This is a genomic window from Antribacter gilvus (genome assembly GCF_003946865.1).
GTDB classification, from domain to species: domain Bacteria; phylum Actinomycetota; class Actinomycetes; order Actinomycetales; family Cellulomonadaceae; genus Antribacter; species Antribacter gilvus.
On sequence record NZ_QXTH01000001.1, the window covers coordinates 172553 to 285661 of the forward strand.

A 113109-nucleotide genomic window follows, 5' to 3' on the forward strand; every position below is an offset into this window, starting at 1 on the left:
ATCGCCACGTCGACGGTCCCCGGCAGCAGCACCGGCTTGAAGAACTCCACCGTCCACTCGTACGTCTCGCCGCGGCGGGCGGGGCCCACCTCGGCCAGGGCGCGCGCCGACGTGTACATGCCGTGCGCGATGGCCCGCGGGAAGCCGAACGCCTTGGCGCTCAACGCGGACAGGTGGATGGGGTTCCGGTCGCCCGACACCGCCCCGTAGGCGCGGCCCGTGCCACCCCCGAGCGACCAGCGGCCTGTGGGGAGCGGCGGAGACCAGTCGTCCCGGGACTCGGAGGCGGCGGGTTCAGCGGCGGTGCCCGCCGCGGCCGGGGCGCGGAAGCCCTTCGCGAGGTACGTCGACACGCCGCGCCACGCGAGCCCGGGCCCGTCCGGTCCCTCGACCGACACCTCGGCCACCAGGTCCACCTGCACGCCCCGGCGGTGCGGGCGCACGTCCTCGGCCCAGGCCCGTACCTCGAGCGTGTCCCCGACCCGCACCGGCCGGGTGACCCGCACGTGGTTGCGCAGGTGCACCATGCCGAGCAGCGGCAGCGGGAAGTCGCCCCGCACCATGACGGCCGTCGCGAGCGGGAAGGCCAGCACGTGCAGGAACCCGGCAGGCAGCACGTCCGACGACGGCTCCCCCACCACGCGGCAGTAGGCGTCCAGGTGCGCCGACGTGGCCGTGTCCCCGGTGGCGATGCCGGTCACCCGGTAGGCCACCGTGGGCAGCGTGATCGCCCCTGTGCCGGGGCGCTTCGTGAGCGATCCGGCCGCACCCTTGGCGTAGAGCGACCCCAGGCCGGGCAGCCCCGGCAGGTCCACCACGGCGTACGACGCCGGAGTGCCCGGCCCGGTCCTCTGCGTCACGTCTCCCGTCCTCACTTGCCCATGATGGCCTGGCCGCAGACGCGCAGCACCTGCCCGTTCACGCCCTGGGCCGGCGGGGAGACGAGGAACGCGATGGCCTCGGCGACGTCGACCGGAAGACCGCCCTGCTGGAGGGACGGCGTGCGGCGCCCCATCTCGCGGGTCAGGGCCGGGATGGACCGGGTCATGTCCGTCTCGATGAAGCCCGGGGCGATCGCGTTGGCGGTGCCGCCCAGCTCGGCGACGAGCGGCGCGGTGGCTGCCGTGTGGCCGATCACGCCGGACTTCGAGTACGAGTAGTTGGTCTGGCCCTTGTTGCCCGCGATGCCGCTGGTCGAGGCGAGCGACACGATGCGCAGGCCCGTGGTGCCGGCGGCGAGCAGCTGCTCGTTGATCGTGAGCTGCGACGTCAGGTTGACGGCGACGACGGCGTCCCACTGCGCCGGCTTCATGTTGGCGAGCAGCTTGTCGCGCAGGATGCCCGCGTTGTGGACCACGATGTCGAGCCCGCCGTGCTTGGCCGCGGCCTCGAGCATCCTGGCGCCGGCGTCGGCGGTGGTCACGTCGAGCTGGAGGGCGGTGCCCTTGATCTCGTTCGCCACCGCGGCCAGGGACTCCCCGGCCGCCGGGACGTCGACGACGATGACCTTGGCCCCGTCGCGGGCGAGGGTGCGGGCGATCGCCGCACCGATGCCCCGGGCGGCGCCCGTGACGACGGCCGTCCTCCCGGCCAGCGGGTGCTCCCAGTCGACGTCGCCGAGCGGGCCGGAGGGGCCGACGGGCAGCACCTGGCCGTCCACGTAGGCGGACTTGGCGGACAGGAAGAAGCGGAGCGTGGCGAGCACGGACGCCGACTCGACTGTGGTGTCGCCCGTCAGCTGCACCGCGTTGGCGGTGGCGCCCCCGCGCAGCTCCTTGCCGACCGAGCGCGTGAAGCCCTCGAACCCGGCGCGGGCGGCTGCGACCGCCGGGGAGCCGCCGGACTCCGGGGCACGGGACAGGACGACCACGCGACCGTTGCCCGCGAGGGACCGCAGGGTGCCGCCGAGGGCGAGGACCGCCTCGGAGACGGCGGCGGGAGCCTCGGCGGCAGTGCCGACCAGCACGACCGCGCCCCACCGCACGTCGCCCGCGTTCTCGGACGTGCGGCGCACGTCGAGGTCCCAGGCGAGCAGCGCCTTGGCGACGCTGTCGGCGTCGGCGGCCGAGGCGCCGTCGGACAGCACCAGGACGGGACCCACGGTGAGGGGGGCGCCCGCCTGGTAGCGGCGCAGGAGCGCGGGCCGCGGCAGCCCCAGCTTCTTGGCGAGGGCCTTGGTCAGGCCGCTGTTGACGGCCTCGGTGTACTTGTCAGCCACGATGTCGTCGGGCTCCTTCCGGATTCGGGGTGCGCGGGGGCTCAGGCTCAGGCGGACTCGATCAGCGCGGTGGCGCCGAGGCCACCAGCGGCGCAGACCGAGATCAGGGCCCGGGCGGGACGACCGGTCTCCGCGGCCTTGGCCGCGACGAGCTTCGCGGCCGTCGCGATGATGCGGCCGCCGGTGGCGGCGAACGGGTGGCCCGCCGCGAGCGACGACCCGTTGACGTTGAGGCGCGACCGGTCGACGGTGCCGAAGGCCTCGTCCAGGCCGAGCTCCGTGCGGCAGTACTCCTTGTCCTCCCATGCGGCGAGCGTGGTGAGGACCGTCGAGGCGAACGCCTCGTGGATCTCGAAGAAGTCGATGTCCTCGAGCGTGAGGCCGTTGCGGCCCAGCAGGCGCGGGACCGCGTGGACGGGGGCCATCAGGAGGCCCTCGTGACCGTGGACGAAGTCGACGGCTGCCGTCTCGGCGTCGACGAACCGCGCGAGGACCGGCAGGTCCCGCTCGGCGGCCCACTCGCGCGAGGCGAAGAGCACGGCCGACGCGCCGTCGGTCAGCGGGGTCGAGTTGCCGGCTGTCATGGTCGCGGGCTCCGGCAGGCGGGTGCCGAACACCGGCTTGAGCGTCGCGAGCTTCTCGAGCGAGGTGTCGGCGCGGAGGTTGTCGTCGCGGGTGAGGCCCTTGAAGGGCGTCACGAGGTCGTCGAAGAAGCCCGAGTCCCAGGCGGCGGCGAGGTTGCGGTGGCTGTTGAAGGCCACCTCGTCCTGCGCCTCGCGGCTCACGCCCCACTTCGCGGTGGTGATGGCCTGGTGCTCGCCCATCGACAGCCCGGTGCGGGGCTCGCTCGTGCTCGGGCTCGCGGGCGCGAGGTCCTTCGGACGCAGCGTGAGGAACGACTGGACGCGGGCGCCGGTGGTCTTGGCGTGGTTGGCGGCCAGCAGCGCGAGGCGCAGCTTCTCGCCGACGGCGATCGGCGCGTCCGACACGGTGTCCGTGCCGCCCGCGACCGCCGACTCGATCTGGCCGAGGCGGATCTTGTTGGTCACCGCGATCGCGGCCTCGAGCCCGGTGGCGCAGGCCTGCTGCAGGTCGTAGGCCGGCGTCTGCGCTGACAGGGACGAGCCGAGCACGCACTCGCGGATCAGGTTGAAGTCGCGGCTGTGCTTGAGGACGGCACCACCGACGACCTCGCCGAGGCGCTCGCCCTGGAGGCCGAAGCGGGCCACGAGGCCCTCGAGGGCCGCGGTGAACATGTCCTGGTTGCTCGCGCGGACGTACTTCTTGCCTGCGCGGGAGAACGGGATCCGGTTGCCGCCGACGATCACGGCGTCGCGCGGGATGTCACGGGGGGCAGGTGTGGTGGCCACGTCGCTGTTTCCTTCTCACTCCGTCGGACAGGTTCCGGCAACGCCGGAGCGGGCCGCTTGTGCCCAGGACTCACAGTACCTGATACTCTCGGTCTCGTGAGACGGATCACAAGGCATGACGAGGAGGTCGTCCGATGAGCGTCAGCGTGGACGGCCGCTCGACCCGATGGGACGACCATCGCACGGCTCGGCGCGCCGAGCTGGTCCGAGCGGCGCGCAAGGCGGTGCACAAGCTCGGCCCCGCCGTGTCCATGGACGAGATCGCGGCGGCCGCGGGCACGTCCAAGTCCATCGTGTACCGGTACTTCGACGACAAGGCGGGCCTCCGGCTCGCGGTCGCCGAGGCGGTGGTGCGCCAGATGCACGACGCGCTGCGGGACGCGGCCCGCGCGGCGAGGACGCCCGAGGGTGCGCTGCGCGAGATGGTGCGGGTCTACCTCGAGATGATCGAGAGCTCGCCCAACGTCTACTGGTTCGTCACGCGGACCGCCATCGGCGGCAACGAGCCGTCGTCCCCGGTCGAGGTCGGCGCCGGTCGCCGCCGGGCCGCCGAGCAGGCGCTCGAGGCCACCGGCGTGTCGGTCGGCCCTGCGGACACCCCGCTGGGTGCCTACCTGGACTCCGTGATCGAGCTCGTCGCCGAGCCGTTCGCCCGCGCCACCGACGTCTCCTCCGCCGATGCGGCGGCGTGGGCCGCGGGCGCCGTCGGCTTCGTCCGCGGCGCCGGCGAGTGGTGGCTCGGCCACGACCTCGGCCTCGGCGGGCTCAGCCGCGAGGAGCTCACCGAGCGCGTCGCCCTCTGGCTCTGGACCGGGCCGGTGGGCGTGCTGCACAACCCCAACTCGAGAACCGAGGAGCACCGATGACCACCACCTCCGACCCTGTGGAGACCGCGGGGGCCACCGCCGCGCCGACGGCGAGCGACCGCGAGAAGGCGACCACGACGTCGTCGGGCAGCGGGCCGCGCGTGGACGTGCCCACCCTGGAGCACCACCTGCTCGGCCGCTGGAAGGAGGAGCGCGCCCAGGCGCGCCGTCTGGTGGCCGAGCACCCCGAGCTGTGGAAGCGCGAGGGGATCGCCAAGGAGGAGCACCGCGAGCTCACCCTCGCGCACATGAAGCAGCTCGCACCCCTCGGCCACGTGCACCTCGCCTTCCCGAAGCGCCTGGGTGGTGGCGACAACGCGGGCGCCAACCTCGTGGGCTTCGAGGAGATGGTGGCCGCCGACCCGTCGCTGCAGATCAAGGCGGGCGTGCAGTGGGGTCTCTTCGCCTCGGCGATCTTCCACCTGGGCACGCCGGAGCAGCAGGACCGCCTGCTGCCGGGGGCCATGGACCTGTCCGTGCCCGGCGCGTTCGCGATGACGGAGACGGGTCACGGCTCGGACGTGGCGTCGATCGGCACCACCGCGACGTACGACCCGGAGACCGAGGAGTTCGTCATCCACACCCCGTTCCGCGGGGCGTGGAAGGACTACCTGGGCAACGCCGCCGTGCACGCCACCGCGGCCACGGTGTTCGCGCAGCTCGTCACCAACGGCGTCAACCACGGCGTGCACTGCTTCTACGTGCCCGTCCGTGAGACCAACCCGGACGGCACGGCAGGCGCATTCCTGCCGGGCGTGGGCGGCGAGGACGACGGCCAGAAGGGCGGCCTCAACGGCATCGACAACGGCCGGCTGCACTTCGACCACGTCCGCGTGCCCCGCACGGACCTGCTCGCCCGCTACGGCCAGGTCGCTGCCGACGGTTCGTACACGTCGTCGATCGACAGCCCCGGCCGGCGCTTCTTCACGATGCTCGGTGCCCTCGTCCAGGGCCGCGTGTCGCTCGACGGCGCTGCGGTGGCCGCCTCCAAGATCGGCCTCGCCATCGCCGTGAAGTACGCGGCGGAGCGGCGCCAGTTCGCGCCGTCCGCGGGCGTGGAGGAGCTCACGCTCCTCGACTACGCGACGCACCGCCGTCGCCTCTTCCCGCGCATCGCCGAGACGTATGCGTCACACTTCGCGCACGACGGCCTGCTGGACCTCTTCCACACGGTCTTCTCCGGCGAGGAGGACACGCCCGCCACGCGCGAGGACCTGGAGACCACGGCCGCCGCCCTCAAGTCGGCCAGCACCTGGTTCGCGCTCGACACCCTGCAGGAGTGCCGTGAGGCGTGCGGCGGCGCCGGCTTCCTCACCGAGAACCGGTTCACGAGCCTGCGGTCGGACCTCGACGTCTACGTGACGTTCGAGGGCGACAACCACGTGCTGCTGCAGCTCGTGGCGAAGCGCCTCGTGGGCGAGTTCGGCAAGGAGATGGCGAGGGCCACGCGCAGCCCCGGCGGGATGGCGCGGTTCGTCGTGGACCAGGCCGTGGACGCGGCGCTGCACCGTACGCCGCTGGCGCGGGCCGCCCAGGTGCTCGCCGACGCCGGGGACGTGCGCCGCGCCGCGAACAACCTGCGCGACGAGGAGACGCAGCGCAAGCTGCTCGCCGACCGGGTCGCCACCATGGTGGAAGAGGTCGCGATGGGCCTCCGCCCGGCGTTGAAGGCCGACCCGGCCGTGGCGCAGGAGATCTTCGACAACCACCAGGTGCAGCTCATCGAGGCCGCCAAGGCGTACGCCGACCTGCTCCGCTGGGAGGCGTTCACCGACGCGCTGCCGAAGGTCCCCGACGCGGGCACGCGCGAGGTGCTGACGTGGCTGCGCGACATCTTCGGGCTCACGCTCGTGGAGCGGAACCTCGCCTGGTACCTGCTGCACGGACGCCTGTCGGCCACGCGCGCCCAGACCGTCACGAGCAGCATCGACCGGCTGCTGAAGAAGATCCGGCCGCACGTGGTCGACCTGGTGGACGCCTGGGGCTACGGCCCGGAGCACCTGCGCGCGCCCATCGCGTCCGGCGCCGAGAAGGCCCGGCAGGACGAGGCGCGCGACTACTACCGCGCGCTGCGTGCGAGCGGCAAGGAGCCGGTGCGCGAGAAGGCGATCCGGAAGGCCTGACGCGCCCGGCGGTCGGGAGGCCGGCTACCCCGTCCGGGTAGCCGGCCTCCCGCGTGCGGTCAGGCGGCGGAGGGCACCGCAGCCTGGGGGGCCGGCAGGCTCGTCGGCGCCCGTAGGGGCTCCGGTGCGGCCTCGGGCTCCGGCTCCTTCGCGGCGACCTCCCGCACGAGCGGACCGCTGAGCGTCACGGTCTCCGCTGTCTCTGTCGGTTCCGGGACGATGAACGCCACGGCCGTGGCGCCGCCCAGCGCCAGAAGGATCGCGAGGACGGCAAGGAGCGCCGGACCCAACGCGAGAGTGACGCCGACGAGCGCACCGCCGCTGACCGCGACAATCGCTCCGAGCACAAGAACACGGGTCATCGGGAGCCTCCCTGCCGAGGTGATCGCCGTGCCGTCTGTGAAGCATTCTGCTGCGGTGGCTCGGGGCAGCCCGCAGCGGTGCTCGAGCGTCCCGAAGGACGATCGAAGACGTCTGGGGTCCAGCGAGGATGGCCCCTGCCGGCCATCCACAACCAGGAAACCGCACCCCGGGCTGATCCGCACGCCGAGACGGTCCACAGGGCGGGTGAGTCCCGGATCAGGGGTTGCAGCGGGCCGCGAGGACGCTCATCAGCCCCACGTCGGGTCGCCAGGGCTCAAGGTTCCAGGTGGCCTTGTCGGGGGCGCCGATCGCGTGGCAGGTGAGCTGGTCCAGCATGGTCGTGCTCTGCGCCTCGGGCTCGGCCGCGCCCAGCTCGGCGGCGAGGAGCTCCACGCCGGCCTCGCCCGCGGTGCGGGCCCACGTCGTCGGCTCGACGGCCAGCGACCGCCCGCCCTCCCGGTCGCCCCAGGTAGCCGCAGCGAGGGCGGTGCCCGCCCCCGTGAGCACCACGCTGCCCGACGTCGCCCCGCCCTCCTCGGCGGACGCCGTCACCTCCGCGCGGCCCGGCTCGGGCACCGCCGTCCGGGTGGTCGCGAGGGAGTCGGGTGGCGCGATGCCCGCGACCGGCGTGCCTGCGTCGTCGAGCACGGTGAGGCTCCCGTCGGTGTGGGCGACCAGGCTGCCGGGCCCGCCGAGGCGGACGGACACCGGGAGGTCCGCGACGAGAGTCACGACGTCGGCGTCCGTGCCGGGCGGCGCCTCGAGCGTCGGCGCGCTGATCGTCAGGGTGGTCCCGCCGAGGAGCACCTGGTGCTCGACGACGGACGCTGCGGCGTCTGCCGACGCGGAAGGCGTGGCGCTCGGAGAAGGGTGGGCGGGCCGGGCCGTAGCGGCCGTAGCGGCCGGCGGGGCCGTAGCGGTCGGCGGGGCCGGCGGGGCCGGCGACTCGGTCCCGGTGCACGCGGCAAGGAGCAGGCAGCACGCGGCGGACGAGAGCAGCAGGGGCAGCGATCGGGCTGCCGTCCGGACGGATCTCACCGGACCATTGTCTGGGGTGGCACGCGTCGGTGGCGGTCGCTACAGTTCGAACATGCGTTCGAACAAGGCAATGGTGACTCGGGCCCGCACGGGCCATCCTGTTCCCGCGCTCGCCCATGCGGGTGCGGTGTCGGGGGTCGCGGCCGGTTTCGCGTCCCTCACCGAGGCGGTCGAGGCCGTGACGGCGATCGACTCCCTCCTCGCCTCCCTGGCGGCGTCGCGGGCGGTGCTCGTCGAGTCCGTCCGGGTGTGGGCGGACGAGCGTCCGGAGCTGTCCGGCCACGAAGAACCCGGGACCGGCAACCCTGCTCCGGGGGCGGGCGACGCCGCTGAGAGCGCCGCCGACGGCGTCGAGCCGGAGGACGCCATCCTGCCGCCCGTCCTCGTGGAGGCGCTCGCCGCGGCCCTGCGGATCCCGGAGGGCTCGGTGCTGGCGCTGGCCGAGGAGTCGCGCGCGCTCGTCCACGAGCACCCGCGCACGCTGGCGGCACTGCGGGGCGGTCGCATCACCTACGGCCACGCCCAGACGATCCTGGGCTATACCGACGGCCTCCACCGCACCGCGCGGACGGCGCTGGAGACGCGGCTGCTCAAGCGGTCGCAGTCGTGCACGGTGGCCGAGCTGAGCGTCGTCGCGCGGACGGAGCGTGAGCGTCGGCTGCCGCCGGCGCTGCCGCCGGCGCAGGAGGGGGAGCGACCGGTCCGGCGAGCGGCACGGCCGCCGCACCGGGTCGTTGCCCGCTCACGTGACGTGGGCCAGTGGCCCGCTCAGCGGCGCCGCCAGAGGTCGTCCCAGGCCGGGAGCGCACCCGTCTCCGCGACCGCGGGCTCGGAGGGCGCAGCCGGCGCGTCGTAGTAGCCGACCGGTGCCGGGACCGTCGCGTACGCGCCCGTGGCGGTGACGGCCGGAGCCTGGCCCGCCCAGCCGTCGTGCTGCGCGTACGGGTCCGCCGGGTACGTGGCGTACGGATCGGTCTCGTGCGCGGGAGCCCGGTGGCTCGCGTCGTCCTGCGCGGGCGGGATGGTGGCGTGCCGGCCGGTCGGCATCGCGGGATAGGCGCCGGCGGCGTAGGCGCCGTCCATCACGACGGGCTGGGACGACGTGCCGTAGGTGTCCGCCGGGGGCGCGTACCGCTCGTACTGCCGGGCGGGGTCGAGCGGGTGGGCGCCGCCGTAGCCGGTGCCGTCGGCGTAGCCGGTGCCCTCCTGCCAGGCCGAGGCCCAGGCGTCGGTGAGGTGGTCCACCGTGCCGGCACCGACGGCGTCGGGCACCGTGTGCCGGTTGCCCGCGCGGAGCTGCTCATGGAGCTGCCCGGCCCAGTTCATCGCGAGTGCGAAGCGCGCGGACACCACCGTGTCGATGGACATGTCACCGCCGGAGGCGGGGTGCGGATTGAAGGTGAACACCTCGTCGGCGGCGAGCCGGTGACCGCGGTGCGTGGCCTCCTGGACGAGATCGGCGAGCAGGAAGGTCGCCTGCCCTTCCGGGGTCTCGAGCTCGGCGTACATGTCGACGGCGGTGGACCATCTCAGCTCGAGCGTGCCCTCGACAGCGTCCAGGAACCACCAGCCCTCGAGCGACTCCAGGAACACGTCGCCGAAGCACGTGGTGAAACGTGGAGTCTTGCCGTTGATCCCCAGCCACCGCCATGAAGCAAGCCCGAACTCGAAGGACTCTCGCGAGAAAGTTCGGAGCATTTGCATGTGCGAATCAAACCACCTTGTGGTATGGATGTGAAACCCCCTGGTCAGAGGCGGTTTCGTGCGCTGAGGCGACCATTCCGAGGGCTATGGAAAACGTATCGATTCGCCGATTTACCCCGGTGTGTCCCACGCAACACCGTGGCGTGGGACACGGCACAGGCTACGGCGCGCGCCAAGGGACGCCCATGGCACCGTCAACCGCTGCGTCGCCTCCGAGGGCCTCGCCGTGCGGTCACGGGGCCAGCGCCAGGTGGACCCGCACCTCGATCTCGCCTGAAGCGTCCTGGGCCGTCACGTCCACGCCGTCGGGGGAGCGCAGGCTGTCGAGCGGTACCAGGGCGTCCACCACGGCCGGGCGCGAGTCCCCGGCGGGCGCCGACCAGGCAGGACACCGCTGGTAGCTCCGCGTCGGGTCGTACGTCGCGCCGCCGTCGCGCACGGTCACCTCCGCCTGGACGTGGACCAGGTCGGCGAGGTCGACCTCGCGGTGGTCGAGGAGCGCGACGCCGGTGGCTCCGGTGCAGTAGCCCTCGCGGTAGTCGTGGGGCATGAGCTGCACGCCGTCCACCTTCAGGGAGAACGGCTCGAGCAGCATCGTGGGCGTCTCCGGCCCGTCGACCCCGTCGCCCTGCCGGACGGTGACCGAGCCGCGGACCGTCGCCGGGAACCCGGGCGTGCGGAGCACCGCGTTCCAGTACCGGGGCGGACGCTGGTCGGTGCCGTACGCGGCGACGCGCCCCTCGTTGTCGGTCAAGGTCACCGCGACCTCGTAGGTCGTGCCGCTGCACACGTTCGCGAAGGTCAGGCGGGACGTGCCCTCGATCCGGCCCTCCAGGAGCGTCACCCGTCCCTCGCGGTCGCACTCGCCGAGGATCTCGGCGCGGTAGGCAGCGGGCCGGTCGGTCCGGAGGTCGACGGTGATCGCACCGGCCGCCGAGTCGAAGGCCGGGACCATCCGGGTGTCGAGCTGTGGCAGCTCCGCGAGGACGGGCGTGCCCACGTGCTGCACGAGCGGGCCCACCGCCCAGTCCTGCTGCCCGTTGGTGCTCCCGTGGACCCACTCGACCCGGATGAGCACCGAGCCGGCGGCGCGCGGGGTCGGCTCGTCGCAGCCTCCGAACGAGCTGCCGCAGATGGTGCCCCCGTCCCTCGGCCGCTCGAGGCTGAGCGTGTACCACTCGACCTCCGGCAGGCGGCAGCCGGCGTCGCAGCCGAACCCGGCGACGGGGAGCGCCGCCCGCGCGGTGTACGACCCGCCGTTGCCGTCCACCCGGGCCCACAGCACCGGCGTCTGGTTCAGGACGACGCCGGACGTGCCGTCAAGGTCGCTCTGGTCGCACAGGGACCCGCCGGTGGGCGCCTCGATCTCGAAGGTGCGCTGCTCGTACAGGCGGGGGTCCCGGGTGAGCTGCGCGCACCTGCCGGCGTTGCGGGTGCTCACGCCCACCCGCACCTGCTCGATGCCGTGCCCGGGATGCACCGTGGCCCGGTGCCAGGTGATGACGGGCAGCAGCCGGTCGGGGGTGGACAGCACCACGCTCTCCAGGGACGACGCGCGACCCTCGAAGGAGGCGCGCGACCGGTCCACCGCGGTGAGGCAGACCACCACCTGGGTCCCTTCCGAGGCGAGGAACGCCACCGACGTGCGCCGGTTGAACTCCAGGCCGAACCCGCCGCGCTGGAGGGTCTCGGCCGGAACCTCGACCGTGCTGGGCTCAGCCAGGCGGGCCAGCCGCGCCCGGGTGCCGCGGTCCTCGGGGTCGCAGTCGAGGGGGTCCTCGGGAGCGACCCGGTAGGCGACGAGCTCGGCCTGCTCGGCCGTCGTGTGCGCGAGCGACGCGAACACGACGTTCTGGCCGACCGTCAGCACCCGCGACGGCGGTCGTCCGAGCTCCGCGCCGGGCAGCACCAGGTCGTCGATCCGCAGCTGCTCGCCGGACTCCGTCGTGGCGACGGACTCCACCTCGTACACCACCCCGGGCTCCAGCCGGTCGAGGACCGTGCAGTGCTTGAGCACCGTGTACGGTCCGCCGCTCGGGTGCGGCGGGTCGGCCACGAAGCGGTCGCGCTCTTCCCCGCCCGTCCAGGTCAGGATCCGCCGGGCCTCGGTGGGCCGGCCCTCGGGCCAGTAGCTCACCCTCAGCTCGACGGGGAGGTTGGTGCCGACCGCGAACTGCACCCGGTCCGGCCCCGTCTCTCGCTCGGGGCACATCAGCCCCGCCGAGTCCGGCCCGCCCACCGGCGGACGCACCAGCGAGTAACCGGTCAGCGGGGGCAGGTCGGTGGAGGCGAGGACTGTCGATTGCACGCCGCCAGGACAGCCGGTCGCCTCGGCGCCGGTGGCGCAGGGGTCGCCGACCGGGTCGAGCGCGGAGACGCCTGCGACCGTCCCGGGGTCGGCCGCCTCGGCCAGGCCCGCCAAGGTCGCCAGCACCTCGGGTGCCAGGAACAGCCCTGGGCCCGACGGCGACCCGCTCGCCGCCGCGGTCGGGTCACCGCCGGCGGCGGGCGGCGCGGTGGGGTCGCCCGGCATTGACGGGTCTGCCGACGTGACGGCTGTCCCGGCGGGGTCCGCCGGGCCGGTCGTCGCGGCCGGGTCCGGCTCGGCGAAGTCGCCGCCCGGTGGCAGCGGCACATCGACGAAGCCGGTCACCTCGCTGGTGACGGGCTCCGGCACGTCGTCGCCCTCGGCGGGCGGGGGCGGTGCCTCCGGGCCCGTGGCGGCGGGTGCGAGCACCGGCACGGCCACGGTCTCGGTGCCCGACGACGCCGCGCCCGCCCAGGGCTCCGACGTCGCCTCGGGCGCGGGGTCGCCCCCGGCGAGGGCACCAGCCACGAACGCGCTGGTCACCGCCAGAGCGGCCACGCCGGCGACCCCGGCGACGCGCTGCAGGACAGGGCGGGAGAGGAGCTTCTTCATGGCGATCACACCAGACAGTTGACGAAGACGGTGACTTCTCGCGGTGCGCTCTGGTTGCCCGCCTGGTCGCGGGCCACCGCCGAGAACGTGACGTTGCCGTACGTTCCGGCGGGCATGGCGAGGTCGAAGCGCCACCCGCCCGCGGTCGCCCACATCTCGGTGGTTCCCGTCGTCGCTCCGGACCAGCTGAGCGACACGCCCCGGACGCCGACGGCGTCGCTCGCGGAGACGATCACCGTGCTCGTGCTGTCCGGCGAGTAGACGGGGCAGGTCGCCGGGTCGGCCGTCATCGCCGAGATCATCGGCGCCGTCGAGTCCCCCGGAGGAGGCGGAGGAGGCGGGGGCTGCGGGGCAGGCGGCGGCGGAGGCGCGGGCGTCGGCGGTCCGGGTGCGGGCGGGGGTGTCGGCGTCGGGCGGCCCGGCCGGGGTGTCGCCGTCGTCGACGGGGAAGGCGTCGGCGAGGGCGTGGCGTCCGGTGCTTCCGAAGGAGCCTCCGAGGGCACCGCCGAGGGCGAGGCGAGCGCCATGGCGGCCTCGGCGCAGCCCGCCACGGGCAGGTCCTCGATCGGGGACTCGTCCGCGTCGGCGGTCACGACGGACGCGGGCAACCACACGACCGACGCGCGGTCGTGCGGGCTGCGCACCGCCACGTGGGCGGAGTCCGCGCTCCGGGCCACGACGAGCACCCGCTCGCCCGCCTGGAGGTCCGCGGCGCCGGTCCGGCCGGGGCACAGCCCTGCGGAGACGCCGTGGTCCGGTACGAGGAGAGGCAGTCCGGTGGTGGTGCCGCCGTCGGACCCCACGGCCCCGAGCAGACCGCTCGCGCCCACGACCGACCCGGCCACGACCGCGACCAGCCCGGCGCCCAGCCAGGGCAGCAGGCTGCGGGGGCCGCCCCAGCCGGGGGCGGTCGACGACGCGGCGGCGGCGCCCGTGTCGCCCGCGGCGACGCGCTGCCGCACGGCGTCCGCGACCCCAGCGGGGTCGCCGTGCTGCGCGGTGCGCGCGAAGGACTCCCGCAGCAGGTCGTCCAGCGAGGTGTCAGCCACGGTGGTCCTCCTTCCGCAGCCGCGCCGCCAAGGCCTTCCTGGCCCGGAACAGCTGTGTCTTGACCGTCCCGGTGCTCACGCCCAGGCCCGCCGCGATCTGCTCCACCGGCTGGTCGAGCAGGTAGTGGAGCACGCAGACCTGGCGCTGCCGGTCGGGGAGCGCGGCGAGCGCGCGGGCCACGTCCACGTCGACGGCGTCGGACGCCCCCGTCACCGGGCCCACGGCCGTGGCGGCCTCGACCCGGGCGCCGATGCGGTGCAGGGCCCGCGACTCCGCGTCACGCGACCGCCGCAGGTCTCTGGCGCGGTTGCTGGCCACCACGGTGATCCACGCGGCGAGGTTCTCGACAGGCCTGGACGGCGGCTTCGCCAGGAAACCCACGAGGGCGTCCTGGACGGCGTCGGCCGCGTCCTGCGGGCTGCCGGTGATCAGACCGACCGCAGCGACGACCTTCGGGTACTCGCGCGCGACGAAGGCATCCAGGTCGACCTGGGCCTCTCCCGCCACGACTGTGCTCACATGGCCTCGACGTGTGAGGAGGCCCGTCAGGTTGACACGGCCTGGAGAGCCACATGATGGCGTGGGCGCTGGGGACTCGTCCCAGGGTGACGGGTGATTACGCGGGTGGACCTGAGGTCGCCGCCATCAGGAGGCGACGAGCTCCTCGAGCGCGACGTCGGTCCCGGTCACCGTGATGCGGACGGAGCCGTCGGCGACCTCGACCGCGTCCAGCGCGACGCCCTCGGGCAGCGTGAGCGAGACCTCGATGCCCGTGAGGAGGTCGGCGACCGCGCCGGGCAGGTCCTCGACCGGGCGGGGGCCGGAGCCTGTGTCGACGGAGACGACGTCGAGAGCGAGCGTGCCGGCGTCGGACACCCGGGGGCTGCCCGCGACCGCCAGCGGCAGCCCGAGGACGGTGCCCGACAGGACCAGGGTGTCGCCCTCCGTGCCGAGGTCGCCCGCGAGGCCGGACTGCTCCTGCAGCGCCTGCTCCAGATCGTCCACAGCGAGGAGGCCCGAGGCGGTCCCGGTCGCGACGGGGTAGGGCGGCGAGATGCCCACGCCGCGCGCGTCGATCGTGAGGTCGGTGATCGTGTAGCCGCCGAACGACGCAGTGCCGGCCGCGCCGGTCACGTGCGTCAGCTCGCCCTGTGCGACCTGGGTGAGGAACGGGAACCCGGTGATGTCGAGGCTCGCCCCCGTGACCTCGGCCTCCTGCTCGAAGGCCTGGACCGCGGCGCTCTCCGCGGTTCGCACAGCGACGCGGTCGCCCACCACCAGCACGGCGGCGAGTGCGACCAGCGTCACGAGCCATCCCAGAGCACGTCTCACGGGCGCCACCCTACGGGGTGTGGGTAGGCGTTCCCAGGGTGCGGCAGGGTCATAGAGGCCGCTGCCGCGGCCGACGTGTCGGCTCGACGGGGTGTGCGGGTTGGAGGCCGACGGCGGGGTTGTGGACGACGTGGTTGTCCACATCTTTGCAGGTCAGCGAGCGAAAAGAACGCTTGTTCGATAGGCTGTGAGGGTCGGGCAGGGGGCCCGGCGGGGCCGCTTCGCGGCCCGTTCCGGTCGCTGGGGGGTGGTCATGGTGGTGCTTTCGGCAACGAGGGTGTCCGACGGCGCACGCTCGGGCGCGGGTGGTCCCGGCACGCCGCTGGACGGCCTGGACGGCCTGGACGGGCCGGACGGGCTCGACGCGCTGGACGGGCTTGGTGGGGGTCCGGGGCTCGCGGCGGCCCTGGCCGCCCTGTGCGGCGCGGACACCGGCGGCACCGACACCGGCGACGCGGACGGTGGCGGCGCGGATCTGAGGCGCCTGGACGACGCGGGCCTGCTGGACGTCGCGGCGGGGTGGGCGCGGCTGATCGGTTGGGCCACGACTCGTCAGGCTGCGGTCGCGGGCGAGCTCGGTCGGCGGCGGGGCTGGTCGGTCCCCAAGGCCCAGGCTGCGGTGGAGCTCGGTGCCCGGCTCGGGGTGCCGACGTTCGAGGCGGACAAGGTCATGGCCCGCGGGGCGGGCCTGGCCCACCACCCGCAGGTCGCCGCGGCGTTGGCGGGTGGGCGGATCGACGTGGTCAAGGTGGACCTGCTCCTGACCGCGGGCAGCACGATGACCGTTGAGCAGCGGGTCGAGGCGATCGCCGAGGTCCTGCCGCAGGCCGGGGAACGGTCCCGGTCCTGGGTGCGGGACCAGATGCGGGCCCATGCCCGCCGTCACCTGACCCCGGCGCAGGTGGCCCGGGCCGAGCGGGACCGGCGGGCGGTGTACCTGGACCCGGTCGAGGGCGGCACGATGGCGTGGCTGTCCGCGCTGCTCCCGGCTGCCGACGCGGCTGCGGTGTGGGACACCCTGGACACCGCCGGACGGACCGTGAAGCGGGCGGGCAAGGATCGCACCCTGGCCCAGGCTCGCGCGGACGTCCTGACCGGCATCCTGACCGGGCGCCTCATCCTGCCCACCGACACCACCGACACCACCGACCCCGAGGCCACCGACCCCGAGGCCACCGAGGCTGTCGAGACGACCAAGCCCGCCGGCTCGGCGCCGACGTCCCAGCCGGGCCTGCCCATACCGGGTGTCCCGGCCCCTGAGCCCACTGAACCTGAGCCGGAGCCGGTGCCCGGGGAAGGTGTGCGGGTGACGGTCCTGCCGGTGCGTCCGGTCATCCGGGTCACGGTCGCGGCCTCGACCCTGCTCGGGCAGGACGACGAGCCCGGGTTCCTGGACGGGTACGGACCCATCGACGCGGACACCGCCGCCCTGCTCGCCGCCCCGGGCGACTCCGGCACGACCTGCGGAACGGGTGGGACGTGGCAGCGGCTGGTGACCGACCCGGTCACCGGCATCCTGACCGACCACTCCACCCACACTTACGTCCCGGGCCCGGTACTGCGCGCCGCGGTCCTGGCCCGGGACGGCAGCTGCCAGTTCCTGCAGTGCGACCGGCCCGGCACCACCGCCGACCTCGACCACCTCCAGACGTTCGACCACACCCTGGATCCCGCCACCCTCCCGCCCGGGACCCCGGGGCAGACCCGGGCAGCGAACCTGCAGCTCCTGTGCCGCCGGCATCACAACGCCAAGACCCACCACGGCTGGACCGCCCAGCGCGAACCCACGACCGGGACCACGACCTGGACCGCGCCGACCGGCCACACCTACACCCGCCCAGCCACCCAGCACGGCCCACGGACCCCCGGCACGGCGACCCCCGGCACAATCCCGGCAACCACAGGCCGCAAGCCCGCGACCCTGCGCGCCCACGACCGAGCACGCCTCACCGGACCACCCGTCAACAACCGCACCGGCCCCCAGGCTCCAGCCACATCGACAGCCGACCCAGGACAACCACCCTTCTAAGGCCGCTACCCGGCTTCCGCGTCGACACCCCCCGCGTCGACACCGCCCGCGTCGACACCGCCCGCGGGTCCACTCAGAGGCGAGCGTCCGCCTTCGGGACATCCGCCTGGGGGACCTCCGTGGGCGAGCGGTGTGTGGCCGGGGCGACCGGGGGCCGCCGTCGGGCGCCGAAGCGCAGCAGGCCCGACGTGACTGCCACGCCCAGCAGGAGCAGGAGGCCGCCTCCGGCCTCGGCGGCGTTGGGCACCTCGCCCTGCACCGCCCAGGCCGCGGCGATGCCCACCACCGGGACCAGCATGGTGAACGGGGCGACCGCCCCGGCGCGGTGCCGGGTGAGCAGCGTGTTCCAGATGCCGTAACCCACCAGGCTCGCGAGCCATGCCGTGTACAGCGTGGAGACGATGGCGGTGCCGCTCAGGTGCGTCAGGGAGTACCCGACGGCGCCCGGCCCGTCGAGCGCCAGCGCGAGCCCGAACATCGGGACGGGCACGACCAGAGCCGACCAGACGGTCATCGAGAGCCCCGACATGGGGTTCGGCGCCGCGCCTCCCGCGGGGGCCGCGGCCCCCAGCCGGCGCACGATCACGTTGCCCGTCGCCCACGAGGCCGCGGCGGCGATCGCCAGGAGGAGGGCCAGCGCCGGGGTGCTCGCGCTGCGACCGAGCCCCACGACGAGCAGGCCGATCGCGCCGATCACCACGCCGACGAGCTGCGGCGGCGTGGGTCGCTCGCGGAGCGCCACCGACGCGAACACGACGGTGAACGCCACCTGCGCCTGCAGCACCAGCGATGCGATGCCCGGCGGCAGCCCGAGGGCGATCGCCGTGTACAGGAGCGCGAACTGGCCCAGGCTGAGGAACGCCCCGACGAGCAGGACGTCGCGCAGCCGGGCCGTGGGCCGCGGCACGAGGAAGATCGCCGGCACCAGCACCACGACGAACCGGATCGCCACGAAGAGCGCCGGTGGCACGTCGGCCACGCCGTAGTCGATCGCGAGGAAGTTCAGGCCCCAGATGACGGTGACGAGCACGGCAAGGAGCGAGTGACGCAGGGGCATGTCGTCATCCTCCGTCGCGGGACCGTGAAGCGTCTATCGCGTATCACTGTCGGACCGTTCAGCGGCGCTGAACGGTCCTGCCGACAGCCGAGTGGCCCGTCAGGCCACGGGCCGGAGCCGGATCAGCGGGATGACGCGGTCGGTCCGCTTCTCGTAGTCGCCGAAGCCGGGCATCTCGCTGACGACCCGCTGCCAGACGACGGCCCGCTCGTCCGGGCCGAGCTCCTCGGCCTTGACCCGGAGGGTCCGGGTGCCGACCTCGACGTCGAGCTCCGGGTTCGCCACGAGGTTGTGGTACCAGGAGGGGTTGTCCGGGGCCCCGCCCTTGGAGGCGACGACGATCATCGCGCCGTCCGGCTCCGGGAAGTACACGACGGGGTGGACCCGCTCAAGCCCGCTCTTTGCCCCCACGGTGTGGAGCAGGATCATGTTCGCGCCCTCGAACGGTCCGCCGACGCGGCCCTCGTTCGCGCGGAACTCCTCGATGACCTTCGTGTTCCAGTCGCTCATGAACAGCGCAACCGTGTGGCGTGCGTGACGCATTCCCAGCCCGGGGGATCTGCCTGTGGACGGCCGCGCCGGGCCCAGGGAGGCGAAAGGTAGACTGGCGGCGCGCCGCAGTGCGCCGCCAATCCCACTCCGCACGCGAGGAACTACATGACCGCGCCCGCGTCCCAGGCCCCTTCTCGTCCGCAGCTCGACACGGTCGAGAACGCGGCCGCCCACCCCGACGAGGCCCAGCCGTTCGGCGAGCTGGGGCTCAAGCCGGACGAGTACCAGCGCATCAAGGACATCCTGGGGCGGCGCCCCACCGCCGCGGAGCTGGCGATGTACTCGGTGATGTGGTCCGAGCACTGCTCGTACAAGTCCTCGAAGGTGCACCTGCGCACGTTCGGCGAGCGCGTCACCGACGAGATGAAGGAGCACCTCCTCGTCGGGATCGGCGAGAACGCCGGCGTCGTCGACATCGGCGACGGCTGGGCCGTCACGTTCAAGGTCGAGTCGCACAACCACCCGTCGTTCGTGGAGCCGTACCAGGGTGCGGCGACCGGCGTGGGCGGCATCGTCCGCGACATCATCTCGATGGGCGCGCGTCCGGTCGCGATCATGGACCAGCTGCGCTTCGGCGACGTGAACCACCCCGACACGGCGCGCGTCGTGCACGGAGTGGTGTCCGGCGTCGGCGGCTACGGCAACTCGCTCGGCCTGCCGAACATCGGCGGTGAGCTCGTGTTCGACGCCTCCTACCAGGGCAACCCGCTCGTCAACGCGCTCTGCGTCGGGGTGCTCCGCCACGAGGACATCCACCTGGCCAACGCCTCCGGCATCGGCAACAAGGTGGTGCTCTTCGGCGCGCGCACGGGCGGCGACGGCATCGGCGGCGCCTCGATCCTCGCGTCCGAGACGTTCGAGGACGGCGTCCCCGCCAAGCGCCCGTCGGTACAGGTGGGCGACCCCTTCATGGAGAAGGTCCTCATCGAGTGCTGCCTCGAGCTGTACGCGGCCAAGGTCGTGGAGGGCATCCAGGACCTCGGGGCCGCCGGCATCTCGTGCGCCACCTCGGAGCTCGCCTCCAACGGTGACGGCGGCATGCACGTGGACCTCGACGACGTGCTCCTGCGCGACCCCACGCTCAACGCCGGCGAGATCCTCATGTCGGAGTCGCAGGAGCGCATGATGGCCGTCGTCCGGCCGGACAAGCTCGAGGAGTTCCTCGCGATCACGTCGCGGTGGGACGTCGAGACCGCCGTGATCGGCGAGGTCAACGACTCCGGCCGCCTGACGATCGACCACCACGGCCAGCGGATCGTGGACGTCGACCCCCGCACCGTGGCCCACGAGGGCCCCGTGTACCACCGGCCCTACGCGCGGCCCGCCTGGCAGGACGCGCTGAACGCCTCCGGGACGGTCGCCGCAGGGCTCGCCCGGCCGACGTCGGGCGGGGAGCTCCGGGAGACCGCGCTGACGCTGCTCGCCTCGCCGAACCTGGCGAGCAAGGCGTGGGTGACCAACCAGTACGACCGCTTCGTCCAGGGCAACACGGCCCTCGCCCAGCCCGACGACGGCGGCGTGATCCGCGTCGACGAGACCACAGGCCTCGGCGTGGCGCTCGCGACCGACGCCAACGGCCGCTACGGCAAGCTCGACCCGCGCACCGGCGCGGCGCTGGCGCTCGCTGAGGCGTACCGCAACGTCGCGACCGCCGGCGCGACGCCGCTCGCGGTGACGGACTGCCTCAACTTCGGCTCGCCCGAGGACCCCGACTCGATGTGGCAGCTCGTCGAGGCCATCGAGGGCCTTGCCGACGCCTGCAAGGAGCTGGGTGTGCCGGTCACCGGGGGCAACGTCTCCCTCTACAACGGCACGGGCGAGCCCGGCCAGGTGGACTCGTCGATCCACCCCACCCCCGTGGTGGGCGTGCTCGGCGTGCTCGACGACGTCCGCACCGCCGTGCCGTCCGGCTGGCGCGAGGCAGGCCTCTCGGTGCTGATCCTCGGCGTGACCCGTGACGAGCTCGACGGTTCCGCGTGGGCCGACGTCGTCCACCGCCACCTCGGCGGCCTGCCGCCGCGGGTGGACCTGGCTGCCGAGAAGGCTCTGGCCTCCGTGCTCGTCGGGGCGCGCAAGGCCGGCACCGTCACGGCCGCGCACGACCTGTCGGAGGGCGGCCTCGCCCAGGCGCTGCTGGAGTCCTCGCTGCGGTTCGGCACGGGCGTGTCGGTGTCGCTGGAGGGCCTGACCGCCCGCGACGGCGTCGACCCGTTCGTCGCGCTGTTCTCGGAGTCGACGGCCCGGGTGCTCGTCGCCGTGGCGCCGGAGTCCGAGGCCGCGCTCGTCGCGGCGGCCGAGGGTGCCGGCGTGCCGGTGCTGCGGCTCGGCGTGACCGGTGGGTCCGCCGTCGTGGTCGAGGGCGTCTTCGAGGTGCCGCTCGACGAGGCACGCGAGGCGTTCGAGGGAACGCTGCCGCGCATCTTCGGTTGAGGCTTCGGCAGCCCGTCGGATGAACTGTCGATCATCCGACGGGCTGCCGCGACCGGCGGCTCAGCCCTGGACGAGCGAGGAGAGCGTCGCGGAAGAGCGAGGTGGCGTCTCCTGGCAGGCGACCGCCTCGCCGCTCAGTACGCTCCCGGCATGACAGACGAAGCGGCCGGCCTGCAGCGCCGGATCCGGGCGTGGTTGATCGTGTTCATCGTGGGCCTGGCGCTCAGCGGCCTGACGGCGTTCCCCATGGTCACCGAGGTGCGGCTGCTCGACCAGATGGTCACGGCCTGGCGGGTGGACGAGTGGCTGCCACCCTTCGCCGAGTGGATCACCCGCGTCCGCGCCGGCTACGAGGTGGTGGCCGCCCAGCATCCGTTCATCCTCTACGGCACGGACTGGCTCGCGTTTGCGCACCTGGTCATCGCCGTCGCCTTCTGGGGTCCCTACCGCGATCCCGTGCGGAACGTGTGGGTGGTCCAGTTCGGTCTGATCGCCTGTGCGGGCGTGATCCCGCTCGCCGTGATCTGCGGTCCCATCCGCGGCATCCCCTGGGGCTGGACCCTCATCGACATGTCGTTCGGAGTCTTCGGGGCGATCCCCCTGTGGATCGTGCTGCGGATGATCCGCCGCCTGGAGGCGATGCTCCGCGAGGCGGTGGAGCCGGTGAGCCTCAGGGCATGAGCACGAGGCCGCGGGACGACAGCCGGCTCTAGGGAGTCTCGATCGTCGCAGTCCTCGTGCTGCCGTCCTGCAGCGTGGCCGTCGCCTCGCCGGTGAGGGACAGCTCCCCGGGAGCCCACACCGCCCACCACCCGTCGGACACCGAGGCCCGGGCCGTGGTCCCGTCGTCGAGCGCCACCTCGACGGCGACGACGTCGGCCCCGGCCCGGCCGAACGCCGACGTGAGCGCGCCCGCCCCCGCGTTGCCGGAGGTCCACGAGGTGGTCCCGTGGTGGAGGGTGAGGAGGCCGTCCGCTGCGGGCAGGACGGTGTCGAGTGGCTCCGGCGTCAGGCTGGCGTTCTGGACGACGTCCCAGGTACCCGCCGTCGTACCGACGGTGGCGAGGCACTCGCTCCAGACACCCTCCCCTGCCTGGACCACGTACGTGTAGTCGCCGCGCACCTCGGTGAGCACCGGCTGGACCGGGACCTCGACGGAGAGCTGCCCGGTGTCGTCCGGCCAGCGCGTCATCGGCTCGCACTCGGTCGCCAGGCCGACCGGAACGACCGACGACACCTGGGACGGGACGCGGGTCCACGTGGCGAACGCCGTCGGCGTGCTCCACGGCGAGGTGACCACCAGGGCGATCCCGGTGGCGACCGCGAGGGCGGCGGACACCAGGACCGGGCGTCCCGCACGCGTCCGCAGCGGGACCCGGCGCTCGGTGCGCAGGATGGCGGCGAGTTCCGGGTCGTTCGGGGAGCCAGGAGCACGCAGGGCGCGGGCGGGGTCGAGCTCGACCACTGCCTTCATCACGGGAGAGTGCACGGTCGTCTCCTCACGGCCTGCGGGACGGGGTCGGCTGGCGGGTGGCCAGGGCGTCGAGCACCTCGACGAGATGTCGGCGCGCCCGGGTGAGGCGCACGGAGAACGTGGAGGCACGCAGTCCGAGGACGCGGGCTGCCTGCTCGGTCGTCAGCCCGTCCCACGCGACGAGCGCGATGACCTCGCGCTCGCCCGCCGTGAGCCGCAGCCACGCCTGCTCGAGCTCGATCCGGTCGATCGCCGCTTCGTCCTCCGGCCGGGTCACCTCGACGGGCTGGCGCGCGATCCGCAGGCGCAGGGCGCGCCACCGCCCCTCGCTGCGGGACCGGGTCGCGATGACGTTGCGTGCGACGCCGAACAGCCACGGCCGGGCGTCCTCCGGCACGTCGTCCAGGCGCCGCCAGGCCACCAGGAACGTCTCGGAGACGACGTCGTCGACGAGCGCAGCATCGAGCCGTCGCGCGACGAACCGCGCGACGTCCTCGTGGTTCGCCACCCACAGCCGTGTCAGCCGATCGGCGGCATCGCCGTCGTCCACGACCGCCCTCCCTTGTTCTCCTGCCCGTACCTTGCCGCCAGGTGCGCCTGATCTACACCATGAATGTTTCTGTTTTCCGTGTTGTCTCGGTACTTTGGGTGCCACGCGCAGGGGGCTCGGATCGACCGGGAGGATGAACGATGGCGGGAAGACCGGTACTGCGCATCGCTGCTGCCCTCGTGGGTGCCTTCTGCCTCGTGGCAGCCACGACCTCGGCGGCAGCCACCGTGGCAACGACGCGAGGCCCTGCGAACGGCACAGCGTACTCGGCAGGAGTCCCTGAGCCGGGAAGCTCGGAGCGAGCCTGGAAGGCCTGGGCGGCCGCCGACCGGCGCGCTGCCGAGCGCACGGACTGGAAGGCTGAGGCGGCGTCGCGGGGCTGCGTGCTCACCGCGGTCGAGGTCGTCCAGGAGGTCGACCCCGCCTACAACCGAGCGATGGGGGCGCCCGCCGACCTGGTGACCACCCGGGTCGACTCCACGGAGGACTGCTCCGGCTCGCCCGCGATGGCGCAGGCGGAGGCACAGGCCGAGGCGGGCACGAGAGCGTCGGCCAGCGCCGATGCCGGCGTGCTCGCCGTCCCCGGGGGCTCGCGGTGCGCGACGACGTCCGGCCCCGGCACCATCTGCATCTCGAAGGGCAGCGGCAGGATCACGACGTCCTGGGCGTACCGCGGGTCCGGGAGCGTGTCCGGCTTCCTGCGCATCTACCTGATCAGCTCGGGGTCCTCCGGCTGCCCGACGGGCAGCACCTTCCACACCGGCCCCAGCTCCACGTGGAGCTCCGGGCAGACCCGGTCGACGTCGAAGACCCAGACCCAGAACGGCGCGTACTCCACGCACATCTGGAAGAAGGTCACCGTGGGCCACTCGGACTGGGGATCCACCTGCGGGGTGCTCTGACCGGGGCGGACTCGGTTCGGCCCTGACCACCAGTACCGATACGGTGACGCGGGTGAAGCCGCTGCGTCGCCTCGTCGTTGTCCTGCTCTGGCTCGTGGCTCTCCCGGTCCTGGGGTTGGCGGTGGTCCGTGCGTTGCCGCACGACGGCACGTTCCCCCTCGCCCAGGCCGTGGGCTTCGTCCCCTGGGCGGCGCTCGTGACCGTGCCGCTGATCGCGATCGCGCTCGCGGCGCGGCGCAGCTTTCTTGCCTTCCTCCTCATCGTGGCGGTGGGCTTCTTCGGCTTCTGGATGTCGGCGTTCTGGCTGCCCTCCACGTCAGCGGTGCCCGTCCTCGACCCGGACGACCCCGGCACGCTGCGGGTGATGACCGTCAACGCGCTCTACGGACGCGTCGACGCCGAAGCAGTGGTGGACGCGGTCCGCGACGAGAACGTCGAGGTGCTCGCGGTGCAGGAGCTCACGCCCGGACTGGTCGACGCCCTGTTCGACGCCGGCCTCGACGACGTCCTCCCGCACAGCACCACGCACCGCCTCGACGAGCCGGCGGCCGGCAGCGGCCTGTGGAGCGCCGTCGAGCTGCGCGACGTGGACGAGGGCCCGGACTCGGGCTTCGCGATGCCTTCCGCCCTGGTGGACGCCGGGGGCACCGACGTCCGGGTCACCGTGGTGCACCCGGTCCCGCCGCTCCTGAGCACCACCGGGCGGTGGCACGACGAGCTCGCGGTCCTCGCGGACCGGGTGCACGCGGACGGCACACCGCAGGTTCTCGCGGGCGACTTCAACGCAACCTTCGACCACCCGTCCTTCCGGGCGGTGCTGGGCGACCGGTTCCAGGACGCCAGCCGCGCGTGGGGAACCGGCACGGCCTTCACCTGGCCGGCGGACCGGCAGATCCCACCGGTCCTGGCGCTGGACCACGTCGTGGTCGAGAACGACATGCGGGTGTCCGACGTCGTCGCGGTCACCCTCCCGGGCACCGACCACCGGGCGGTCGTAGCCACGGTGGCGGTCCCCTGACTCGTCCGGATCGGCCGTTCCACGTGCCTGATATAGGGCTTCCAACTATGTTCAACCCGTGCCCACCCGCCAGATGCGCCTAGCTCCCGCAGTCGACAAGTCCCTGTCCGACGAGGTCGCCGATGCTTTTGCCGTGCTCCGTACCGAGCTCGGCCTGCCGGCGATGTTCCCGCCCGCGGTGCTCGACGAGGCCCGCGAGGCCGCCGAGCGCGACGTCTCCGCTGACCGTCAGGACCGCCGCGACGTCGAGTTCGTGACCATCGACCCGCCTGGCTCCCTCGACCTCGACCAGGCGGTGCACGTCGCGCAGTCGGGCGAGGGGTATATCGTCCGGTACGCCATCGCCGACCTGGGCGCGTTCGTCACGCCGGGCGGTGCGCTGGACTCCGAGGTGCACGCGCGCGTGCAGACGGTCTACGGACCGGAGGCCCGGACGCCGCTGCACCCCACGGTCCTGTCGGAGGGCGCGGCCAGCCTGCTGCCCGACGAGGACCGGCCCGCCGTCCTGTGGACGATCGGCCTCGACCCGCGCGGCGAGATCACGTCGACCACGGTCGGCCGGGCGCTCGTGCGCAGCCGGGCCCGCCTCACCTACGACCAGGCCCAGGCGAGCCTGGACGACGGCACGGCGGGGGAGTCCCTGCAGCTGCTCGCGGACGTGGGCCGGCTGCGCCAGTCGCTGGAGCGCGAGCGGGGCGGTGTCTCGCTGGACGTGCCGGAGCAGGAGATCCATCAGCGGGAGGACGGCTCGTTCGGCCTGACCTTCCGCCGCACGCTGCCGATCGAGGGGTGGAACGCCCAGATCTCGCTGCTCACGGGCATGGCCGCCGCGCGCCTGATGCGTGATGCGGGCGTGGGTGTCCTGCGGACCCTCCCGGACGCCGACCCGCGCGACCTCGCGCGCCTCCGCCGTACGGCGCGCGCCCTGCGCATCGTCTGGCCCGACGACGTCGCCTACTCCGAGCTCCTGCCGACGCTCGAGTCGCGCATCCCGGAGCACGCGGCCTTCCAGAACGAAGCCACGTCGCTCTTCCGGGGCGCCGCGTACGTCGCGTTCGGCATGCCGGGCGAGAGCGGCGCCGTCGTGCCGCCGCCCGCGCACACGCGGCACGCCGCGATCGCCGCGGACTACGCCCACGTCACGGCGCCCCTGCGCCGCCTGGTGGACCGCTACGGCACGGAGATCTGCCTCGCCGTCGCGGCGGGCAAGCCCGTCCCGGAGTGGGTTCTCGAGGCCCTGCCGAACCTCCCCCAGGAGATGTCCGACGGCGGCCGGCTCGCCTCCGGCTTCGAGCGGGCCTGCGTGGACATCGTCGAGGCGGCCCTGCTGCGGGACCGCGTGGGCGACGAGTTCGACGGCGTGGTCGTCGACGTCGACGACCAGCGCGCCCGGTCCGGCCGGAGCGCGGGCCGGGAGGGAGCGGGCCGGGAGGGCGCGGGCAAGGAGCGCGCGCCCCAGCGCGGCCTCGTGGTCCTGAGCGACCCGGCCGTGCGGGCACGCGTCGAGGGCCCGGCCCTGCCTCTCGGCGAGGCGGTCCGCGTCAAGCTCCACGAGGCCTCGGTCACCGAGCGCACCGTCCTGTTCGGCCTCCTGGGCGCCCGGGCCGGCGCCACGCCGTCGGCAGTCCCGACGGCTGCCGGGGCCGGGTCTGCGCCGTCGGCCGATCCGGAGGCCGCCCAGGCCCCCGAGACCCAGGCTCCCGAGACACCGTGGACCGCGTCGTCGGGCGAGCAGCCGCAGGCGCCGGTCGTGCTGCCGCCGCACCCGTCGGGCGAGATCCCGCGCGCGGCCCTCGAGCTCCCGTACGGGCTGGTCGAGGAGGTGCCCTTCGGGGCGTTCGACGTGCCTGCGGTCAGCCCCGCCGATCCGTCCTCGGGCGGCGCCCGTCTACGGGAGATCACGTAGACCGTGGCCTGACCGTAATACGAAGTTACGGGTTTTCCCTCTCGTTGTTCTCGCCGCGTTTTAGTTAGGTGTCCTTCGTAACACCCCGGTGGACACCGCGCGACGCCGTCGCGCCGCCGACGCGAGAGGAACGACATGATCCGACGACGCGCCCGCGGGCGGCTGCTCCTGGCCGCCGCGCTCACCAGCGCCACGCTCCTGGCAGGGTGCTCCGGCACCGGCGAGGAGCAGGACGGCGCCGCAGCCCCCACGCTGAACGTCTGGGCCGGTAGCCAGACCCCCATCACCGCGAACTTCAACCCGTTCGCGCCCACGGTGCTGCACGGCGCGCTCGGCCCCGTCTACGAGACGCTCTTCCTCTACAACAAGGCCGGCGGCGGCGACCCCGTCCCGATGCTGGGCGAGACGTTCGAGTGGAACGAGGACGGCACCGTCCTGACGGTCACGGTGCGGCAGGGCGTCGAGTGGAGCGACGGCGAGGCGTTCACCGTCGACGACGTCGTCTACTCGTTCACCAACGAGATCACGAAGTCCACGTACCTCGAGTCCGCCGAGGCGACCGACGACACCACCGTGGTCCTCACGTACAGCGAGCCGCAGTTCACCAACGAGTTCGCCATCCTCGGCGGCGCCTGGATGCTGCCCGAGCACGTCTGGTCCGAGAAGTCGGTCGAGGAGGCCACCACCTGGGCCAACGAGACCCCGGTCGGCACCGGTCCCTACACGGTCGACACCGTGTCGGAGGCCTCGTACACGCTGGTCGCCAACGAGAGCTACTGGCAGGAGGGCAAGCCGGCGGTGAAGTCGGTGCGCTACCTGGGCATCGACGCGAACGCGTCCGCCGAGGACCTCCTCAAGTCCGGCGACCTCGACTGGGCGGCCATGTTCGTGCCCGACCCGGAGGGCATCGCCGCCGCCGGCGGCCCCGCGGGCTACGTCAACACCCCGCAGGACCCCACGGTGCTGTACACGTGCGCCAACGCCGAGCTCGGCTGTGCCGGCCCGCAGACCGACGTGGCTGTGCGCCAGGCCCTCAACCTCGCCCTCGATCGCGGCACGATCAACGAGAAGGCGTTCGTCGGCCTGACCGGCACGATCTCGCCCACCTTCGCGCTCCTCGGACGCGACGACCAGTGGATCGCTCCCGACGTCGACAAGCAGAGCCCGCAGGCAGCCGACGTCGACGCCGCCACCGCCGTGCTCGAGGCCGCCGGCTACGCCAAGGGCGCTGACGGCATCTACGCGAAGGACGGCGCCCCCGTCGAGCTCGAGCTCGTCTCCGTCGAGGGCTGGACCGACTACAACGACGCCGCCAAGCTGATCGAGGAGCAGGCCGCCGCGGCCGGCATCAAGGTCACCGCGACGACCGTCACCTGGCAGGAGTTCTCGGACAACCGCCAGTCCGGCAACTTCCAGCTCATCATGGGCGGCGTGATCGGCACCAGCATGGCCGACCCGTTCCAGATCTACCGCGACTGGTTCTCCGGCGAGTACACGCAGCCCGTCGGCACGCAGCTCGAGGCCGGCGAGTGGAACTTCACGCGCTACTCCAACCCGGTGGTCGACGCGGCCGTCGCGACCGCCGCCGCCGCGTCCGACGAGCAGGCCAAGATGGCGGCCTACACGGAGATCCAGCACGAGATCAGCCGGGACCTGCCGTACATCCCCCTCGTGATCAACGCGACGCAGACGTTCTACAACGACGCCGAGTTCACCGGCTGGCCCACCGAGGACGACCTGTACGCGTTCCCGCCGTCGTGGGGCGCCGTCTCCGCCGGCTACATCCTGGCGAACCTCGAGCCGGTCGAGTGATGGCTCGGGTCCGAGGAGGGGCGCACCAGTGAGGTACTTCGTGCGGCGCATCATCTTCTACGCCATCACGGTGTGGGCGGCGATCTCGTTCAACTTCCTGATCCCCCGGCTCATGCCGGGCGATCCTGCCGAGATCATGCTGGCCAAGATGGCCCGCAACGGCGAGATCGCCCCCGGCGTGGAACGCACCATCCGGCTCCTCCTCGGATCCGACACCGACCAGAACATCTGGGAGCAGTACGTCGCCTACCTCGGCAACCTGTTCCGGGGGGACCTGGGGGTCTCGTTCACCAAGTTCCCCACCCCGGTCACCGAGCTCATCGGCGCGGCGCTGCCGTGGTCCCTCGGGCTCCTCGGCCTCGCGACGATCATCTCGTTCGTGATCGGCATCGCCGCCGGGGCATGGATCGGCTGGAGGCGCGGAACCTGGGTGGACCACATCATCCCGGGGTCCACGCTGCTGCAGTCGCTCCCCTACTTCTGGGTGGCGCTGCTGCTCGTCTACGGGTTCGCCGTGGTCAACCCCTGGTTCCCGCGCATCGGCGGCTACGACGTCTTCACCTTCAACGGGCCCGAAGCCACGATGGAGTTCGCCGGCTCGGTGCTGTACCACGGCCTCCTGCCCGCCCTCACCGTGGTGCTGTCGTCCTTCGGCGGCTGGCTCCTCGGGATGCGCAACATGATGGTGGCCACCCTCTCCGAGGACTACATCACCACCGCCGAGGCCAAGGGGCTGCGGCGCTCGCGGATCCTGCTCGGCTATGCGGTGCGGAACGCCGCTCTGCCGTCGATCGCGGGCTTCGGCATCTCGCTCGCGTTCGTGGTCACCGGCTCCATCGTCATGGAGCAGGTCTTCACCTATCCGGGCCTCGGCAAGCTCATGATCACCGCGGTGCAGGGGAACGACTACGCCCTCATGCAGGGCCTGTTCCTCGTCATCACTCTCACCGTGCTCGCGGCGACGTTCCTCATGGACATCGTCTACGGCTTCGTCGACCCGAGGACACGTCAGAATGGCTGAGAACCGGATCCTGCCCTCCCGCTCCGCGAAGTCGGTGACCGGGCTCGCGATCGTCGTCGCCATCGTCCTCTTCGCGATCGTCGCGCCGTTCTTCACCCAGAACCCGCGGTTCTCCGGGAACGACGCCTTCCTGCCGCCGAACGTCGACCACCTGCTCGGCACCACCAAGCTGGGCTACGACGTGCTGGCGCAGCTCGCCCACGGTGCACGCGGCTCGCTGATCGTCGGCGTGATCGCCGCAGCCATCGCGATCGTCCTGTCCCTGATCTTCGGGATCTTCGCCGGGTACGCCGGCGGCTGGACCGACGAGATCCTCAGCATGGGCACCAACGTCATGCTGGTCATCCCCGGCCTGCCGCTGGTCATGGTGATCGCCGTCTACGCCGAGAGCCGCAGCATCTGGCTCGTGGCGTTCATCCTCGGCATCACGAGCTGGGCGGGCTCGGCGATCGTCCTGCGTTCCCAGGCGCGGTCCCTGCGGTCCCGCGACTACGTCGGAGCGGCGCAGGTGGCCGGCGAGCGGACGTTCCGCATCCTCCTCGTCGAGATCATGCCCAACCTCCTGCCCCTCCTCGCCGCGCAGTTCCTCAGCGCGCTGATCCTCGCGATCCTCGGCGAGGCCGGGCTCTCCTTCCTCGGTCTCGGCCCGAGCGGCTCCATCACCTGGGGGACCATGATCACCGATGCGAACGGCGGTAACGCGATGTCTGCAGGTGCCTGGTGGTGGTTCGTGCCACCAGGTCTGATGATCGCCGTGTTCGGCGCGGGCCTGTCGCTCGTCAACTTCTCCATCGACGAGGTGGTCAACCCCAAGCTGCGCGTCGTGGCGGACCCCGCCGTCCGGCGTCGGGCACCGAAGGCGGGGGCGAGCGCATGAGCGAGCCTGTGCTGACCGCCCGGGGCGTGTCGATCGAGTACCGGACCGCACCCGTGGTCCGGGCCGTGCGCGACGTGTCCCTCACCCTGCACCGGGGCGAGATCCTCGGGCTCGCCGGCGAGTCCGGCTGCGGCAAGACGACGTTCGCCTACGGGCTCACCCGGCTGCTCAAGCCCCCGGCGGTGCTCACCTCCGGCGAGATCGTCTTCCACGACCGGGGCGGCGAGGACATCGACGTCACGGCCCTCGACGGCGACGCGCTCCGCGCGTTCCGCTGGGACAAGGTGTCCATGGTGTTCCAGGGCGCGATGAACTCGCTCAACCCGGTGATCACCGTGCGCGCCCAGATCGACGACGTCCTCACCACCCACCGGCCGGGCATGCCCCGCGCCGAGCGGGCGGAGCGGGCTGCGGAGCTGCTGCGCCTCGTGGACGTCGATCCCTCGCGGCTCGACAGCTACGCGCACCAGCTGTCCGGCGGCATGCGCCAGCGGGTCATGATCGCCATGGCCCTCGCGCTGGAGCCGCAGGTCATGATCATGGACGAGCCCACCACCGCGCTCGACGTCGTCGTCCAGCGCGGGATCCTGCGCGAGATCATGCGCCTCCGAGAGCGGCTCGGGTTCGCCGTCGTCTTCATCACGCACGACCTGCCGCTGCTCATCGAGATCAGCGACCGGATCGCCGTGATGCTGGAGGGCGCGATCGTCGAGCTGGACACCGCCGAGAACCTGTACGAGCGGCCGCAGCACGCCTATACGCAGCGTCTCCTGGAGTCGTTCCCGAGCCTCACCGGCGAGCGGGGCGACTTCGTGCGGACGGGCGAGGCGGCCGGCCCGGTCGTGCGGGCACCCGCGTCCGACGACCAGGCCGCCGCCACCCCCGCGCTGGAAGGGACCGCCTGATGGGAACGCTCGAGGTCAGGAACCTCGTCAAGGACTTCCGCGTGGGCCACGGCCTGCGGCGCTCGCGCCTCCGTGCGGTCGACGACGTGTCGTTCACGCTGGAGGCCGGGAAGACCGTCGCGCTCGTGGGCGAGTCGGGGTCGGGCAAGTCGACGGTGGCGCGCACGCTCGCGCGGCTGGAGACGCCGTCGTCCGGCGAGATCCTGCTGGACGGCAGGCCCGTGTCGGGGAGCCGCAACGCCCTGCGTGCCTACCGGCACGAGGTGCAGATGGTCTTCCAGGACCCGTTCGCGTCGCTCAACCCGTTCCACCCCGTGGCGCACCACCTCGAGCGGCCGATCCGGCTGCACGGGCTGGAGCGTAACCGGGAGGGCGTGACCGCGCGCGTGCACGAGCTGCTCGAGCGGGTCCAGCTCACGCCCGCGGAGACGTACGCCGCCAAGCGGCCGCACGAGATGTCGGGCGGGCAGCGTCAGCGCGTCGCGATCGCGCGGGCACTGGCCCCCGGCGCGCGCTTCCTGGTCGCCGACGAGCCCGTCTCCATGCTCGACGTCTCCATCCGCCTCGGCGTCCTCAACCTCCTCGCCCGGCTGCAGCGCGAGGAGAACCTCGGGGTCCTGTACATCACCCACGACCTCGCCACGGCGCGCCACTTCAGCGACGAGATCCTCGTCATGTACCGCGGTCAGGTGGTGGAGCGCGGGCCGTCCGACCGGGTGATCCTCGACCCGCAGCACGAGTACACGAAGACGCTCCTCGCGGCGGCGCCGGACCCCGCCCGGCACGGCCGGCTCCGTGACGAGGTGCGGGCGGAGCTCGCGGCGTCCTAGGTCGTGGTCGCGACGTGCGTAGGCTCGTCCCGTGCCTGCCCGACGCCGGACCCCTCCGCCCGCAGGTCGTCTCGCCCTGGGCGCGTGGTCGCGCGGCGAGGCGACCCGCGCCGAGGTGACCACCGCGGTCCGCTTCACGCTCGAGGAGCTCGCCGACGTGGCGCCCGGGTCGTCGGTCGAGGTGCGGGTCCCGCCCGCGGGCGCGGTCCAGGCCGTCGAAGGCCCCCGGCACACGCGGGGGACGCCGCCCAACGTGGTCGAGACGGACCCGGAGACGTGGCTCGGCCTCGTCACGGGCAGGCTGGCCTGGGACGACGCCGTCGCGGACGGCCGGGTCCGCGCGTCCGGGGAGCGTGCGGACCTCTCCCCGCTCCTGCCGCTGCAGGCCGCGCGCGAGCGCTGAGCCGCCCCGGGTGGCGTGGATCACCCGCGAGTTGGTCAGCGGGAACGCGCGTCCGCCGCTACCCTCGGCGTCACACCAAGCCGTGGGCTGCGCAAGACGCCCCCCTGGAACGACGTTCCCGTGGGAGTGTCCCTGCCGTAACCGCTGGTTCACAGAGTCGTGGTTGGTTGGTCCCGGCTGTGAGCGGCCCACAATCTTCCTTACTGCAGAAGGAGTCAGCGTGACATCCACGCTCCGATCCCCAGGACGCAGAAGGGCCGTAGCCTCGGCCCTCTCCGCGTCCCTCGCGTTGCCCGCAGCACTCGTGTTCGCCGTACCGGCCGAGGCCGAGGTGTCATCGGCCGCGGCCGTGATCATCGACGAGGTGTACGGAGGCGGCGGCAACAGCGGCGCCGCCTTCGCGCAGGACTTCATCGAGCTCTACAACACGACGGACCAGCCGGTCTCGCTCGACGGCTGGTCGGTGCAGTACGCCTCGGCGACCGGCACGTGGGCCAACGGCTCGCAGACGAACCTCACGGGCACCATCCCCGCGCACGGCTCGTTCCTGGTCGGCCAGGCCACCGGGAGCAACACGACGCTCCCCGCGCTCCCGACGCCGGACGCGACGGGCACCATCGCGATGTCCGGCAGCGGGGCCAAGGTCGCGCTCGTCAACGCCACGGCTCGCCTCGGCTGCGCCGGCGTCGCCTGCGCCACTGACCCGGCGGTCGCCGACCTCGTCGGCTGGGGTGCCACCGCAAGCTCCTACGCGGGCACCGCACCGGCTCCGGCGACGACCAACGCCACCTCGGTCTCGCGCACGAACCACGTCAACACGGCGGACAACGCCGCGGACTTCACGGCGGGCACGCCCACCCCGACGAACGCGGGTCCGGGCACGGAGCCCACCCCCAGCCCGTCGCCGTCCGACCCGAGCCCGTCGCCGACCCCGAGCGACCCGGCCGGCGTCACCCCGATCGCCGAGATCCAGGGCGCGGGCGCTGCCTCCCCGCTGGCCGGCCGGACCGTCACCACAGAGGGCGTGGTCACCGCCACGTACCCGACCGGTGGCTTCAACGGCTACACCGTCCAGACCGCCGGGACCGGCGGCCCGATCGACCCGGCCACGCACACGGCGTCGGACGCCGTCTTCGTGTTCTCGTCCGCCACGGACGACCTGGTCCAGGTCGGTGACCTGGTGCGCGTCACCGGCGCCGTCTCCGAGTTCCAGGGCCTCACCGAGATCACGGTGACCGCGGCTGCCGGCCTGCAGGTCCTGGGCACGGGCTCCGTGACCCCCGCCGTGCTCCCCTGGCCCGCCACGGGCGCCGTCCGCGAGTCGCTCGAGTCGATGCTCTACGACGCCGGGGACAGCTGGACGATCTCCAACACCTTCACGGCGAACAACTTCTCCGAGGTCGGCCTCGCCTTCGGCGACGGCCCGCTGGTGCAGCCCACCGACGTGGCCCGCCCCGGCACGCCGGAGGCCGCCGCGCAGGCCGCGCAGAACGCGGAGCGCGCGGTCACGCTGGACGACGGCGCGTCGGTCAACTTCCTCTCCTCGGCGAACTCGGGCCTCACCCCGCCCTACATCTCGCTGGCCAGCCCGGTCCGCGTGGGCGCCTCGGTGGACTTCACCGAGCCCGTGATCGTCGACTACCGGAACAACGCGTGGAAGCTGAACCCCACGCGCCAGGTGACGGCCGACGGTGCCAAGCCCGCCGTCTTCGAGAACGACCGTCCCGCGGCCCCCGAGGTCGTCGGCGGTGACGTCTCCGTCGCGTCGTTCAACGTGCTGAACTACTTCACCACGCTGGGCGAGCACCTCACGGGCTGCTCCTCGTACAACGACCGCACCGGTGACCCGGTGACCGTCAACTCCTGCCCGGGCAACGGCCCGCGCGGCGCCTACGAGGCCGAGGACCTGGCCCGCCAGCAGGCCAAGATCGTCGCGGCGATCAACGGTCTCGACGCCGACGTGGTCGGCCTCCTGGAGATCGAGAACTCGTTCGCGCTCGGCGAGACGCCGGACGAGGCCACCGCGACGCTGGTCGCCGCGCTCAACGCCGCGGCCGGGTCCGAGAAGTGGGCGTACGTGCCGTCGTCGGCCGACCTGCCGCCGGCCTCCGAGATGGACGTCATCACCAACGCGATCATCTTCCAGCCGGCCGCCGTGGAGCGCGTCGGTGCGTCCCGTGCGCTGGGCGAGCTCAGCGGCACCGGCGAGGCGTTCGACAACGCCCGCGAGCCCGTCGGTCAGGCGTTCGCGCCCGTGGGTGGTGGCGAGTCGTTCTTCGTCGCCGTCAACCACTTCAAGTCGAAGGGCTCGGCGGGTCCGTGGCCGGGCGACGCCGACACGGGCGACGGCCAGGGCTCGTCCAACGAGTCCCGTGTCCGCCAGGCCACCGCGCTGCGCGACTGGGTCGCGACCGTGACGGAGCCGGCGCAGCCGGTCGCCCTCGTGGGTGACTTCAACGCGTACACGCAGGAGGACCCGATGCAGGTCCTCTACGCCGCGGGCTACACGAACGCGGCAGCGACCCTGGCCGCAGGCCAGCACTCGTACTCGTTCAGCGGCCAGTCCGGCTCGCTCGACCACGTGCTCCTCAACGGCCCGGCCATGGCGCTGGCGACCGGCGCGGACGTGTGGGAGATCAACGCCGAGGAGTCCGTCGCGCTGGAGTACAGCCGGTACAACTACCACGGCACGCTCTTCTACGAGGACGGTCCGTTCCGGTCGTCCGACCACAACCCGGCGATCGTCGGGCTCGACCTCGTCGCGGACCCGATCGAGCTCGACCTGGTCAACATCAACGACTTCCACGGTCGTATCGACGCCAACACGGTGAAGTTCGCCGGGACCGTCGAGGGGATCCGGGCCGAGAACCCGGAGGGCACGCTCTTCGTGTCGGCCGGCGACAACATCGGCGCCTCGCTGTTCGCGTCCGCGCTGCAGCAGGACCAGCCGACCCTCGACGTGCTGGACGCGCTCGGCCTGGCCACCTCCGCGGTGGGCAACCACGAGTTCGACCAGGGCTTCGCAGACCTCACGGGCCGCGTCGAGGACACCACGGACTTCGACCACCTGGGCGCGAACGTCTACGACGAGTCCACCGGTGAGCCGGCCCTTCCGGCGTACGAGGTCGTGGAGGCCGACGGCGTCCGGGTCGGCTTCGTCGGTGTCGTCACCCAGGAGACGCCCACGCTGGTGACGCCGTCCGGCGTCGCGGGCCTGGAGTTCGGCGACCCCGTCGCCGCCCTCAACCGGGTGACCGGCGAGCTGCTCGACGGCGACCCGGCGAACGGCGAGGCCGACGTGGTCATCGCCCTGGTGCACGACGGCGCGAGCGCCGGAACGCCCGACGGCGCCACGCTGGAGGAGGAGATCGCCGCAGGCGGCCCCTTCGCCCGGCTCGTGACCGAGACGGACGCCCGCGTGTCGGCCATCCTGACCGGCCACACCCACAAGCAGTACGCGTGGGACGCCCCCGTCCCCGGGGTCGAGGGTGCCACCCGCCCGATCATCCAGACGGGCAACTACGGCGAGTTCCTCGGCCACATCTCGTTCTCCGTCGACCCGCAGACCTTCGCGGTGCTCGACTACACGGTCCAGAACGTCGCTCGCACCACCACGGCTGACGCGACCCTGGTCGCGACCTACCCCCGCGTCGCGGAGGTCAAGACGATCGTCGACGCCGCCCTGGCCGAGGCGAACGTGATCGGTGCCCAGCCCGTGGGTTCCGTGACCGCCGACGTGACGAGCGCCTTCGCCGGCGGCTCGTACGTCAACGGGGTGTGGACGGGTGGGGCGCGGGACGACCGCGCCTCCGAGTCCGCGCTCGGCAACCTGGTGGCGAACTCGCTCCGCGACACGCTCGCGGACGAGACGCGCGGCGGCGCCGACCTCGGCGTGGTCAACCCGGGCGGCCTCCGCAACGAGCTCCGCTTCGCCCCGGACGGCACCATCACGTACGCCGAGGCGAACGCGGTCCTGCCGTTCGTCAACAACCTGTGGACCATCACGCTGACCGGTGCGCAGATCGACGAGCTGCTCGAGCAGCAGTGGCAGACGGACGCGGCGGGCAACCGCCCCTCGCGCCCGTACCTGGCGCTCGGCCTGTCGGACAACGTGTCCTACACGGTCCGCACCGCCGACCCGCTGGCGACGCCCGGCGACAACGTCACGTCGATCTCCATCGACGGCGTGCCGGTCGACCCGGCCGCCGAGTACCGCGTGGCGACGTTCTCCTTCCTGATCTCCGGCGGCGACAACTTCCGGGTCTTCACGCAGGGCACGGGGGGCCGCGACTCGGGCCTCATCGACCGTGACGCCTGGATCGCGTACCTCCGGGGCAACTCGCCGATCACGCCGTCGTTCGCCCGTACGCGGGTCGTCGTCGGCGAGCTCCCCGGTGCGGTGGAGGCCGGTGCCGCCGTCGAGGTGGGCGTCTCGAGCCTGAACCTGACCTCGCTCGGCTCGCCCGAGAACACCTCGGTGAGCGCGTACCTCGTGCCCGTCGGAGGCACTGCGGAGCAGGGCACGGCGCTCGGCGACTTCCCGGTGTCGGCGGGCGCGGCCACGGTCGCGGTCACCGTCCCCGAGGGCACCACGGCAGGCGAGCACACGCTGCTCGTCACAGCCGCCCCGAGCGGCACCACCGTCCGCGTCCCGCTGACGGTGACCGCCCCGGCGTTCCCGGAGTGGGACCGCAGGTCGGTCTACACGGCGGGTGACCGCGTGACCTACGAGGGCACCGTGTTCGAGGCCCTCTGGTGGACCCGCGGCGCCAGGCCCGGCGCCTCCGCGTGGGGCGCGTGGGCCGAGGTCGGCGCCACCGTCGAGTGCGCGTCGGGCACCACCACCGCGTGGACCGACTCCTGGATCTACCAGGGCGGCGACACCGTGGCGCACGACGGCCACCTGTGGACCGCCAGGTGGTACACGCGCAACCAGGAGCCGGGCGCCTCGAAGTGGGGCCCGTGGGAGGACCTCGGCGCCTGCTGAGCCCCTCCTGAAGACGGCCGACGCCGGGCTGTGACCTTCCGTACGGAGGGTGACAGCCCGGCGTCGGGCATATCTGGCGAAGGTAGGCTGGGCGGGTGAGCGAGACGCAGGAGAACCCCACCCCCGCCCCGGCAGACGGGAAGGACGACGTCGAGCTCCGGTCCGTGATCGACCCGGGGAGCGTGCGCCGGGCGCCCCGCTACAAGGCGTTCTTCTGGACCGGTGCGCTGGCCGGGCTCCTGATCGGCGTCGGCCTGTCGCTCTACCTGGTCGGCACCGACGCGGCCGAGGGCATGATGAAGCCCGGCGTCTACGTGACCGTCCTCACGCTGTTCGTCACCATGGTGACGACCCTGGTCGCGGGCCTGGTGGCCGTCGTCGTGGACAAGCGGAGCCTTCGCCGTCGTTGATCGTGGGATAATCGGACCATGCCCCCCCGCGGAGACGGCCGCCTCAACCACGATCTGATGCCCGGCGAGAAGGGGCCGCAGGACGCCTGCGGCGTCTTCGGAGTCTGGGCCCCCGGCGAGGAGGTCGCGAAGCTCGCGTACTTCGGCCTCTACGCCCTTCAGCACCGCGGACAGGAGTCCGCCGGCATCGCCACGAGCAACGGCGAGCAGATCCTCGTCTACAAGGACATGGGCCTCGTGTCCCAGGTCTTCGACGAGACGGCGCTGAACGCCCTCACGGGTCACATCGCCGTCGGCCACTGCCGCTACTCCACCACCGGTGGCGTGACCTGGGAGAACGCGCAGCCCACGCTGGGCGCCACGACTTCCGGGACCGTCGCGCTGGGTCACAACGGCAACCTCACGAACTCCGCCGAGCTCGTGAACCTCGTCGCCGAGCGGTACGGCGCGCAGCGCCGCGGCGAGCTCGCCCGTGGCAACACCACCGACACGGCACTCATCACCGCCCTCCTGGCCGGCGACGCCGACCGCACCCTGGAGGCGACGGCGCTGGAGGTCCTGCCGCGCCTGCGCGGCGCCTTCTCCCTCGTCTTCATGGACGAGCGCACCCTCTACGCGGCGCGCGACCCGCAGGGTGTGCGTCCCCTGGTGCTGGGCCGCCTCGAGCGCGGCTGGGTCGTCGCCTCCGAGACGCCGGCCCTGGACATCGTGGGCGCGTCCTTCGTGCGCGAGGTCGAGCCGGGTGAGCTCATCGCCATCGACGCCGACGGGCTGCGGTCGACCCGGTTCGCGCCGGTCGAGCGGGCAGGCTGCGTCTTCGAGTACGTCTATCTGGCCCGCCCGGACACGTCGATCAACGGCCGGTCGGTGCACACGGCGCGCGTCGAGATGGGCCGCCAGCTGGCCCGCGAGCACGCCGTCGAGGCGGACCTGGTGATCCCCGTCCCCGAGTCGGGCACGCCCGCCGCCGTCGGCTACGCCGCCGAGTCGGGGATCCCGTTCGGCCAGGGCCTGACGAAGAACGCGTACGTGGGCCGCACGTTCATCCAGCCGTCGGACACGCTCCGACAGCTCGGCATCCGCCTCAAGCTCAACCCGCTGCGCGAGGTCATCAAGGGCAAGCGCCTGGTCGTCGTGGACGACTCGATCGTGCGCGGCAACACCCAGCGGGCCCTCATCCGCATGCTGCGCGAGGCGGGGGCCGCCGAGGTCCACGTCCGCATCTCGTCGCCGCCCGTGAAGTGGCCGTGCTTCTACGGCATCGACTTCGCGTCGCGCGCCGAGCTCATCGCCAACGGCCTCGCCGTCGAGGAGATCGGTCAGTCGCTGGGCGCGGACTCGCTCGGCTACATCTCCGCCGAGGGCATGATCGCCGCCACGGAGCAGCCGGCCTCGCAGCTGTGCACCGCCTGCTTCACCGGCAAGTACCCCATCGAGCTGCCCCCGGACGACCAGCTGGGCAAGCACCTCCTGGAGCAGGCCGAGCTGCCGCTCGGTGCGCCCGAGGACGGCCTGCACCGCATCGCAGTGACCGCAGGCGGCGGCACCGCCCTCGACCACCCCTGAACCGAACCACCCCCGGGAGCACCACGTGACATCTGAAGGACTGACGTATGCCGCCGCCGGGGTGGACACCGAGGCGGGTGACAAGGCCGTCGAGCTCATGAAGGACGCGGTCCGGCGCACCCACGGCCCGGCCGTGCTCGGCGGGGTGGGCGGGTTCGCCGGCCTCTACGACCTGTCGGCGTTCAAGGACTACCGCGCGCCGCTGCTCGCCACGTCGACCGACGGAGTGGGCACCAAGGTGGCGATCGCGCAGGCTCTCGACATCCACGACACCATCGGGTTCGACCTCGTCGGCATGGTGGTGGACGACATCGTCGTGGTGGGCGCCAAGCCCCTCTTCATGACGGACTACATCGCCACGGGCAAGGTGGTCCCCGAGCGCATCGCGGACATCGTGCGCGGCATCGCCCAGGCCTGCGAGGTGGCGGGCACCGCCCTGGTGGGCGGCGAGACGGCCGAGCACCCGGGGCTCCTGGCCCCGGACGAGTACGACGTCGCCGGCGCGGCCACGGGCATCGTCGAGGCCGACGCGGTGCTCGGCCCGGACCGCGTGCGCGCGGGGGACGTGCTGATCGCCATGGCGTCGTCCGGCCTGCACTCGAACGGGTACTCGCTGGTGCGGGCGGTGGTGAAGCACGCGGGATGGAAGCTGGAGCGCCATGTCGACGACTTCGGCCGCACGCTGGGCGAGGAGCTGCTCGAGCCCACGCGCGTCTACGCGTCGGACGTCCTGGCTCTCGCAGCCGACCCGGCAGCGCAGGTCCACGCCTTCACGCACGTCACCGGCGGCGGCCTGGCCGCCAACCTGGCGCGTGTGCTGCCCACAGGGCTGGTCGCGACGGTCGAGCGAGGGAGCTGGGCGGTCCCGCCTGTGTTCCGGGTGGTCCGTGAGCTGGGCGGCGTCCCGCGGGGCGACCTGGAGAACACGCTCAACCTCGGTGTCGGCATGGTCGCCGTGGTGGGGCAGGACGGTGCCGACGCCGCGCTGGCGCGTCTGGCCGGGCTGGGGGTGCCCGCGTGGGTGCTCGGTGCCGTCGACGTCCTGGACGCCGACACGGCCGGCGTCGAGCTCGTGGCGGGCACCAAGGGGGTCGACGGCGGCGCCGTCCACCTCGTCGGCGACTACCGCTGACGGCGGACTACCCCTGGCAACACAGACACGGGTGGCCGCCCCGCGTGAGCGGGGCGGCCACCCGTGCTGACCTGACTATCGAACCCTCAGTCGGAAGACCGAACGAGAGCAGCCTCGGTGATTGGAAGCCGGGAGCGCCTCAGCGCTCGTCGTCGACGTCCGCCCAGTCGCGATAGCGGTTGTCGTACTCGTCGTCCTCCTGGACGGCGAATCGCGACTCCGTCGCTACGTCTGTACGCGGCTGCCCTCCGCCGAGCTCCTGCTCGAGGGCGTGGTAGTTGGTCTCGGGGCTGTAGTACTTCAGCTCGCGAGCAACCTTGGTCTGCTTTGCCTTCTGACGGCCGCGGCCCATGGCTCCGACCCCCTCAACGTAGGAGCGGGGCGGTGACGCACCTAGACGCCCGGCCCCGACGTGTGTTTCGTCTGTTCAGGTTCCAACGATACATGCTCGCACGCCATTCCCTCCAGTCCGGACGTGGTATTCGTCCGGTCCGCCGTGGATGTTCGGCGCGCGCCACACGGGGCGGATGACGCCCGTGCGCCGATCATCATAGCCGAAGAGTGGCGTAAGCATGACCTGAGCATGACTTGCCCGAATTGGCCGCCTGGGGTGCCGGAAGGGTCCGGATCGGCCGGGATACGGGTCTCGCAGCGGCACCGGAGGCCCTCGCCGACCCTCGGAAGCGGTCCGCCGCCGTCGGCGCGTGCAGGGTGCCGAAGAGGCCGAGTCGCGATCCGTACCCTTCGCGAGGGTCGCGAAGGCCGTCACGGATGTGAGTATCGTCTCGTGCCGAGGTGTCCTGGACACTCCCAATCCTGGTCAGCGTGGCGCGAAGGTAACGACTCGGGTATTTATCCGTGTCCCCAAGTCGCCTAAATCCTGTTTGCTGCTAACAATGGTGAGAGAGCGGGAGCCGTCAACGCTTGACACTGTCAGGCCGGACCCGTTCCGGAGGAGGTGCAGGGATGTCCATCCACGGAGAATCCGAGGTCCTGCTCACGCCTGCCGAGGTAGCGAGCTTGTTCCGAGTCGATCCCAAAACGGTCACGCGTTGGGCAAAGGCTGGAAAGCTCTCGTCAATCCGCACTCTCGGTGGACACCGCCGGTACAAGGAGTCCGAGGTCCGAGCTCTGCTCGGTGCAGCGGCCGAGAGTGCCGACGACGCCGAGAAGTAGCCGGCGGTCGCTGGCAGGTAGAGGAGCAACGGCGCGCCGGGTGCTGTCCCCAGCTCAGCCCCGCGCGCGCCGGAGTGCCACGGCCACCACGGCCGTGCCCAGGATCAGCCCGACGGCCAGTCCCGCGAGAATCTTCGCGTTCCGGGCTCGTCGCTCGTCGGGCACAGCGTGCTTCTTGCCCGTGAGCAGGCCGGCCACCATGGAGCCGGCGTCGGCGGTGGCCTCGCGCGTGCTGTGTGCGAGGTGCGCTGCCTGGTAGCGCGGGCTCAGGCGGGTCGTGAGCTCGTCGATCGTGCTGCCCAGCTCGGCGCGCGTCCGGAGGACGTCCGCCTCGAGCGCCTCACGGCTCACCTGAGAGCGAGGGGGCATGCTCTTGCTGGAACCGTTCCCCCCGCTGCCGTGCGCAGTCGTGGGCGAGGGCTCGTCAGGGCCGCTCTGTGCCCCTGACCCCGGCTGATGTGCGCTCATCGGTGCATGCCCTCCTTGATGGTGCTGATGTCGTCCTTGACGCGCTGCACGGTCTCGGGCGGCGTCGAGGCCTTCTTGAGCAGCTTGACGCCCGCCAGGACGAGCCCTGCTGCCACGAGGAGCAGGAACACCCCGATCACCAGGGCTGAGAGCCACAGCGGCCATGCGGTGCCCAGGCCGAGGACCGCGGCCCAGATCAGGACGCCGACCGCGTAGAGCACGATCACCAGGGCCCCGATCACGAGGCCGGCCCCTATCCCCGATCGCTTTGCCTTCTCCGAGAGCTCCGCCTTGGCGAGCGCGATCTCAGCCCGCGCGAGGCGGGAGACCTGGTCGGTCAGCTGCTCGACGAGCTTGCCCAGCGACGCCGGCCGGTCGTCCGCCGGTGCATCCGTCACCTTGTACGTGCTCATGTGCCCTCCTGCAGGTCAGATGCCCCAACTCAACCCGGACTGCGGCCTACCGGCAATTCCTGGCGCTCGGAGCCGCTGGGACGAGGTGTCCTGAAGATTGCTATGCACAACGATGAGTATTGCGTGATGATTCTTCACCAGTGGTTGCGAAGGGGGTGAAGTGATCCTCTTCGACAAATGTGCGGCACGCCACAGACGATCGGGCGGAGCGCGCGCGGAGGAAAGCAAGAAACCTTCAGGGACCGCGTTCCCGGGATTTCTGCAGCGGCGTCGATCAGGTGGTCCGGTGTTCCTGTGGTCAGGCCGCCATCGGGGCGGAGGTCAGGGTCCCTGCGTCCGCACTGAGCTCGCACTCGACCCCGAGCGGGACGGGCACAGGGTTCTCCAGGTGCCCGAGCGGCAGCCCGGCGAGGACGGGCACCCGGAGCGATCCCAGTCGGTCGTGGAGCACGTCCAGGACGGTCCACCCACGGTCCTGGTAGTCCTCGAACCCCTCGAGTGCTCCGACCGCCACGCCCGTGATACCGGCGAGCGCGCCGGAGAGCAGCAGCTGGGTCAGAGCACGGTCGACCATCCCGAGACCGGCCGCCCTGTTGATCTCCAGCAGCAGGACATGGCCCTCGATGTCGTTGTCGACGACGCCGACGCCGCGGGCGAGCATCTCGAGATTTCCGCCGAACAGGGGTCCGGAGGCCGTGCCCGCGGTGGTGAGCTCGGCGCCGTGCTGGCGGCGGTCGGTCCGCACCGGTTCGCCACGCTCGCCGACCAGGAGCCGGTGGACGGCGTCCGCACGGGTGCCCGCCACGGCGCCATGGACAGACGGGACGCCGACCCGGTGCCACACCTGGTGCAGGGCCGTGATGTCGCTGAACCCGATGATCGGCTTCGGGTCCGCCCGGAGAGCGCCGGTGTCCACGTCAGCGATCAGCCGGAGGCTCCCGCAACCACCTCGCAGGCACAGGATCGCCCGGACCTCCGGGTCATGGATCGCGGCGTTGAGATCTGCGGCGCGCTCACGATCGCCGCCGGCCAGATACCCGAGCCGGTCGGTGGCGTGACGTCCGACGCGAGCCCTGAACCCCCACGACTCGACGGTCGCGATGCTTTCCGCCAGCCACGACTCGTCACTCCAGCTGGCCGGTGAGATGAGCGCGACCACATCGCCGGGTTCGAGCCTGCGTAGCCGAGCGGTGCCGGACCGTTGCTGGGGGAGTCGCGACATGCACGGGACGCTACCTGGTCAGCCGCTGACGACGCGCCGCACCAGGTGCTCGTGGGAAGCCTCCGTGCCGGCTCGCTCAACCGTCAGCTGGTCGTTGAGGACGTCACGGTCTCGCAGACGGCTATCGGGGTCGACGTGCTGACCGATCCCGAGGTGCGCTCCAAGCTGCACCAGGCGCTGGCCACGCTCGTCGAGTTCGAGCTGGAGACGGTCGCGGCCTGAACCGAACGTCTCGACGACGTCGGTGGGTGACCACCAGGTAGTTGTTCCCCGTCCCAGGCCCAGAGGGGGAACAACTACCTGGTCGGGGCCCGAAGGCCGCCGTGCTCACATGGAAGCCCTGGGAGTGACGAAGGGCCGCACCTCCCGAGGAGGTGCGGCCCTTCGGCAACTGGCGGGATTCCGCCGTTTCTGTTGTGGCTCCGACCGGCGTCGATCCGGTGACCTTTCGATTTTCAGGCGCTTCTCTATGGATCCTGCGGGCCTCGAATGGCTCCGTGGTGCCCAGCGGTTGTCCGATGGTGTCCAGCGTCGTAGGACTGTCTCCACCGTCGTGGACACCCAGTTAGACACTCAGTGCAGCACCGCGGAGAGGTGGTCCTGGACCATCGGAGCGAAGCCGTAGGGCACGTAGTCGGTGAACTCGTCCGGGGTGACCCAGGCGATGTCCGCGAGTTCGTCCGCGTCGGCGACGTAGGCGTTGCCGCTCACGACGTCGCACGCGACGTACCCCATGAGGCGCCCAGTGTTGGGGTGGACGCGCTCGCCGAGGAGCTTCACGGCCTCGACGGTGAGTCCCGCCTCTTCGGCCGTCTCGCGCACGGCCGCCTCTTCGAACGTCTCCCCCGGCTCGACGGCCCCGGCGGGGAACTGCCAAGAGAGGCTCCCCTCGGAGACACGGCGCTGCACGAGCAAGAGCCGTCCGTCCTGGACGATGATCGCTGCGGCGATGGCCGGCTTCTCGGTGGTCACGGTGTCAGACATGGGAGCCTCCCAGCGTTTCGAGGATTGGCGGGTACAGCGCGCCTTCGGGGATGAACTTGGTCAGGCTCGTGATCGGAGCCCAGGTGACGCTGGCGTTCTCCACGAGGTCACGATTCTCTGCCTCTCCGGCGAGGTAGTCACAGTGGAAATAGGCGCAGTAGACGCCGGTCACGGGGTGGAGCCGGGCGCCGATCTTGGTCCGGACGGTGCAGTGGATGCCGGTCTCGGCAAGCGTCTCGTGGACCGCGACGATGTCCGCCGAGGCCCCGGGCTTGACGATGCCGGCGGGGAACTGCCACGCGAGAGACGCACTGTCGCGCCTCTGGACGAGTAGCACCGAATCCCCCTTCTGAACGATCGCGATCGCGGCGTAGAGCTGGTGCGGCGCGTCGCTCGCCGACGGCGGTTCGGACATCGGCCGGGCGAGCGCTTCGAACCGCTGGCGTTCCCCGGCCGACGTCCTCTCGAGTGCGACGTCGAGGCGCTGTTGGATCTCGGGCCGCGGTGTGATGGCCGGGTTCGCGTGCCACCCGGCGACGGTTCGGGTGGCGACGTCGAGGTGAGCGGCGAAGTCCTCGTTGGACATGCGCAGGGCCGCCTGCAGGCGGGTGGCGTGCTCGCCGGTCCACGCCTCAATCACGGGCACGTCGGACACCCCCCGACCCTTGTTGCATCGGCCGTGCGCCGAGGTGCATCGGGACGACATCGGTGCTGCATCGCTGCGTCATAGATCCCCCTATCTGATCAGCGTTCGCTGGGCACATGCCGAACTACGAGCGCGAACGAACCTCCCGGGCAAGTTCCTGGACTGCCGCTTCGAGCGCTGCCACGCGCTCGGTGAGGTCGGAGTCCCCCGCCGGCGCCGCGCTCCAGTTCTCGCGCGGAGCGACGATCACGGCTCGACCCGGCTGGCCGATCGCGAGCCCATCGCTCTTCAAGGCTTTGGAGACGTCCCGGTGCACGGTCGCGGACACGCCGTGCAACTCCTGGAACTCGGAGGCCGAGGGAAGCCGCGAGCCCGGCTCCAACTCTCCGGCGCGGATGCGCCGCCGGTACTCGTCCAGCAGCTCTGCGCCGGTCTTCTTCCCGTCTGGGCTGGTCGACATCAGGGCACCACCTCTCTTCCTGCACCTAGTACACCAGCCAACCACAACACCTGACCAGCAATCTTGCTTCCCATCTTGACGCACTAGGTACACCTAGTACACGATGTTCATGGGTCGCCGACCGGCGGCCCCGAGTCCGAGAAGGAGTTGGTGTCATGTCGATCCACCCGATGCGCCGGCGGGGGGTGCTTGTCGCCGTTGGGGGCGGTGAGGACCTGCCTGGTGGCGACAAGGGCCCGTCTGCTGGCGACCTGGCGGCGATCGAGGGCGAGTGGCCCGTGATCGCTGCCGAGCTCGCTGTGGTCGAGGCGGAGTGCCGCCTTGCCGAGTCGCCCGATGAGCTGGCCGTGGCTGCGCACCGCCACGCGGTGCGCGCGCTGTCCGTCGTGGTGCGTACGTCCTCTGCGGCCCGCCGGGTCGCTCCGCTGTCCGTCCGCCTGTCCCGTATCGCCTGAAGGAGAACCGTCATGGTCACGATGTCCCTGTTCTTCGTCCTGCTGGTCGCCGTTGTCGTCGGTGTCTGGCTCAAGAAGCTCGACAACATGTCCCTGGTCCTGGGGATCCTGTTCGGGCTGTCCCTGGCTGCCACCACGTTCGGCGGGCCGATCCTGGACGCGTTCCAGCAGCTCCTCAACGGCCTGGTGTCCGGTGTCGCGTCTGTGGCAGGTGCCTGATGGGCGCCTCCGACGTGGCTGCGGACCTGCGCCGTCTCGCGGACCTGATCGAGTCCGGTCTGCTGAACGGTGCTCGTGCGGCGCCGTGTACGCGCTGGAGTGCGTGTGCGACGACGAGCCCGAGTGCGGCTGCGTGTGGCAGTCCGCTTACGACACCTGCTCCTGCGACGAGCGGTGCGCCTGCCACGGCGGCGACGAGAGTGCCGCCGCCGAGGGGAGGGCTGCCTGATGTCGATGCCGAATGATGACGAGCTGCGGGAGATGGTCTACGGCACCGACGAGCCGGGCCGTGAGGTCGAGGCCCGGGGCTCGGGTGTGGTGGACCTGTCCGAGGCGCGTCGTGCTCGCGGGCTGGACCAGGCTGTGGGCCTGGTCCAGCCCGAGGGTGGCGCCCTCGATGGCGAGGTCATCGACCCCGCCCCGGCGGACGCGGGCGTGGTGGAGGTCCCTGCGCCCCGGGTGATCGAGATGCGTGATGGGGACCGGCCGCGTCAGGTCATCCCGGACTGGTTGCGGTCGCGTTCGGAGCTGGTGACCACGTGCCGTCACTACGCGGCCCGTGCGGGTCACACGCTGGGGTTCCACGCGGTGCGTCTGCCTCTGTACGGGCTGCGCCTGGCGGCCCGTTCCCCGATCGGTGCGGGGCGTCTGGTGGCGGTGGCGTGGCGGTGGGTCGCGGACTCGGAGAGCGTCGAGGTCCGCCGGGCGCTGCTGGCCACGGCGTCGACGCCGGATGTGTACCTGCGGCTGGTCAAGGACCGTCGTGCGCTGGTGCGTCGTCGTGGCGCTGTGGTGGTGGGCGGGGCGGGTGCTGCCGGGCTCGGTGGGGCCGTCGTGCTGTCGTCGGCCCCGGACGTGGTCCAGGCCGGTGCGCTGGGCCTGGTGGTCGTCGCTCTCGGGCTGATGGGCCGTAGGGCTGACGGGCGGATCACGGACAACTCCGCGGTCTCGGCTCAGGTCCCGATGCTGGACCAGGGGCTGATCCGTGAGGCGCTGGCCGTGCTGGGGGTCGGGTCGCTGTCCTCGGTGGGTAAGGACCCGGCCGCGATCCGGTTCGTGACCCCGATCGTGCGTGACGGTGCCGGGTACCGGGCTGATCTGGACCTGCCGCCGGGTGCGACGGCGGGGCAGGTCGCTGAGAAGCGGTCCGAGCTCGCGTCCGGGCTGCGTCGCCCGCTGGGGTGCGTGTGGCCCGAGGGTGACCCCGACGCGCACGAGGGCCGTCTGGTCCTGTACGTGGGGGACAAGCCGCTGTCCCAGTCCAAGCCGGTGCCGTTCCCGCTGGCGAAGAAGGGCACTGCGAACGTGTTCGAGCCGATCCCGATCGGGGTCGACCAGCGTGGGCGCAAGGTCGAGGTCACCTTGATCTTCAACTCGGGGATCATCGCCGCCATCCCCCGCATGGGCAAGACGTTCACGCTGCGGCTGCTGCTCATCGCCGCCGCGCTGGACCCCCGTGTGGAGCTGCACGTGCACGACCTGCGCGGGGGTGCGGACCTGGCCCCGCTGGCCAAGGTCGCGCACTACTACCGCTCGGGGGACGACCCGACCGACATGGCCGCCCTCCTGGCGGACCTCAAGGCCCTGCACGCCGAGATGCTGCGCCGCCAGAAGGTCATCCGTACCCAGCTCGCCGGTGACCCGCGCTGCCCTGAGGGGAAGGTCACCGACGAGATCGCCAGCGACAAGTCCCTGGGCATGCACCCCATCCTCATCGCCTACGACGAGACCCAGATCATGTTCGAGGACGAGGACAAGGGCCGCGTGTTCCGCAAGCTCGTGGAGGACATCGTCCGCCGCGGGCCCGTGACCGGGATCATGGTCTGGCTCGCGACCCAGCGCCCGGACGCGACCTCGATCCCGTCCGCGATCTCCTCCAACGCGGGCCTGCGGTTCGCGCTGAAGGTCATGACCCACCACGTCAACGACATGGTCCTGGGGTCCGGGATGCACAAGGCCGGGTTCTCGGCCACGACGTTCGCGATCAAGGACAAGGGCATCGCCTGGCTCGCCGGGGAGGGCGAGGACCCCGTCATCGTCCGCAACCACTACATCGACGCCCCCGAGGCCGACACCATCGCCACCCGCGCCCGGGCCGCCCGACAGGCCACCGGACGCCTGACCGGCATGGCCGCCGGCGAGGAGCCCGCCGACACCGACCAGTCCACGATCCTGGACCACCTCCTGGCGGTCTGGCCCGGGGACGAACCGAAGGTCTGGTGCGACGACCTGGCCGACGCGCTGGCCGCGTCCAAGCCCGCCCTGTACGAGGGCTGGACCGCCCTGAACGTGTCGGCCGCGCTCAAGCCCCACGGCATCCGCCCGGGACAGCTCAACCGCCGCATCGACGGCAAGCAGACCAACAAGGCCGCCATCGTCCGCGCCCACGTCGTCGCCGAGCTCACCGGCGACGACGAGACCCAGGAGGACTGAGCCATGCCCTTCGACCCCAACGACCCCAACGAGTGCGAGGAGTGCGGCTGCTGGTGCGGCTACCACTACGAGTGGCGCTGCAACTGCGGCTGCCCCGACTGCGGCTGCGACACCGAGGAGGACTGACCATGACCAGCACGAGCTACCACGCCCGCACCACCCGCACCCTGACCGTCGAGGCCGAGGACGGCTTCCCGGACCTGTACACGACCCACCTGCGCGACGCGGTCCGTGAGGCCGACGCCGCCGGCGTCCCGGACCACGCATCGGTCCGCCTCGACGTGGCGCACGAGTTCACCCAGGTGGTCACGTTCACCTGGACCGACGAGGTCGCCCACCAGGACCAGGACGCGTCTGCGGTCCGGGACGACGGCGCCCGGCTCGCCGGTGACCTGCTCGAGGTGTGGCCGACCGGCCCGGACGGACCTGCCGAGAAGGTCTGGGCTGACGACCTGGCCGCCTGCCTGAACCGGCACGCCCGGGGCGCGTACGCCTGGTGGGACGGGCGAGAGCTGCTCGCCGCCGCTCGCCGCTACGGGCTCCCCGCGGTCCAGGTCAAGCGCAACGGCACGAACAAGCGCGGCCTGACCCACGCCGACATCGCCACCGCAGCCGGACAGGAGGGCTGACCGATGACCGCTCGTACCCGCCGGATCAACCCGGACACCCTGCCCGCCCTGATCGTGGCCGTCCTGCTCACCAGTCTCCTGGGCGCGGTGTCGTTCACCCTGTCCTACTCCGGACTGTCCGCCGTGGCCGAGTGGGCATCGGTCCCGGACCTGCTCGCCTGGACCGTGCCGGTCACGATCGACGCCTCGATCCTGGTCTACACGATCGCTGTGTTCATCTTCCGTGCCCGGGCCGAGCGCGGACCCCTGGCCACCGCGTGGACCTCCCTGATCGCCTTCACCGCCGTCTCGGTGACCGCGAACGCCGCCCACGCCTGGGACGCGTCCGCACTGTCCGACTGGCACGCGTGGGCTGGTGCCGCCATCGCGGGCCTGGCCCCCGTGTCCGTGCTCCTGACCACCCACACCCTCGCCGAGCTCATCGTGGCCCGCCCCGACCGCACCCCGGCCACGTCCGGCGCCTCCGTGTCCGCCCCGCTGTCCGCCGTGGCCACCGTCACGGCGGACAACCGCCCGGACAACCGGACGGACAGCCTCGCCCGTCCGGCTCTGTCCGCCGTCGCCGATGTCCGGCAGGTGTCCGCCGCCGTGTCCGGACAGCGGCCCGCTGTCCGGACCGACGCCCGGGCCGATGTCCGGGCCGATGTCCGGCCCAGCGTCCGGACGGACAAGGCCGCTGTCCGCCGCTCGGTCCGCCCGGCCGGACCGGCGGACACGGACAAGGCCACCGACAAGGCCGCCCGCCTCGCGATCGTGTCCGCGCTGCTGGACCAGAACCCCGACGCGGACTCCGCCGCCGCGCTCGCCGCCCTGACCGCCGCCGGGCACGAGGTCACCGACCGCACCGCCCGCCGCGACCTGGAGACCGTCCGCACCACCACCAGCGTCGCCGTGGCGCCCGCCTTCGAGGAGGTCACCGCATGAACACCCCCGCCGCCGGGCACGTCGAGGCGTTCGCCCTTGAGGTCCACCGCGCGTTCGTCAGCCCGTGCCGACGCCGCCCGCGCCACGGCCTGACCGTGCTGGTCGAGGTCTGCGAGGTCCGGCCCGGGACCTACCCAGCCCGCACCCGGACCAACCCCGCCGGCCACGTCCTCGCAGTGGTGGACCTCGACGTCACGGTCACGCGCCGCACCACCTGGCGGTGGTTCGGTCCCCGGACCGAACGCCCCTACACCCCCGCAGTGTCCCAGGTCGCCTGGTCCGCCACCGAGCTGGTCCACGACGCACCCGCCGTCTCCGACGACGACGGAACCCCCCTGGCGACATGGCGCCGCCTGCCCACCGACCAGACCCGACCGCCCCGGCCCACGACCCTCGAACGCTAGTAACACCCCGCCTAGCGCTAGTGACCGCACTAGCACCGCAAACCGCATGATTCCGCGGATGTAGGGGGCTAGGACCCCCGCGCCGCACCCCTCCAAACACCCCCTGAACCACCGCCCGGGGACCGGGCACGCGACTAGCACTAGCCCGGTCCCCAGGTCGGCCCATGCCAAAAACAGGCCCGCCACGCACCCGGAAGGAGACCGCCATGACACCCGCCGAGCTCGCCGCCTACGAGTCCGGACTCATGCACGGCATCGACCTGGGCCGCCGCCAGGTCGAGGAGGAGGACGCCGCCCGGTGGGCCGAGCTGCGCCGAATGACCCGCCAGATCGGCACGTCGTACTCCGAGCTGTGCGAGCGCCGCGCCCGCACCGCCCAGGAGCGCGGCCACCACGACACCGCCGCCGTCGAGCGCGCCCGCGCCGCCCTCCAGGACGCGATCGCCCGCCGCAACGGCCTGTCGCCCCTGCACACCGCACCCGCCGCTTCCACCCGCACCGCTGCTGCCTGAGAGGACCACCAGACCATGAGCACCCACCTGCGCCCCATCGCCCGGGCCGCCCGCGCCGCCTACACCCGCCCCGGGAGCACGATCCTGTTCGAGCGTCGCCACCCCGCGCGGCGCGCGTACTGGACCGCCGTTGCCCGCCGCGCCCTGACCGCCGCGCTCGACCTGACCGAGCTCACCAGCGTCCTGGCCGCCCACCAGATCACCCTTCCGCTGGACAACTGCTCGTGCGGCGCGGCCTGGTTCATGGACTACCGCACCCACACCGCCCACCAGGCCACCGCCCTGCTCGCCCACGTCCTGGGCGAGACCGGCCACGACGTCGAGGCCGACCGGTGAGCGCCCGCGCACTGCTCGCCCTCGCCGTCGCCACGGTCCGCCGCCGCGTCCCGGCCGCCGCGGTGGGTCCGGCCTGCCAGGTCCGGGAACTGGTCTGGGACGTGTGGGACGACGACCTCCAGGACGGGATCCACCACCTCGAGGAGCCGTGCGGCGACCCCGCCGTGGCCCTGGTCCACACCTACTGCACCGACTGCGGCCACGACTCCACCGAGCACGCGTGCGCCGACCACGCCGGCTACCTCCTGCCCGGCCCCCACACGCCCGAGTTCGACGCCGCCTGCCCCGCCTGCGGCTACCTCGCCCACTACACCGTCCGCCCCGCCACGAAGGAGACGAACCGATGAGCACGCTGACCGTGACCGAGAACTTCTGCCCCGTGTGCTTGGGCCACCCGTGCATGTGCACGATCGGCAGGACGCTGCCCGGCTCGTGGGGCGGCCCGGCCGCGCCCGCCGCGACCGGGACCGCGCTGACGATGACGGACCTGTTCTGCGGTGCCGGGGGTTCCTCGACCGGTGCGGTGTCGGTCCCGGGGGTCACGGTCCGCCTGGCCGCGAACCACTGGGACCTCGCGATCGAGACCCACAACCGCAACCACCCCGACACCGACCACCTCCAGGCCGACATCTCCAACACCGACCCCCGCTTCGTCCCGCCCACGGACATCCTGTGGGCCTCGCCCTCGTGCACGAACCACTCCCGGGCCAAGGGCCGCAAGACCCACCGCCAGCCCGACCTGTTCGGCGACGTCCTGCCCGACGAGGCCACCGAACGGTCCCGGGCGACGATGTGGGACGTCGTGCGGTTCGCCGAGCAGCACGACTACCGCGCCGTGATCGTGGAGAACGTCGTCGAGGTCGCCGACTGGAGCTCACCCACGGGCATCCGTGGCGGCCTGTTCCAGGCCTGGCTCACCGCCATGGCCTCGATGAACTACCGGCACCGCATCATCTCGCTGAACTCGATGCACGCCCAGGCCGGTGGGCTGCCCGCGCCGCAGTCCCGCGACCGGGTCTACGTCGTGTTCTGGAAGGCAGGGGAGAGGGCCCCCGACTTCGAGCACATGATCCGCCCGCGCGCGTACTGCCCGACCTGTGACGAGGTCGTCCACGCACGCCAGTGGTGGAAGACCGGCGACGGGCAGTCCCGTCCTGGTCGGTACCGGTCGCAGTACCTCTACCGGTGCCCCAACACCCGCTGCCGCAACCAGGTGGTCGAGCCGGCGTGGCTGCCCGCCGCGTCGATCATCGACTGGACCATCCCCGCCCAGCGGATCGGGGACCGCGCCAAGCCCCTGGCGGAGAAGACCCGTCGCCGGATCGCCGCCGGGATCGCCCGCTACTGGGCACCGTTCCACCTGGAGGCCGGCGGGAACACCTACGACGCCGCCGACCCCAAGCACGCCTCCCACGGCGACCCCAACGCCTACTACCGCGCCTGGTCCACGGGCGATGTGCTGCGGACCCTGCACACCATCGAGTCCAAGGCCCTGGCCGTGCCCGTGGAGGGACGCGACGGCAAGACCGCCCAGACGCTCGGTGGTCCGCTGCGGACCCAGACCACCCGCCTGGAGACCGCCCTGGCGTTCATCGCCGAGCTGCGCGGCGGAGGCTCCACCGCCCGCCCCACGGCCGACCCCCTCGCGACCATCACTGCGTCGGGCAACCACCACGGCCTCGTGGTCCCGTACTACGGCAACGGCAACCCCCGCCCGTCGAGCGACGCCCTGTCGACGGTGACGACTGTGGACCGTCACGGGCTCCTGGTCCCCGCGGGCGGCACCTGGAACGACGACGCCCGGCCCACGGCCGAAGCGCTGCGCACCCTCCAGACCCGCGACGCGTACGCCCTGGTCATGCGGAACAACTCCGGTGGCGCGGAGATGACGACCCCGGCTCTCGAGCCGCTGCGCACGCTGACCACCGCGGGCCACCAGTCGGTCCTCACGCCCGGGGACATCGAGGCCGCCCAGGCCCGGGTGGACGACTGCCTGTTTCGGATGCTGGAGCCCACCGAGGTCAAGCGCGGCATGGCCTTCCCCGACCGGTACGTCATGGTCGGCAACCGCCGCGAGCAAGTGAAGCTCGCCGGCAACGCCGTGACCCCGCCCGCCGCCCGCGACCTGGTCGCCACCGTCGCCGCCGCCATCACCGGCGAGGACCACACCACCTACCAGCCCGCCCACCTGGCCGCCGCCGCGTGAGCGTCCGACCCGAGGAGAAGACCATGACCACCACCACGGGAACCATCACCTCACTGGTTCAGCCCGAGCCTGCCGAGGACGGGGCCGCGCTGCTGGACCAGGTCCGTGCGGCCCTGGCCAGGTACGTGATCCTGCCCGACGAGCACTCCATGACCAGCGTCGTGCTGTGGATCGCCGCCACGCACGCCCTGCCCGCGTGGGCGCACGCCGCCCGCCTGGTCATCCGCGCCCCGGAGAAGCGGTGCGGCAAGTCCCGCCTGCTCGACCTTGTCGAGGCCACCAGCCACAACCCGCTCATCTCCGTGAACGCCTCGCCGTCGGCCGCGTACCGGTCGATCGCCGAAGCACCGTCGGACCCGCCCACGATCCTGCTGGACGAGGCCGACACGATCTTCGGTCCCAAGGCCGGGGACAACGAGGACCTGCGCGGGCTGCTCAACGCCGGCCACCAGCGCAACCGCCCCGCCCTGCGCTACGACGCCGGAACCCGCAAGGTCGAACGCCTCGCCACGTTCGCCATGGCCGCCCTCGCCGGGATCGGTGCGATGCCCGACACGATCGAGGACCGGGCCGTGGTCATCCGGATGCGCCGCCGCGCCCCCGGGGAGACCGTCGCCCCCTACCGCACCCGCCGCGACGCCCCCGCGTTCGACCAGCTCCGCGCCCGCCTGCACCGCTGGATCCGCGCCCACATGGACGAGCTCGCCGCCGCCGTCCCGGCCATGCCCGTCGAGGACCGCGCCGCCGACACCTGGGAACCCCTGATCGCCGTGGCCGACCTCGCCGGTGGGCACTGGCCCGACGACGCCCGCGCCGCCGCCCTGGCCCTGACCGAGACCCGCGACGCGAACGCCAAGGAGTCCACCCAGTCCCGCCTGCTGGCCGACTGCCGCAACGCGTTCGGCGACGCCGAGGCCCTGCCCTCCTCCGTCCTGGTGGACCGCCTGCGCCTGGACTCCGAGGCCCCGTGGCAGACCTACGGCAAGACCGGTCTGACCGTGCGCCAGTTCGCCGACCTGCTGCGCGAGTTCGACATCAACTCCCAGAACATCTCGTTCCCGACCGGCCGCGCCAAGGGGTACCGCCGCACCGACTTCACCGACGCCTGGGCCCGCTACTGCCCGCCCGACACCGAGTAACCGACGCCGGGGGTGCCGTACGCGCCGTACAGCCGTACAGCACCACCCAAAACCCCAGGTCACAGCACGTATCGGGGTGTACGGATCGTCAAAAACGAGCCGTACACGATCCGTACACCCCCGACCCGTGCCGTACAGCCGTACACCTGCCGTACAACCCGAAAACCACACCTGACCAGCACGAACGCGCCCGCCTGTACGGCTGTACGGCGCGTACGGCACCCGTACCCCTGCATGTCCAAGCAGCGCCGAAAGGAACCACGATGAGCACCACCAAGCAGGTGTCGTCCCCGCCGCGGGGAGCACCCATCGTCGTCGTCCCGGTCGTCTACCGCGTCGAGGAGGCAGCCGAGGCGCTGCGGATCTCGCGCGCCACCATCTACGAGCTGATCCGGTCCGGGAACCTCCGCACCGTGAAGCTCGGCGGGCGCCGGCTGGTCCCGGTCGCCGCAGTGTCCGAGTACGTCGAGGCCCTTGGGAGGGCAGCATGAGCGACACCACCGAGACGAAGAAGCGTCGGCCCCGAGGTGAGGGCGCGCTGCACTGGGACGAGTCCCGTCAGCGCTGGATAGCCGTGATGACGGTCGGCTACGACGGACGGGGGAAGCGCATCGTCCGGAAGGGCTCCGGCAAGACCGAGACCGCCGCGCTGCGCGAGATGCGGAAGCGGGTGAAGGAGTACGAGGACGGTCTCTCGGTCGAGGCTTCCCGCTACACCGTCGAAGCTGCGGTCCAGGACTGGCTGAGCTTCGGCCAGGGCAAGGCCAGTGACGAGACGTGGACGGGTTACCGCTTCATCTGCGAGCGGCACCTGATCCCGGCGCTCGGCAAGCGGCGTCTGAAGGACCTGACCGCACCCGAGGTCGACAAGTGGCTGAAGGACCTCACGCCGTCGCTCGGTACGTCGTCGCTCAAGCAGCTGCACATGTGCCTCAACCGCTCGGTGAAGCGTGCCCTCGCCCGAGGTATGGCCGGGCGGAACGTGGTGGAGCTCTGTGACGTCCCCACGGGCAGGAAGGGCCGCCGGTCGAAGTCACTCACCGAGGAACAGGTGTGGGCTGTGCTCCGAGAGGCGAAGGGCGACCCGATCTACCCGTACATCGTGGTGTCGGTCCTGACCGGTCTCCGCACCGAGGAGGTGCGGGCGCTGCGCTGGGACCACGTGGACCTCGATGGCGACCCCATGGCCACGCCGCCGGTTCCGCCCCACGTGATGGTCTGGCGCTCCGAGCGGGTCGGTGGGGACACGAAGACCGAGAAGTCCCGGCGGACCCTCGCCCTGCCTGCTGTGGTGGTCGAGGCGCTTCGGCTGCACCGCACCCGGCAGGCCGCTCGTGACGTGAAGGTGGGCAAGCGCTGGGACCCGGACGGCCTCGTCTTCGGGACCAGGAACGGGACGCCGATGAACGCGCGGAACGTGGCGCGCGACTTCCGCCGGGCGCTCGCCAAGGTCGCCGGTATCAACCCCGCTGAGTGGACGCCGCGCGAACTACGCCACTCGTTCGTCTCCGTCATGTCCAAGAAGTCGGTGCCGATCGAGGAGGTCTCGCGGCTGGTGGGGCACAGCGGAACGGCCGTCACAGAGATGATCTACCGGCACGAGCTGCGGCCGGTGATCCAGACCGGCGCCACCGCGATGGACCAGATCTTCCCGGCTGACGAGGTCGGCGTGGGATGGATCATGGAACCGCTCTTCGGCGTCGCGCCGAACGGCGCAGGAGGCGGCGCGGAAAGCGCGTAGACACCCAGTTAGCCACCCAGGCTCTTGGGATGACGAAGGGCCGCACCTCGTAAGGAGGTGCGGCCCTTCGCAAACTGGCGGGATTCCGCCGTATTTTGTTGTGGCTCCGACCGGCGTCGATCCGGTGACCTTTCGATTTTCAGTCGAACGCTCTACCAACTGAGCTACAGAGCCCTGACGCGAATGCCCGGTCGTCCTGATGGACGTACCGGGCGCTTCTCGCGCGACCCTGACGGGACTTGAACCCGCGACCTCCGCCGTGACAGGGCGGCGCGCTAACCAACTGCGCTACAGGGCCTTGAACGTTTACCCGCGTCCGGGGGTCTCGCTGTGAACCGTGAGAATCCTAACCCACGAGGCGCCAGAACCTGAAATCGGCTCCTGACCTGCGTGGACGGGCTCCTCAGGAGCGGCTTCCAACGGGACCAGCGTACCCCCAACGGGATTCGAACCCGTGCTACCGCCGTGAAAGGGCGGGGTCCTAGGCCGCTAGACGATGGGGGCTGGGACGCGAGAAGTCTACAGGCCCTCCGGGTACACCAAGAGGACCCGGCGCACGGCGCCGTCCGGGATGATGGTCCGGTGGTGGAGATGACGCGCGAGGAGTTCGAGCAGGCCGTCGGCGACGGCCTCGACCTGGTCCCGGAGGACCTGGCCGCCCAGATGGACAACGTGGTGGTCCTCGTGGAGGACGACGCGCCGGAGGACGACCCGCACCTGCTCGGCCTGTACGAGGGGGTGCCGCTGACGGAGCGGGACCTGGGCTGGGCGGCAGGCTCCCTGCCGGACCGCATCACCATCTTCCGGAACCCCACGCTCGCCGTCTGCGAGACGCGGGAGGAAGTGGTGGAGGAGGTCGCCGTCACCGTCATCCATGAGATCGCCCACCACTTCGGGATCGACGACGACCGTCTCCACGAGCTCGGCTGGGCCTGAGCCGCGAGGGGCACGCGGAGAGGCCGAGGTGACGAACCCACCTCGGCCTCTCCTGTGGCGGAAACGTCAGCCGCCGAACTCCCAGTGCCACGCCTCGGGCTTGTTGCCCCCGGGGCGAGCCCAGTCCGGGTTGTTCCACCCGAATGACGGGGCGTTCGCACGCATCCAGCCGTACTCGGCGGTGCCGAAGCTCTGCACGCCGCCCGAGAGGTCGATGGCGACACCGAGCCCGTGGTTCGACGTCCCCGGCACGGCGGCCAGGTACCCCTTGGAGGCCTTGGTGGCCACCTGCGAGGCGTACGAGCGGTACGTGTCGTTCACGGCCAGGTCGCGTCCGAACCGGGCCTTGAAGGCGATGTTCAGCTTCTCGAGCTGAGCGGTGGCGTCGCAGCGGAGCTGCTCGCCGCCGGCGAACGACAGGCCGCACAGGAGGTTCCCCGGGATCTGACCGTTCGGGTACCCGGCGGTCGCCGCGGCGAGCTGGGCGAGGCGTGCCGCCTCGGCCCGGGCCAGTGCCGCCTGCTTCGCCGCGGCGGCTGCGGCGACGGCTGCCTGCTTGGCCGCGATCTCCTCCGGCGTCGGCGGCGCCGGGACCACGGTGACCGCTGCGGACGGGGCCGCAGCGAGGAGGCTCTGCAGCGCGGCTGTCGCCTCCTGGATGGTGACGACGGTCTGTGCGGCCGCCTCGGCCGCGCCCGACGTCGCCTCGGTCGCCTCAGCGGGAGCGGCCTCAGCCTCTTCCGACGTCGCCGGCTCTGCCGCCTGCGGGCCGAGCACCGGCTGGGGCTCCAGGTCGGTCTCTGCCGGGACGGTCAGCGAGTCGACGAGGGGGTTGTCGACGAGGATCGCCGTGGCGAGGTCGGACAGCGCGGCGTCCCCCTGGGCCTTCCCCGGCGTTGCAGCCGCGGCCGGAGCTGCACCTGCGGCCTCGGCCGGGAGTGCTGCGGCGCCGTCAGCCAGGGCCTGGGCGGGCAGCGGCTCGCGCTCCGAGGCGCGGGACGCGGTGCCCGTCGTGCGGTCGGTCGGGGCCTCGGCCTCCGCCTTGGCGGCAGGCGTTGCCGCCGGAGCCGCCGTCGTGTCTGTCACGAGCTGGTGCAGCGCGGTCGCCGCCTCGGCGATCTTGACCCGCTCCGCCTCCGCGACGGCCAGCTGGCTGGTGATGTTGTGGGCGTGGTGGAGCGTGCCGGTGGCCTGCTGTACCGCCTTGGCGACCTCAGGGCTCAGCGGTGCCGCCGTCGCCGCTGGGGTGGCGGCCGGCGTGGTGGCGGCGAGGGGCGTGCCGGCCGAGGCCTGCTGCTCCGGGGCGGCCGCGCCGAGGCTGGCCGCTGCCGTGGTGGTCAGTGCCATCGTCGTCAGTGCCGCTGCGACGGCGAGCATGGACCGACGGCCGAGGTGGTGGTTGTGGGTTTCCTGCTGGGGAGCGACGCTCCCGCGGCGGACAGGGCTCAGGTGGAGCCGGGTCCTCGCGGTGAGCCGCCCCATCAAGGGACCTCCGGGCGCTGGGGGGCAGCGGTTCCGACGGCGATGCCGAGGTTGTGCAAGGTCACGCGTGTCTTCCGTTCGTGCACCGGTCAACGGCCCGTGAAGGCATGCGACATCGTGAGGGGTGTACCCCTCGGGGGGACGGTGTCGTGTGCTCCGGTGCTTGTCCGGCCACAGCGCGCACCCGCGGGGGAACGGGGGCCATGGCTCGTGCGCCGAGGGCTCGGGGGCGATAGGCCGGGACCGGGCTGCCTGCAGCGGCGACTCTCCATGGTGCACAGGGAAACTGGTCGGACCTCAACCGTTTTCGCCAGGGTTCTCCACGGGGACCGGGGAGGTGCTGTGCCGCCGAAGTGAAGAAGGGACGGAGTTGCACGAGTTGAACGACCGTCCAATAGGAACGCTCCCACAGCCGCAGCTGGTCCGCATCCTGAGATCGGGAGTCCCGCGCCACCGCCCTCGGGAGGCTCTCGCGGCCGGCGCGTCGTTCACTGCAAGCATGAGCCACCAGCCCGTCACCGTGTCGATCCACCGCGTCGTGAGCCCCGACCGCGTGCCCGAGGTGACGGCCTGGGTGCAGACGGGCGTCCAGCTCGCCAACCGCTGGGACGGGTTTCTCGGCTCGGGGTGGATCCGCGCCGCAGAGGGGTCGAGCGACTGGTACATGCTCTACCGCTTCGCCGACGAGCAGCGGCTCGAGGCCTGGGAGGGTTCCGCGGAGCGTCGCGGCTGGCTGGCGGAGGGCCAGGGCCTGGTCGAGGAGCGCCGGACCGAACGGCGGACCGGGATCGAGGGCTGGTTCGATGCGCCCACCCGCACCGACGAGCCGACGGCAGCGGGTACGGAGGTTCCGCCCCGGTGGAAGCAGGCGACGGGCATCTGGCTCGGCTTCTTCCCCGTGAACCTGGTCTTCACCCTGCTGGCGACGCGGTTCGTCCCCGGCTGGGAGGACTGGGACCTCGCGCTCCGGGTCCTGATCTCCACCTTGGTGCTCACGCCGGTGATGGCCTACTGGGTGCTGCCCTGGGTCACGCGCCGGATCCACGGCTGGCTGCACGCGCCACGCCGCTGACGCGACGCGCCATCCAGCCCTCGCCCTGTGTCCGGAGTGGTGGTAGATAGGTGGATATGAGCCGTCGCCACGGAATCGTGCCGCCCTACCTCCTCGAGCAGATCACACAGGCTGCGAACCAGGGGCTGCTCGTCGAGCCCCAGGTCGCCGACGACAGCCGCCGCACGCTCGCTCTCGACGCCACCTTCCGCTCGTCGCGCGCTCAGGCGCTCGAGGCGGGGCCAGGACCCCGGCCCCAGGCTCTCGGCGAGGAGACCGCGGAAGGCGGGGCGGACGACGTCGGGCAGCGATGGACCGTGCACGACGCCGACAACCAGACCCGCCTGCCCGGGCGGGCCGTGCGGGACGAGACGGACGCGGACGAGTCCGGCGACGTCTCCGTCGACGAGGCCTGGGCAGGCGTGGAGGCCACGCTCGCGATGCTGACCGAGGTGTTCGGGCGGTCGTCGTACGACGACGCCGGCGCGCGCGTGCTGGCGACGGTGCACTACGGGCGCAACTACGACAACGCGTTCTGGGACGGGAAGCAGCTCGTGTTCGGCGACGGGGACGGCCGCGTCTTCGAGCGCTTCACCAAGCCGGTCGACGTGCTCGCGCACGAGCTGGGCCACGCCGTCACCGAGCACCTGGCCGGGCTGGTCTACCAGGGCCAGCCGGGCGCGCTGAACGAGTCGATGTCCGACGTCGTCGGCGCCTGCCTCAAGCAGCGGGTCCTCGGGCAGACGGCCGAGGAGGGCGACTGGCTGATCGGCGAGGGCCTGTTCCGGCCCGAGATCGACGCCCGTGCCCTCCGCGACATGGCCAACCCGGGCACGGCCTACGACGACCCCGCGCTGGGGCGCGACCCCCAGCCCGACCACATGGACCGCTACGTCGAGACCGACCGCGACAACGGCGGCGTCCACATCAACTCGGGCATCCCCAACCGCGCGTTCCACCTCGCGGCGACGGCCGTCGGCGGGTCGTCGGCCGAGGGCGCCGGCCGGATCTGGATCGAGGCCCTCGGGCAGGTGGGTCCGCGCGCCGACTTCGCCGCCTTCGCGGCGGCCACCGTCGCGGCGGCCGGGGAGCACGCGGACGCGGTGCGGGAGGCCTGGTCGGGCGTGGGTGTCGAGGTGCCCGACGACGGCGGGGCCGCCCCGGGCGGCGAGGTCGAGCCGGGTGCGGGGACGGGCGTGCCGCTGGAGCCCGGCGCCGAGGCGGAGCGCGGCGCTGTGGTGGTACGGCGGTCGGGAGGTATCACGGGGATCACGCTCGAGGGGGTGCTCTACCTCGACGACGACGGCGACCCCCGGACGCCCGAGGTCCGCGTGCTGGTGCACCGGATCAACTTCCGCGCGGTGGCGCACGATCTCGGCGGCGAGCCCTCGCACCCCGACGCCTTCCTCTACACGTTCCTGTGCGACGGGGAGCGGGCCGACGTGCCCGAGCAGCACGTCACCCCGGACCTGCACCGGCTCGCGGAGCTGGTGCTGTTCGAGCAGTCCTGACGCCGGCGAGCCAGCCCGCCAGGTGGTCGGGCCGGTCGGTGATGATGGCGTCCACGGCCGGGCCGCCCCCCGCTCCGCACAGGGCCGCCCAGGCGGCCGGGTCGTTCTCCGTCCACACCATGACGCGCAGCCCGGCCGCCTGGAGGCGGGCGACGAGGCCCGGGTCGGTCGCGACCATGCGGGCCGACGGGTTGCACGCCACCACGCCCAGCCCCGCGCACACGGCGAGGAGCCCTCCCGGCTCGTAGGCGACCAGGAGCCCGCGCGGGAGGTGCGGCGCGGCGTCGCGGAGGGCCGCGACCGTGTCCGGCCAGAAGCTCTGCACCAGGACGCGCTCCGCGAAGCCCGCGGCAACGATGGCCTCGGTGAGCGATCGGACGGCGTCGGGCGGCCAGGTGTCCTTGAGCTCGAGCAGCAGGTCGGTGCGGGGGTGGCGGGCAAGGAGCGCGAGGACGTCGTCGAACGTCGGCACGCGCTGGCCCGCGAACGCCGGCGAGAACCAGGCGCCGGCGTCCAGCTCCCGGAGGCGCTCCGCGCTCAGCGCGGCGACCAGGCCGGTGCCGTCGGTGGTCGCGTCGACGGAGTCGTCGTGCAGCACGAGCGGCACGCCGTCGGCGCTGAGCCGCACGTCGATCTCCACGGCGTCGGCGCCCGCGCGGCACGCGGCCTCGAGGGCGGCGAGCGTGTTCTGCGGGGCCACCGACGAGTTCCCACGGTGCGCGACGACGGCCGGGGTGGCGGCCGGTGACAGGAGCCGGGTCGTTCGCGGGGCGGTCAGGGGCGGCAGACCGGTCGCGTGCCGCCCCGCCCGGGCGTGCGCGCGATGACTTGTCACCAGAGCGAGCCAGCCGAGGCGCGGGCGGCGGCTCCTCTGCGGGGTCCGAGGGGCGGTGGCCGGATGCGTGGGGGCGAGGGCGGGTGCTGGTGAGGCGGCCATGGCGGGGGCTCCGTGGGTGCGGTTGTCGCCCTCACGCTAGGTCTCGGTCGTCGGCCTTCCTAGCGTTTGCCGCGGTGTTCCGCGAGAGTTCCGGCGGAGTTCACGTCGCGGTCAGCCGCCGAGCCGGCCTGCCAGCCATCCCGCGAGGCGGTCCGGCCGGTCGGTGATGATCGCGTCGACGCCGGTGCCGCCGTCGGTCCCGAGGAGGGCCGCCCACTCCTCGGGCTCGTCCGCCGTCCACACCATGACGCGCAGGCCCTGGGCGTGGAGCCGGGCGACGAGGTCGGCGTCCGGGTCGGTCGCCATCGCGACCGACGGGTTGCAGCACACCACCCCCAGGTCCCCGGCGAGCGCGACGGCCTCGGGATGCTCCTCGGACACGAGGAGCCCTCGTGGCAGGTGCGGTGCGGCGTCGCGCAGCGCCGCCACGGTGTCCGGCCAGAAGCTCTGCACCACGACACGGTCCGCGAGCCCGGCCTCGTCGACGGCGGTGGTGACCAGCGCCGCCTCGGGGACGGTCCAGGCGTCCTTGAGCTCGAGGAGCAGGTCCGTGCCGGGGTGGGCCGCGACAAAGGCGAGGACCTCGCTCAGCGTCGGGATGCGTTCGCCGGCGTGGTGCGACGAGAACCACGAACCGGCGTCGAGCGCGCGCAGCTCGGCCAGGGTCAGGTCCGCGACGGCCCCGCTGCCGTCGGTGGTGGAGTCGACGGTGTCGTCGTGGATCACCACGACGACACCGTCAGCGCTGAGCTGGACGTCGATCTCGATCGCGCCGGCGCCCGCCCGCCACGCGGCGTCGAGCGCCGCGACCGTGTTCTGCGGGGCCAGCGACGAGTTGCCGCGGTGCGCGACGACCACCGGCCGACGGCGCGGGCCGGCAACCGGGTCGGCGGGGGTGAGGGGGGCCGGGAGAAGGGTCGTCACAGGGGCACTCCAGGTCGTCGCCGACGGGCCGGGACAGGCCCGGGCCCAGCCTGTCACGGCCGGCGGGCTGGACGCGCGATTCCAGATTCCCAGCCCAGGATGGTTTCATTTCCGCATGATCCTGCGCTCTCGTCGGGCCGCCGCCCGCGGCCCTGCCGCCGTCGTCACATCCGGCCTCGCGCTGGCCCTCCTGCTCGCCGGGTGCACCGCAGAGGGCGGGCCGGAGGCCGGGGCGAGCGCGACGCCGTCGGGCAGCGCGAGCGCCTCGGGCGAGCCGGCCGACGAGGCCACCGACGGGCCGATGGACGCCACCCAGGCGTGCGCCGCGATGTTCGTCTCCGGCGAGGAGCAGCTCGACGACGAGGTGGCGTCCGCCCTGCTCGACGTGAGCAAGGACGGCCTGGGCTCGGGCAACGCCGACCGGATGCACGCGCTCGGGCTGCGGCTCGGCCGGCTCGAGAACCGGGTTCCTGCCGAGTTCCAGGAGCCGCTCCAGAAGATCCGCGTGCCCTTCCTCCAGGTCCAGGAGAGCCTCGACGCCATGGACGGAGGCGACATCCAGCTCGACATCGGCTCCGCCACGGACGGACTCAAGGAGTACACGGCGCTCTGCTCATGATCGCGGCGGTCCTCAGCCCCCGACGTCGGACCGCGCGGCCGCCACGGTGTCGGCGAGGGCATCGCGCGGGTCGACGAAGCCGGCCGTGACGTTCGCTGCCCCGGCGCGCGCGACCCGTGCCACGTACGCGCCGTGGTTCCGGTACCGGCTGTCCAGCTCCTCCGCGGTGAGCGGCCGGTGGCTGCCGAACAGCAGGCAGAACGACGCCCCGGAGTTCACGCCGGTGTCGACCGACGTCGGCACGCTCACCTGCGAGAGGCGGATCCCGCCCACGGCGTGCCCGAGGCCGTCGCGGACCACCTGACCGCCGGACATCTCGATGGGCGGCGCGTGCGGCGGCTCGACGCCGTCGACCCACGCGGCCAGGTGCCCGTAGGCCCGCGTGGTGACGTGGTGCATCGGTACCCGGCTGAACGGCGGGGCCGTGCACGTGTACTCGGTGGCGCCGCCCAGGTCGCGCTCCGAGATCGACCGGCGGTACTCCTGCCCGGCCCAGCCCGAGTGGGCGGCGCCCGCGACCTCCCAGCGGCGGTAGCCGGCGTCGTCGGGCCGCGTGGACGGGAAGAGGCGCACGTCCGTCTCCGACTGCAGGTGGAAGACCGGCTCGTCGCCCGCCCGGGTGGGCGCGTTGCCGACGACGAACGCATAGCCGTCGAACACCGGGTCCGTCTGCGGGAGGATCCGGTCGTAGTAGACGACCATCCTGCCCGCGGACTGGGAGGCGCCGATGGCGAGGACGGTCTCCGCGGGGACGGCGGGGACCGCACGCCCGTCGACTGCCCGGGCGGCGTCCGCGAAGATCTCGTACGACAGCTCGTCCGCGCTGAAGGCACCCCCGCCGGTGACGTCGAGCGCCCCGTAGCGGGCCGGGCTCCACCGGCGCAGGTGCTCGACGCCGACGCGCTGCGCCGACACCCCGACCCACGTGTAGCCGTCGCGCGTGAGCTGCTCGGTGTTCCACAGCGCGTCCAGGTCGTACCCCGCGGTCACGTTCTGCCACTCCATGAGCACGACGCCGTTGCTGTGGCGCGGCTTCGCAGGCCGCCGCACCACGATCCGCGTCGAGTACGGGACGTCCTGGGTGAGGCGCGTGCCGTCGGGGGCCCAGGCGTCGGCCCGGCCTGAGAGGACGAACTCCTCCTCGACGTACCCGGCGGCCGCCAGGTCGTCGTCGGTGGAGAAAAAGGGGTAGGTGTCGGCCAGGTCGGGCGAGAGGGGATCGCCGGGAGCGGTGCCGGGTAGCGGGCCGACGACGATGGGGGTGTCGTGGGTGCTGGCGCTCGCGGCGCGGGCCGGGGTGACGGCTGCCGGGGTCGAGGCTGCGGGGGTCGAGGCTGCTGGGGCGGCGGCGAGGAGGCTCGCTGCGAGGGCGATCCCCAGGCCCGCCGCAAGGCGGCGGCGGACTGCGGACGGGACTGCGGGCGGACGGAGGTGGAGCATGAGGACTCCTTCCCGCGGCGTCGTCGTCGAGGCCGCGCATCGGTGTCCTTGCAGCCAAACGGGGTTCGGGTGGTGGCCGCATCGGCAGGATCACCGGGGTCCGCGGTGGGGACCGCCGCGACCAGGCGATCGTGCACCGTATCGGGCCTGATTCGCGGCACGATCGCCTGGTCGTGGGCGCAGCGTGGCTGTCCGCGGTGGTGTGAAGGTGGGCCCCCCGGGGCTCGAACCCGGAACCTACGGATTAAAAGTCCGCAGCTCTGCCAATTGAGCTAGAGGCCCGCACGCCGGGCATCCCCGGTGCGACGACGCCCCAGCCTACGCGGCACGGAAGGGTTCCGGGGATCGTCCGCACCTCGGGCGGTCGGAGCGCGGTCGGAGCGCGATCGGCAGTTCGGATGATCGGCAACCCGGGCTGCCGATCATCCGACGAACTGCCGATCACGGGCGAGCGGGGCCAAACGCCACAAGACGCGACCGGCGGGGCACCCTAAGCCCGCCCCGCGGCCGCTGTCATGCGCTGTCCCACCCACCGAGAGATATCGGCCAGATTGCGTCTCATGCTTGCGACACGGCCCCGGAGTTGGTTCGGTGGACGGGTCCACGGAAACCAACGAGAGGAGCCGCTCGTGCTCACCGTGACCGACAACGCCCGTACGGCCGTGCAGGATCTCGCCCAGCAGGCCGGCGTTCCGGCCGAGGGTGGGCTGCGCATCGCGCAGGCCGCCGACCAGCCGGGCAATTTCGAGCTCGCGCTCGTGCCGGCTCCGCAGCCGAACGACCAGGTTGTGGACTCGGGTGCTACCCACGTGTTCGTCGAGGCGGAAGCCGCCCCGGCGCTGGACGCCCTCACGCTCGACGCCGACCCGGCCGCACAGGGTCCGGGCTTCGTGCTCACACCTCAGCAGGCCTGAGCTCACCGGCGCTCCGGCGCCGGACGTACGACGACGGCGGGTCGCCTCCTCGAGGCGGCCCGCCGTCGCGTCCGGAGACGCCCCCGCAACAGGAGCGACTACAGCGCGACCCCGAGGATCCAGGCGCCGCCGAGCAGCAGCGACCCGACCGTCACGACGAGGAACAGACCCACCCACAGCAGCCCGGGCACGGCGGTGAGGCGGGCGAGCTGGTCGGCGTCGGACGTGCGCGCCTGACCGCGGGCGCGCTGCGTCTGCAGCTCCAGCACGGGCCGGACGGCCCCGAGGAGCAGGAACCACGTCACGGCGTACGCGACGGCGCTCTGCACGTGCGGTTCCAGGACCCATGAGACGAAGACCAGCGCGGTCCCCGAGACGAGGATCGACCAGAGGCCGAACCAGTTCCGGATCTGCAGGAGCAGGAGCGCCAGCAGGAGGACGAGCAGCCACAGCAGGCCGACGGCGTAGCCCTGGCGCAGCAGCCATGCCGCCCCGAGGCCGATGAGGCCGGGCCCCACGTACCCGGCGAACGCGGTGGCCACCATGCCGGGCCCGCGCGGCCGTCCGCGCGAGACGGTGAGCCCTGACGTGTCGGAGTGCAGGCGGATGCCCTCGAGGCGCCGCCCGGTGACGAGCGCGCCGAAGGCGTGGGCGCCCTCGTGGGCGATCGTGATGACGTGGCGGGTCATGCGCCACACAGGAGAGAGCAGCACCACCACGAGGGCGATCCCGGCCATGGCCAGGACCACCGTCTGCTGGGGTGCGGGCACGGACGTGGTCGCGCTCGTCCAGATGGTGGCGAGCACGTCGCCCACGGACGCGAGACCGCCGGCAAATCCGTCAGCGGTCTCGGTCACGCCGGTCTGGACGTTCGTCGGGCTGGCAGCCGAAGTCATGCGGGCCATCGAACCACAGCCGACTGTGACGGTCAGCACCTTGCGCCCGATGGGCCCCTGACCATGAGAGACTGGGCCACCGAGGGCTGCGCACCGCGCGCCCGGCGTCGTGGAGATCCCCGATCGTTTACGGCGGACCCCGACCAGGCGTACCCGCAGGGCGCGCCGTCACGAGCCCCGAGAGGCCACCACTGTGACCACATCCTTTTCTGACTTCGGCCTGCCCGCGCCCGTGGTGCGTGCACTGACCGACCGCGGTATCACCACTCCCTTCCCCATCCAGACGGCCTCGCTGCCCGACTCCCTCGCCGGCAAGGACGTCCTCGGACGCGGCCGCACGGGTTCCGGCAAGACCCTGGCGTTCTCGCTCCCGCTGATCACGCGCCTCGCCACGTCCGTGGCCCGGGCCGCTGCCGCCGGGCAGCCCCGCCGGTCGCCGGGCCGCCCCCGCGCCCTGGTGCTGTGCCCGACGCGTGAGCTGGCCAACCAGATCGACGCCGCCATGTCGCCGCTGGCGCAGGAGCTCGGTCTCCGCACCACCACGATCTTCGGCGGCGTGGCGCAGTCGCGTCAGGTCACCGCGCTGAAGAGTGGCGTCGACGTCGTCATCGCGTGCCCGGGCCGTCTCGAGGACCTGCTGAACCAGCGGCTCCTGTCGCTGGACGGCATCGAGATCACCGTGCTCGACGAGGCCGACCACATGGCCGACCTCGGCTTCCTCCCCGGCGTGAAGCGCATCATGGACCGCACCCCGGCCCGGTCGCAGCGCCTGCTGTTCTCGGCCACGCTGGACAACGGCGTGGACGTCCTCGTCAAGCGCTACCTGCACGCGCCGGTGACGCACTCGGTGGACGACGCCGCGGCCCCGCCGCCCCAGATGACCCACCACATCCTCGCCGTGTCCGACGCGGACGCGAAGAAGCACGTGGTGCACCAGCTCGCGTCCGGCACCGGCCGCCGCGTCCTCTTCACCCGCACCAAGCACCAGGCGAAGAAGCTCGCCAAGCAGCTCACGTCCTCGGGCATCCCGGCGGTCGACCTGCACGGCAACCTCGGCCAGGGCGCGCGCGAGCGCAACCTCGAGGCGTTCAGCTCGGGCTCGGTCCGGGTCCTCGTGGCCACGGACATCGCGGCCCGCGGCATCCACGTCGACGACGTCGAGCTCGTGGTCCACGTGGACCCGCCGGCCGAGCACAAGGCGTACCTGCACCGGTCGGGCCGTACGGCCCGTGCCGGCTCCGCCGGTGACGTCGTGACGGTCATGCTCCCGGAGCAGCGCGCCGACGTGCGCGACCTGACCCGCAAGGCGCACATCACCGCCCAGCCGCTCGCCGTCCGTCCGGGTGACGCCACGATCACGGGCCTGGTCGGCGCGGTCGCGCCGCACGTCACCCCGGCCCCCGAGGCGCCGGTCCAGGTTCAGCGTCAGGGCCAGGGCTCCGGTCGAGGCGGCCAGCAGGGCCGCGGCTCCGGCCGTTCCGGCGGCAGGCCCTCCGGCCAGGCGGCCCAGGGAGCCTCGCGCGGAACGCGCGGGGCGACCGGGACGACGTCGGGCAGCGCGCCCAGCCGCTCCGGTGGAAGCCGGGCGCCGCAGGCCGCTGCTCCGAGGGCTGACGGGACCCCGCGCCGCCGTCGTGGCGGGCGCGGGCGCGGCCCGGGCGCGGGCGGCTCCGCAGGCTGAGCAGGCTCCGCAGAACACGCACGACGACGCCGCGGCGGCACCGGGACTCCCGGTGCCGCCGCGGCGTCGTCGTGCTCAGCGGTCCACACCGGAACAGTGCGCACAGCCGGTGCGTTGGGACGGTCGGAGGTGGTTCTCATGACCTACGAGGTGTCCAAGACCGACGAGCAGTGGCGGGCCGAGCTCGACCCCGCGGAGTACGCGGTGCTGCGGCAGGCCGGCACGGAGCGTGCCTGGACCGGCGAGCTGCTCGACGAGAAGCGCGAGGGTGTGTACCGCTGCCGGGCGTGCGGGAACGAGCTCTTCCGGTCCGAGACCAAGTTCGACTCGCACTGCGGCTGGCCGTCCTTCTACAGCCCGCTCGCGGGCGACCGCGTGGAGCTGATCGAGGACCGCGCCCACGGGATGGTCCGCACCGAGGTGCGCTGCGCCCGCTGCGGGTCGCACCTGGGTCACGTCTTCGACGACGCGCCCCAGACGCCGACGGGCGACCGGTTCTGCATGAACTCCGTCAGCCTCACCTTCGATGAGGTCTGAGCCCGGGCCGACGGCGGAGCTCGCCTCCCACGGGGACGCGGGCTCCTGCCTGGCGAACTTTCGCGACGTCGCGACGACCGTGCGCGGCGTGAGGCCCGGCGTGCTGCTGCGCAGCGACGCCCCGCACTCGGCCGACACGGCGCCCGCGGGCGCCTCGGTATGGCCCCCGCGCACGGTCCTGGACCTGCGCGACACCACGGAGGGCCGGGAGTCGCACCCGTTCGGCGGGGCGTCGACGGTGCTGTCGCTCCCGCTGCTCCAGGGCGGCACGGGCGCGCCTCGCGGCCTGCCGCGTACGCTCACCGAGCTGTACCTGCGGATGCTGGCACCGCCCGCGGCGTCGATGGTCGTCGAGGCGGTGACCACCGTCGCCCGCGGCGAGACGCCCGTCCTGGTGCACTGCACCGCCGGCAAGGACCGCACCGGCGTGACGGTTGCCGTCGCACTGGCTCTCGCCGGGGTGGACCGTGCCGAGATCGTCGCGGACTTCGTGCTGACCGAGGTCGGGATGCCGGGAGTGCTGGCGCGGATCCCGCGCACCGCCCGGTTCGCCACTCCGGCCGCCAAGAGCGCGAAGACCGCAGAGATCGCGGCAGAGCTCTTTACGGCGCCCGCGCACGCGATGGAGGCGTTCCTCGACGCCCTCGACGCGTACGACGGCGGCGCCGAGGGCTGGTTCGCCGCGCACGGCGGGTCGGCCGGAGCGCTGGCGGAGCTGCGGGCGCGGCTGGTGGCCTGACGCCCGGTCGGGCTAGTTGTGCGAGCCCTGCCAGGCGGCGATGTCCGCGGAGTAGCGGTGCAGCAGCTCGGCCAGCTGTGCCACGTCGTTCGGGTTCCAGTGGGCGAGGGCGCTCTCGAAGAGGACGATCCGGCTGGCACGGGCACGCTCGAAACGCGCCTCGCCGTCGGGGGTCAGCGTGATCCGCTGACCGCGGCTGTCCTCGGGGTCCACCTCGCGGTGCACCAGGCCGAGGGCGGCGAGCCTGCTGAGCTGGCGGGAGACGGTCGCCCGGCCCACCCCGAAGAACGTCGCGAGGTCGGAGCCGCGCGTCCCGGGGAACTGCGCGATGTGAGCGAGGAGCGGGTAGGCGCTGGCCTCGAGCTCCGGGTGGACGCGCTTGGCGATGCCGGCACCCGCCGACTGTGCCTTGCGGATCACCAGGCGTAGCTCACGTTCGAGCTCGACGAAGGGCACCACCGGGTCAGGCGCCCCGTCGGGCAGGATGGCGGCCGGGGTGGCGTCGGTGCCGCCGTTGGGTGCGGCAGAGCGCTCGGCGGCGTCCGTCGGTTCGTCGGCTGTGGAGAGCATGCGTCCCATGATGGCGGGTAGCCGGTGCGGATTCCCACATGACGGGCGCCCAATTGAGAACCAACTTACTTACTGATTGTAAGATATAGCCCCACCCGACTCCGAAGAAAGCGGTTCGACGATGAACGACGGCACCAGCTGGATGCGCCCCCTGGGCAGCACAGGTCTCTCTGTCTCGGCGGTGTGCGCGGGCGGCGGCCCGCTCGGATCCATGCCGGGAGTCTTCGGCTACGACACCCCGGGCGAACGCGCTGCCGCGACGGTCCGCGCCGTCCTCGACAGCGAGATCCGATTCATCGACACGTCGAACGGGTACTCCGAGGGCGAGAGCGAACGACGGGTCGGTGCGGCGCTCGCGGCCTACCGCGACGAGCACGGCTCGCTCCCGGGCGACCTGATCGTGGCCACCAAGGTGGACCCCGACGGGCGCGACTACTCGGGGGACCGCGTGCGCCGGTCGGTCGACGAGAGCCGCGAGCGGCTCGGCCTGGACGTGCTGCCTCTGGTGCACCTCCATGATCCGGAGAGCTTCCCGTTCGAGGACGTCGCGGCACCGGGCGGCGCCGTGGAGGCGCTGGTCGCGCTCCGGGAGTCCGGCGACGTGACGAGCATCGGGCTGGCAGGAGGGCCGGTCCAGGAGATGGCCCGGTACCTCGACCTCGGCGTCTTCGACGTGCTCCTCGTCCACAACCGGTGGACGCTCGTGGACCGGTCGGCCCGCGGGCTGCTCGCGACGGCGGCCGAACGTGGCATGGGTGTGCTGAACGCCGCGGTGTACGGCGGCGGCATCCTGGCGCAGGACCCGCGCGCCGCTGCCGCCGGGCGGTACGGGTACCGGGACGCGCCGTCGGCCGTCCTCGATTCCGTCGCGGCCATGCGGGAGGCGTGTGCCCGCTACGGGACGGACCTGGCCACCGCCGCACTGCAGTTCTCGCTGCGGGACCCGCGGGTCACCTCGACGATCGTCGGCATCTCGCGGCCGGAGCGGGTGGCGCAGACCCTGGCGTCGGCGCGCGCCGAACTGCCGGCCGACCTCTGGGAGGAGCTCGCCGGCCTGCTCCCGGCCGAGGACCACTGGCTGGACGCACCCTTCGAGAGCTCGGCCCCGTGAGTACGACGCTGCGGTCCCGATCGGCGGCGGACACCGAGCGCGCGGTCCTGGACCTCGTCCGAGGTGCCGGCGCGATCAGCAGGGTGGAGCTCGCCGAACGGTCCGGGCTCACCGGCGCCTCCATCTCGCGCGTGGTCGCGCGCCTCCTCGATGCCGGCCTGCTGGTGGAGGTGGGACAGGGCGGGCGGACCGGCGGCAAGCGGCGGACCCTTCTCGGGGTCAGCTCGCGCGCGCGGCATGCCGCAGGGCTCTCGGTCGACGCGGAACGCCTCCGGTACGTGCTGGTCAACCTGCGCGGCGAGGTCGTGGCCAGCGTCGAGACGCCCGGGGCAGGCCTCGGCCCGCCGGAGGCGGTGGTCGCCCGGTCCTCCGCCCGCATGGCTCAGGAGGTGCGCGAGCTTCTCGACGGACAGGAGCTGCTCGTCGGCGACGTGTCCGGACTCGGCGTCGCGGTCCCGGGCCGGTATGCCGCGCAGACAGCGCGGCCCGGACTCCGCGCAGTCGAGGCGTGGGCTCCGCTGGCGACGGCCCTGGCCCAGAGCGTCGGCCTTGCGGTCCGCCTCGAGCGCGACCACGTCGCGGCGACCCTCGCCGAGCTCCGGGCGCGTCGCGAACCGGTCGGGTCCGGGCTCGCCTGCCTGTACGTCTCGCGGGGCTTCGGGCTGGGCATCCAGGTCGACGGCGAGCTGCACCGCGGGTCGTCCGGCCGCGCCGGGGAGGTGGGTCACCTGGTGCTCGACGCCGGCGGGCCCCTGTGCTGGTGCGGGTCGCGCGGCTGCCTGGAGGTCCTCGGGGGAGCCGCCGCCGTGGTCGACGCGGCCCGCGCGGGCGGCACCCCCCTCGACCTGACGGGCGAACCCGCAGCGGTGCGCAAGGAGGTGGCGCGGGTTTGCCGGGCGGCCGTCGCAGGAGACGTCGCGTGCCGAGCCGCCCTGGACATGTCCGCCCGGTACGTCGCCGCCGCGCTGGTCTCGGTGGCCTCGACCCTGGACCTGGACCGCGTGGTCATCACCGGCCCCGGCCTGGCCGACGCCGGACACCTCTACGCGGACCTGGTCCGGGCGGAGACCGAACGTCACGTCCGGCCGTGGCAGGACGAACCGCTCCGGGTGGAGGGGAACCGCCTCGGTCACTGTGCGGCAGCCATCGGGGCAGCGACGCTCGCGCTCGAGGCCGCCGCACGATAGGGGCGGCTACTCGAGGTGCCCCTGGCGCCACAGGCTCGCGGCGTGCTCCAGCTCTTCGCCCGTCCGGAGCAGGGACGACGCGCCGAGCGTGAGCCGCGTCGCGCCGCCGGGGTCTGCGGGTTCCCGCGAGTCCGCGTCGAACGCGGCGCCCGTGGCGAGGATGCGGCAGAACGCACCGGCCCGTTCCAGCGCGACCCCCAGGTCCCCGGTGAAGACGCCCGACAGCACCGCATCGACCAGCACGCGCAGGTCCCCCGGCTCGGGCGGACGGGGTACCCCCGCCACAGCCTCGTCCACCGGCGCGGCGTCGACCCCGAGGCGATAGCGGAGCATCACCGTCTGCAGGTCCCGTCGCACCCACTCGCGCAGGACGTAGAGGCGCCACAGAGCCCCCGGGAGGGTGGCCGGCGCGGCGTCGGCCCACAGGCCGGCGACCGTGTCCAGGCCCTCGGTCTCGACGAGCCGCACGAGTCGTTCCACCACCACCGGGTCCTCCGCGGACCGCGCCCTGTCCACCAGCGCGCGCGCCGTGGCGTGGGCCACCTCACCCCGCAGGGCAGGGTCGAGGTCGCCCGGGATCGCCTCCGCGGAACGCGGGTCGAGCATGGCTGGGCGGCGGGGTGGCCTGCGGTCTTCTGTCACCCGCCCAGTGTCTCCGAGATCGTTGCCCAGGAGGAGTACCTGTGCTTTCGCGCGTAGCGCAACGATTTCTACGGGCGGGCGTCACACGGGCTGCGGGCGGCGCCTTCGCCGCGCAGGGCTCGTGGCCCCGACCTAGCATCGAGCCAGGACCGGGCCCGCCGGGCTCGCCGGTACGCGAGGAGTGGGACATGGCGACGCAGTCGGGCGAGGCGGTTCCCACAGGGTCCACGGGCGCGCGCAGCGCGCACCGCAAGGCCCTCGGCCTTGCGTTCGCCGCCGCCGTCGGCGGCTTCCTCTTCGGTTTCGACAGCTCGGTGATCAACGGAGCGGTCAACGCGATCGAGGGACAGTTCGAGCTGGACTCCACCGTCACGGGACTGGTCGTCGCCGTCGCGCTGCTCGGCTGCGCGCTCGGCGCCTGGGCCGGCGGCCGCCTCGCAGACCGGTGGGGCCGCACGCACGTCATGGTCCTGGGTGGGGTGCTCTTCTTCGTCTCGTCGGTGCTCTCCGCGATCGCGTTCTCGGCGTGGGACCTGGCGGTCTGGCGGTTCATGGCGGGCGTCGGCATCGGCATCGCCTCCGTCATCGCCCCCGCGTACATCGCCGAGATCGCCCCGGCGGCCCTGCGTGGCCGGCTCGGTTCGCTGCAGCAGCTCGCGATCACCGTCGGCATCTTCGCGGCCCTCCTGTCCGACCAGATCCTGGCGACCACCGCGGGCGGCGCCGCGGAGGAGCTCTGGTTCGGGTGGGAGGCCTGGCGCTGGATGTTCCTGGTCTGCGTGGTGCCCGCGGCGGTGTACGGGATCCTCGCGCTCCGGATGCCGGAGTCGCCCCGCTACCTGGCGGCGAAGGGCCGGGACGACGAGGCGAGGCGGGTCCTGGCCTCCGTGCTGGGTCCTGACGAGGACGTGGACGACCGGCTGGACCAGATCCACCGGAGCATCGCCGTCGACGAGGCCAACCTGGCGCAGGGCAGCCTTCGAGGCGACCGGTTCGGTCTCAAGCCCATCGTGTGGGTCGGCATCCTGCTGTCGGTCTTCCAGCAGTTCGTCGGGATCAACGTGATCTTCTACTACTCCACGACGCTGTGGCAGGCGGTCGGCTTCGAGGAGAGCCAGGCCTTCACGGTCTCGACGATCACGGCGGTCACCAACGTGGCGGTCACCTTCATCGCGATCGCCCTGATCGACAAGGTGGGCCGCCGGCCGATCCTGCTCATCGGCTCGGCCGGCATGACGCTGAGCCTCGGGATCATGGCCCTGGCGTTCACGCAGGCGACGGGCAGCGCCGACGACATCTCGCTGCCCGGGGCCTGGGGCCCCGTCGCACTGGTGGCGGCCAACGCCTTCGTCGTCTTCTTCGGCGCCTCCTGGGGCCCGCTCGTCTGGGTCCTGCTCGGCGAGATGTTCCCCAACCGCATCCGCGCTGCCGCGCTGGGGGTCGCGGCCGGCATGCAGTGGATCGCCAACTTCGCCATCACCCTGACGTTCCCGCCGATGCTCGCCGCGTGGGGTGCCACGATCCCGTACCTCATGTACGCGATCTTCGCCGCCCTCTCGTTCGTCTTCGTCCTGACCCGTGTCCCGGAGACGAAGGGCAAGGAGCTGGAGGACATGGGGGACCAGGCGTACGTCCGAGGCTGAGCGACCGGCAGGTAGGGCGCAGACGGTCGCCTGAGGCGACGTACGTCACCCACAAGGTCGGCCGGAACCTCTTGGCAAGACGGGGTCTCCCGCTAGGATGGTCAACGCGACGCCGGGCTGCGGTAGCCCCGGGCTCCACCTCAAGCCGCTTCGAGCGGCCCCGCGCCGAGAGGCGCTCCCGGTCCGGTGTCGCTCACCTTTCCCGCATCCTGGCCGGTCCAGGTCCCCGGCAACGACGCCAGGGCGGGGCGGACCTTGTGCGGTCTGTCACGAGCCGTCAAAGTAACAATCATCAAATTGGCGACTATCCGGCGCCGAGCCCTACGCTGAACCTGTTCCAGTGCCCTCCGAACGGGAGCAGCTCGTGCGCCTGCGTCTCACGCCGCGTGACACCACGTATTTCGACCTTCTGGCCGCTCTGGCTCAGCACCTCGTTACCGGGGCGTCGCTCCTCGCGGAGCTGCTCGGAGCCGATCGCGCAGGCCGGGAGGAGCTCGCCGCACAGCTGCGCGACATCGAGCACCTCGCCGACGACGCGACGCACTCGATCATGCGCCGTCTCAACCAGACCTTCGTCACCCCCTTCGACCGGGACGACATCTACGGCCTCGCTTCCGCTCTGGACGACTGCATGGACGACATGGAGGAGGCCGCCGACCTCATCGTCCTGTACAAGGTGGACCGCCTGCCCGACCGCGTGTCCGAGCAGGTCCAGGTGCTGCACCGCGCTGCTGAGCTCACGGCGGAGGCCATGCCCCGCCTGCGCTCCATGAACCAGCTCGCCGAATACTGGGTCGAGGTCAACCGCCTGGAGAACCAGGCCGACAAGCTGCACCGCAAGCTCATCGCCCAGCTCTTCGACGACGTGACAGACCCCATCCTGCTCATCAAGCTGAAGGAGATCGTCGACGTCCTGGAGGACGCCGCGGACAACTTCGAGCGTGTGGCCAACATGGTCGAGACCATCGCGCTCAAGGAGTCCTGAGCCGTCGTGGAGACCGCACTCGTCGTGCTCGTTGTCGCGCTCGCCCTCGGCTTCGACTACACCAACGGCTTTCACGACGCCGCCAACGCGATCGCCACCTCGGTCTCGACCCGGGCGCTGACGCCGCGCGTGGCGCTCATCATGGCCGCTGCGATGAACTTCCTCGGTGCGCTCCTCGGCACCGAGGTCGCGGAGACCATCGCGAGGGAGATCGTGAACCTCGAGGGGACGTCGTCGCACGCCGCGCTGACGGTGGTGCTCTGCGCCCTGGTCGGGGCGATCGTCTGGAACCTGATCACCTGGTGGTTCGGCCTGCCGTCGTCGTCCACGCACGCCCTCATCGGCGGGCTCGTGGGCGCGGGCCTGGCGGGCGGCATGACGGTCTTCTGGTCGGCCATCCTGGACAAGGTCGTCCTGCCGATGGTGGTCTCGCCGGTGGTGGGCTTCGCCCTCGCGTTCGTCGTCATGGTGGGCGTCCTCTGGATCTTCCGGAGCTCCGCACCGGCCCGGACCAACCGCAGGTTCCGCCTCGCGCAGACCGCGTCCGCGGCGGCGATGGCCCTGGGGCACGGCCTGCAGGACGCCCAGAAGACCATGGGCGTCATCTACCTCGCGCTCCTCACAGCCGGCTGGGCGGACCCGGACGCGGGCATCCCCCTGTGGGTCAAGCTCTCGGCCGCCGCGGCGATCTCGGCCGGCACGTACGCCGGTGGCTGGCGCATCATGCGCACGCTCGGCCGCCGGATCATCGAGCTCGACCCGGCGCGCGGCTTCGTCGCGGAGTCGGTCTCGGCCGTGGTGCTCTACGTGAACGCCTTCGCGCTGCACGCGCCCGTGTCCACCACGCACACGATCACCTCGGCGATCATGGGCGTCGGCGCCACGCGCCGGCTCTCCGCGGTCCGCTGGGGCGTGGCGAAGAACATCGTCCTGGCATGGGTCTCCACGATCCCCGCTGCAGCCCTGGTGGCCGCGGTGACGACGTGGCTCCTCTCCCCGCTCCTGGCCTAGCGACTCAGTAGAGCGGGGGGCCGACCTTCTCCGCCGCCACGACCCTCGGTCCGTCCGGCGTGTCCACGACGTGCGCGACGAGGGCCTCTCCGGGCTCGAGGTAGGGATCGTCGGACGGCAGGGAGTCGGCCACCGAGCGGGGGGCGTGCTGGCCCAGCACGTCGAGGACCGTGGGCAGCACGGGCCGGTGGGTGCAGAGCAGGGCGGCGCCGTCGTCGAGCAGGGTGAGCACGGCGGCTGCGACCCGCGAGGGTGAGCGCTCGTGCTGCGCCTCGCTGAGGCTCTCGCTGAACGCGGGGCGCTGCCCGCTGGCGCGGATGTACGGCTCGATCGTGGCGGCGCACCGCTCCCAGCGGGAGGAGATGACGGTCTCCACGCCGTAGCCGGCCAGGACGGGCACGAGCGCCGCCGCCTGAGCGTGCCCGACCGGGGTCAGGGGTCGGTCCCGCTCCCCGCCGTGCCAGACCGTCCGCGGGAGCGCCCGGCCGTGGCGCGCGATGACGAGCACCCGGGTCGCCAGCTCCCCGGCCTCATGAGCGGCCACCAGGGCGTCCAGCGGGGCGCGGTCGGTCTCCCGGGTCAGGCGTTTCGCGGCCTTCTCGGTGTCCAGCCACTCGACACCGTTGATCTCCGCCTCGTCCTGGTCGGCCACTGGGGCTCGTGCGGCGAGCGCGTACCCGTCGACGCTCCGCCGTGCCTTCCGGGCCGCCCAGTAGCGGACCCGCTTCACGCGGCCTTCGGGCGTGAGGTACTGGAGGCCCGGGAGGGGCCGGCCGAGGATCACGGGCTTGCCCGTCTCCTCAGCGATCTCCCGGGCCGCTGCCGCCTGGTGCGACTCCCCCTCGTCGAGCTTGCCCTTGGGCCAGGACCAGTCGTCGTAGCGTGGCCGGTGGACCAGCTGGACCTGGAGCTCCCCGCCGCGCTCGCGCCAGACGATGCCGCCCGCCGTCTCGATCACCGGCGCGTGGGAGCCGGTCACCGGCGTCTCCATCAGCAGCGCGGTCCTCACCGGACGGGCTCGAGGCGCCGCCGCTGGCGCTGGATGAGAAGGGCCTGCATGTCGCGCAGCGGCTCGTCGTCCGGTCCGCTGGCGTGGCGCTCCCACGTCCCGTCGGGCTGCAGGTGCCAGGACGCCGTGTCGTCGGCCATCGAGGTGTCGATCAGCTCGACGATCTCGGCCACGTGCCCGGGGTCCGTGAGGCGGACGAGCGTCTCGACGCGGCGGTCGAGGTTGCGGTGCATCAGGTCCGCCGAGCCGATGAACACCTCGGGACCGCTGTCGGGTCCCTCGGCGATGGCGGGGCCCGCCGAGTTCGCGAACGCGAAGAGCCGGGAGTGCTCCAGGAACCGGCCGAGCACCGACCGGACGCGGATGTTCTCGCTGAGGCCGGGGACGCCGGGGCGCAGCGAGCAGATGCCGCGCACCAGGAGGTCCACCTTCACGCCGTCCTGCGAGGCCCGGTAGAGAGCGTCGATCACCGTCTCGTCCACGGCCGAGTTGACCTTGATCTTGACCCAGGCCTCGTGACCTGCGCGGGCCGCCTCTGCCTCGCGCTCGATGCGCTCGACGAGGCCGGTGCGGACGCTGCGGGGCGCGACGAGCAGTCGGTGGAACCGGGACTGCGGCGCGTAGCCCGAGAGCTGGTTGAACAGCCGCGTGAGGTCCTGGCCCACGTCCGGGTCGCAGGTGAGCAGGCCGTGGTCGGTGTACATGCGGGCGGTCTTGGGGTGGTAGTTGCCCGTCCCGACGTGGCAGTAGCGCAGGAGCGAGCCGTCGCGCTCCTGCCGTACCACGAGCGACAGCTTGCAGTGGGTCTTGAGCCCGACGATCCCGTACACCACGTGCACGCCCGCCTGCTCGAGCTTGCGCGCCCACGAGATGTTGGCCTCCTCGTCGAAGCGCGCCTTGATCTCGACGAGAGCGAGCACCTGCTTGCCGGCCTGGGCGGCGTCGATGAGGGCGTCCACGATGGGGGAGTCGCCGGAGGTGCGGTAGAGCGTCTGCTTGATGGCGAGGACGGCCGGGTCCGCCGCCGCCTGCTCCAGGAACGTCTGCACCGACGTGGAGAACGAGTCGTACGGGTGGTGGAGCAGGACGTCGCGCCGCCGGATCGCCGCGAAGACGTCGGACGCTGTGGCGCTCTCCACCTCGGCGAGCTGCCGGTGCGTGGTCGGCACGAACGGCGGGTAGTGCAGCGCCGTGAGGTCGAGGTCCGCGATGAGGTTCAGGCCGGTGAGGTCGAGGAGCGACGGCAGCGTGTAGACCTCCTCGTCGCGCACGCCGAGCTCGCGGACGATGAGGTCCAGGATGCGCGCGCTGATGCCCTCGGCGATCTCGAGGCGCACCGGCGGGCCGAAGCGCCTGCGGAGCAGCTCCTTCTCCATGGCCTGGAGCAGGTTCTCGGCGTCGTCCTCCTCGACCTCCACGTCCTCGTTGCGGGTGACGCGGAACGTGTGGTGCTCCCGCACCTCCATGCCGGGGAAGAGATAGTCGAGGTGCTGCGCGATGACGTCCTCGATCGGCACGAACGACATGGGCCCGCGCTGCGGGTCGGCCTTGCGCGTCCCGGGCCGGCGCGGCTTGCCGGTCGCGTCCACCGCGATGAAACGCGGCAGCAGCGGCGGCACCTTGACGCGCGCGAAGTGCTCCTTGCCCGTGGCGGGGTTGGCGACCACGACGGCCAGGTTCAGCGACAGTCCCGAGATGTAGGGGAAGGGGTGCGCCGGGTCGACTGCCAGAGGGGTCAGCACCGGGAAGATCTGCCGGCGGAAGAACTTGTGCAGCCGCTCCTGCTCACGCTGCTCCAGCTCGTCCCAGTGGACGAGCGTGATGCCCTCGGACGCCAGCGCGGGCTGCACCTCGTCCTGGAACAGTCGTGCGTGGCGGACCATCAGCTCGTGCGCGCCGTCCGAGATGCCGCGCAGCACCTCGCGCGGGGCGAGGCCCGAGGCGCTCGTGACCGCGATGCCGGTGGCGATACGGCGCTTCAGGCCGGCGACCCGGACCATGAAGAACTCGTCCAGGTTCGACGCGAAGATGGCCAGGAAACGTACACGCTCGAGCAGCGGTATGCGGTCGTCCTCGGCGAGCTCCAGCACGCGCCGGTTGAACGCGAGCCAGCTGAGCTCCCGGTCGGCGAACCGGTCTGCGGGGAGGGGGTCGGCCACAGCCTGCGCCGCCGCGGCGAGCTGCGCCTCGTCGGCTGGATCCTCCGCGATGTGCTCGGCGATGTGGGCGGCCAGGCTCGGGTCGATCGCACGGGGCGCAAGGGCAGGCTGTTGGTGCACGACGCGGGTCTCCTCCTCGGTCTTCACGGACGCCCTCACCTCGGGGGCGGGGGCCGACTTCGTCGCCACGGCAGCGCTGACGGTCCCGACGAACCGGCCCCGCGCGTCTCGAGTCCTGGAGCTTCGTCCTGTGGCGTCCTTCATGCCCTCATGGTGTCACCGTCGGATGAACCGTGGGTGACGAGTTTCCCTAGTTTGAGTCAGGCCCGTGTGTACTGCACGTGGGAACCGGCCCGGGTGAAGCCCGCCTTCTCGTAGGTGGCGAGGGCGGGTGTGTTGTCCCCCTCCACGTACAGGACCGCTCGTGTGCAGCCGACCTCTGCGAGGTGTGCCAGGGCCACGCTCGTCAGGAGACTTCCCAGGCCGAGGCTCTGCGACTCGGGGGCCACGCCGACCACGTAGATCTCGCCGTCGCGGGTGCCGTCCGGCCCTGGCTGCTCCACCTTGGTCCAGAGGAAGGCCCGGAGGGCGGGCTCGCCGCTGTCGGCCGACTCCACGAGGAAGAAGCCGTCCGGGTCGAACCAGGGCTCGGCCTGCCGGGCCGCGAGGTCCGCCGGCGAGAGGCGGCCCTGCTCCGGGTGCGACGCGAACGCGCGGGCGTTGAGGCCGAGCCACGCGCCGTCGTCGTGCCCCGGGACGAAGGTCCGGAGGCGCAGGCCGACGGGAACAGGCCGGGGGGCCGGAAGGTCCTTGTCCAGGGGCCGGGCCAGGAAGAGGAGCTCGCGTGCGGGACGGTAGCCGGCCTTCTCGGCGAGTCCGCGCGCCTCCGGCAGGTCGCCGTGGGCCCACACGTGCAACGTCTTCCCGTGCTGGCCCGGCTCGCCCGACCGGGCGGGGAGCGTCGCGTCGCGCTCGGCGATCCGCAGGAGGAGGCGCCCGGTGCCGTTCCGGCGGCGCTCGGGCCGCACCACGAGCTCGGCGCTCGCCACGTCGCCCGAGCGGTCGATCTGCGCGTAGCCGATGGTCGCGCCGAGCTTGTCGTGCGCGACGACGTGCGTCACCCACTCGTCGTCGACCGAGAGGTTCAGGAGGAACTGTTCCGAGAGCGGCGCCACGCCGTCGTGCTGCTCGGCGGCGGCGGCCAACTCCCGGACCGCGCGCTGCGCGGCGGGGTCGAGGGGGCCGATCTCGAAGGGAGGAGCGATGAGCACAGGCCCATCCTCCCCCAGGCCCGCTCGGACAGGCGGCCGGCCACCCCGCCGAGGTAGTGCCTTCGTCGGACGAAGGCACTACCTCGGCACCGGGATATCAGTCCTCGTTGGCGGCCGACGGCGCGTTGAGGCCCGCGGAGATGAGGTCCATCACCGACGAGTCCGCCAGGGTCGTCGCGTCGCCCACGGCGCGGTTCTCGGCGACGTCGCGCAGGAGGCGGCGCATGATCTTGCCGGACCGGGTCTTGGGCAGCTCGGCCACGACGAGGATCTTGCGCGGCTTGGCGATCGGGCCGATCTCCTTGGCGACGTGCGACCGCAGCTCCTCCTGGACCTGGGCGGCGCCCTCGGCGTCGGACGCACGGTTCGCGTGCTCGCCGCGCAGGATCACGAACGCGACCACAGCCTGGCCGGTCGTCTCGTCGTTGGCGCCGACGACCGCCGCCTCGGCCACGATGTCGTGCGACACGAGGGCCGACTCGATCTCCGTGGTGGAGAGGCGGTGACCGGAGACGTTCATGACGTCGTCGACGCGGCCGAGGAGCCAGATGTCGCCGTCCTCGTCCTTCTTGGCGCCGTCGCCGGCGAAGTACAGGCCCTCGAACCGGGACCAGTACGTCTCCTTGTAGCGCTCGAGGTCGCCCCAGATGCCGCGGAGCATGGCAGGCCACGGCTCCGTCAGCACGAGGTACCCACCGCCGCCGTCGGGCACCGGGTTGGCCTCGTCGTCGACGACGTCCGCTGCGATGCCCGGGAGCGGAACCTGGGCCGAGCCGGGCTTGGCCGCGGTGACTCCGGGAAGCGGGCTGATCATGATGCCGCCGGTCTCGGTCTGCCACCACGTGTCGACGATCGGGGTCCGGTCCGCGCCGATCACGCGGCGGTACCACATCCAGGCCTCGGGGTTGATGGGCTCCCCGACGCTGCCGAGCACGCGGAGCGACGACAGGTCGAACTGGCCCGGGATGTCCTCGCCCCACTTCATGCAGGTACGGATGGCGGTGGGCGCCGTGTAGAGGATCGAGACCTTGTACTTCTCGATGAGCTCCCACCAGCGGCCACGGTGCGGGGTGTCGGGCGTGCCCTCGTAGAGCACCTGGGTGGCGCCGTTGAGCAGCGGCCCGTAGACCACGTAGGAGTGGCCGGTGACCCAGCCGATGTCGGCGGTGCACCAGTAGACGTCGGTCTCGGGCTTCAGGTCGAACACGTTCTTGTGCGTGTACGCCACCTGGGTGAGATAGCCGCCCGTGGTGTGCAGGATCCCCTTGGGCTTCCCGGTGGTCCCGGACGTGTAGAGGATGAACAGCGGGTGCTCGGCCTCGACCCACGCGGGCTCGTGGAACGTGTCGGCCGCCTCCAGCGCCTCGTGCCACCAGACGTCGCGGCCCTCGGTCCAGGCGACCTCCTGTTCCGTGCGGCGGACCACGAGGACGTGGCGCACGGTGGTCTCGGAGTCGCCCTCGCGCGGCGCGATCGCCTCGTCGACGGCGGGCTTCAGGGCCGACGGCGCCCCGCGGCGGTAGCCGCCGTCGGCCGTGATGACGAGCGTGGCCTCCGCGTCGGCGATGCGGCTGCGCAGCGCGTCCGCGGAGAAGCCGCCGAACACGACGGAGTGCGGCGCGCCCAGCCGGGCGCACGCCAGCATGGCGACGACCGACTCGACGAGGAGCGGCAGGTAGATGACCACCCGGTCGCCGACGGTGACGCCGAGCGCGGCGAGGGCGTTGGCCGCGCGGGCTACCTCGCGCTGGAGCTCGGCGTACGTGATGGAGCGGGTGTCGCCGGGCTCGCCCTCGAAGTGCAGCGCGACGCGGTCGCCCAGCCCGTTCTCGACGTGCCGGTCGACGGCGTTGTAGGCCGCGTTGAGCGTGCCGTCCGCGAACCACCGGGCGACGGGGGCGCCGCTCCAGTCGAGCGTCTCGGTGAAGGGGGTCTTCCAGGTCACGAGCTCGCGAGCCTGCTTCGCCCAGAACTCGGGACGGTTCGCGCGGGCCTCCTCGTAACTACCTGGCTGGGCGTTCGCCTGGGCGGCGAACTCAGGGCTCGGCGGGAAGCTGCGCGTCTCGTGCAGGAGGTTCTCGAGGCTGGCAGTCGAGCCCGACGGCTCTGTCGATGGCTGGGTGTCTGTCACGGCGACCTCCGGTGCGCGTCTTCGCGGGTGCGACGGCAGGATTTGGAAGGACTCCTGCCTTGTGGAGTTTAACCGGGGTCAGAGACCCCGGTCACAGTCTGAGACGGTACCGCTTCTTTGCTCCGCACCGAAGCCCGGCTTACCAGCCGGGCATGCCCGTCGGGAACACGTCGCGGCCGGTGTGGTGTTTGCCTCGGCGTGAGCAGACTCTTCGAACCGGTCACCCTCCGTGGCCTCACCTTCCCGAACCGTGCCTGGGTGGCCCCGATGTGCCAGTACTCCGCCACCGGCGGGATGCCCGACGACTGGCACCTCGTGCACTACGGGTCGCTCGCCACGGGCGGGTTCGGTCTCGTGGTGACCGAGGCGACCGCCGTTGTGCCCGAGGGCCGGATCAGCCCGCAGGACACCGGCCTGTGGAACGACGACCAGCTCGCGGCCTGGGCCCGCGTGGTCGCGTTCGCGCACGACCGCGGCACCCTCATGGGAATCCAGCTCGCGCACGCCGGGCGTAAGGCCTCGGAGTTCCGGCCGTGGGCACCTGAGAGCGGCAGCGTCCCGGTGTCCGACGGCGGCTGGGCCACCGTGGCGCCGTCGGCCGTGGCGCACGACGGGCTCGCTGCGCCGCGCGCGCTCGAGGCCGACGAGGTCGCCGCGGTGCCGGAGGCGTTCGCGGCCGCCGCTGTCCGGGCCGACCGGGCGGGCTTCGACGTGGTCGAGGTGCACGCGGCCCACGGCTACCCGCTGCACCAGTTCCTGTCGCCGATCGCGAACCGGCGCGACGACGAGTACGGCGGCACGCTCGAGAACCGCGCACGCCTGCTCATCGAGGTGGTCGACGCCGTCCGGGCCGTCTGGCCGGCGGAGAAGCCCTTGTTCGTGCGGGTGTCCGCCACGGACTGGCGCGAGGACGGGCTCACGGTCGAGGACGTCGCGCTCGTGGCCGAGGAGCTCTCCCGGCACGGCGTCGACCTGGTCGACGTCTCGACGGGCGGGGTCGCGCCGGCGACCATCCCGACCGGACCGGGGTATCAGGTGCCGTTCGCCCGCCGCATCCGCGAGGTGTCGGGGCTGCCGGTGAGTGCGGTCGGGCTGATCAGCGAGCCGCTGCACGCGGAGGAGGTGGTCGCGGGCGGGGCGGCCGACGTCGTCATGCTCGGACGGGCGGCGCTGCGAGACCCGCGCTGGGCCCTGCGCGCGGCCCACGAGCTGGGTGTCGTTGCGGGGACGAGCCGCGTCCCGGCCGAGTCGGGGGTGTCCTGGCAGCCGCAGTACGAGCGCGCCCCGTGGAGGTCCGAGATGGCCATGGCGCAGCGGGGGTAATTGCTTTTCCGCCGGTGTGCGAGGTGTGGTGGAAATGCCCGCCGTATCGATTCGCCGTGTGGCCGGGCCGCGCCGCGTGATTGTCGCGAATCAATCAGGCGGCAGGCCCGGCCACCACGGTGGCGAGTTTCTCGATCCCACGAGTACGGCATCCGGGAGCTTCCTCAGCCGGATGCCGCGCTCGCCAGCTGGACGGGGACTATCAGGCGCTGCTTGCTCCGTCGCATCGGGTCAAGCCCGCTCGACGAGTCCTGATGTGGACTTCCTGCGCGTGGGTGTCCGCCGTCCTGTGTTTCTTGCTGTGGTGCCCATCACAGCAACTTCTCAATGCGTGCGCAACGGGTGCAGGGATATCTTCACAATTAACGCTGTGATGTTCATGTGTTCCAGGTTTTCATTGGTTTCGGAAATAACTTGGCGAACGCGCTTCCCCGTTACCTGGGATTGCCTGTGGAAGGGACTTCCAGGGGGCGAAGGTAACGGCGGCAGATGTGCACCCGGGCGAACCTTGCCCGGAGCTCGGTCTCCCGCTCGACCGGAGCGTGCAGGAACGCGGTCTGCAGGGTGAGCCCGTCGGGGGCTGTGAGCCCGTCCGACGGCTCGTCCCAGCCCTTGTAGACGTGGAGGTACCGGTACGCCTCGGCGAAGCCTGTTGCCTGGTACCAGGCGTTGGCCACGGGATCCTCGCGCGTCCAGGCGTCGACCTCGGTGGCACCCCGGTCGCTGAGCTCCGGAAGTGCGGCGTCCAGGAGGGCGCTCGCGATCCCTTTGCGGGCGTGGTCGGGATGCACGGCGATCGTGTCGATGGTGGCGAGCCCGCCGTCGATCTCGACGTCGAGGATGCCGGCGATCTCGTTCTCCGCCTCGGCGACGAGCCGGACGGCAGGCAGCTCGAAGGTGGTGGGGCGGGTCTTGACGTCGTCGAAGTACTGGGTGCCGAGAAACGACAGGACGCGGCACCGCAGCCACCCGGTCTCGTCGGGGTCTGCGTACGGGCGGATCAGGATGGTCATGGGGTTCCGATCGTCGGAGGGCAGGCTGGAGCGACGCGGGCGCTGGCCCGCGGTCGTGACGGCGGAGGCCTCAGTACGACGACATGGCGCGATGCTCGCGGTTCCGGGGCAGTCTGGCGAGGGAAATACGGGCGAGCTACCGATCACGCGGGCCCGCGGTCGGTCGGGCGGCTGTCAGCCGAGCCGGCGGCGCCGTCGGGCAGCGCGCCAGATCAGGATCACCGCGACGGCGACCGCGACGCCGCCGACCACCGCGATGACCGGCGCGGGCTTGACCTTCGGCCGGAGCGCGATGGGCCGGGTGAACGTCAGGACGCCCCAGCCGTTCTCGGCTGCCATGCGACGGAGCGCGCGATCCGGGTTGACCACGTAGGAGTGGCCCGCGGCGTGCAGCATCGGTGCGTCCGTGACGGAGTCGGAGTAGGCGTAGCTCGCGGCCAGGTCGTACCCCTCGCTCGCGGCCAGCTCGCGGACCGCGATGCCCTTGTTCTCCCCGTAGGCGTAGTAGTCGATGCCGCCGGTGAAGCGACCGTCGGCTACGGCCATCCGGCTCGAGACCACATGGTCCGCGCCCAGGATCGCGGCGATCGGCTCGACGAGCTCCGCGCCCGACGCCGACACCACCACCACGTCGTGCCCCAGCTCGTGGTGCTCGGCGATCAGCTCCACGGCCTCGGCATAGACCACGGGGTCGATGAGCTCGTGGACCGTCTCCGCGACGATCTTGCGCACCTTGGCCACGTCCCAGCCGGTGACGAGCGTGCTGAGGTGCGCGCGCATGCGCTCGGTCTGGTCCGCGTCCGCGCTGCCCAGCAGGAAGACGAAGTGCGCGTAGGCGCTGCGCAGGACGTCGCCACGCGAGATGAGGCCTCCCGCGTAGAACGGCCGCGAGAAGGCCGCGGACGAGCTGGTCGCGATGATCGTCTTGTCGAGGTCGAAGAAGGCCGCGACCTTCCGGCCTGACGGGGGGACCACCTGCTTCGGGTGCGCCGCTTCGCTCACGCCCCCGAGCCTAACGGCCAGGCACGACGGCGGTGCGAGCCCCAGGCGCGCGCGTCGGGGTAAAAGCGCGTCGGAGCGAAAGTCGGTAGCCGGGACGACCGACCCTCCCGACGGAGTCGTGCGGGCGCGAGGGCGACCACACCTGCCCATCTCGCCGGACCGTGCACAGGGCGACCAGGAGGCCCGTCGGCGGGGTCCCCGCGCCGCGCAGCCTGGACGCACACGCCCCGGATGGACGGCCCAGGGGCGGCGAACCAGGAGGTCGGCATGGTGGGGACGGCGACGACGGCCCGCGGGATGCACGGGGCGGGGATGCTGGCGGATGCGCCGGGGGCGGCGCCCGCGCCGGGGCCGGGGCTGGGAGCGCAAGGTCCCGGGGTCGGCCTGCGGGCCGGGAGGCTGCGCGGCGACGACCTGCCTGAGGGCCGGGTGCTGGCCGTGGTCGGCGCGGTCGGCGGCGCGGGCACCTCGGTGGTGTGCGCAGCGCTGGCGCACGGGCTGCGGCGGGCCGGCGAACGAGCGACGCTCGTGGACCTCGACGGGCAAGGGCCGGGCCTGGAGATGCTCCTGGGGATCGACGACGTCCCGGGCGTGCGGTGGGGCGATCTCGACGCTGCCCGCGGCGAGGTGGACGGTGTCGCGCTGGTCTCCGGGCTGCCGCGCTGGGGCGTGGTCCCGGTCCTGGGTGGCAGGCCGGGCGGCGCCGCTCCCGACGACGCGGTGGTCCTGGACGTCTGCGCCGGGCTGGTCCGGGCAGGGGAGACGCTGGTCCTGGACCTGCCGCGTCCAGGAGCAGGCGCGCAGTCCTGGCGGGCGGCCGCGGCGCTCGTCGGCGGAGCCGACGTCGTGCTGGTCGTGGCGCCCCTCACGGTGCCGGCGGCGGCCGGTGCGATGGCGGTCGTCGGCGCGCTCCGCGAGGCAGGGGCGACCGACGTGCGCATGGTCGTGCGTGGCCCGGCCCCCGGACGGGTCGACGGCGTGGACCTTGCCGAGGTGCTCGGCCTGCCGGTGGTCGCCGAGCTCGGGCGGGACCGCTGGCTCGCCGCCGCCGTCGAGCGGGGCGAAGGGCCGCCGATGGGGAGGCGCACGCCCCTCGGCCGGTTCGCGACGCACCTGGCGGGTGCCCTGTGACGGCCGTCGCCTCGGTCGTCGACGGGACCCTGCTCGACGACATCCGGGCGCGCATGCTGGTGCCGCACGGCGGTTCGCACGCGGACGGGTCCGACGACGCCGTCCGGGCGGCGGTCCAGGCCAGCGGGCGAGTCCTCGGCAGCACGGCGATGCGGGAGCTGGCACGCGCTGCCCGCGCCGAGCTCGTGGGCGCCGGGCCGCTCCAGCCCCTGCTCGACGAGCCGGCTGTCACGGACGTCCTGGTCAACGGCCCGCACGACGTGTGGGTCGACCGCGGGAACGGCCTCGAACGGGCGGACGTGGACCTGGGCACGGCCGCGGAGGTCCGCGCGCTGGCGGTGCGGCTCGCAGCCCTCGGCGGACGTCGGCTGGACGACGCCGCGCCCACCGTGGACGCTCGCCTGCCCGACGGGACCCGGCTGCACGCCGTGCTCGAACCGGTGGCACAGGCGGGCGCCGTCGTCTCCCTCCGGGTGCTGCGGCCCCGGGCCTTCACGCTCGACGAGCTCGTGACGCTCCGGACCGTGCCGCCGGAGTGGACAGGCCTGCTGCGGGCGCTCGTGGCCCGCCGGGCGAACGTGCTGGTCTCCGGCGGGACCGGGAGCGGCAAGACGACGCTCCTGGCGGCGCTGCTGTCCCTCGTCCCCCGTGACGAGCGGGTCGTGACCGTCGAGGAGGCCCGCGAGACAGACTCACACATGAGGCTCAACGTTGCCGAGCCTTGAGTAGTTGAGTTTGCCCCCGCGACCGCGTCAACGGCCCGGGGGCAGTGACCACGAGATCGGACCTCGTAGTGATCCCCAAGCGTACCCGTGTGCTGCCTGTTGCTGTCCAGCCTGGCTCGTATGCCGCCGTGCCCGCGTGGTCGAGTCGCGACCAGTGGCTCGAAGCCGTCGAGCACCTCGCCACCTCTCGCCGTGCGGACACCGCCGAGACGATCCGGGCTGTAGCCCGTGCCCTTGCCCGCTGGGCTGAGCACCGCACGGGCCGTGACGTTGCCGTTTCCGTGGATCGCCTCGCGCGTCAGGTCGGTCGGTCCCGTCGCACCGTTCAGCGTCGCCTTGCCGATCTCGCATCGGTCGGGCTCGTCGTCACGGTGGCTGAGGGCCGGCACCTGACCCGGGATGAGCGTGACGACGTGCGCCGAGCCGGACGCCGCTTCATTACCCGTGCATCGGTCCGGGCTCTCTCGGTTCCCGCGAACATGACACCCCAACCAAGCCCGAAGGGCTTTGGTTCTGCTCTTACTTCTCCCTCTCTCACCAAGCGCGCTACGCGCCGCACGGCCAGGACGACGAAGCCGAAGAGCACCGCGGATCGCGCTCCGCGCTCCCTCGCGGCACAGCGCACCGCTGCTGCCGTAGCACGCCGGGTCCCCAGCGTGGCCCGTGAGGGCTCCCAGCACATCGGCCGTCTCGTGGCCGTGGTCGAGCGGTTCGGCCTGGCAGGTCAGTCGGCCGATGACGTGCTGAACCTCGCGGTACGCGATGGGTGGCAGTGGCTCACCGATGGCGTTCGTGACCCGTTCGCCTACTTCGTGGCCCGGCTGTCGTGGGCTCGCCGGGAAGGGCGGGAGACGGCGTACGAGCGAGCCCGTGCCGAGTCCGCTGCCCGTGCGGCTCGTGCCGCTCAGAGGGCTGCTGAACAGCGAGCCGACGAGATGCGCCGAGCCGACGCCGAAGCCGGTTCAGGTCGTGCGGCTGCCCTTGCTGCCGTGGCTGCCCTCCGCTCCCGTGTCGGTCTCTCAGCCGAGGTCCGCACCCGTCGCCTGTCCTCCCCTGTCTCTGCTCCCGTCTTCCCCTGAAAGGTGCCCACCGTGAACAACCGCAAGCCCGCACTGATCAACCCGAACTCGCGCCCGGTCCTGCACCTGACGGTCGGGCTCACGTCCCTGGTTGCGCTCGTCTCGTTCGCCCTGTCGTTCAGCGCACTGCAAGAGGTCGCGGCATGGGGTCACGTTGCCCCGTTCCTCGCCTGGGCTGTCCCGGTCGTGATTGACGCGAGCATGCTCGTTTACACGCTTGCGGCGCTCGTGCTCCGTGCGCGTGGTGAGCGAGCCGGTCTTGCCTGGTTCCTGCTCTTCGTCTTCACCGTGGTGTCCGTGGTCTCCAACGCTGCCCACGGTTTCGGTGTCCCGGCGGAGGTGCGGCAGCTCGTCGGAACCCTCGTGGTCTCCCTCGCCCCCGTGTCCGTCCTGACGACGGTTCACACGCTGGCGTCACTCGTCGTTGCCCACGCCTCCGAGTCCGAGCCGACTACTGAGTCCGTGCGTGTGGCTCCTGCCCGTCGAGCTGCGAAGACGGCCCCGACGACGACGGATGACAGAACCACTGACGAGCGGCACAAGACCGCTGAGCCCGCGACCGAGCCGGAGGCGACGAATGGCGCTGCACCGACCTCGAAGCCGACACCCGCGCGGGCGATGACCGGGAAGCCGAAGCGGGGCAAGGTGACGCCAGAGGTTCGGGACCGGATCCTCGCCATGACCTCTCAGGGCATTGCTCAGACGGCCGTGGCAGAGGCGGTAAGCGTGAGTCGGACCAGCGTGCAGAACGTGATCCGCACGGCTCGTGCCGAGGCTGACCGCCGCGCTATCGAAGAGATGCACGAGCCCCTCTTCGTCGTCTGAGAACGCGCACGAGGTCCGTAGAGACGCTACGACGACATGGCCGGGACGTTTGCCTGTTGCGAGCGTGGGGCGTCTCTACGGGGCGTGCTCAGACGAGAAACGTCAGACCACAACATCCAAGAACGTAACGTCGAAGAAAGAATCACTGTGCGCTACAAGATCCCTGAGGCCCTTAGCCTCTCTCGTCAGATGTTCAACCCGGTCGATCGCGACATGGCATACCCGAAGAGTGTTCGAATCGCGGGCAGCTCGTTCGACTGGCAGCAGTACGCGGTGTCAGGCGAGCGCGCGGTCTCCGCTGTGCTGCTCCGCAAGGTGATCACCACCCGCACCTACTACGCCGAGCCTTGCGGGCTCACCTTCGCAGGTTCGGCGTTCATCGCCGGACAGATCTCATACGAGCGGAAGGCGGTCGAGAGGGCTGACCGAATCCTCAGGGAATCGGGTTGGCTCAGGGATCTCGAAGTGAGGGTCGGACGGGCTCGGCTCTACATGCTCGATATCCCGCACACTGATTGAATCACGCACCGCTAATAGACACTATAGAAGGGTGAACGGTCACCCTGGAAAGCGAGGCGGTGACGTGTGGAACATCGACGGCCGGGACTACTTCAACCGGCGAACAACAGCCCGACTACTCGGGGTCAGCCCAAACACTCTCAGTAACTGGATCGGGCGCGAGAACCGCCCGCAGCCGGTCCATATCGGCAGCCTCACCCTGTACGAGCGCCACGAGCTCGAAGCGTTCGCCGCGACGTACCGCAAGCCTGGTGATGCCCAGTGAAGGCACCTGGTCCGGTTCGTATGATCGCTGAGCGGATCATGTCTGAGGCGGTAGCGCGGGCTGAGGCTGATACTGACGATGGCGAGTTCGCAACCCTCAGTGAGCGTCATAGGACGATCCTTGGTCGCGTACTCACATCCGAGGCCATCGATCCCGAGGTCGCCTCACCTGCCGACATCGCGCGCATGTTCGGCTCACACCTCCGGTAGAAGGCAGAACCATACACGCTGACACAGCCTGACCGAAACAACTTTCGCAGTCAGCGATAACGGCCTATACGACGAACCGCGCACACTAACGTGTAACTCGACAAGAGACTCGTGAGGAAGTGAGGCAGTAATGGGCCAGGGCGAATGACCCTGGCGGGATGGACAGCACTTTGGCAACAACGACTACCCCGGACCTTGCGCGCGCTTGCCGCCAGGTGCTCGGGTTCGCGACACTCGACCAACAGGGGCGTGAGGCAAGGCCGGTTGTGCTCCGGGCGCTCGATCCCTATACGGGCGAGGGGAAACTTCCGAACACGGCAGGTGTGCGGGAGCTCGTGGAGCGTGGGCACCTCGTCCGACTCGCAGGCGACTGGTACGCGCTCGCGCTCCCCAACGCGGACGCGCAAGCGGCCGACGGCGACGACAGTCCATGGGAGATCGTCCAACGTCGGCGCAGGACGGGGCGAGATGTGAGCGGGCCTCGCCATCCCATCGAGGCGCTAGAGGCAAGGCGTCCGCTGTACGTGAAGGGTCGCGCCGCGTGAAGTACGTCAAGATGCTCGCGCAGTGGGATGAGGGCCTCGCCGGCCGGCTTGAGGCAAGCCTTGAGCATCGCGTGCTGGCCCTCGCCAGGCTGCGCCTTGACCGTGACGGGCACGCTCACTTCGGACACGGTGAACTGCGGAATCTCCTTGATGTCGTGGACAAGGCGACTGGTGAAGTTGGACCGGTTGAACACCGACGACTCGGCAAGGTTATCCAGTCCCTTACCTCGCAAGGCCTGCTGCACGACGGGTCGGGCAAGCGGTGCCTACGCCCCGTCGGATGCGAGCAGTCAGCTCGAACAGCTCACGCGACACCGTGTAAACACTCCAACGCCGGGCCTAGGTTCTAGGTGAAGCACTCCATCTATGACCCTACTTGCGGAGCATTTCCGCAGGTCAGAGAAGTTTCGCCCTCTCCACACGATAGGGCACCGGGTAGAAGGTATGGGGGAAGATCCCAGACCTTAAACCCTGAACCTCGAAGCAAGACCTAAACGGCGAGGTTTGAGCGGCGGGAGCGAAGCGACCGACGCAACAACAGACCGACAGGTGAGTCTCAAAGGCGAGACCCTCAACTCATCACCTATTCCAAATTCCTAGATGTGGGCCTCTTGCCCCGTCGTCACATTGATTGGAGATAGCCAACTGTGGCTACCGCTACTCGAACCCCGAACACCCGTACCCACAGCGAGAACAAGCGCGTTGTCGTCGCAGAGCACCCGGGGAGGATCACGCCACCCCCATCTGCTGTTGCAGCCCCGTCGTCCGAGCCCGCACCTGACATCGAGCCCGCCGCCCCGAAGCCGAAGACGACACGACCGACCTCGCGGACCAAGAACAAGTTCGAGGTCCACGCTGAGCAGCTCGCAACCGCCGTAGCCCTGGCGAAGTCGCGTGAGGCTGAGCATGCCGCCGCTGAGACTGCACTTGCCGAGATGCACGCGGCCCTTGCTCACGGTGACGAGTCGATCTCTGCCGAAGAACTCGCTACAGCCATCGCCGCCGTTCAGCGTGCCGAGCTCCTCTCGCAGCACGCATCTGCCGCTGTCGAGTCCCTCACCGCTGCGGCTCCGGTCCGCCCGATCATTGCCGAGGCTCTCGCGCCGGTGCTCTCCGAGTCCCTGCGACTGCCCGTGATCGTCACGGACGAGATGCCCGCCGACCTTGAGGTGAGCCCCGACTCACTCCCCGTCGCCTACCTCGTCCAGGCGCACCACGCTGACGTTGCGAAGCGTGCGCCCGTCGGTGCCGTCCGTGGCTCAGTTCGGCTCACTATCGTCCGCGGCAAGCAGCACTCCACGCTCACACCCGAGCAGGTCCGTGAGGCACTTAAGGATGTGCAGGGCTGGTTCTTCGTGACGGACGGCGGCTCAGGCCCACGAGGCTCAGTCGTGATCGAGTCCGTCACGGTGGCTGCCAACTGGTGCTACCCGCTCCTGCCCGTCATGCCTGATCCCGCGAATTCCCCCTATGCGCTCGGTAACGAGGTCGCCCGGCTCATCGCTGACGGCTCGCTCGTAACCACACCGAACGGTGCACCGGAGATGGAGCGAGTTGGCCCGAACGGTGCCCCGGTCCCGGCTAGGGCACTTGACACTGACTGCCTGAGCGCGCGAGTGACCGACTCAGCGACTGACGACGACGGGATCACTGTCACTGTCGAGGCCGACGTGTCGGTCGAGCACCGAAAGGCATACGCCGACTACAGGTCGGTCGCTCACCTTGCCGACACCGAGAGCCGCCTCCGCCACGTTGAGGAGACCGTCTCGTCGCTTGTGGGCTCCGTCGTCGGTGCGCTCGGTCGCGTCCGCTCCGCCAAGGTCGCGGGTTGGGGCACTGGAGAGCGGAACGGCAGGCCCGTCGCCGTGGCTCACATCCGAGCCGAAATCATGTCCGGGACCGGGCTGTAACACCCTGAGCCTCGTGGCCTCTGTGCCCGGACGTAGACGTGCACAGAGGCCACGAGGCCGCTCCGATAGTGACCGAGCCCGATGCTCTGACAAGGCCCGTCCGAGCATCGGGCTCGGTGGTAGCGACAATCCCGGGTCCGCCGACAAGTCGCCATCGCACGCTGTTGCGTGAGTATGGAGCGAGTGATTGCGGCAGCCGGCCCCGTGAGCGCAAAACGACTCCAGAACCCGTACAGGATCTCGGATGCTATACGCGGGCGGTGAGGAAGAAAGGGCGCGGGGGTCATACCCCAGGTCGTCGACCGCTCACACTCGATACGTCACGCGGCGGCATGCTCGGTCTCTGGCACAGCGACTCAAGGACATGTGCAGCACCGTGCTCTCCGATCGTGCCGGTGACGTGATCGGCGGTCATGAGAACTTCCTCGGGCGCGTGTCCCATCGCCACGCCGTAGCCTGACCACTTCAGCATCTCAAGATCGTTCAGGCCGTCTCCTACGGCAACCGTCTCATCCCGAGCGATCCCAAGGTGTCGACGGATTTCGTCCAGCTCGACGGCCTTCGATAGTCCTTGCTTCGTTACGTCGATCCAGTCCGGGCCGGCTGGAACGGCCGTGACTCCAGCCGAGTGGAGCTGTGCCGCCATCCCGGCTGCACCTTCCGCGTGGATGACCGCACGAGTCACCGGTCGCGACCACAAGTCCCGCTCGCTGACGATGCGCTGCTTCCCGTTCAGCAGGCCAGGGCCGAAACGGACATTGACACGAAATCCCCGTCCGATCTCTTCAACAGCCATGAACGCGTCCGGGATGGCACACATCGCATAGGAGAACGCACCCTGGGGGTCGAACACGCGCGTTGAGACAACCTTGTATGGCTTCCACCAGTGACCCGTGAACCGCCCGGTGATCGCGCCGTTCGAGGCCACGAACCAGCCTCGCGTGAGTCCGAGCTGCTGAGCGATTGGCAGCACGCCGACGAGCGATCGACCAGTGGCGAGAACAACCTCGATGCCTTCCGCTCGTACCCGCTCGATCGCAAGCCGCGTCACCTGGGGCACGATCCCGTCGCGACCGATAATCGTCCCGTCGATGTCGAGGGCGACCAACTTCGCCGCGAGGCGTTGCGTTGCGTATGTGTCCATGGGGATCACACTGTCGGTGTACCCGGGGTTCTGCGACTCACTTTCCTGTTATTGCAAAAGTTCGTCTCGAACGCTCTCAAGCTTGGCGCTCAAGTCGTCGCCGAATAATGCATGCTCAGCGAACCCGTCAAACTTCGCGACATAGAGGGCCACGTCCCTGGGGTCGGTGACTACCACTTTCGCATGGACCGTCTCGACGGTTACCGAGCGATCGTCGCGAATCACAAAGGCATGGCTGGGTATGTCGTGCTTTGGGCCGGTGATTGGCACTACGCGTAGATCGATGTTCGGTAGGCGGGTGAGGGAGATGAGCCGGTCGATCTGGCCTGCCATAACGAGCGGAGGAACGATCAGCCATCGCAATACGGGCTCGGTGATCACGAACCGGAGCGTCTTGGAGTCGTCGTACAGGACTTCCTGCCGTTCAAGCCGTGCGCTGATCGTTTGTCGCACGGTTTCCTCCGTCAGATCAGCGTGACGGGACAGAATTGCTCGCATGTACTCCGGGGTCTGGAGCAAACCGGGGACAAGCGCCGGCTGAAACACGCGCAGAAGCCCCATCGTGGCTTCGATCTCTTGCAGCTTCTTCTGCGCCTTGTGGAGTCCTGCGCGTTGTATGAGACGCCAGGCTGTGGCCTCGGTGGCGACCGCACGGGCGGCGTCCATGTATTCCGACTTCACCGAATCGGATACGCCGATGGCGGTAAGGATTCGGTCCACGTCGTCCGCGCTGGGCGAGAGTTTCCCCGTCTCGACCTTGCTCAGCTTGCTCGCGGACATGACAGCGCTGCGGGCAACGACCTTCGCCTCGATACGGGAGGCTTGCCGTAGTGCCCGCAGCGCTGCACCCAGCTCCGCGCGATTCACTCTCCGTACTCTGCCCACCAATCGGCGAACGGCACAGCATGCGCAAGAGCCGTGTCCCGGTAACGCGCATACTCCGGGCCATCGTCGTCCTGCAAGACGTCAGCTCCAGCGAACTTGCCCGCGTCGTAGCTGAACCGCGCCGGTGTTGTCCCGTCGAAGAGCCAGAAGTCCCCGACGTGATCAGGCAGCGGGTTGGCACGCTCGGTGACATCGAGGATGTAGAACTCCTCCCCTGCCGTGGTGTTCGTGACGTACCCCCACCCCAACTCGAATCGGAGGTACGTCGTCAAGGGTCGGCTCAGGACATGCACCCGGTACATGCGCCGTCCGGCGTCCGTGTGCCCGCGAACTTCGCTCAGCCAGTCGGTGTTGTAGTCGGCAGGCTTGGGCCGGCCCTCGCGGAACATCCGGTAGGCGTCCACGCTGCCCGACTGGCTGTAGTCGTCCAGAGTCTCCAGTCGGAACGCTTCCCGCTGGAAGGTCGCGAAGAGATCCCCGATGGACCTACGCGCCGAACTGGTCACCGAACGCCTTCCGCACGAGGTCGAGGGGGATCTCCACGACGGTTTCGTGCCCGGGGATCGTCAGGCCGTGATCCTTCGGCGTCTCGCCCTGCACGAGGATCGTCCCCCTGTCGGTCTGGTAGATCGTCGGGCAGTCGTTCTTGTCGCAGGACGACGCAAGCGTGGTCACCTTCACTGGACTCTCCCTCTTCGCCGGACAACCGTCCCCTCGATTCTTCGGGTACGAAGGGCCAGCGACAAGAGGGAAGACTTTCCAAGACGGGAAATCTCCCACCACAGCGAAGTCCGGCTGCTCCCGCGGATCGGCCGTATTCCTGCACGGCGGTGCAGCTAAAGAGCAGGAAGAGGCTACCCTGACCCCTCTCCGCCTCCCATGCGCTTGGCGACACACGACCGTCGGGATGATCGGGCGCGCGTCTGGCAACTTAACGATGCGGCGCCGTAGCATGACCCGCGTGACCAGAAGTGGACCGCTTGAGCCTGGTGACCCGAGGCACGGCACGACGAACGGATACGGCAACCTTGGCTGTCGGTGCACGGCCTGTCGCGAGGCAAATCGAATTAATCACGCCGCCTACATGGCAGGCAAACGAGCTCGCGGCGAGATGCTCGGAACACACGGCACGGACCTTCGTTATGACACCGGCTGCCGCTGCGACATGTGCAGGGAAGCACACAACAAGAAGTCACGCGAGTACAAGCGAAAGCGTCGAGGAACGGGCAATTAGCCCTCTTCTTGCGCTTCCTCTTCGCCTGCAGGCTCTTTGAATTCAGCCATCACATTGCCGACTAGCGCCCGCACATCAATGGCTTCTGGCGCAGGCCTGGCCCGTCCCTCCGCATAGGCCAACCGCGCCGCTGCAAGGTCTGCTAAGCGGACCGCCTGAATTACAATTACGCGGCGCAATCCAGCCGAGACCTCGCCTCGCTCGTGAGCGACTGCCGCAACGCGCGCGAGGGTCTCTGCCCGGCGTGCAATTCGGACATCGGGATGCTCGCGGTCCTCGCGCATGTCCGCTGGGATGAGGCCGAAGCGATGGGCGGCTGGCAGCGCGACGCGGGCTTGTGTACTGGGCGGGATCTTCTCGTTTAGTATGGCCCGATACTTGGACTTCTCGATGGCGCTGAGATAGACCGAATATTCAAAAGCATCTAGCCGTCGCTTCATTGATGGATCAGCCCGCAGGAACTCCGTTGGATACAACTCGATTTCAGCAACTTCGAACGGATCTAGAATTCGGTAAGCCAGCGTATCTGAGCGCTGCCCGCGGAGGTGTCGACCGACGCGTGTTCCGAACTCCTCGGTTGTCTGTCCAACGTAAATTGGCTCACCATCATAGTCATAGAAGGCGTAAATCCCAATACACCTGGCCAACCTCTTGCCGCTCTCGGGATCGGTCTCGCCGAGGGCTGCATCGAGCAGATCTCGAAAACCCTTGACGAACCGCGTGGACATCGACTTCTTGGACGGTGGCCGTCTCTCCGGCTGGTTGTACGACGCGACCCCACTGCTAGCCATTAGACACCACCTGCAGTTCGACACGCTCAGCGGTAGCCATCTCGCCACGAACGAGCGGAGCGAGGTAGTTCTGACCAAGCCATGCGACGGCTGGCACAGCAACCGCGTCACCAAACCCAAAGAGGGCTTGGTTTGACCGTGCAGATTCTAGGTTGTAGTCCGGTGCACCCATGAGCCTCGCATACTCGCGGGGAGTCATCCAACGGACGCGAAGCCTCTTGTTCCCAAGCATAACGACAGCCTGCTTTGATGAACCGCCGCGGGCGGTTCGCAGGCACCCGGAAACGTCGTCAGGGCGTACCTCCCACACCGGTATGCCGTTTCGGGTACGACGGTATGCGGTCCGGTACTTCACGCCACTCGTCCGGCGAAGCTCGTTAACCCGCTCGATTTGCACAGGCGAAAGCGACGAGATGAAGCGCGACGTTCGCTCCTCGTCCCACCAGCGTGCGTCGGTCGAGGGCATCTCCTCGATCAGGGCTCCGAGGCCACTCGTAAGGGGGGCTGGCGGGTTGGGAAGTCGCGCACGATGCGTGGCCAACGTCGGGTCGCCAAAGACACCCTGAAGCCAGTCTGGGCGGAGTTCCGAGTTGGGGTCGGCGACGTCTTCGGGCGGGTTCTGTGCGCCGATTAGGAACAGGCGGGGCCGGGACTGCGGGATGAATCGTCGAGCATCGAGCGAGATCACGTCGACCGAGTAGCCCAAACCATTGAACGCCCGGATCGCGGCGGCAAGATCATCTCCACCGTGTGATGTCGCTAGCCCGATGACGTTCTCAAGCACTGCCACCTCAGGCCGCTTGTCGCCCAACTCCTCAAGGAGCCGGATAAAGTGCCAGAACGTACCTGACTGCGTTCCTGCAAGGCCCGCACGTCCACCGGCAAGTGATAGGTCGGTACATGGTGATGACGCCCAGGCGAGCGAGGCGTCCGACGGCAGTTCGTCTGCCTGTACCTGGCCGATGTCTCCGAGTACGAACTTGTGGTCACGGCCGGCTTGCTCGTCTCCGAATTGGGCCTCGTACATGGCCCTCTTGTCCGCCTCGTAGTCGTTCGACCATGCCACGTCGAAACCCGCCTGTTCGAGCCCTAACCTCGCCAGGCCGATCCCAGCGAAGAACTCTAGAACCCTGGGCCTAGTCGGCGACAGCGAGGTCAGTTCGGACATGGCGCAACCCTACTGCCCGGGTCCGACATGGTCCGACATCGCCGCGCAGCGCTGTGCAACCACCCCGCACCCCAGACAGACTAGATGCGTGGAACCGGGACCAACCTCTCCGCGTGCTGCCGTTGACCCTGCGATTCGCGCAAAGATGCAGCGCGTCCGGAGCCGTGACACGAAGCCGGAGATGGCCGTTCGACGTGAACTCCACAGGCGCGGCCGACGATACTTCGTACACCAAGCGGTGCTCCCTGGGCGTAGACGAGTTGACGTCGTCTTCCCTCGCACCCGAGTCGCGGTCTTCATCGACGGGTGCTTCTGGCACTCTTGCCCAGACCACCTGCGCATGCCTGCCTCGAACTTGGACTACTGGGCGATGAAACTTCGGCGGAACCGTGAGCGAGATCGCCAGACTGACCGCGACCTCGAAGCTGCGGGCTGGACGGTAGTTCGCGTGTGGGAGCATGAGCCGCCCGACGCTGCGGCAGATCGGATCGAGGCAGAACTTCCTACTCGGTCCTGATCACTGCATCCTTGAGGAGAGCACGCACCACCGCGATCGCCTGCCATTCCTCGCTCGTCACGTCGTCCGCATCGTCGAACCGGAGCCATGCCTCACGATCACGAGAGGGCACCTCTGACGCGCTGAGAGTCTCGATCCGGGGTTTCGTGTGCTCAGTCACGGATCGAGGCTCTCACGGGCCGTGGCAAGCGGCCTGTCAGTTCGAGACGGCCGCCCGGATGCGCTCTTCCCAGGTGGCCGGAACCCTCATTTCGATTCGCCCGCTCCGCTGATACACGAACGAAGGTCCGGTGTAGTCGGCTTCGTCCTCCGGCCACTCGAAGTCCACGTCATGACCGATGCTGTAGAGCTTCGGGTGATAGGGGCGTCCGCCGTCGGTCGGGTGAAGGATCCCATAGACACCAGCAGCCCGGAGGGCGGTGTTTCGCTCCTGGTCCGTAGTAAGGCGGCCCCAGACCTCGCGGTAGGTCTCGCCTGTTGGAACGTCGCGCCACTGGTCCGGCTCAACGGGAATTGCGGCAAGCGCCTCGCGTCGCTCGGTCAGGGCGAGGTACTGCCTGCGGAACCGATCCAGTGAGGTCGGCGTGCCGTACAGGCCGGCTCGGCGGTCGTCTTCGAGCTCATCGAGCCCGCGATCAATCTCGGAAATCTGAGCGTCGTGGTTGCTCCCAGCTACGAACTCGCGGCGCACGACCTCAACGTCACCAACGAGGCCGAGGAACATCCGAGCGAGCTCCTTCTCTGCAGTCTCCCCCCGGATGCTCTTTCCAACCTTGCAGGCTGCACCTGTGTTGTTCCGCTTCGAGCACACGTAGTACAGCGTGCCGTGACCGTTGAGCCGCGTGTAGAGCGGGTCACCGCAGATGCAAAACAGGATGCGGTGAAGCATGCGCCGATCGACGCGTACGGCACCTCGTCCGCGATGGTCTCCACGCTCGTTGATTGCTGCTTGCAGCTCCTGCCATTCCGCAAGTGAGATGAGCGGGTCGGCGCGCTGCACGGGAGATCCGTCCTCGTTCGTAATGACGCGCGTTCGCTGCACCTCCTGGCCGTCGTCGCGCTCGACCGTCACCCAGTGAGACGCCTGACCCAGCAGCGAGTGCGACCGCAGGATGTGATGCAGGTTCCCCGGTCGCCACTGGTAGCCCTTCGGCTCCTTGTTCCTCCGGATGCGCTGAACGTCCATCGACGTCGGGATACCGGCCTCGTTAAGCCAACGGCACGTGCCGTTAATGCTCTCGCCGTTGACGACGCGGCGCACGATCTCTCGCGCAATGCTTGCCGTGTTCTCCCCGTCGTCGTCAACAACGAGCACCCAACCGTTGCCGTCCGGAGACTTCATCTGGCGGTAGCCGTAAGGCACCTGTCCGCCTCTCCAGCGCCCGGCCTGCATCAGCCGATCGTGGGACGCTTTCATACGTTCCTTGATCGCGTCGTGCTCGTTCTCCGCGAACATCGAGAGCATGCCGTAGAGCATGCGACCTTCTCGCGTGGCGAGGTTGAACCCGTTCTCAAGGGTGACGATCGACTTACCCTGTGCGAGTGCCCAGCGGCCGAGCTGGTGCGTGTGGATGATGCTCCGAGAGAGCCGATCGAGTCGCCAAGCGCAGAGCATGTCCCACTCGTCAGCACGCGAGGATTCCAGTGTTCGGCGGACTTCGACCTCTGAGGGGTCTTCCCTCCCGATGGTTCCCGGAAGCCACGGACCGAGTCCAGGCCGCTTCCAGGGTGCCTGGTCACCCTTGACACCTTCGTCGTCCTCGGTCCAGGCGACCACCTCATGACCGTTCGAGCTTGCCCAATGCGCTATGCGTGTGCGCTGGTCTTCCATCGACAGGCTGCCAGGCTTGAACTTGGACTGGCGGAGCACTCCGAGGACGCGAGCCATCTTCAACCCTCCGGGTTCAGTCGGGGCGTTGTGTGATTCTACTTGACAGGAGGAGGCCCGGGAGCTCGCGCCCGTGCATCCCCACGTGGTGCCCCTGACGGCACGGCGTCCCAACGTCGAGGGCGCGGGCGGCGTGGACCTCGCGGAGCTCGTCCGGAACGCGCTGCGAATGCGGCCCGACCGCATCATCCTCGGCGAGTGCCGCGGCGCAGAGGTGCGTGAGGTGCTGCTGGCCATGAACACCGGGCACGACGGAGGCATGGCCACCGTCCACGCCAACTCGGTGGCGCAGGTGGCCGCCCGCCTGGAGGCGCTTGCTGCGCTCGCGGGCATGGCGCGGGACGCGGTCGCAGCCCAGACCGCTGCGGCGCTGGACGTGGTGCTCCACGTCCGCCGAGCGCGGGGCGTCCGGTTCCTCGCGGAGATCGGGCTGGTGGGACGTGACGACCGGGGCGAGCTGGAGGTGCGCGCGGCCGCGTGGTGGGACGGCGAGGGTCCCTTCGACGTGGACGTCGCGGCCTGGGGCGAGCTCACGAGGAGGTACGGACCGTGGTGAGGGGGCTGGTCGACGTGATCGCGGTCGGGGCGCTCGTGGCGGGCGCGGTGTGGTTCGGGCTGATCCCCGGCGGCCGGCGCGTGGGCGAGGTGCTGCGCGGCGGTCCGGGTCGGGGCGTCGTGCGGGGTGCTCAGCGCCGGGTCGCGGCCGGTGCGGTGCCCGGGAGGCCCGACGCGGCGCCCCGCGCGACCGGTGGACCGGATCTGGCCGCGGTCGCGGCCGGCGATGAACCCCTCCGGGTCCTGGTGCTCCAGGTGGTGGCGCTGCTCCGGTCGGGTGCACCTCCGGGGGTCGCGTGGTCGCGGGCGGCAGGAGTCCCGGTCTCGCCCGCAGGTGTGCCCGACGACGTCGCGCTCGCCCGCGTGCTCGGCGCCCGGCACGCGCGTGCCGTGGCCGCGGCGACCCGGCTGGCGCTCGACGTCGGGGCGCCGCTCGGCCAGGTGCTGGAGTCGGTGGCAGGCACGCTCGTCGCGGAGGCCGAGGCCGCTGCGGAGCGGGAGGCAGCCCTGGCGGGCCCGCGTACCACGGCGCGGGTGCTGCTCTGGTTGCCGGCCCTCGGCGTCGTCCTGGGCTGGGCCCTGGGCGCCGATCCCGTGGCGACGGCCATCGGCGGTGGCCCGGGCACCGTCTCGATCGTCGCCGGCGTCCTGCTGCTGCTCGTCGGCCGGACCTGGACCGGACGGCTGGTCGCGGTGGCGCGTGGCGTGCGCGAGGCGACCGTCGAGGTCCCTGTGGTGCTCGAGCTCGTCGCCGCGGCGATGCGGGCCGGTGCGGGGGTCCCCCGAGCACTGCGGGCCGCCGGCACGGCGGTGGGCAGCGACGAAGGCGCCGGGCTCGTCCGGGCGGCCGACGCCCTCGTGCTCGGCGCCGGCTGGGACACAGCGTGGAGCGGCACGCCGTCGGCGCTGGATCCGGTCAGGCGGGCGCTCCGCGGCGCCTGGGTCGACGGCGCGGCACCCGCCGACTCGCTCCGGGCCGCGGGCGAGGAGCTCCGGCACGTCCGGCAGGCGGCAGCCCGCACGGCGGCGGCCCGGCTCGCCGTTCGCCTGGTGCTTCCGCTGGGGGCCTGCTACCTGCCGGCGTTCGTCCTCGTCGGCCTCGTCCCCGTGCTGCTGGCGCTCGGGGTGGGCCTGGTCGGCAGCTGAAGGACCCACGACTCCGGCCACCGGCCGGAACCGGCTCGCGACCGCGCGCCGGCCGTGCCCGCCGCCCGGCGGGCCTGACCCAACGTGCCCGCCGCCCGGCGGGCCGAACCAAGGAGGAGACATGACCATCAACAGCACCATCGACTGCTCGCAGCAGGAGGAGACCCGATCGCGTCCCGGCGAGCCCGATCCGGAGGCGGGCCTCGCCACCGCCGAGTACGCGATCGCGACGATCGCCGCGGCCGGGTTCGCCGGGCTCCTCATCGCGATCCTCAAGAGCGGTGAGGTGCGCGAGCTCCTGCTCTCGATCGTCCGCTCCGCGCTCTCCCTGGGCTGACAGTGGCCCGGCGAGAGGTGAGCGAACGCGGTGCCGTCACGGCAGAGGTGGCCGTGGCGCTGCCCGCCGTCGTGCTCGTCCTCGCCGCGGTGCTCACGCTCGCGGCCGCGTCCACGGCGCAGATGCGCGCCCTGGACGCGGCCCGGGCAGGGGCGCGGGCCGTGGCGATCGGTGAGACGGAGGGCGCTGTGGCGGCGGCGGTACGTCGCGTCGGTGGCGAGAACGCTCAGCTGGGGGTCCGTCGGGACGGCGAGTGGGTGACCGTGACGGTCTCGACCCCGGTGGCGGCCGGCTGGCTGTCCGCCGTGCCGCTGCGCGCCACCGGCACGGCCGTGGCCTGGGAGGAGCCGTGACGGCGTCCGCCGAGCGCGGGGCGGGCACCGTCCTCGTGCTCGGCGTGACCGCCGCGGCGCTCCTGCTCGCCCTGGGGATCGCCGCGCTGGGCGCAGCCCTGAGCGCCAGGGGTGGCGCCCAGGTCGCCGCCGACCTCGGTGCGATCGCTGGGGCGACGGCGCTCCTCAGCGGGGGTGACGCCTGTTCCGTCGCTCGCGGCACCGTCGAGCGCAACGGGGCCCGGACGACGTCGTGCGCGGTGGAGGACGGCGGCGCGGTCCGGGTGTCCGTGGCCCTGGCCGTCACGGGAACGGTGCCCGGCTCGTGGCCCGGTGGGCTGGGCGACGCGACGGCTACGGCGCTCGCGGGACCCCGGCCGTCAGGAGTTCAGGACGTCGATCGACCCGTCGGGGGAGAGCCGCAGGCGACGCGGGTCGAGGTCGGCGAGCTCGAGGGCCGCTTCCAGGGCGAGCTGCGGCACGTCGGCCCACCAGTCCGGCAGCCAGTGGTGCTGCCGGAATGCCTCGAGGATGGGGCCCGTCGGCACCCGACGGCTCGTCATGTCGCTCACAACGGGTATTTTCGCAGGTCAGACCGTTTCGAGGAAGCGTTGACCCCGTCGCTACCGGCCACTGACCTGGCCCTCGGTGAGGGTCTGTCGGAAGAAGCGGACGGCCGCTTCGCCCATCCGGGCGCGAGCGTCAGCGTCGGCGCTGCGTATCGGGAAGAAGTCCTGGTGCCGAACGCGTGGCCCGATCTCACGGCCTACGATCCCCGGGACTCGGTCGAGGTACGGCCGCGCATCGGTGGCCAGGGGCGTGACCCGGTCCGCGCCGCCCCACCACGACTCCACGGGGACCCGGATCGTGGCGAGGCTGGCAGCGTCGACGATGGACCCGAGGGGTGCCACCTGGAAGACGGACCGGACGCGCGGGTCCACCATGTCGGAGGCGGAGTCCGCGGCGAGCTCGAGCAGCTGGGGACGGGTGTACTTCTCCTGGACGATCTCGAGCACCCGCGGGTACTCGGGGATCTTCGCGAACGGGATGCGGCCCGTGAAGATCCCGCCGATGATCCGGCGGTCGAGCCGGGCGCCGACCGTCGCGGCGGCGGCGTACGCGCCGGCCGAGAATCCGGCCGCGCCCACCGGTCCGAGCTGCCGGTCGCGGGCGACCACGTCGAGCGCGAACCGGAGATCTCGTGCCCGCTCCCACGGGAAGATGAACCCCTCGGGCTCATAGCCGACCGTCGTGCTCGCACCGTGATGGTCGACGGCGACGACCTGGAAACCGTCACTGACCAGCGGGTCGATCATCCAGTCCATGGCCCCGACCGATCCGCCGGCGCCGTGCGACACGACGACCGTCGGGATGCTGGGGTCGGACGCGTCCCGGTCCCAGACCGAGACGCGGACGGGGCGGGCAGCGGTGGGGTCGGCGAAGGACCGGCGGGACTCATCGAAGTGAACAGTGACCTGCGGCGACGCCAGTTCCACGCTCATGGTCGCAGCCTAGGCAGAAATCATCGGAGTTTGGAACAAAGTGGACTAACACTTCACTGGGTGGAAACATGAGCCGCGTCACGGGGGGCGTGCGACAGCACCGCGTCAAGGAGACGTACCGCGGCGGCCTTGTCCAGGGGTGCGTTGTAGCTCCCGCACTTGGGCGACTGCACGCATCCGGGACAGCCGTCGGCGCAGGGGCAGGCAGCGATCGCCTCCCGCGTCGCCCGCAGCCACGTCGCTCCGAGCTCGAACCCGCGCTCGGCGAAGCCCGCCCCGCCGGGGTAGGCGTCGTAGACGAAGACGGTGGCCTGACCGGTGTCGGCGTGCAGCTCGGTCGACACGCCGCCCAGGTCCCAGCGGTCGCACGTGGCGAGCAGCGGAAGGAGGCCGATCGACGCGTGCTCGGCGGCGTGCAGGGCGCCGGGCGCCTCCTCGGCCGAGACCCCCGCGGCCCGCAGCACGAACTCGGGCACCGACCACCAGACGGCCACGCTCCCGAGCGTGCGCTCCGGGAGATCGAGCGGCTCGGTGCCGAGCACCTGCATGTCGGGGAGCCTGCGCCGCTGGAAGCTGACGACCTGGCTCGTCACCTCCACGGGTCCGAGCCCCCAGGTCACCGGCCCCCACTCGCGCTCGACCACGGGCCGGGAGGGACCGATGTCCGGCATGGGCGAGTCGGCCCCGGGGGTGGCGTCCCCGTAGCCCTCGATGGCGATCTCCATGAGCTCCCGCGACCAGGTGCCGTGGTCCACGTCGCGGCGCACCACGAGGGCGACCTGGTCCTGGAGGTCAAGATGGTCCACGAGGTAGGTGACGCCCTGGTGGACGTAGACGGCGCCGTCGTGCACCTGGCCGTCTGCGGACGCCGCGTCCACGGTGCCGAGCATCCGCCCGGTTCCGGCCTCCACCACGCGCACCGGCGACCCGCCGGAGCCGCGGAGGTCGGTCAGGCCCGCGGCGGGCTGGGCGTGCGTCCAGTACCAGCCGGACGCGCGCCGGCGGAGGGCGCCCCGGGCCACGAGCACGTCGAGCACGTCACGCACGCGTGCCGGATCGCCGAAGGCAGCCAGGTCCTCGGTGCGCAACGGCACCTCCTGCGCCGCCGCGCACAGGTGCGGGGCCAGCACGTACGGGTTGGTCGGGTCGAAGACCGTGGCCTCCAGCGGGGCGTCGAGCACCGCCTCGGGGTGCAGCACCAGGTAGGTGTCGAGCGGGTCCTCGCGTGCCACGAAGGCCACCAGGCCGTCGGCGCCCGCGCGGCCCGCCCGCCCGGCCTGCTGCCACAAGGACATCCGGGTCCCGGGCCAGCCGGCGATGAGCACGGCGTCGAGCCCGGAGATGTCCACGCCCAGCTCGAGCGCGTTGGTCGTCGCGAGGCCCAGCAGCTCACCCGTGCGCAGCGCGCGCTCCAGCTCCCGACGTTCCTCGGGCAGGTAGCCGCCCCGGTACGCCGCGATCCTCTGCGCCAGCTGTGGCGACACCCGTCGCAGGTGGTCGCGGGCCTGCGTGGCCACCGACTCCGCCCCGCGCCGGCTGCGCGTGAACGCCAGGGTGCGGGCCCCGTGGGCCGCCAGGTCGGCGAGCAGGTCGGCGACCTCCGCGGTGGCGGACCGGCGGGGGTGCTCGGGTGGGCCGGAGTCCGTGGGCACGGCGGGGGCGTCGGGCTCCCCGGATCCCACGGGTGCCGTGGCGTCGTGGGCCGTCGGGTCCACGACGGCGGCTGCCGGGTCGGTGTCGGCTTCCTCGTCGCGTCCCGCGCTCCAGCCGATGATCTCGGGCGGACGCCAGAGCGCGACCGTCCGGCGGCCCGACGGCGAGCCGTCCTCGGTGACGGCCAGGACGTCGTCGGGCGCGGCCCCGACCAGGCGAGCCGCGCTCACCGCCGGCTCGGCCGTGGTGGCCGACGCCACGACGAACGTGGGGGTGCTCTCCCCGTAGTACTCCGCGAGGCGGGCCAGGCGCCGGAGCACCAGCGACACGTGTGCGCCGAACACCCCTCGGTAGGAGTGCCCCTCGTCCACGACGACGTACCGCAGCCCCTTCAGCAGCCGTGCCCAGCGGCGATGGTTCGGCAGCAACGCGAAGTGCAGGAAGTCCGGGTTCGTCAGCACCACGTCGGCGTGGTCCCGCACCCACGAACGTTCTTCCCGCGGGGTGTCGCCGTCGCAGGTGGCGACGCGGAGGTCGCGCGTCCCGGCGGCATCGAGGAGCCCCTGGAGCGAGTGCAGCTGGTCCGCCGCCAGGGCCTTCGTGGGGGACAGGTAGATCACGGACCCGCGCCGGGTCGCCGACTCGATCCGGCCGGGGTCGAGCGTCGAGGCCGCGACGTCGGCCCGGATCGAGGTCAGGGCCGGCAGCCAGAATGCGAGGCTCTTGCCCGACCCCGTCGACGTCGCCAGGGCGACGTGCCGGCCCGACCACGCCGCGTCCGCCGCCTCGACCTGGTGCACCCACGGGCGGTCCACGCCCCGGGCCCGGTAGCCCGCGACGATCGTCGCGTCTGCCCACGCCGGCCAGTCCGCCCGCTGCCCCTCGCGCGCCGGGAAGGTGCGCACATGCGTGAGCCGGTCGGCGCGGGAGCCACCGGCGAGCAGGACGTCGAGCAGGGGGTGCGTTGTGGTCGGGACGGGCACGTCGGCCAGTCTCGCACCATGTCGGCGGCGCGCCTCAGCCCCAGCGCTCGACCAGCGCGCGGACGAGATCGCTCGGGTCGTCCGACGACGGCGCCCCGGCCTGCGCTGCCCCGGCCGGTCCGGCGGCCCGCCCGGCGGCAAGGCCCCGGGCGTAGCCGACGGCGTACGTGGTGACGGGCGCCGCGGGCCGGGCGACCGCGTGCGCCGCGTCCCGGGCGAGGTCGAGCACCTCCTGGACGTCGACGGTCCCCGGGGCGAGCCCCAGCTCGGCCTCGAGGCCGTCCACCCAGCGCTGCAGGTCGTTCATGGGTCCTCCGATGTCAGTAGCGGGGTGCCGTGGCGCCGAGCCGCTCGGCGTCTGCCCAGGTGTCGACGTCGTCGGCGAGGCCGCCCGGGTCTGGGACCTGGACGCAGCGGAGGGCGTCCACGAGCCGGCCCACCGGGATGCCGTCCACGCTGCCTGCCGGGGACCGGAGCTCGTCGAGCCGGGTTCTGAGCACGTCCCGACGGTAGACGCCGACGAGCCACTGCGCCCGACCGTCGCTGGTCAGGAACGCGCCGTCGGCGCCCGGCCGCGCGGCAACCCCTTCCAGCAGGAGCGGCACCGCCGCGGCAGCGCGCGGTGCGTCCACGGCCAGCACCACCACCCAGCCGGGGCGGTTCGGCTCGTCCCGCCCGTCCCTCCCGTCCGACTCGTCCGGTCGGTCCCGCCCGCCGCGGGCGAGGGCGCGGAGACCCGCGTCGATCCCGGCCACCGGCCCTCCGAAGGGAGGATCTTCCCTGGTCAGCACGGCCCTGCCCGTCTCCGGGCGGAGCGAGTCCGGGCCCACCACGGCGATGCGATCAGCGCCGTGGAGCGCGTCGAGAGTCCGGGCGAGCAGCGGGACGCCGTCGACCAGGAGCCCGGACTTGGCGACACCGCCAAGGCGGGTCGCCCGCCCGCCCGCGAGCACCACGGCGTCGAAGCCGGGGCGCGCGGCCGGGACCTCGGCCGGGACCTCGGCCGGGACCTCGGCCGCGCGCGGCGCAGGCAGACCCGCCCGCAGAGCGACCACCGCAACCAGGTCGCCCGCGGCCACCTCGTGCACGTCGCGCGGCACGACCGCGAGCCCGTCGGCCGCGGAGAGGGCAGACACGAGGTGCCCCCCGCTCCCTCCGCCGCTCGGCGAGAGAGCAGGCTCGACCTCGCCCGACGCCAGCACCCGCACCGGCAGCACCTGCTCCCGGCCCGCGGGGCTCCGCCATGCCGTGGCGACCTGCCGGGGCGTGACCGGGATGCCGGCGATCGACGAGAGCCCCTGGGGCAGGGGCGCCCCGGGTGCGGTCGCCGGGCTCTCCCGAGCCAGCAGCCCTCGCATCCGGCCGATCGCCGGCCGGACGAACAGCGTGAACGACACGAAGGCACTCACCGGGTTGCCGGGGACCGCGATCCACGGGACGCCGCGCCAGCGCGCCGTCGCCTGCGGTCGGCCGGGCTGCATCCCGACGCCCGCGACGTCCACGTCGCTCACGGCGGTCGGCCGGGACTCGGAGGCCAGCACCTCGCGCACCACGTCGGCCGCGCCCGCCGAGACGCCCCCGGCGGTCACCACCAGGTCCACGAACGGCGCGACCTCGTCGAGCGCGGCACGGAGCGCGTCCGCCGTGTCGGGCACCGGGCCGAGCCGAATCACGTCGGCACCGGCCTCGCGCGCGGCGGCGGCCAGCATGAGGGAGTTCGAGTCGACGATCTGGCCGGGTCGCCGCGCTGTCCCGGCGGGCACCAGCTCCGAGCCGGTCGCGATCACCGCGAGGCGCGGCCTGCGGTGGATCAGCACCCGTTCCGTGCCCGACGCCGCCACGCTCGCCACGAGCGCGCCCGTCACCTCGGCCCCTGCTGCGGCTACGAGATCGCCGGCCTGGAGGTCCTCCCCGCGCCGCCGCACGTGCGCGCGGGCGAGGCGGGAGAGCGTGACGGTCGGCTCCGTGGCCGGTGCGCCCGCCACGAACCGCTCGGTCGACGTGCGCTCGACCGGCACCACGGCGTCGGCCCCCGGAGGGACCGGCGCGCCGGTCATGATCCGGACGGCCTCTCCTGGGCCGAGCACGGCGGCGGGCGCGCCTTCGCCGTCGGGCAGCGCCGCTGCGGGGAGGTCGCCGACGACCCGCAGCGTGACCGCCTCGCCCGACTCCGGCAGGTCGGCCAGGCGCACGGCGTACCCGTCCATCGCGGCGTTGTCGAAAGGAGGGACCGAGTCGGTGGCGCGGACGTCCTGGGCCAGCACGAGCGGGCCCGAACCGGGTGCGAACCGGTGCGGCCCCGCCTCGGGAGCGGTGCCGCCGTCGTCGATCAGGTCGGCGAGGGTCATCTCGTGCGCGGGCAGCGCGTGGACCAGCGCGAGCACCCGTTCCACGTGCTCGGCGATGCTCCGCAGCGGCGTCGGGTGGCCCATGAACACACCGTACGGTCCGGATGTTCGGCCTGCGTTGCGGAGGCCTCACGCGCCACGGTCCTCGGGTGTGAGGGAAGTATCTTGACGTCAAGATATCGGCCCGGGGAGCATGGCGACCATGCACCTCCACCACGTCCAGATCTCGTGCCCGCCCGGCGGCGAGGACGTCGCGCGCCGCTTCTACGCCGAGGGCCTGGGCCTCGCCGAGGTTCCGAAGCCGCCCGCCTTGGCGGGACGGGGCGGCTGCTGGTTCCCTGCCCTCGCCCCGGACGGCGTCGTCACGGCGGAGATCCACGTGGGCGTCGAGGAGCCGTTCGCGCCGGCCCGCAAGGCACACCCCGCCCTCCTGGCCGACGACGTCGCCCACCTCGAGCGCATCGCCAGTCGCCTGGTGGCCCTCGGTTTCGCGGTGGACTGGTCGGAGCGGCTCACGTTCGACGGCTACGAGCGGTTCCACGCGGCGGACGGGGCGGGCAACCGGGTGGAGGTGCTGGCGCGGGTCCTCAGCGGGGACCAGCGGGCCGGGTGATCCGGTCGGTTCTCCGCGCCCGGTACCTCGACCCGTAGCAGGTCCCGGCTGGCATCCCGAGCTCGTCAGGCAAGGCCGTACCGGGCTCGCGCACGCCGGACCAGCTCTTGTGCGTCGATCGTCCCTGCGATGAACTCGCCCGAGTCCGCGACTGAGTCGTCGCTGACCGAGGCGCCCGCCATCTCGTTGTGGTGCACTGCCTCCTCGACGACGCGACGCCGTTTGTCCATCTCCGTCCGGTGGTCGAGCACGTCCGACACCAGGACCCTTCGGCCGGCGTTTACCTTGTGAAACGGGATCTTCCCTGTCTCCAGGAGCTTTACCAGCGTGAGGCGGGAGACGTCGAGCAGGTCAGCGGCTTCCTGGGTCGTCAGAGCGGCGTCACGCGGGAGCACGGTGGACATGCACGCAGGCTAGGACGAAAAGCTCGAAGCAGCAGTGCGGTCAGCTCTCACTGGCTCGCGCTGCACGATTGATCAGCCAGTTCTGGACGGTTGTGAGGCTGTCCATGTCGGGCATGCGGTCGATGAACTCAATGGCGTCGAGATGGTCTGTCTCGTGCTGGATGACGCGGGCGACGTAGCCGCTGTACTCGCGGGTGACGCGCTCGCCGTCGCGGGTGGTGTACTCCACGGTGATGTGGGCGGCACGTGGGACCTGGCCGAGAAGGCCGGGTACGGAGAAGCATCCTTCCCAGTCGCTGACCTCATCGGTCGAACGCTTGGTGATCGTGGGGTTGATGAGCTCGATCAGGGGGTGCTCTGGACGGTCGGGAAAGACGTCGGTGCGCCGCACCTCTACGACGGCGACGCGGACCGACGCGCCGATCTGGGGCGCTGCCAGGCCTGCGCCGTTGAGGGCGCGCAGGC

General features: G+C 71.7%; 109 protein-coding genes, 4 tRNA genes and 2 pseudogenes (2 of these 115 only partly in view). 62 read left to right on the top strand and 53 right to left on the bottom strand.

Annotation, left to right across the window (positions count from 1 at the left end; all coding sequences use genetic code 11):
- The 3 genes in view from D1350_RS00705 to D1350_RS00715 are tightly spaced (at most 47 nt apart) and all read right to left on the bottom strand, a layout consistent with a single transcriptional unit that may run on beyond the window.
- Positions 1-860, bottom strand: the 5' portion of a protein-coding gene (locus D1350_RS00705; protein ID WP_125772890.1) for a MaoC/PaaZ C-terminal domain-containing protein. 109 nt of this gene lie to the left of the window's left edge; 860 of the gene's 969 nt are visible here — the first part of the coding sequence; the start codon lies at positions 858-860; the stop codon falls past the left edge of the window.
- An 11-nt stretch (positions 861-871) separates the two neighbouring features.
- Positions 872-2218 carry a 3-oxoacyl-ACP reductase gene (locus D1350_RS00710; protein ID WP_125772892.1) on the bottom strand — a complete coding sequence of 449 codons (1347 nt, stop codon included), beginning with the start codon at positions 2216-2218 and terminating at the stop codon, positions 872-874.
- A 47-nt stretch (positions 2219-2265) separates the two neighbouring features.
- The gene (locus tag D1350_RS00715) at positions 2266-3588 is read right to left on the bottom strand and encodes an acetyl-CoA C-acetyltransferase (RefSeq protein WP_125772894.1); all 1323 of its coding nucleotides are present in this window, start codon (positions 3586-3588) and stop codon (positions 2266-2268) included.
- A gap of 134 nt (positions 3589-3722) precedes the next feature.
- Here D1350_RS00715 and D1350_RS00720 point away from each other — a divergent pair, with 134 nt between their 5' ends.
- Together D1350_RS00720 and D1350_RS00725 are read left to right on the top strand one after the other, a co-directional pair.
- Positions 3723-4454, top strand: coding sequence for a TetR/AcrR family transcriptional regulator (locus tag D1350_RS00720; RefSeq protein WP_125772896.1), 732 nt, complete (start codon positions 3723-3725; stop codon positions 4452-4454).
- Positions 4451-6577, top strand: coding sequence for an acyl-CoA dehydrogenase family protein (locus D1350_RS00725; RefSeq protein WP_125772898.1), 2127 nt, complete (start codon positions 4451-4453; stop codon positions 6575-6577). Before D1350_RS00720 ends, D1350_RS00725 begins: the two co-directional genes overlap by 4 nt.
- Positions 6578-6636: 59 nt before the next feature.
- On the opposite strand, the gene D1350_RS00730 is transcribed toward D1350_RS00725, so the two are convergent.
- Positions 6637-6939: a hypothetical protein gene (locus D1350_RS00730; RefSeq protein WP_125772900.1), complete on the bottom strand. Its 303-nt coding sequence runs from the start codon at positions 6937-6939 to the stop codon at positions 6637-6639.
- A 217-nt stretch (positions 6940-7156) separates the two neighbouring features.
- Positions 7157-7978, bottom strand: coding sequence for a DUF2599 domain-containing protein (locus D1350_RS24005; protein WP_206074373.1), 822 nt, complete (start codon positions 7976-7978; stop codon positions 7157-7159).
- Positions 7979-8030: 52 nt separating this feature from the next.
- On the opposite strand from D1350_RS24005, the gene D1350_RS00740 reads away from it, so the two are divergent.
- Positions 8031-8834, top strand: a complete 804-nt coding sequence (locus D1350_RS00740; RefSeq protein WP_125772902.1) for a 13E12 repeat family protein — start codon at positions 8031-8033, stop codon at positions 8832-8834.
- Here D1350_RS00740 and D1350_RS00745 read toward each other — a convergent pair.
- From D1350_RS00745 to D1350_RS00765, 5 genes are all read right to left on the bottom strand, one after another.
- A complete protein-coding gene (locus D1350_RS00745; protein WP_125772904.1) occupies positions 8747-9676 on the bottom strand; it encodes a hypothetical protein in 930 nt (309 codons plus the stop codon). The genes D1350_RS00740 and D1350_RS00745 overlap by 88 nt on opposite strands.
- 238 nt (positions 9677-9914) lie before the next feature.
- Positions 9915-12602 (bottom strand): hypothetical protein, encoded by a 2688-nt coding sequence (locus D1350_RS00750; RefSeq protein ID WP_125772906.1) that lies wholly within the window; start codon positions 12600-12602, stop codon positions 9915-9917.
- Positions 12603-12607: 5 nt separating this feature from the next.
- On the bottom strand, positions 12608-13651 hold the full coding sequence (locus D1350_RS24010; RefSeq protein ID WP_206074374.1) for a hypothetical protein: 1044 nt from the start codon (positions 13649-13651) through the stop codon (positions 12608-12610).
- Positions 13644-14171 (bottom strand): RNA polymerase sigma factor, encoded by a 528-nt coding sequence (locus D1350_RS00760; protein WP_164544978.1) that lies wholly within the window; start codon positions 14169-14171, stop codon positions 13644-13646. Before D1350_RS00760 ends, D1350_RS24010 begins: the two co-directional genes overlap by 8 nt.
- Positions 14172-14297: 126 nt before the next feature.
- Positions 14298-14984, bottom strand: coding sequence for an LmeA family phospholipid-binding protein (locus D1350_RS00765; protein ID WP_164544979.1), 687 nt, complete (start codon positions 14982-14984; stop codon positions 14298-14300).
- A 253-nt stretch (positions 14985-15237) separates the two neighbouring features.
- Between D1350_RS00765 and D1350_RS00770 the strand changes: the two genes are divergently transcribed.
- Positions 15238-17013 (top strand): HNH endonuclease, encoded by a 1776-nt coding sequence (locus D1350_RS00770; protein ID WP_125772912.1) that lies wholly within the window; start codon positions 15238-15240, stop codon positions 17011-17013.
- 73 nt (positions 17014-17086) lie between these two features.
- Here D1350_RS00770 and D1350_RS00775 read toward each other — a convergent pair whose 3' ends face one another.
- Positions 17087-18070 (bottom strand): EamA family transporter, encoded by a 984-nt coding sequence (locus D1350_RS00775; RefSeq protein WP_125772914.1) that lies wholly within the window; start codon positions 18068-18070, stop codon positions 17087-17089.
- Between the two features lie 99 nt (positions 18071-18169).
- A complete protein-coding gene (locus D1350_RS00780; RefSeq protein ID WP_125772916.1) occupies positions 18170-18580 on the bottom strand; it encodes a nitroreductase family deazaflavin-dependent oxidoreductase in 411 nt (136 codons plus the stop codon).
- A gap of 147 nt (positions 18581-18727) precedes the next feature.
- Here D1350_RS00780 and purL point away from each other — a divergent pair, with 147 nt between their 5' ends.
- Entirely contained in the window at positions 18728-21052 is a 2325-nt protein-coding gene (gene purL, locus D1350_RS00785) for a phosphoribosylformylglycinamidine synthase subunit PurL (RefSeq protein WP_125772918.1), read from the top strand.
- Between the two features lie 150 nt (positions 21053-21202).
- Positions 21203-21733 (top strand): hypothetical protein, encoded by a 531-nt coding sequence (locus D1350_RS00790; RefSeq protein WP_125772920.1) that lies wholly within the window; start codon positions 21203-21205, stop codon positions 21731-21733.
- Between the two features lie 28 nt (positions 21734-21761).
- On the opposite strand, the gene D1350_RS00795 is transcribed toward D1350_RS00790, so the two are convergent.
- The gene (locus tag D1350_RS00795; RefSeq protein ID WP_125772922.1) at positions 21762-22541 is read right to left on the bottom strand and encodes a hypothetical protein; all 780 of its coding nucleotides are present in this window, start codon (positions 22539-22541) and stop codon (positions 21762-21764) included.
- A 10-nt stretch (positions 22542-22551) separates the two neighbouring features.
- Entirely contained in the window at positions 22552-23076 is a 525-nt protein-coding gene (locus D1350_RS00800; RefSeq protein WP_164544980.1) for an RNA polymerase sigma factor, read from the bottom strand.
- Positions 23077-23216: 140 nt separating this feature from the next.
- Here D1350_RS00800 and D1350_RS23515 point away from each other — a divergent pair, with 140 nt between their 5' ends.
- From D1350_RS23515 to purM, 13 genes are all read left to right on the top strand, one after another.
- Positions 23217-23978 (top strand): hypothetical protein, encoded by a 762-nt coding sequence (locus D1350_RS23515; protein WP_164544981.1) that lies wholly within the window; start codon positions 23217-23219, stop codon positions 23976-23978.
- Positions 23979-24030: 52 nt separating this feature from the next.
- Positions 24031-24996: an endonuclease/exonuclease/phosphatase family protein gene (locus tag D1350_RS00805; protein WP_125772926.1), complete on the top strand. Its 966-nt coding sequence runs from the start codon at positions 24031-24033 to the stop codon at positions 24994-24996.
- Between the two features lie 58 nt (positions 24997-25054).
- Positions 25055-26902 carry an RNB domain-containing ribonuclease gene (locus D1350_RS00810; RefSeq protein WP_206074375.1) on the top strand — a complete coding sequence of 616 codons (1848 nt, stop codon included), beginning with the start codon at positions 25055-25057 and terminating at the stop codon, positions 26900-26902.
- Between the two features lie 135 nt (positions 26903-27037).
- On the top strand, positions 27038-28714 hold the full coding sequence (locus D1350_RS00815) for an ABC transporter substrate-binding protein (protein WP_125772928.1): 1677 nt from the start codon (positions 27038-27040) through the stop codon (positions 28712-28714).
- Positions 28715-28742: 28 nt separating this feature from the next.
- Complete coding sequence (locus D1350_RS00820; protein ID WP_125772930.1) at positions 28743-29735, top strand: ABC transporter permease; 993 nt, start codon at positions 28743-28745, stop codon at positions 29733-29735.
- Complete coding sequence (locus D1350_RS00825; protein ID WP_125772932.1) at positions 29728-30612, top strand: ABC transporter permease; 885 nt, start codon at positions 29728-29730, stop codon at positions 30610-30612. Before D1350_RS00820 ends, D1350_RS00825 begins: the two co-directional genes overlap by 8 nt.
- Complete coding sequence (locus D1350_RS00830) at positions 30609-31517, top strand: ABC transporter ATP-binding protein (RefSeq protein ID WP_125772934.1); 909 nt, start codon at positions 30609-30611, stop codon at positions 31515-31517. Before D1350_RS00825 ends, D1350_RS00830 begins: the two co-directional genes overlap by 4 nt.
- Positions 31517-32347: an ABC transporter ATP-binding protein gene (locus D1350_RS00835; protein WP_125772936.1), complete on the top strand. Its 831-nt coding sequence runs from the start codon at positions 31517-31519 to the stop codon at positions 32345-32347. The genes D1350_RS00830 and D1350_RS00835 overlap by 1 nt, the downstream gene beginning before the upstream one ends.
- A 31-nt stretch (positions 32348-32378) precedes the next feature.
- A complete protein-coding gene (locus tag D1350_RS00840; protein WP_125772938.1) occupies positions 32379-32750 on the top strand; it encodes a sterol carrier family protein in 372 nt (123 codons plus the stop codon).
- Between the two features lie 220 nt (positions 32751-32970).
- Positions 32971-37737: an ExeM/NucH family extracellular endonuclease gene (locus D1350_RS00845; protein ID WP_420807787.1), complete on the top strand. Its 4767-nt coding sequence runs from the start codon at positions 32971-32973 to the stop codon at positions 37735-37737.
- 95 nt (positions 37738-37832) lie between these two features.
- Positions 37833-38147 carry a hypothetical protein gene (locus D1350_RS00850; protein ID WP_125772940.1) on the top strand — a complete coding sequence of 105 codons (315 nt, stop codon included), beginning with the start codon at positions 37833-37835 and terminating at the stop codon, positions 38145-38147.
- Between the two features lie 18 nt (positions 38148-38165).
- Complete coding sequence (purF, locus tag D1350_RS00855; protein WP_125772941.1) at positions 38166-39713, top strand: amidophosphoribosyltransferase; 1548 nt, start codon at positions 38166-38168, stop codon at positions 39711-39713.
- A gap of 25 nt (positions 39714-39738) precedes the next feature.
- A complete protein-coding gene (gene purM / locus D1350_RS00860; RefSeq protein WP_125772943.1) occupies positions 39739-40845 on the top strand; it encodes a phosphoribosylformylglycinamidine cyclo-ligase in 1107 nt (368 codons plus the stop codon).
- 139 nt (positions 40846-40984) lie between these two features.
- Here purM and D1350_RS00865 read toward each other — a convergent pair whose 3' ends face one another.
- Positions 40985-41197, bottom strand: a complete 213-nt coding sequence (locus D1350_RS00865) for a DUF3073 domain-containing protein (RefSeq protein WP_125772945.1) — start codon at positions 41195-41197, stop codon at positions 40985-40987.
- Between the two features lie 614 nt (positions 41198-41811).
- On the opposite strand from D1350_RS00865, the gene D1350_RS00870 reads away from it, so the two are divergent.
- Positions 41812-42021: a BldC family transcriptional regulator gene (locus tag D1350_RS00870; RefSeq protein WP_125772947.1), complete on the top strand. Its 210-nt coding sequence runs from the start codon at positions 41812-41814 to the stop codon at positions 42019-42021.
- Between the two features lie 54 nt (positions 42022-42075).
- Here D1350_RS00870 and D1350_RS00875 read toward each other — a convergent pair whose 3' ends face one another.
- The 3 genes from D1350_RS00875 to D1350_RS00885 form a co-directional block, all read right to left on the bottom strand.
- The gene (locus D1350_RS00875) at positions 42076-42390 is read right to left on the bottom strand and encodes a DUF3618 domain-containing protein (protein WP_125772949.1); all 315 of its coding nucleotides are present in this window, start codon (positions 42388-42390) and stop codon (positions 42076-42078) included.
- A gap of 95 nt (positions 42391-42485) precedes the next feature.
- Positions 42486-42902: a phage holin family protein gene (locus D1350_RS00880; RefSeq protein WP_125772951.1), complete on the bottom strand. Its 417-nt coding sequence runs from the start codon at positions 42900-42902 to the stop codon at positions 42486-42488.
- Between the two features lie 298 nt (positions 42903-43200).
- Complete coding sequence (locus D1350_RS00885; RefSeq protein WP_125772953.1) at positions 43201-44124, bottom strand: S66 peptidase family protein; 924 nt, start codon at positions 44122-44124, stop codon at positions 43201-43203.
- 51 nt (positions 44125-44175) lie between these two features.
- Here D1350_RS00885 and D1350_RS23520 point away from each other — a divergent pair, with 51 nt between their 5' ends.
- Complete coding sequence (locus tag D1350_RS23520) at positions 44176-44346, top strand: hypothetical protein (protein WP_164544982.1); 171 nt, start codon at positions 44176-44178, stop codon at positions 44344-44346.
- A gap of 351 nt (positions 44347-44697) precedes the next feature.
- Here the strand turns inward: D1350_RS23520 and D1350_RS00890 are convergent, their stop codons facing one another.
- The 3 genes from D1350_RS00890 to D1350_RS00900 form a co-directional block, all read right to left on the bottom strand.
- Positions 44698-45108: an NUDIX hydrolase gene (locus D1350_RS00890; protein WP_125772955.1), complete on the bottom strand. Its 411-nt coding sequence runs from the start codon at positions 45106-45108 to the stop codon at positions 44698-44700.
- Entirely contained in the window at positions 45101-45763 is a 663-nt protein-coding gene (locus D1350_RS00895) for an NUDIX hydrolase (RefSeq protein WP_206074376.1), read from the bottom strand. The genes D1350_RS00890 and D1350_RS00895 overlap by 8 nt, the downstream gene beginning before the upstream one ends.
- A gap of 115 nt (positions 45764-45878) precedes the next feature.
- Positions 45879-46214, bottom strand: a complete 336-nt coding sequence (locus D1350_RS00900; protein ID WP_125772957.1) for a GntR family transcriptional regulator — start codon at positions 46212-46214, stop codon at positions 45879-45881.
- A 155-nt stretch (positions 46215-46369) separates the two neighbouring features.
- Between D1350_RS00900 and D1350_RS00905 the strand changes: the two genes are divergently transcribed.
- The 14 genes from D1350_RS00905 (at position 46370) to D1350_RS00965 (ending at position 57212) form a co-directional block, all read left to right on the top strand.
- A complete protein-coding gene (locus D1350_RS00905) occupies positions 46370-46669 on the top strand; it encodes a DUF6284 family protein (protein WP_125772959.1) in 300 nt (99 codons plus the stop codon).
- Between the two features lie 12 nt (positions 46670-46681).
- On the top strand, positions 46682-46888 hold the full coding sequence (locus tag D1350_RS00910) for a hypothetical protein (protein WP_125772961.1): 207 nt from the start codon (positions 46682-46684) through the stop codon (positions 46886-46888).
- A gap of 228 nt (positions 46889-47116) precedes the next feature.
- On the top strand, positions 47117-49321 hold the full coding sequence (locus D1350_RS00915) for an FtsK/SpoIIIE domain-containing protein (protein ID WP_125772964.1): 2205 nt from the start codon (positions 47117-47119) through the stop codon (positions 49319-49321).
- 3 nt (positions 49322-49324) lie between these two features.
- The gene (locus D1350_RS24695; protein ID WP_276313689.1) at positions 49325-49447 is read left to right on the top strand and encodes a hypothetical protein; all 123 of its coding nucleotides are present in this window, start codon (positions 49325-49327) and stop codon (positions 49445-49447) included.
- Between the two features lie 2 nt (positions 49448-49449).
- Positions 49450-49950 carry a hypothetical protein gene (locus D1350_RS00920; protein WP_125772966.1) on the top strand — a complete coding sequence of 167 codons (501 nt, stop codon included), beginning with the start codon at positions 49450-49452 and terminating at the stop codon, positions 49948-49950.
- A gap of 3 nt (positions 49951-49953) precedes the next feature.
- Entirely contained in the window at positions 49954-50874 is a 921-nt protein-coding gene (locus tag D1350_RS00925; protein WP_125772968.1) for a DUF2637 domain-containing protein, read from the top strand.
- Positions 50871-51278: a hypothetical protein gene (locus tag D1350_RS00930; RefSeq protein ID WP_125772970.1), complete on the top strand. Its 408-nt coding sequence runs from the start codon at positions 50871-50873 to the stop codon at positions 51276-51278. The genes D1350_RS00925 and D1350_RS00930 overlap by 4 nt, the downstream gene beginning before the upstream one ends.
- A 206-nt stretch (positions 51279-51484) precedes the next feature.
- Positions 51485-51790, top strand: coding sequence for a hypothetical protein (locus D1350_RS00935; RefSeq protein ID WP_125772972.1), 306 nt, complete (start codon positions 51485-51487; stop codon positions 51788-51790).
- Positions 51791-51805: 15 nt separating this feature from the next.
- Complete coding sequence (locus D1350_RS00940) at positions 51806-52126, top strand: hypothetical protein (protein WP_125772974.1); 321 nt, start codon at positions 51806-51808, stop codon at positions 52124-52126.
- Complete coding sequence (locus D1350_RS00945; protein ID WP_125772976.1) at positions 52123-52473, top strand: hypothetical protein; 351 nt, start codon at positions 52123-52125, stop codon at positions 52471-52473. The genes D1350_RS00940 and D1350_RS00945 overlap by 4 nt, the downstream gene beginning before the upstream one ends.
- Positions 52470-54332, top strand: a complete 1863-nt coding sequence (locus tag D1350_RS00950; RefSeq protein ID WP_240643795.1) for a DNA cytosine methyltransferase — start codon at positions 52470-52472, stop codon at positions 54330-54332. The genes D1350_RS00945 and D1350_RS00950 overlap by 4 nt, the downstream gene beginning before the upstream one ends.
- A 23-nt stretch (positions 54333-54355) precedes the next feature.
- Positions 54356-55471, top strand: a complete 1116-nt coding sequence (locus D1350_RS00955; protein ID WP_125772978.1) for a DUF3631 domain-containing protein — start codon at positions 54356-54358, stop codon at positions 55469-55471.
- Between the two features lie 263 nt (positions 55472-55734).
- Complete coding sequence (locus D1350_RS00960; RefSeq protein ID WP_125772980.1) at positions 55735-55962, top strand: helix-turn-helix domain-containing protein; 228 nt, start codon at positions 55735-55737, stop codon at positions 55960-55962.
- The gene (locus tag D1350_RS00965) at positions 55959-57212 is read left to right on the top strand and encodes a site-specific integrase (protein WP_125772982.1); all 1254 of its coding nucleotides are present in this window, start codon (positions 55959-55961) and stop codon (positions 57210-57212) included. The genes D1350_RS00960 and D1350_RS00965 overlap by 4 nt, the downstream gene beginning before the upstream one ends.
- Positions 57213-57313: 101 nt before the next feature.
- On the opposite strand, the gene D1350_RS00970 is transcribed toward D1350_RS00965, so the two are convergent.
- From D1350_RS00970 to D1350_RS00980, 3 genes are all read right to left on the bottom strand, one after another.
- Positions 57314-57386, bottom strand: a tRNA-Phe gene (locus tag D1350_RS00970).
- A 50-nt stretch (positions 57387-57436) separates the two neighbouring features.
- Positions 57437-57510 (bottom strand) — tRNA-Asp (locus tag D1350_RS00975).
- A 133-nt stretch (positions 57511-57643) separates the two neighbouring features.
- Positions 57644-57716: transfer RNA gene (locus D1350_RS00980), tRNA-Glu, on the bottom strand.
- A gap of 87 nt (positions 57717-57803) precedes the next feature.
- Between D1350_RS00980 and D1350_RS00985 the strand changes: the two genes are divergently transcribed.
- Positions 57804-58148, top strand: coding sequence for a metallopeptidase family protein (locus D1350_RS00985; RefSeq protein ID WP_125773906.1), 345 nt, complete (start codon positions 57804-57806; stop codon positions 58146-58148).
- Between the two features lie 66 nt (positions 58149-58214).
- On the opposite strand, the gene D1350_RS00990 is transcribed toward D1350_RS00985, so the two are convergent.
- Positions 58215-59525 carry a M15 family metallopeptidase gene (locus D1350_RS00990; protein WP_125772984.1) on the bottom strand — a complete coding sequence of 437 codons (1311 nt, stop codon included), beginning with the start codon at positions 59523-59525 and terminating at the stop codon, positions 58215-58217.
- A 604-nt stretch (positions 59526-60129) separates the two neighbouring features.
- Between D1350_RS00990 and D1350_RS00995 the strand changes: the two genes are divergently transcribed.
- Together D1350_RS00995 and D1350_RS01000 are read left to right on the top strand one after the other, a co-directional pair.
- Positions 60130-60702 carry an antibiotic biosynthesis monooxygenase gene (locus tag D1350_RS00995; protein WP_125772986.1) on the top strand — a complete coding sequence of 191 codons (573 nt, stop codon included), beginning with the start codon at positions 60130-60132 and terminating at the stop codon, positions 60700-60702.
- Positions 60703-60758: 56 nt separating this feature from the next.
- Complete coding sequence (locus D1350_RS01000) at positions 60759-62192, top strand: M4 family metallopeptidase (protein WP_125772988.1); 1434 nt, start codon at positions 60759-60761, stop codon at positions 62190-62192.
- Here D1350_RS01000 and D1350_RS01005 read toward each other — a convergent pair.
- Both D1350_RS01005 and D1350_RS01010 read right to left on the bottom strand, forming a co-directional pair.
- Positions 62140-63027, bottom strand: coding sequence for a glycerophosphodiester phosphodiesterase (locus D1350_RS01005; RefSeq protein WP_276313690.1), 888 nt, complete (start codon positions 63025-63027; stop codon positions 62140-62142). The genes D1350_RS01000 and D1350_RS01005 overlap by 53 nt on opposite strands.
- A gap of 213 nt (positions 63028-63240) precedes the next feature.
- Positions 63241-64053, bottom strand: a complete 813-nt coding sequence (locus D1350_RS01010; protein ID WP_240643797.1) for a glycerophosphodiester phosphodiesterase — start codon at positions 64051-64053, stop codon at positions 63241-63243.
- A 115-nt stretch (positions 64054-64168) separates the two neighbouring features.
- Between D1350_RS01010 and D1350_RS01015 the strand changes: the two genes are divergently transcribed.
- Positions 64169-64672: a hypothetical protein gene (locus D1350_RS01015; RefSeq protein WP_125772992.1), complete on the top strand. Its 504-nt coding sequence runs from the start codon at positions 64169-64171 to the stop codon at positions 64670-64672.
- 12 nt (positions 64673-64684) lie between these two features.
- On the opposite strand, the gene D1350_RS01020 is transcribed toward D1350_RS01015, so the two are convergent.
- Together D1350_RS01020 and D1350_RS01025 are read right to left on the bottom strand one after the other, a co-directional pair.
- Complete coding sequence (locus D1350_RS01020) at positions 64685-66112, bottom strand: alpha/beta hydrolase domain-containing protein (protein WP_206074377.1); 1428 nt, start codon at positions 66110-66112, stop codon at positions 64685-64687.
- 209 nt (positions 66113-66321) lie between these two features.
- Positions 66322-66394, bottom strand: a tRNA-Lys gene (locus tag D1350_RS01025).
- Positions 66395-66741: 347 nt separating this feature from the next.
- Between D1350_RS01025 and D1350_RS01030 the strand changes: the two genes are divergently transcribed.
- The gene (locus D1350_RS01030; protein WP_125772994.1) at positions 66742-67026 is read left to right on the top strand and encodes an iron-sulfur cluster biosynthesis family protein; all 285 of its coding nucleotides are present in this window, start codon (positions 66742-66744) and stop codon (positions 67024-67026) included.
- A gap of 98 nt (positions 67027-67124) precedes the next feature.
- Here D1350_RS01030 and D1350_RS01035 read toward each other — a convergent pair whose 3' ends face one another.
- Entirely contained in the window at positions 67125-67922 is a 798-nt protein-coding gene (locus D1350_RS01035; protein WP_420807788.1) for a M50 family metallopeptidase, read from the bottom strand.
- A 193-nt stretch (positions 67923-68115) separates the two neighbouring features.
- On the opposite strand from D1350_RS01035, the gene D1350_RS01040 reads away from it, so the two are divergent.
- The 3 genes from D1350_RS01040 (at position 68116) to D1350_RS01050 (ending at position 70879) form a co-directional block, all read left to right on the top strand.
- Entirely contained in the window at positions 68116-69603 is a 1488-nt protein-coding gene (locus D1350_RS01040) for a DEAD/DEAH box helicase (protein ID WP_170180903.1), read from the top strand.
- Positions 69604-69741: 138 nt separating this feature from the next.
- Positions 69742-70140 carry a peptide-methionine (R)-S-oxide reductase MsrB gene (gene msrB / locus D1350_RS01045; protein WP_125772998.1) on the top strand — a complete coding sequence of 133 codons (399 nt, stop codon included), beginning with the start codon at positions 69742-69744 and terminating at the stop codon, positions 70138-70140.
- Positions 70130-70879 carry a tyrosine-protein phosphatase gene (locus D1350_RS01050; RefSeq protein ID WP_125773000.1) on the top strand — a complete coding sequence of 250 codons (750 nt, stop codon included), beginning with the start codon at positions 70130-70132 and terminating at the stop codon, positions 70877-70879. Before msrB ends, D1350_RS01050 begins: the two co-directional genes overlap by 11 nt.
- Positions 70880-70891: 12 nt before the next feature.
- On the opposite strand, the gene D1350_RS01055 is transcribed toward D1350_RS01050, so the two are convergent.
- Positions 70892-71449 (bottom strand): MarR family winged helix-turn-helix transcriptional regulator, encoded by a 558-nt coding sequence (locus tag D1350_RS01055; RefSeq protein WP_125773002.1) that lies wholly within the window; start codon positions 71447-71449, stop codon positions 70892-70894.
- Positions 71450-71570: 121 nt separating this feature from the next.
- Between D1350_RS01055 and D1350_RS01060 the strand changes: the two genes are divergently transcribed.
- Positions 71571-72560, top strand: coding sequence for an aldo/keto reductase (locus tag D1350_RS01060; protein WP_125773004.1), 990 nt, complete (start codon positions 71571-71573; stop codon positions 72558-72560).
- On the top strand, positions 72557-73747 hold the full coding sequence (locus tag D1350_RS01065; protein WP_164544983.1) for an ROK family transcriptional regulator: 1191 nt from the start codon (positions 72557-72559) through the stop codon (positions 73745-73747). The genes D1350_RS01060 and D1350_RS01065 overlap by 4 nt, the downstream gene beginning before the upstream one ends.
- A gap of 6 nt (positions 73748-73753) precedes the next feature.
- Here the strand turns inward: D1350_RS01065 and D1350_RS01070 are convergent, their stop codons facing one another.
- Positions 73754-74353, bottom strand: coding sequence for a hypothetical protein (locus D1350_RS01070; protein WP_125773914.1), 600 nt, complete (start codon positions 74351-74353; stop codon positions 73754-73756).
- 224 nt (positions 74354-74577) lie between these two features.
- Here D1350_RS01070 and D1350_RS01075 point away from each other — a divergent pair, with 224 nt between their 5' ends.
- From D1350_RS01075 to D1350_RS01085, 3 genes are all read left to right on the top strand, one after another.
- Complete coding sequence (locus tag D1350_RS01075; protein ID WP_125773008.1) at positions 74578-76032, top strand: sugar porter family MFS transporter; 1455 nt, start codon at positions 74578-74580, stop codon at positions 76030-76032.
- Positions 76033-76396: 364 nt separating this feature from the next.
- Positions 76397-77017, top strand: coding sequence for a DUF47 domain-containing protein (locus D1350_RS01080; protein WP_125773916.1), 621 nt, complete (start codon positions 76397-76399; stop codon positions 77015-77017).
- Positions 77018-77023: 6 nt separating this feature from the next.
- Entirely contained in the window at positions 77024-78028 is a 1005-nt protein-coding gene (locus tag D1350_RS01085; protein ID WP_125773010.1) for an inorganic phosphate transporter, read from the top strand.
- 4 nt (positions 78029-78032) lie between these two features.
- Here D1350_RS01085 and D1350_RS01090 read toward each other — a convergent pair whose 3' ends face one another.
- From D1350_RS01090 to acs, 4 genes are all read right to left on the bottom strand, one after another.
- A complete protein-coding gene (locus tag D1350_RS01090) occupies positions 78033-79007 on the bottom strand; it encodes an NUDIX hydrolase (protein ID WP_240643798.1) in 975 nt (324 codons plus the stop codon).
- A gap of 26 nt (positions 79008-79033) precedes the next feature.
- Complete coding sequence (locus tag D1350_RS01095) at positions 79034-81460, bottom strand: RNA degradosome polyphosphate kinase (RefSeq protein WP_240643799.1); 2427 nt, start codon at positions 81458-81460, stop codon at positions 79034-79036.
- Between the two features lie 56 nt (positions 81461-81516).
- Positions 81517-82467, bottom strand: coding sequence for a mycothiol synthase (mshD, locus tag D1350_RS01100; RefSeq protein WP_125773012.1), 951 nt, complete (start codon positions 82465-82467; stop codon positions 81517-81519).
- Positions 82468-82564: 97 nt separating this feature from the next.
- Positions 82565-84598 carry an acetate--CoA ligase gene (gene acs, locus D1350_RS01105; RefSeq protein ID WP_125773014.1) on the bottom strand — a complete coding sequence of 678 codons (2034 nt, stop codon included), beginning with the start codon at positions 84596-84598 and terminating at the stop codon, positions 82565-82567.
- 198 nt (positions 84599-84796) lie between these two features.
- Here acs and D1350_RS01110 point away from each other — a divergent pair, with 198 nt between their 5' ends.
- Complete coding sequence (locus D1350_RS01110) at positions 84797-85921, top strand: NADH:flavin oxidoreductase/NADH oxidase (RefSeq protein ID WP_125773016.1); 1125 nt, start codon at positions 84797-84799, stop codon at positions 85919-85921.
- A gap of 434 nt (positions 85922-86355) precedes the next feature.
- On the opposite strand, the gene D1350_RS01115 is transcribed toward D1350_RS01110, so the two are convergent.
- Together D1350_RS01115 and D1350_RS01120 are read right to left on the bottom strand one after the other, a co-directional pair.
- Positions 86356-86934 carry a GNAT family N-acetyltransferase gene (locus D1350_RS01115; RefSeq protein ID WP_125773018.1) on the bottom strand — a complete coding sequence of 193 codons (579 nt, stop codon included), beginning with the start codon at positions 86932-86934 and terminating at the stop codon, positions 86356-86358.
- 174 nt (positions 86935-87108) lie between these two features.
- Positions 87109-87936: an HAD family hydrolase gene (locus D1350_RS01120; protein ID WP_240643800.1), complete on the bottom strand. Its 828-nt coding sequence runs from the start codon at positions 87934-87936 to the stop codon at positions 87109-87111.
- 231 nt (positions 87937-88167) lie between these two features.
- On the opposite strand from D1350_RS01120, the gene ssd reads away from it, so the two are divergent.
- The 6 genes from ssd to D1350_RS01155 all read left to right on the top strand — a co-directional run bounded on the left by ssd (position 88168) and on the right by D1350_RS01155 (position 95144).
- Positions 88168-89067 (top strand): septum site-determining protein Ssd, encoded by a 900-nt coding sequence (gene ssd, locus D1350_RS01125; RefSeq protein ID WP_240643801.1) that lies wholly within the window; start codon positions 88168-88170, stop codon positions 89065-89067.
- Positions 89064-89792, top strand: coding sequence for an ATPase, T2SS/T4P/T4SS family (locus D1350_RS01130; RefSeq protein ID WP_240643802.1), 729 nt, complete (start codon positions 89064-89066; stop codon positions 89790-89792). The genes ssd and D1350_RS01130 overlap by 4 nt, the downstream gene beginning before the upstream one ends.
- A gap of 1091 nt (positions 89793-90883) precedes the next feature.
- Positions 90884-91696, top strand: a complete 813-nt coding sequence (locus D1350_RS01140; protein ID WP_164544985.1) for a DUF2637 domain-containing protein — start codon at positions 90884-90886, stop codon at positions 91694-91696.
- A gap of 147 nt (positions 91697-91843) precedes the next feature.
- Entirely contained in the window at positions 91844-92215 is a 372-nt protein-coding gene (locus tag D1350_RS01145) for a hypothetical protein (RefSeq protein WP_125773026.1), read from the top strand.
- A 64-nt stretch (positions 92216-92279) separates the two neighbouring features.
- Positions 92280-92480, top strand: coding sequence for a helix-turn-helix domain-containing protein (locus D1350_RS01150; protein ID WP_125773028.1), 201 nt, complete (start codon positions 92280-92282; stop codon positions 92478-92480).
- A gap of 1401 nt (positions 92481-93881) precedes the next feature.
- On the top strand, positions 93882-95144 hold the full coding sequence (locus D1350_RS01155; RefSeq protein ID WP_125773030.1) for a hypothetical protein: 1263 nt from the start codon (positions 93882-93884) through the stop codon (positions 95142-95144).
- A 283-nt stretch (positions 95145-95427) separates the two neighbouring features.
- Here D1350_RS01155 and D1350_RS01160 read toward each other — a convergent pair whose 3' ends face one another.
- The 6 genes from D1350_RS01160 to D1350_RS01185 form a co-directional block, all read right to left on the bottom strand.
- Positions 95428-96288: an HAD family hydrolase gene (locus D1350_RS01160; protein WP_125773032.1), complete on the bottom strand. Its 861-nt coding sequence runs from the start codon at positions 96286-96288 to the stop codon at positions 95428-95430.
- A 48-nt stretch (positions 96289-96336) separates the two neighbouring features.
- Positions 96337-97155, bottom strand: coding sequence for a helix-turn-helix domain-containing protein (locus tag D1350_RS01165; RefSeq protein ID WP_125773034.1), 819 nt, complete (start codon positions 97153-97155; stop codon positions 96337-96339).
- Positions 97152-97679, bottom strand: a complete 528-nt coding sequence (locus D1350_RS01170) for a DUF6879 family protein (protein ID WP_125773036.1) — start codon at positions 97677-97679, stop codon at positions 97152-97154. Before D1350_RS01170 ends, D1350_RS01165 begins: the two co-directional genes overlap by 4 nt.
- Complete coding sequence (locus tag D1350_RS01175) at positions 97660-97854, bottom strand: hypothetical protein (protein WP_125773038.1); 195 nt, start codon at positions 97852-97854, stop codon at positions 97660-97662. Before D1350_RS01175 ends, D1350_RS01170 begins: the two co-directional genes overlap by 20 nt.
- 549 nt (positions 97855-98403) lie before the next feature.
- On the bottom strand, positions 98404-99135 hold the full coding sequence (locus D1350_RS01180) for a GIY-YIG nuclease family protein (protein WP_206074378.1): 732 nt from the start codon (positions 99133-99135) through the stop codon (positions 98404-98406).
- Positions 99136-99190: 55 nt separating this feature from the next.
- A complete protein-coding gene (locus D1350_RS01185; RefSeq protein ID WP_125773043.1) occupies positions 99191-100366 on the bottom strand; it encodes a DNA cytosine methyltransferase in 1176 nt (391 codons plus the stop codon).
- Between D1350_RS01185 and D1350_RS01190 the strand changes: the two genes are divergently transcribed.
- Positions 100365-100883 (top strand): DNA mismatch endonuclease Vsr, encoded by a 519-nt coding sequence (locus tag D1350_RS01190; protein WP_125773045.1) that lies wholly within the window; start codon positions 100365-100367, stop codon positions 100881-100883. The genes D1350_RS01185 and D1350_RS01190 overlap by 2 nt on opposite strands.
- Here D1350_RS01190 and D1350_RS23525 read toward each other — a convergent pair.
- Both D1350_RS23525 and D1350_RS01195 read right to left on the bottom strand, forming a co-directional pair.
- The gene (locus D1350_RS23525; protein WP_164544986.1) at positions 100870-101043 is read right to left on the bottom strand and encodes a hypothetical protein; all 174 of its coding nucleotides are present in this window, start codon (positions 101041-101043) and stop codon (positions 100870-100872) included. The genes D1350_RS01190 and D1350_RS23525 overlap by 14 nt on opposite strands.
- Before the next feature lie 36 nt (positions 101044-101079).
- Positions 101080-102771 carry a recombinase family protein gene (locus D1350_RS01195; protein ID WP_125773047.1) on the bottom strand — a complete coding sequence of 564 codons (1692 nt, stop codon included), beginning with the start codon at positions 102769-102771 and terminating at the stop codon, positions 101080-101082.
- Positions 102772-102820: 49 nt separating this feature from the next.
- Here D1350_RS01195 and D1350_RS01200 point away from each other — a divergent pair.
- From D1350_RS01200 to D1350_RS01220, 5 genes and pseudogenes are all read left to right on the top strand, one after another.
- Positions 102821-103327 (top strand): annotated as a pseudogene (locus D1350_RS01200) (ATPase, T2SS/T4P/T4SS family); the annotation flags it as partial.
- On the top strand, positions 103321-104472 hold the full coding sequence (locus D1350_RS24255) for a type II secretion system F family protein (protein ID WP_240643804.1): 1152 nt from the start codon (positions 103321-103323) through the stop codon (positions 104470-104472). The pseudogene D1350_RS01200 and the gene D1350_RS24255, both read left to right, overlap by 7 nt.
- Positions 104473-104593: 121 nt before the next feature.
- Positions 104594-104809: a DUF4244 domain-containing protein gene (locus D1350_RS01210; protein ID WP_125773049.1), complete on the top strand. Its 216-nt coding sequence runs from the start codon at positions 104594-104596 to the stop codon at positions 104807-104809.
- 17 nt (positions 104810-104826) lie between these two features.
- A complete protein-coding gene (locus D1350_RS01215; protein WP_125773051.1) occupies positions 104827-105162 on the top strand; it encodes a TadE family type IV pilus minor pilin in 336 nt (111 codons plus the stop codon).
- A pseudogene (locus D1350_RS01220) lies at positions 105159-105503 on the top strand (Rv3654c family TadE-like protein); the annotation flags it as partial. The gene D1350_RS01215 and the pseudogene D1350_RS01220, both read left to right, overlap by 4 nt.
- A gap of 18 nt (positions 105504-105521) precedes the next feature.
- On the opposite strand, the gene D1350_RS01225 reads toward D1350_RS01220, so the two are convergent.
- The 5 genes from D1350_RS01225 to D1350_RS01245 are packed head-to-tail and all read right to left on the bottom strand — an operon-like array spanning position 105522 to position 111711.
- Positions 105522-105713 carry a hypothetical protein gene (locus tag D1350_RS01225; RefSeq protein ID WP_125773053.1) on the bottom strand — a complete coding sequence of 64 codons (192 nt, stop codon included), beginning with the start codon at positions 105711-105713 and terminating at the stop codon, positions 105522-105524.
- A gap of 51 nt (positions 105714-105764) precedes the next feature.
- A complete protein-coding gene (locus D1350_RS01230) occupies positions 105765-106643 on the bottom strand; it encodes an alpha/beta hydrolase family protein (RefSeq protein ID WP_125773055.1) in 879 nt (292 codons plus the stop codon).
- Between the two features lie 53 nt (positions 106644-106696).
- Positions 106697-109279 carry a DEAD/DEAH box helicase gene (locus D1350_RS01235; protein ID WP_125773057.1) on the bottom strand — a complete coding sequence of 861 codons (2583 nt, stop codon included), beginning with the start codon at positions 109277-109279 and terminating at the stop codon, positions 106697-106699.
- A 34-nt stretch (positions 109280-109313) separates the two neighbouring features.
- Positions 109314-109586 (bottom strand): DUF6457 domain-containing protein, encoded by a 273-nt coding sequence (locus D1350_RS01240; RefSeq protein WP_240643805.1) that lies wholly within the window; start codon positions 109584-109586, stop codon positions 109314-109316.
- Positions 109587-109599: 13 nt separating this feature from the next.
- Positions 109600-111711 (bottom strand): molybdopterin-binding protein, encoded by a 2112-nt coding sequence (locus D1350_RS01245; protein WP_125773059.1) that lies wholly within the window; start codon positions 111709-111711, stop codon positions 109600-109602.
- Between the two features lie 118 nt (positions 111712-111829).
- Here D1350_RS01245 and D1350_RS01250 point away from each other — a divergent pair, with 118 nt between their 5' ends.
- Positions 111830-112240, top strand: coding sequence for a VOC family protein (locus D1350_RS01250; protein WP_125773061.1), 411 nt, complete (start codon positions 111830-111832; stop codon positions 112238-112240).
- Between the two features lie 65 nt (positions 112241-112305).
- Here D1350_RS01250 and D1350_RS24260 read toward each other — a convergent pair whose 3' ends face one another.
- Positions 112306-112644 carry an excisionase family DNA-binding protein gene (locus D1350_RS24260; protein WP_125773063.1) on the bottom strand — a complete coding sequence of 113 codons (339 nt, stop codon included), beginning with the start codon at positions 112642-112644 and terminating at the stop codon, positions 112306-112308.
- Between the two features lie 40 nt (positions 112645-112684).
- Positions 112685-113109, bottom strand: partial view of a peptide deformylase gene (def, locus tag D1350_RS01260; protein ID WP_125773065.1) — the 3' portion only. Its footprint extends 148 nt past the window's final position; only the last 425 of its 573 coding nucleotides appear in the window; its start codon lies off the right edge, out of view; it ends in the stop codon at positions 112685-112687.

Excerpts from the sequence above, each read along its gene's own strand:
- D1350_RS00790 (WP_125772920.1), top strand. The coding sequence starts at position 21,203 with ATGACAGACGAAGCGGCCGGCCTGCAGCGCCGGATCCGGGCGTGGTTG.
- D1350_RS01195 (WP_125773047.1), bottom strand. The coding sequence starts at position 102,771 with ATGGCTCGCGTCCTCGGAGTGCTCCGCCAGTCCAAGTTCAAGCCTGGC.
- D1350_RS01035 (WP_420807788.1), bottom strand. The coding sequence starts at position 67,922 with ATGACTTCGGCTGCCAGCCCGACGAACGTCCAGACCGGCGTGACCGAG.
- D1350_RS01190 (WP_125773045.1), top strand. The coding sequence starts at position 100,365 with ATGGCGCAACCCTACTGCCCGGGTCCGACATGGTCCGACATCGCCGCG.
- D1350_RS01250 (WP_125773061.1), top strand. The coding sequence starts at position 111,830 with ATGCACCTCCACCACGTCCAGATCTCGTGCCCGCCCGGCGGCGAGGAC.
- D1350_RS00940 (WP_125772974.1), top strand. The coding sequence starts at position 51,806 with ATGAGCACCCACCTGCGCCCCATCGCCCGGGCCGCCCGCGCCGCCTAC.
- D1350_RS00985 (WP_125773906.1), top strand. The coding sequence starts at position 57,804 with ATGACGCGCGAGGAGTTCGAGCAGGCCGTCGGCGACGGCCTCGACCTG.
- D1350_RS00880 (WP_125772951.1), bottom strand. The coding sequence starts at position 42,902 with ATGAGCACGTACAAGGTGACGGATGCACCGGCGGACGACCGGCCGGCG.
- D1350_RS01180 (WP_206074378.1), bottom strand. The coding sequence starts at position 99,135 with ATGTCCACGCGGTTCGTCAAGGGTTTTCGAGATCTGCTCGATGCAGCC.
- D1350_RS00815 (WP_125772928.1), top strand. The coding sequence starts at position 27,038 with ATGATCCGACGACGCGCCCGCGGGCGGCTGCTCCTGGCCGCCGCGCTC.
- D1350_RS24260 (WP_125773063.1), bottom strand. The coding sequence starts at position 112,644 with ATGTCCACCGTGCTCCCGCGTGACGCCGCTCTGACGACCCAGGAAGCC.
- D1350_RS01095 (WP_240643799.1), bottom strand. The coding sequence starts at position 81,460 with ATGAAGGACGCCACAGGACGAAGCTCCAGGACTCGAGACGCGCGGGGC.
- D1350_RS00920 (WP_125772966.1), top strand. The coding sequence starts at position 49,450 with ATGACCAGCACGAGCTACCACGCCCGCACCACCCGCACCCTGACCGTC.
- D1350_RS00925 (WP_125772968.1), top strand. The coding sequence starts at position 49,954 with ATGACCGCTCGTACCCGCCGGATCAACCCGGACACCCTGCCCGCCCTG.
- D1350_RS00870 (WP_125772947.1), top strand. The coding sequence starts at position 41,812 with ATGTCCATCCACGGAGAATCCGAGGTCCTGCTCACGCCTGCCGAGGTA.
- D1350_RS00905 (WP_125772959.1), top strand. The coding sequence starts at position 46,370 with ATGTCGATCCACCCGATGCGCCGGCGGGGGGTGCTTGTCGCCGTTGGG.
- D1350_RS00930 (WP_125772970.1), top strand. The coding sequence starts at position 50,871 with ATGAACACCCCCGCCGCCGGGCACGTCGAGGCGTTCGCCCTTGAGGTC.
- D1350_RS00935 (WP_125772972.1), top strand. The coding sequence starts at position 51,485 with ATGACACCCGCCGAGCTCGCCGCCTACGAGTCCGGACTCATGCACGGC.
- D1350_RS01000 (WP_125772988.1), top strand. The coding sequence starts at position 60,759 with ATGAGCCGTCGCCACGGAATCGTGCCGCCCTACCTCCTCGAGCAGATC.
- D1350_RS00955 (WP_125772978.1), top strand. The coding sequence starts at position 54,356 with ATGACCACCACCACGGGAACCATCACCTCACTGGTTCAGCCCGAGCCT.
- D1350_RS01060 (WP_125773004.1), top strand. The coding sequence starts at position 71,571 with ATGAACGACGGCACCAGCTGGATGCGCCCCCTGGGCAGCACAGGTCTC.
- D1350_RS01055 (WP_125773002.1), bottom strand. The coding sequence starts at position 71,449 with ATGCTCTCCACAGCCGACGAACCGACGGACGCCGCCGAGCGCTCTGCC.
- D1350_RS01070 (WP_125773914.1), bottom strand. The coding sequence starts at position 74,353 with ATGCTCGACCCGCGTTCCGCGGAGGCGATCCCGGGCGACCTCGACCCT.
- D1350_RS00750 (WP_125772906.1), bottom strand. The coding sequence starts at position 12,602 with ATGAAGAAGCTCCTCTCCCGCCCTGTCCTGCAGCGCGTCGCCGGGGTC.
- D1350_RS00745 (WP_125772904.1), bottom strand. The coding sequence starts at position 9,676 with ATGCTCCGAACTTTCTCGCGAGAGTCCTTCGAGTTCGGGCTTGCTTCA.
- D1350_RS23515 (WP_164544981.1), top strand. The coding sequence starts at position 23,217 with ATGGCGGGAAGACCGGTACTGCGCATCGCTGCTGCCCTCGTGGGTGCC.
- D1350_RS00770 (WP_125772912.1), top strand. The coding sequence starts at position 15,238 with ATGGTGGTGCTTTCGGCAACGAGGGTGTCCGACGGCGCACGCTCGGGC.
- D1350_RS00965 (WP_125772982.1), top strand. The coding sequence starts at position 55,959 with ATGAGCGACACCACCGAGACGAAGAAGCGTCGGCCCCGAGGTGAGGGC.
- D1350_RS00885 (WP_125772953.1), bottom strand. The coding sequence starts at position 44,124 with ATGTCGCGACTCCCCCAGCAACGGTCCGGCACCGCTCGGCTACGCAGG.
- D1350_RS00875 (WP_125772949.1), bottom strand. The coding sequence starts at position 42,390 with ATGCCCCCTCGCTCTCAGGTGAGCCGTGAGGCGCTCGAGGCGGACGTC.
- D1350_RS01245 (WP_125773059.1), bottom strand. The coding sequence starts at position 111,711 with ATGGGCCACCCGACGCCGCTGCGGAGCATCGCCGAGCACGTGGAACGG.
- purL (WP_125772918.1), top strand. The coding sequence starts at position 18,728 with ATGACCGCGCCCGCGTCCCAGGCCCCTTCTCGTCCGCAGCTCGACACG.
- D1350_RS00740 (WP_125772902.1), top strand. The coding sequence starts at position 8,031 with ATGCGTTCGAACAAGGCAATGGTGACTCGGGCCCGCACGGGCCATCCT.
- D1350_RS01015 (WP_125772992.1), top strand. The coding sequence starts at position 64,169 with ATGATCCTGCGCTCTCGTCGGGCCGCCGCCCGCGGCCCTGCCGCCGTC.
- ssd (WP_240643801.1), top strand. The coding sequence starts at position 88,168 with ATGGACGGCCCAGGGGCGGCGAACCAGGAGGTCGGCATGGTGGGGACG.
- D1350_RS01075 (WP_125773008.1), top strand. The coding sequence starts at position 74,578 with ATGGCGACGCAGTCGGGCGAGGCGGTTCCCACAGGGTCCACGGGCGCG.
- msrB (WP_125772998.1), top strand. The coding sequence starts at position 69,742 with ATGACCTACGAGGTGTCCAAGACCGACGAGCAGTGGCGGGCCGAGCTC.
- D1350_RS00995 (WP_125772986.1), top strand. The coding sequence starts at position 60,130 with ATGAGCCACCAGCCCGTCACCGTGTCGATCCACCGCGTCGTGAGCCCC.
- purF (WP_125772941.1), top strand. The coding sequence starts at position 38,166 with ATGCCCCCCCGCGGAGACGGCCGCCTCAACCACGATCTGATGCCCGGC.
- D1350_RS00730 (WP_125772900.1), bottom strand. The coding sequence starts at position 6,939 with ATGACCCGTGTTCTTGTGCTCGGAGCGATTGTCGCGGTCAGCGGCGGT.
- D1350_RS00990 (WP_125772984.1), bottom strand. The coding sequence starts at position 59,525 with ATGCTCGCCGTCGCAGCGGCACTGACGACGATGGCACTGACCACCACG.
- D1350_RS00910 (WP_125772961.1), top strand. The coding sequence starts at position 46,682 with ATGGTCACGATGTCCCTGTTCTTCGTCCTGCTGGTCGCCGTTGTCGTC.
- D1350_RS00720 (WP_125772896.1), top strand. The coding sequence starts at position 3,723 with ATGAGCGTCAGCGTGGACGGCCGCTCGACCCGATGGGACGACCATCGC.
- D1350_RS00830 (WP_125772934.1), top strand. The coding sequence starts at position 30,609 with ATGAGCGAGCCTGTGCTGACCGCCCGGGGCGTGTCGATCGAGTACCGG.
- D1350_RS01240 (WP_240643805.1), bottom strand. The coding sequence starts at position 109,586 with ATGAACGACCTGCAGCGCTGGGTGGACGGCCTCGAGGCCGAGCTGGGG.
- D1350_RS00780 (WP_125772916.1), bottom strand. The coding sequence starts at position 18,580 with ATGAGCGACTGGAACACGAAGGTCATCGAGGAGTTCCGCGCGAACGAG.
- D1350_RS00915 (WP_125772964.1), top strand. The coding sequence starts at position 47,117 with ATGTCGATGCCGAATGATGACGAGCTGCGGGAGATGGTCTACGGCACC.
- D1350_RS00725 (WP_125772898.1), top strand. The coding sequence starts at position 4,451 with ATGACCACCACCTCCGACCCTGTGGAGACCGCGGGGGCCACCGCCGCG.
- D1350_RS00865 (WP_125772945.1), bottom strand. The coding sequence starts at position 41,197 with ATGGGCCGCGGCCGTCAGAAGGCAAAGCAGACCAAGGTTGCTCGCGAG.
- D1350_RS01210 (WP_125773049.1), top strand. The coding sequence starts at position 104,594 with ATGACCATCAACAGCACCATCGACTGCTCGCAGCAGGAGGAGACCCGA.
- D1350_RS00835 (WP_125772936.1), top strand. The coding sequence starts at position 31,517 with ATGGGAACGCTCGAGGTCAGGAACCTCGTCAAGGACTTCCGCGTGGGC.
- D1350_RS00960 (WP_125772980.1), top strand. The coding sequence starts at position 55,735 with ATGAGCACCACCAAGCAGGTGTCGTCCCCGCCGCGGGGAGCACCCATC.
- D1350_RS01230 (WP_125773055.1), bottom strand. The coding sequence starts at position 106,643 with ATGAGCGTGGAACTGGCGTCGCCGCAGGTCACTGTTCACTTCGATGAG.
- D1350_RS00950 (WP_240643795.1), top strand. The coding sequence starts at position 52,470 with ATGAGCACGCTGACCGTGACCGAGAACTTCTGCCCCGTGTGCTTGGGC.
- D1350_RS00890 (WP_125772955.1), bottom strand. The coding sequence starts at position 45,108 with ATGTCTGACACCGTGACCACCGAGAAGCCGGCCATCGCCGCAGCGATC.
- D1350_RS01160 (WP_125773032.1), bottom strand. The coding sequence starts at position 96,288 with ATGGACACATACGCAACGCAACGCCTCGCGGCGAAGTTGGTCGCCCTC.
- D1350_RS01020 (WP_206074377.1), bottom strand. The coding sequence starts at position 66,112 with ATGCTCCACCTCCGTCCGCCCGCAGTCCCGTCCGCAGTCCGCCGCCGC.
- D1350_RS00900 (WP_125772957.1), bottom strand. The coding sequence starts at position 46,214 with ATGTCGACCAGCCCAGACGGGAAGAAGACCGGCGCAGAGCTGCTGGAC.
- D1350_RS01185 (WP_125773043.1), bottom strand. The coding sequence starts at position 100,366 with ATGTCCGAACTGACCTCGCTGTCGCCGACTAGGCCCAGGGTTCTAGAG.
- D1350_RS01115 (WP_125773018.1), bottom strand. The coding sequence starts at position 86,934 with ATGACCATCCTGATCCGCCCGTACGCAGACCCCGACGAGACCGGGTGG.
- D1350_RS01050 (WP_125773000.1), top strand. The coding sequence starts at position 70,130 with ATGAGGTCTGAGCCCGGGCCGACGGCGGAGCTCGCCTCCCACGGGGAC.
- D1350_RS00825 (WP_125772932.1), top strand. The coding sequence starts at position 29,728 with ATGGCTGAGAACCGGATCCTGCCCTCCCGCTCCGCGAAGTCGGTGACC.
- D1350_RS24695 (WP_276313689.1), top strand. The coding sequence starts at position 49,325 with ATGCCCTTCGACCCCAACGACCCCAACGAGTGCGAGGAGTGCGGCTGC.
- D1350_RS00775 (WP_125772914.1), bottom strand. The coding sequence starts at position 18,070 with ATGCCCCTGCGTCACTCGCTCCTTGCCGTGCTCGTCACCGTCATCTGG.